The following is a 110,258-nucleotide window of genomic DNA, read 5'->3' on the forward strand; positions in this document are numbered from 1 at the left end:
AAAATCGCACCCCGACAGCGAACCCTCTATGGCAGCACGTCTCTCCATGTCCCCCGAGATCGCAACCAGTCCCAAGGACGCGGAATGGCGTAGGGCGCAGGGGATCGATTGTCACCTTCTGGACATCACCTATGTGGGTGTCTGGGATACGGTGGGCGCGCTGGGGGTGCCCGCCTTCCTCGGGCCGCTCGCTCGTTTCCTGAATGCGCGCTATGCGTTTCACGATGCGGATCTGTCCCGATCGGTCGGTGCGGCGCGGCATGCGGTGGCGATTGATGAGCGGCGTAAACTTTTCCCGCCTGCTCTCTGGACCAATCTGGACAAGCTGAACGGAGAGGTCACGGGCAGCAATTCGCGCTATCAGCAGCTTTGGTTCGCAGGCAATCACGGGATTGTTGGAGGCTCCGGCGCAGCCCCGGAATTGTCTGCCTTTCCCACTGCTTGGATCGTGGCGGGCGCGCAGGAGCGCAAGTTGGATTTTAACCCCGCGCGGCTTCAACAGTTGCTGATGGCTGCTGATCTGAAAGCAGATGATCGGGGGGCTGCCTTGCAGCCCGCGTGGCGTAACCTGTGGGGACTGTTGCTGTGTGATCGCACGCTTTTGCGCGACCCCAACAGCCAAACCATTCCGGCCCGGCAGATTTCTGGCGCCGCAAAAGAAAGGGTGCGCCAGACGTCTTATCGTCCGCGCACCCTTGATCCCGTCATCGAGGATCTTTTGGAGTAGGTTAGTTGGTTAAGCCAACTTGCCTTCCGCCGTGATCCGGGTTTTGCCGCCCAGATAGGGGTGCAGAACCTCGGGTACGGTGACCGATCCGTCCTCTTCCTGACCGTTTTCCAGAACTGCGATCAGCGCGCGGCCGACGGCAAGGCCCGAGCCGTTGAGTGTGTGCAGGAACACCGGCTTGCCACCTTCGGCCGGCTTCATCCGCGCGTTCATGCGGCGGGCTTGGAAATCTCCACAGGTCGAAACCGAGCTGATCTCGCGATAGGTGTTCTGACCGGGCAGCCAAACTTCGATGTCATGCGTGCGGATTGCGCCAAAGCCGATGTCGCCGGTGCACAGGTTTACAGTGCGGTAGGGCAGGCCCAAACGCTCTAGAATGTCCTCGGCACAGCGGGTCATACGCTTGTGTTCAGCTTCAGATTCGTCTGGTTTGGTGATCGACACCATCTCGACTTTCTCGAACTGGTGCTGGCGCAGCATGCCGGCCGTGTCACGACCAGCCGAACCCGCTTCCGAACGGAAACACTGGGTGTGGGCCACATAGCGGCGGGGCAGATAACCTTCTTCGACGGTCGCACCGTTGACGATGTTGGTCAGCGGCACCTCGGCAGTCGGCACCAGCCACCAGCCATTGGTGGTCTGATAGCTGTCCTCGCCAAACTTGGGCAACTGCCCCGTGCCGCGCATCATGTCTTCCTTAACCAGAACCGGGGTCCAAGTCTCGGTCAGCTCGTTTTCATTCACGTGCACGTCCAGCATGAACTGGGCAAGCGCGCGGTGCAGGCGGGCAACGGCGCCCGACAGGACCATGAAACGCGAGCCGGATAGCTTTGCGGCGGTCTCGAAATCCAGGCCGTCCTGCACGGCGGGCAGTTCATAGTGCTCAATCGGCTTGAACGAGAACTCGCGCGGAGTACCCCAGCGGTTGATCTCGACATTGTCGTCTTCGTCTTCCCCATCAGGCACGTCGTCGGCCACGATGTTGGGCAGACCCATCAGCAGATCGGTCAGCTTGGCGTCCAGCTCTTTCGCTTGCTCGTTCAGGCTGGCGATTTCGGCTTTCTTTTCACCAACAAGGGCGCGCAGACGCTCGAATTCGGCCTCGTCGCCAGACGCTTTCGCAGCCCCAACGGATTTGGCAGCCTTGTTAGCCTCGGCCTGTGCGGTTTCGGCGGCAAGAATGGCGGCGCGGCGATTTTCATCCAGCGACAAAACCTCGCCCGACAGCGCCGAGAGGCCCCGACGGGCCATGGCCTTGTCGAATGCTTCGGGATTGTCACGGATCAAGCGAATATCATGCATGGATCTGTCCTTTGATTTAACCTGACGCGCATATGCCAGATGGGCGCGCGCGGGGGAAGCCCTAAGCGAAGATGCGGATCACATAGTCTTTGCGCGTGGTTTCCAGAACCTCCCACGTACCGGTGAAACCGGGGCGGATCACCATGCGGTCGCCTGCGCGCAGATGAGTCTCGACACCATCTGCATCGGTCAGCACTGAATGCCCTTCCAGAATGTTGAAATACTCCCACTCATCATAAGACACGTGCCATTTCCCCGGCGTGGACTGCCAGATGCCGGTGAACTGATCCTTAGTTTCTTCCAGCGACCAGGTGGTGAACTCGGGCGTGCCCGAGATGAGTTTGTCGTCCGCCAGGTGGTCAATTTCGGGCGCGACTTCAGGCGTGATCTTGAAGGCGAGGGTCATGGAGGGCTCCTGATTTTCGATATTTTGATCAAATTACGCAAGGCTGCGCGAAAGAAAAGCCCAAATTGCTTTCGGGGACCATAAGAAAGCGCGGATGCGCTGCTTGCTGGACAACCCTCAGACCCCCATATAGGGTGCGCCGGACATTCGGGCCGGCACAGGGACCAGCCCACGAAGAAAGGGACATAACGATGTTTGTAACTCCTGCTTTTGCACAAGCTGCGGGCGCGCCTGCGGGCGGACTTCTGAACGGGATGCTGGTCCCCATGGTGCTGGTTTTCGCCATCATGTACTTCTTCATGATCCGCCCCCAGCAGAAGAAAATGAAAGAGCACCAGACGATGCTGGGCGCGCTGCGTAAAGGTGACCAGATTGTCACGCAGGGCGGTGTGATCGGCAAAATCACCAAGGTCAAAGACGACACCGAGGTTGAAGTTGAAATCGCATCGGGCGTAAAGGTCCGCGTTGTGCGTTCGACCATTGTGAACGTCATGGGCAAGACCGAGCCGGTCGAAAGCTGATCTGCGCGGGCTTTGACCCAACCAACTGAATAGTAAGAATTTATAGGGCAGGGGCACATGCTTCAAATCGCAACTTGGAAACGTCTTGTGATCTGGGGGCTGGTGCTCCTTGGCCTGTATTTCGCGTCCCCGAACGGGTTCTACGACCGCGTCGAGACACACAATGATGCGGTCGCCACGATTGAAGCCACGGGCACCACGCCCGAGCTTGAGGCGGACCGTTCGGCCTGGCCGGATTGGGCGCCGAATGCGCTGGTCAATTTGGGGCTCGATCTGCGCGGCGGTGCGCATCTGTTGGCCGAGGTTCAGGTCGAAGACGTCTATGAAGCGCGGATGGATGGCTATTGGCCGGAAATTCGCAATGCGCTGCGCGACGAGCGCGCCACCATCGGCACGATCCGCCGTCAGGACAGCGCGCCATCTGAACTGCGCGTAAAAATCTCGAAGCCTGAAGCATTGCCGCAAGCGATTGAAATCGTGCGTGGTCTGGCCCAGCCGGTGGTCAGCCTGTCGGGTGTCGGCTCGACCGATATCGAGGTCAACACAGGCCGTGAGGGCGAGTTCGTCGTCACCCTGTCCGAGGCCGAGCGCGTCGCAACCGACGACCGCACCATCCAGCAATCGCTTGAAATCATCCGCCGCCGCGTGGACGAGGTTGGCACCCGTGAACCCACCATCCAGCGTCAGGGCGACACGCGCATTCTGATTCAGGTGCCGGGGATCGGGTCGGCGTCTGAGCTGAAAGAGATCATCGGGAAAACCGCGAAGCTGACCTTCCACCCGGTTGTCAGCCGCACCACCGACGGCACGACCACACCGGGTCCGCGCAATGTCCTTTATCCGTCGCTGGATGACGAAGGTGTGTTCTATGTGCTGGAACAGACCCCGGTTGTGACCGGTGAGCAGTTGAACGACGCCCAGCCCGCATTTGACCAGAACGGTCAGCCGGCTGTGAACTTCCGCTTCAACGTCTCGGGCGCGCGGCTGTTCTGCGACTATACCGGTGCCAATGTTGGTGCGCCCTTCGCGATTGTGTTGGATGAAGAGGTCATCTCGGCCCCGCGGATCAACGAACAGATCTGTGGCGGGTCCGGTATCATCACCGGTAATTTCACTATCGAGGAATCGACCAATCTGGCCGTGCTGCTGCGCGCAGGCGCGTTGCCCGCCGAGCTGACCTATGTTGAAGAGCGCACCATCGGCCCGGAACTGGGTCAGGATAGTATTGACGCGGGTAAGATCGCGTCGATCGTCGCCTTCGCGGCCGTGCTGATCTTCATGGTCGCATCGTATGGATGGTTCGGTGTGATCGCCAACGTGGCGCTTATCCTGAACGTCGGCATGATCTTTGGCCTTCTGTCGATGATTGGGGCCACGCTGACCCTGCCGGGCATTGCAGGGATCGTGTTGACCATCGGTATGGCGGTAGACGCCAACGTGCTGGTCTTTGAACGCATCCGCGAAGAGCTGAAAGCAGGTCGCGGCCCCGCCCGCGCCATCGAGCTTGGCTATGAAAAGGCGTTGTCGGCCATTCTGGACGCGAACATCACCACCTTCATCACCGCTGTGATCCTGTTCATCATGGGCTCGGGCCCGGTGCGCGGTTTCTCGGTCACGTTGGGGCTGGGTATTCTGACCTCGGTCTTCACCGCGATCTTCCTGACCCGCTTGATGGTCGTTATCTGGTTCGAACGCAAACGTCCGCGTAGCTTCGAGATCAAAGGCATCCGCATGGCGCCGCAAGGCCGCGTCTTTGACTTCTTCAAGCGCTCGTTCGCGACATTGGGCGCGTCGGGGTTGGCGATGGTTGCCTCGGTCGTTTTGTTCTTCGTGATCGGCCTGAACTTCGGCATCGACTTCCGGGGCGGTACCACGATCCGCACAGAAAGCACACAGGCCGTGGATGTGGGTGCCTACCGTGACGCGCTGACGCCGCTGGCGCTGGGCGACATCTCGATTGTTCAGGTGAATGACGTGAACTTCCGCGCCGACCAGCATGTCAGCCAGATCCGCATTGAGGCGCAGGAAGGCCAAGAAGCGATCACGCCGGAAACCATGACCCTGATCGAACAGGCGCTGGCCGAAGTCGATCCCGCCATCACCTTCCCCAGCGTGGAAAGCGTTGGCCCGAAAGTCTCGGGCGAGCTGGTGACGACAGCCGTTTTGGCCGTTGTTGCCGCGATTGCCGCCGTTCTGGTCTATATCTGGCTGCGGTTCGAGTGGCAGTTCAGTTTGGGAGCGGTGGCCGCGCTTGTGCACGACGTGGTGCTGACCATCGGGATTTTCAGCCTATTGGGGATCAAGTTCGATTTGGCCATTATCGCAGCGCTTCTGACCATCGTAGGCTATTCGCTGAACGACACTGTGGTTGTCTTCGACCGTGTGCGTGAAAATCTGCGCCGCTATAAGAAGATGGACCTGAAAGAGGTTCTGAACCTGTCGATCAACGAAACGCTGGCCCGTACGATGATGACCTCGGTTACCACGCTTCTTGCGCTGATCGCGCTTTACGTGCTGGGCGGAGATGTGATCCGCGGCTTCGTCTTCGCGATGATCTGGGGCGTGATCGTGGGGACGTACTCATCGATCTTCGTGGCCTCGGCCATCCTGCTGCGCCTTGGCGTGAAACGCGATTGGTCTAAGCCTGATGCCGCCGCTGGCAACCAATTTGCCAACGTGGATGCCTGATCTGCTGACCCAAGCCCTGGCACAGCCGGGGCTTGGCTGGCTTCTTGCGATTGCCTTTGCCGCAGGGCTTGTGCGTGGCTTTGCAGGCTTTGGCACAGCCCTGATTTTCTTACCAGTTGCGGCCCAGATCGTTGACCCGGTTTGGGCCATTGCCATTCTGATCGTAATGGATCTGGCCGGGCCTGCTCCGGCGATTCCACGCGCGTTAAAGGACGGCCATCCGCGTGATTTGGTCCGCCTTACGCTTAGCATGGCGCTAACCCTGCCGCTTGGATTAGCCGCGCTGTTTGTCGTGGACCCCATTGTGTTCAAACTGGGCGTATCCTTGGTTAGCCTTGCCATGCTAGCGGCCCTTATCAGCGGCTGGCGGTACCAAGGGCAAATGACGTCGCGAATGGTCTTGGCGACCGGTGGCGCGTCGGGTCTGCTGGGCGGCGCTGCGGGCATCCCTGGACCCCCGGTCATCCTGCTTTACATGGCCTCGCCTCATCCCCCCCGCGTAATCCGCGCCAACATTACGGCGTTTCTGTTCCTCTATGACGTGCTGATGCTGGGCGTGTTCATGAGCTTGGGGAAACTGTTGGGTATGCCGCTGGCCTTGGGACTGATCGCGATGTTGCCCAACTTGGCAGGCAACCTGCTGGGCGGTTGGATCTTCAACCCCGCCCATGAAAAGCTCTATCGTCGCGTTGCCTATGCGATCATTGCAGGATCGGCCCTATCGGGGCTATACGCAGCCTTAGGATAAGGAGATCCCGATGCAGTTTCACGAAGTCCGATATGACAGCGCGCAACCGGTCGACAGCTATGGCCCCGGCTTCTTCCGCGTCGCGGGCGAGGTGATCGAAGGCCCGATTCTGGTCACGGCCGAGACCGCGACGGGCTGGGGTGGGCTTGAGGATATCGCCACGCTGACTGCTCTGCAGGGCAAGATCGACGTGCTGTTTCTGGGTATGGGCCCCGAGATTGCACACCCGCCTGTCCCTTTGCGCGAGGCGCTGGAGGAGGCCGGGATCGGGATCGAAATGATGGCATCTGCGCAGGCCTGTCGGACCTATAACGTATTGATTGCCGAGGGCCGCCGCATTGCGCTGGCCGCCCTTCCGGTCTAAGGCTGTCTGCATGGAACTTCGGGTCGAAAATCTGACCGTGGCGCGCGGTGGCGTGCCGGTGCTGGAGGGGTTGGATTTCACCCTATCCCCCGGTCAGGTTTTGATCCTGCGTGGCCCGAACGGATCGGGAAAAACCACGCTGTTGCGGACCCTTGCAGGGTTGCAGCCGCCAATGACGGGAAGTGTCTCGACCGATCCCGAGCAGATCACCTATGGCGCCCATGCGGATGGGCTGAAAGCCACGTTGAGCGTCGAAGAGAACCTGCGCTTTTGGGCCTCGGTCCACGGGGTTGCGGACATTGCGCCTGCGGTGGATGGGTTCAATCTGCGCGGGCTGCTTGGGCGTCCCTCGGCCAACCTGTCCGCTGGTCAGAAACGGCGGTTGGGGCTGGCGCGGTTGTTGGTCACTGGACGCCCCATTTGGTTGCTGGACGAACCGACGGTGTCGCTGGACGTGGCTTCGGTCGCGCTGTTCGCGGATGCCGTGCGGGCGCATGTGGCGGGCGGCGGTTCGGCCCTGATTGCCACCCATATTGACCTCGGCCTGCTGGCCGAGACCTTGGATGTCGGCCCTTTCAAAGCAGATGTGAACCGCCCGCGCAGCGACACGCAACGCGACGCCTATGCAGATTTCGACGAGGCCTTTTCATGATCGCTTTGCTGGTGCGGGATCTCAGACTTGCCATGCGGGCAGGGGGCGGCTTTGGGCTGGGTCTGGCGTTCTTTCTGATCGTCTCGACCCTTGTGCCCTTTGGTGTCGGCCCCGAGGCTGCAATCCTGTCGCGCATTGCGCCGGGCATCCTTTGGGTGGGGGCTCTGCTTGCCTGTCTCTTGTCGCTGGATCGTATCTTTCAGCTGGATTTCGAGGACGGGTCGCTGGACCTGCTGGCCACCGCCCCCATCCCGATGGAGGGGATCGTTGCGGTCAAAGCACTGGCCCACTGGTTGGTGACCGGCCTTCCGCTGACGCTGGCTGCGCCCGTGCTGGGGACGCTTATGAACCTTGAAAGCCCCGGTCATTACTGGATCTTCATAACGCTCTTGATCGGCACGCCTGCGCTGTCGATGATCGGCGCCTTTGGTGCCGCGCTGACCGTGGGCCTGAAACGCGGCGGTTTGCTTTTGTCGCTTCTGGTCCTGCCGCTTTACATCCCAACGCTGATCTTCGGGGCTGAGGCCGCAACACGGGGAACCGCTGGTCTGTCGGCATTGACCCCGCTGTTGATGATGGCCGGAATCACGGCGGGATCCATCGCCCTGCTACCATTTGCCGCCGCGGCCGCCTTGCGTGTGAACCTGAGATAGGTCAAACCATTCCGAGGCACATGCGAAATGCTGCCTGCGCCACCGACTGAAGGAAGCCACAGAGGAAACACATGTCACTTTGGGAATTCGCAAATCCGGTCAAGTTCATGGCCCTCAGCGGCAAGGTTCTGCCCTGGGTGATTGGCCTGTGCGCCGCGACCCTGATCCCAGGAATGATCTGGGGCTTCTTCTTCACGCCTGAGGCCGCCAATTTCGGCAACTCGGTCAAGATCATCTATATCCACGTGCCAAGTGCGATGATGGCGATCAATATCTGGGTGATGATGCTTGTTACCTCGTTGATCTGGATCGTGCGCCGTCACCATGTCTCGGTCCGGGCAGCCAAGGCCGCAGCGCTGATTGGCGTCACCATGACGGTGATTGCGCTGATCACCGGCGCAATTTGGGGCCAGCCGATGTGGGGAACCTATTGGGCGTGGGACCCACGCCTGACCAGCTTCCTGATCCTGTTTCTCTTTTATCTCGGTTACATGGCACTTTGGGCGGCCATTGATAACCCAGACACGGCGGCAGATCTGACATCCGTTCTGTGTATCGTCGGATCGGTTTTTGCGGTTCTTAGTCGCTATGCGGTGAATTTCTGGAACCAAGGTCTGCATCAGGGCGCATCGTTGTCTCTGGACAAGGAAGAGCACGTGTCGAACGTCTATTACCAGCCACTGCTGCTGTGTATTGCAGGGTTCATCCTGCTGTTCGTCGCCCTTGTCCTGATCCGTACCCGGACCGAACTGCGTCTGGTGCGCCTGCACCGTTTGGACGTTCGTGAAAGGATGAAAGATGCTTGAGCTGGGGAAATATGCCGACGCCATCCTGTCGTCTTGGGTAATAACTCTCGTACTTTTGATCGCACTGGTCCTTGTGACTTGGCGCCGTTCGGTCCAAGTGAAACGTGAACTGGATGCGGCCGAAGAAAGGGCAAAGCGGAATGACTGAGAAGAAAAAAGGTATCTCGTGGCTGATGATCCTGCCGCCGGTTCTGTTTCTGGGTCTGGCCAGCATGTTCTTGTGGGGCATGACGCAGGACGACCGTGATGCGCTGCCCTCGACCCGCGAAGGTGGCATCGTTCCGGACATGCAAGTCACCGCCTTTGATGGCGAACCAGGCTTTACTCAGGAAGATCTCAAATCCGGCGGCGTGAAGCTGGTCAACTTCTGGGCCAGCTGGTGCGCGCCTTGCCGCGCCGAGCATCCTTTGCTGGAGCGTTTGTCCGAAGAAGGCGTGCAGATCAACGGGATCAACTACAAAGACGATCCGGCCAACGCCAAACGCTTTCTGGCCCAGTTGGGCAATCCCTACGCCGCTTTGATGGCGGATGCAGATGGACGCACAGGTCTGGAATGGGGCCTTTATGGCGTGCCCGAGACCTTCGTGATTGCAGGCGACGGAACCGTGGTGAAACGCTTTGCAGGTCCGATTACCGAAGGTATTTTGGAAAACATCATCCGCCCCGCCATTGCCGAGGCAGAAGCGCGTTAATTTGCTGAGTTCAGCATCAAGATGATGATGGCGAAACCGAAGGATTCCAGCACTGGAATCGGGATATGTCGAAATAGATTACTCACTTAAATTTTGACCTCACTAAGTAATGCTGTCGATGGTCGAAATGTGTCCATCGATAACTAGGTACAGGGTAAACTGGCCGGTCGCCGTGATCTAGAATGCAATGCAGAAACGGTTTGTTTTTCTAATGTTAGTTTAACGTGTTGCGGCGCGTTCAACAGTGACGCACATCACTGTGCAAAAATGCTCTTTCATAGGTAGAGCGGCGTTGGCATTGCAGAGAAAAACGGCGCGCGACATCCCGATCTAAACGATTCGCTGGTTCCTGCGAGGCGAAACACCCTCATGGTGATCCGCGAAGTCGCGACGTAGAAGGTAAACGTGACGCCCGAACACCGCGCGAAGACCCATGCACCATGATTGAAATTCCCTTTAAGCGGGAAACTGTAACAAACACCTCGCAAATCGTTGATTGGAAGGTCAGGCCCGGGAACGCTATCTAGGGATCAGAGCACAACAGAAAGAGACACTGATGCGGGCACTTCTGACCGGATTGATCAGCATAGTTCTAAGCACCTTTGCAGGGCTGGCGACCGCCGGGGATCGTCCCGTTGTGGTGGTCGAGCTGTTCACCTCGCAAGGTTGTTCATCCTGCCCGCCCGCAGATGAGTTCCTGGGCGAGCTGTCCCGCCAAGACGATGTTCTGCCCTTGGCGATGCATGTGGATTACTGGGATTATATTGGCTGGAAAGACACCTTTGCCCGGCCCGAGCATACGAAGCGTCAGAAAGCCTATGCCTATGGGTTTGGGACCAAGTCGATCTATACGCCCCAGATGGTTATCGGTGGCGTAGATCAGGCGGTGGGTAGCCATGTCATGAAGGTGATGGAGATCCTACACCAGCATCAGATGGCCGTAGGCCGGGTCAGCCTGTCGACCCATGATGGTGACAGCGGGCGTATTGTTCGTGTGGCCAACATTTCGAACTTGCCCTTGCCCGAACTGGTAATCGCACAGATTGTCCATTTCACACCCAAGGCGACTGTGGCGGTGAAACGCGGTGAAAACGCTGGGCGCTCGATCACCTCGACCAATATCGTGACCAACATTCAGGCGTTCGGAAAATGGGACGGTACGGGCGAGATTGAGTTCATGCTGCCCAACCCTGTGGCTCCGGAGGGGCAGAGTGCTGCAATCCTGTTACAGGCCACGCGGATGGGTGACTACCCCGGCGAGATCGTGGCCGCCATCGCGCTGGATTGACGATTACGTATCGTCCGGCATCTGCCAGCGTTTGTGGATCCACAGGAACTGATCCATGTTCTGGCGTACACGCGCTTCGAACCGGTCGTTGAATTCCTGCATCATGGTTTCCGGATCCGAATGCTCGATCGGTTCTTCCACCACCACGTCGAAATCTACACCGTTTTCCTTGCGGACCGCGAAGACCGGAATGAACAGCGTGTTGTATTTCAGGGCCATCTCGGCGATGGCCAGTGTGGTCATGGCAGGCTTGCCGAAGAAGCTCAGCTTCGCGCCTTGATCTTCACGCTGGTCCAACAGGATCGCCAAAAGACCTCCGCTGCGCAGATGCTTGACCATGCTACCCATGCCGCGGCGGGACTGTTCGAACGCCTTGCCTTCGAAGCCCTCCATGCGCTTGATGTAGCTTTCGTTGAAATATGCGTTGGACATCGGACGATAGAGCGCACCAGTGTTGAAGCCTGACTGGATCAGAACCGCGCGGGCTGCGTCGTAATTCCCGAAATGGCCCGAGGTCGCAATGATCGGACGGCCTTCTGCCTTAGCTTGCTCAAGAGCCGCCACGCCGGGGCCGCTAAGTTGGGTGTTTTTCATGCGATTGAACAGGTCTTCGCCGGACCACATCTCGGCCAGAAAACGACCGGCGTTGGACAGGACCGCACGCTCCATGCGCTTAACCTCGTTCGCTGGCATGTCCGGAAAGGTCAGGGCCAGATTGTTGCGAATGCGCTTGTCATAGCCCGCAACAGGACCGATGACGCGCGATGCAAACCAACCAACCACGGGCAGGCGCATTTTATAGGGCAGGATGCGGGGCAGGTTCAGAACACCAGCCAGCGCCAAGTGGGTCAGATAGGGGCCTACCCCACGTTTTTCTTGCACCATCTGGTCGCTCCCGGTCTTTTGCCCTGTCAGATAATGGGCTGCCGGACACACATAACGGGCAGCGCTGCAGCCTGCAAGCTTCCGCGGGGGGGTCAGTCATCTTCGTCGGGTGTGATCAGCGTGATCTCTCCTTCCGATTCAAGGAGGCGGATTTGGGCAATCACCTCGTTCATCGCGGCGTCCCCTTCTGGGGCTTTCACGGTGCCGCGTTCCACCATTTCCTCGCGGATGCCTTCGGCCAGACGTTTCGACATGGCGTCGAGAATGAAATTCGCGACAGGTTCTAGATCACCGGTTGCAGCGGCAAGGGCGGTGACCAGTACGGCCTGATCGACATCCTTCGTGACCTTCGGCACGTCGCCCGGTTGTAGACGCTCGGGGATGTTGGCGAAGGTGAAAATGGATCTGCGTACCGCGCTGGCGAAGGCGGTATCTTCCTGTTCCAACCCATCCAAAACCTCTTCCCGCGTTGTGGCGGGTGAGACATTCAGGATCGACCCAATGCGTTCGCTGGGGTCATCATCAAAGGCTTTTAGGGGACGATCGCTCAGTTGTTCTGCCAGTGACCGGCCAATTCGTGCAACCACATCTGGAGCGATAGTGCTGGTCAAGGAAACAGCAAAGGCGATCTTACGGGCGGTTTGGCCGGGAAGTTTTCCCAACAGTTCCGCTGCAACCGAGGTTCTCAGCTTCGACAGCAACACCGCCGAGACCTCGGCGCTTTCGTGTTCCAGCAGCGGTAAAAGCTGCTCGACCGGTGTGTTTGAAACCGTCACCCAGGGATCATGCGCGATTTCGACGCCCGACAGCTCGCGCACACGCGCGGCGGTGGCGGGGCTGATCGTGCCATCCAGAACCGAAAGCGTGTTCTCCAGACTGCCGGGGAACGACAGGCCGATTTCTTCAATCTCGTAGACGAATTCGTCGATCACTGCTTTCAGGGTCGCCCGATCAACATAGCGCATGGAGGACATCTGGCGCACAAGTTCCCCCTGCAAACTGTCCGGCAGATCCTGCAGGGTCAGTTCAGCGCCTTCAGCAAGCAATAGGCGTACAATAATTGCGGCCTTCTGACGTCTGGACAGATGCCGGGGAAGCTGGCGCAGAGGGCGCGACAGATCGACTGCAGTGTCCTGCGCCGCATAGTGCATTGCCTGATCCGGGCCTTCCCCCTGTATCAGGTCCGCCCCGATCGTCATGTCATTTGGCACAGCGCCACCTCCGCCTTGGTTTCAGGCAGATTGGCAGCTGCAGGTTAAAACCGCCTTTACGCCGGGCGGATCAGACCGATGTATCGTCGATACAGGCCTGAAGTTTATCGTTCCAAACCTGTCCGGCTGCGCAGGTCGATGCTTCGTGCGAACCGTGGGTGCATTGGCCAGCGATGGACAGTGTTGGGACCAGCGCCAGCAGGACCGTGAAAAGCAGGGTTCTGAATTGCATAGGGGCCTCCTGTTCAGAAGGCCCCTATCATAGCACAGATGGGCGGAGCGCCCAAATTCAGGACGGATCAGCTGTCGCCGAAGACCCGCTTGAAGATCGTGTCGACATGTTTGGTGTGGTACCCCATATCGAACTTCTCGTTGATCGCGTCGACGCCAAGCGCTTCGACCACGGCCTCGTCTGCCAGTAGCAGCTCGCGGAAATCCAGACGCTCTTCCCAGACTTTCAGCGCGTTACGCTGCACCATCGAATAGGCGTCTTCGCGCGACACACCAGCTTGAGTCAGGGCCAACAGTACGCGCTGGGACATGACCAGTCCGGGGAATTTGTTCATGTTGTCCAGCATGTTGTCGGGGAAGATCAGCATCTTGTCGATGACGCCAGCCAGACGATGCAAGGCGAAGTCCAGCGTGACGGTGGCGTCCGGGCCAATGCCGCGCTCGACCGACGAGTGCGAGATGTCGCGCTCGTGCCACAGGGCCACGTTTTCCATCGCGGGAATCACGGTCATGCGGACCAGACGGGCCAGACCGGTCAGGTTTTCAGTCAGAACCGGGTTCTTCTTGTGCGGCATCGCCGACGAACCCTTCTGGCCCATCGAGAAGAACTCGGCGCCTTCCAGAACCTCGGTGCGCTGCATGTGACGGATTTCCACGGCGATGTTTTCAATCGACGAGGCGATCACGCCAAGCGTGGCGAAGAACATGGCGTGGCGGTCACGCGGGATGACCTGAGTGCTGATCGGCTCGGGGCGCAGGCCCAGCTTTTCGCAGACATGCTCTTCGACGGCGGGGTCGATATTGGCGAAGGTGCCAACTGCGCCCGAGATCGCACCGGTGGCGACTTCCCAGCGGGCTTTTTCCAGACGGTTCTTGTTGCGGTCCATTTCCGCATAGAAACGCGCGAAGGTCAGGCCCATGGTGGTGGGCTCGGCGTGGATGCCGTGCGAACGACCCACGCGGACAGTGTCTTTGTGCTCCAGCGCGCGTTTCTTCAGGGCGGCCAGAACCTTGTCCATGCCAACCAGCAGAAGGTCGGCGGCACGGACCAACTGCACGTTCAGGCAGGTGTCGAGAACGTCGGACGAGGTCATGCCCTGGTGCACGAAACGAGCTTCATCCGAGCCGACATGTTCAGCCAGATGGGTCAGGAACGCGATGACGTCATGCTTGGTGACGGCTTCGATTTCGTCGATGCGGGCCACGTCAAACTCAACGTCCTTGGCTTTCCAGACGGCATCCGCGTTTTCGCGCGGGATCACGCCCAGATCGGCCATGGCGTCGCAGGCATGCGCCTCGATCTCGTACCAGATTTTGAACTTGGTTTCGGGCGACCAGATGGCGACCATATCGGGGCGGGCATAACGAGGGATCATCGGCGAAGCCTTTTTCGTTTGGTTGGCAGTCGCGCTTCTCATAAACTGCCGCGATGCAGCGAACAAGAGATGCGTGCGGTGAATGGGCGCGCGAGGGCTATGTTTGCGACGATAATGGGGTGTCTAAGGTGGAAATCACCGATTTTCTTGGAATTTGGAAGATTACACGCGAGATTGTCGAGCAATCGGGCGAGACACATCACCTGACGGGCCGTGCGGAGTTTTCGCAGGCGGCAGATGGGGTGACGTACCATGAAGAAGGTCAGCTTGTGACAGCCACAGGGGCACAGTTTACTGCCAACCGGGTTTACCATTGGCGTGATACTGGAAATGGTCGCGTTCAGGTGTTGTTTGACGATGGGCGAGACTTTCACAATTTCGATCTTACGAGTGATGATCTTACGGATCAGCACTGGTGTGACCCGGATATGTATCACGTTTCCTACAATCTCGCGGATTGGCCTGTTTGGTCTTCAGTCTGGACTGTCACTGGGCCGCGTAAGGACTATCGGATGATAACTCGTTATCGGCGGTCTGGGGTTTAGTCATAAACGCGGACCTGACCGTCCACCTGCGTGCGGTAATGCGCAAGGCGTGAGGCAAGGTTGCCCTGGTGAAGTTCCAACTGGTGTCCATCAGGGTCACGAAAATAGAGCGACGCACCCTCAGATTTGTTGTCTTGCCAAAGCTCAGCGTGATCCCTGATCTGTCTGGAAAGCGTTGGGAAATCGGCGTCCTTACAGGACAAAGCGATATGGGTGTAATCTTGTCGGGATTGAATTGGCGTGTCTGAAAGCGTCAGGCAGAGCCACAGTTCACCTAGCTCAAGATAAGCACCGTGCGACCAGTCGGCACGCAGCGTGCCACCCAGAATATCCGTGTAAAACCAGATGGATCGCGGAAGGTCTGTCACCGCAAGGGTGATGTGGTTCACCCCGGCAATCATGATCAAAACCCGTCGCTTGGCCCTTGCTGCCATGCTTTCACAAGGTTGCCGAAACGGGTGAACTGAGCTTCGAAGGACAGCTCAACCGTGCCAATGGGACCGTGACGTTGCTTGCCGATGATGACCTCGGCCTTGCCGTGAAGACTGGACATTTCGTCCTGCCATGCGGCCATGCGGTCAAGCTCGTGGTCGCCCGGTTTTTCGCGTTCTTTATAGTATTCTTCGCGGAACACGAACATGACCACGTCGGCGTCCTGCTCGATCGACCCCGATTCACGCAGGTCGGACAGTTGCGGGCGTTTATCGTCGCGGCTTTCCACCTGACGCGAAAGCTGGGACAGCGCGATCACTGGGATGTTCAGCTCTTTCGCGATGGCTTTCATACCCATCGAGATCTCAGCGATCTCGTTCACGCGGTTTTCGGCCATGCCGCGGCACAGCTGCAGATAGTCGATGATCAGCAGATCCAGCCCGTGAGTCCGTTTCAAGCGACGTGCGCGTGCGGCCAGCTGGCTAATCGGTAGCGCAGGGGTGTCGTCGATGAACAGCGGGCAGCTTTCCAGATCCTTGGCGGCTTGGACGAAACGGCGGAATTCGTTTTCGTCCATATCGCCTTGGCGGATCTTGTGGGACGAGATCTCGGACGCTTCGGCCAGAATACGACCAGCCAGCTGCTCAGCAGACATCTCGAGCGAGAAGAAACCGACCACACCGCCCGAAATGGCCCCTTCGGTCCCGTCCGGCTTTGTGCCTTTCTTATAGGCTTTCGCCACGTTGAAGGCGATGTTGGTCGCAAGCGAGGTTTTCCCCATCGAGGGACGACCGGCAAGGATCAGAAGGTCGGATGGATGAAGGCCGCCAAGCTTGGCGTCCATATCCATCAGGCCCGTCGAGATCCCGGCCATACCGCCTTCGCGCTGATAGGCAGCGTTGGCAACCTGCACGGCCTCGGTCACGGCTTTCAGGAAGCTTTGGAAGCCGCTTTCTGTCTGGCCTGCTTCGCCAAGCTTATAAAGCGCCTGTTCGGCTTCGACGATCTGCTCTTTCGGCTCGGACGAAATGTCGACCTTCTGCGCTTTCGCTGCGATGTCCTGACCCAGTTGGATCAGTTCGCGCCGGATGGCGAGGTCATAAATCATCTGCGCATAGTCGCGCGCGGCGAAGCTTGAAATCGCGGCACCGGCCAGACGCGCGAGATAGGCGGGGCCGCCCAGTTCCTTCAGGCCCTCGTCATCCTCCATGAACGCCTTCAGCGTCACCGGGCTGGCCAGAGCGTTTTTTGAGATCCGGCTGGCGGCGATGTCCCAGATGCGGGCGTGGACGGGTTCGTAGAAATGACCGGCGTTGATGATCGACGCGACGCGGTCGAACACGTCGTTGTTGGTCAGGATCGCGCCCAGAAGCTGCTGCTCGGCTTCGATGTGGTGGGGCAGGCTGTCCTGCACCTCGCCGTCACCGGAGTTCGCACCTTGCTGGATATTGCTGATCTCGTTCATCGCTACCTGTCCTTAGGCCGCTGTTTTACGTGTTCGGACTTACCGACGCAAAATGTATGTTTCTGTGAGTAACTTGTGGATAAGTAAGGCCTGCAGAACCCTACCAGATTTGGTAGGATCCCGCAAAATTACACCTGAATGTAGTGGTGGCTTAGGCGTTCATTCGCTCGGCCTGCCAGCCGCGCGGGTCGTTCAGGAAACGCTCCACCTCGTCCAGCGTTTCGGACGAGAACACGCCTTGCGCCTTTGCTTCCGCCAGCACATCCCACCACGTGCAGAGGTGGATCAGCTGAACGCCATGATCGGACAGGGTTTTTTCTGTCTCAGGAAAGATGTCGTAATAGAAGATCACGGCGGTGGCGCCACAGGTGGCACCGGTATCGCGAATCGCATCGACAAAGGACAGTTTCGAGCCACCATCGGTGGTCAGGTCCTCGACCAACAGCACACGCTGGCTGTCATCCATCGCACCTTCGATGCGGGCGTTCTTGCCATAACCCTTGGGCTTCTTGCGCACATAGGTCATCGGCAGCGCCAGACGTTCAGCAACCCATGCGCCGAAGGGGATGCCTGCGGTTTCGCCACCGGCGATGTTGTCGAATGCTTCAAAGCCCGCTTCGCGCATGATCGTGACGGCCATGAAATCCATCAGGGTCGAACGGATGCGCGGAAAGCTGATCAGCTTGCGGCAGTCGATATAGCTGGGGCTGGGAAGGCCCGAGGCCAGCGTGAACGGTTCGTCCGTGTTGAAGTTCACAGCGCCGATTTCCAGAAGCATCCGGGCGGTCAGGCGGGCAATTTCTTCTTTCGCGGGGAAGGTGGAGGGGATCATGGGCAGCGGTCCTCGTTAAGTAAGATCAGGCGTCAACACGCCAGTGCAGCGGAAAGCCGGGGTCGAATGTGGTGACCGTGTGGTCGCCCGCTTGCAGTGTCGCGGGATAGGTGACGGGTTCGTCGACCTTAGTGAGCGTGATGGTGTCCTCGTTCACCGGCAGGCCATAAAAGGCTGGGCCGTGCAGAGACGTGAAGCCCTCCAGCTTGTCCAGCGCGCCTTCGGCCTCGAACGCTTCGGCCAAGATCGACAGGGCGTTCGGCGCAGTGAAGCAGCCCGCCGAGCAGCATTCGCTTTCCTTGGCGTGGGTCGGATGCGGGGCGCTATCGGTGCCCAGGAAAAAGCGCGGATCGCCCGAGGTGGCCGCCGCGATCAGCGCCTCGCGATGTTCGCTGCGCTTCAGGATCGGCAGGCAGTAATAGTGCGGGCGCATACCGCCCACCAGCATGTCGTTGCGATCAAGGATCAGGTGCTGGACGGTGATGGTTGCGCCCAGTTTGCTCTCGTTCGCTTTGACGTAATCAGCGCCGTCCTTGGTGGTGATGTGCTCCATGATCACGCGCAGCTCGGGCGTGGCGCGACGGATCGGGGCAAGCACGCGATCGATGAACACGGCCTCTCGGTCGAAAATATCGATGTCACGGTCGGTGACCTCGCCGTGGACACACAGGGGGCAGCCGATCTCGGCCATCTTTTCCAGCACCGGGCGCACTTTGTCGAAGTTTTGCACACCGCTGGACGAGTTCGTCGTGGCCCCGGCAGGATACAGCTTTACCGATGTGATCAGGCCCGATGCATGCGCAGCAGCTAGATCTTCGGGATCCGTGTCCTCGGTCAGGTAAAGCGTCATCAGGGGTTCGAAAGACATGCCTGCGGGCAGGGCTGCCATGATGCGCTCGCGATAGGCGGTGGCATCGGCCATGGTGACCACCGGCGGCACGAGGTTCGGCATAACAATCGCGCGTGCGAAATGGCGCGCGGTTTCGGGCAGCACGGTTTTCAGCATCTCGCCATCGCGCAGATGCAGGTGCCAGTCGTCGGGGCGGCGGATCGTAAGTGTCTGGGTCATCGGAGCATGGCATAGCGCAGCCCTGCCGGTATGGTCCAGAGGAAAGCGTGTCTCAGGGGAAGGATTGCTCCATTGTGCACCGCCTTAGATTGGCAGCGCGTCCACCAGATCCTCTTCAAGTTCGTCTATTACCGGCAAGAGCGCTGGATAGGGCAAGGCAAGTAGTTTCTCGGCTGTCGTGACCAACATACGAAGTTCGTCCCGATAGAATTTGGGATTGGCCAGAATCGATTGTGGCAGTTTTGACGGATCAAACACCCGCTTCTTATGCGCGACCACGGTGGCCTCATGCGCAGCACCGCTGAAATCCTGTTCCTGCGCTTCCTCACGAAAGAAGCGGCGTAGCTCGTCTTCGCGCTGATGTAGGCGTCTCAGCTCGGCGCGGATCTGGGCCAGTTCATCGGCAGGGTGAAGGGGCATGTCCTGCGCTGTGCCACACGGGTGGCTGGCTTGCGGCAGGACAAGAGGGGTTCCGGTCAGTGGGGTGCGAATCTGTTCCATGAAACCAGCATGGGGCTCGTTTGGTTAAAGCCGGTTTAACTACGGTTTAGTCGGCCACGCCTTGACATTCATGTCGTTTGCAATGAAACATATTCGCATAAATGAATGTGAAGGAGGTGTCCCATGACACTGAACTGGAAAATCGGAGGGGTGGCGCTGGGCCTTGTGTTCTTCCTTGCCGTCCTCTTGGTCAAACCCATCGGGGTGTCGACGCAATTCGTGATCCTGGATGGGATCGTCGCGGATGTCGTCAACCCGGAACTGGTGACCAAAACCGACGATGGCTATACGTCTACCAACGCCTATCTGGCGAAATCCGGCGGCAAATACGCCAAGTCGGTCGCGAACCCGCTGAACTATAGCTTCATCTTCGTGATCGCGATGATGGTCGGCGCGTTCCTGTCGGCCAAGATGCGCGGCGGCAATGGTGCAGACGAAAACAAGCTACCCGCGATCCACTATGCCAACTTCGGAGACACGCCGATCAAGCGCTATGCCATCGCCTTTGCCGGCGGTTTCGTCGTGCTTTACGGGGCGCGACTGGCGGGGGGGTGCACCTCGGGCCACATGATGTCGGGCATGATGCAGACAGCGCTGTCGGGTTACATCTTCGCGGCTGGCGCCTTTGCTGCGGCCGTACCCGTTGCCATGATGATGTATAAGAAAGGATAAGCCATGCAGATTGTACTTGCTCTGATCATCGGTGCGCTCTTCGGCTTCGTCCTTGATCGCATTGGTGCCACCAACCCCACGGTCCTAATCCGTATGCTAAGCCTGCGGTCTCTGGGCCTGATGAAAGCCATCCTGCTCGCCATCGGTGTCGGCTCGATCCTGATGTTTGGCGGCCAGATGGTTGGCCTTGTCGACGTGGGTCATATGTCAGTCAAAACCGCCTATGTGGGTGTGTTTGTCGGAGGCCTGCTGCTGGGTGCTGGATGGGCATTGTCGGGATTCTGCCCCGGAACAGGTGTCTGCGCTGCTGCGACAGGCCGTAAAGATGCGCTGTTTTTCATCCTTGGCGGTCTGCTGGGTGCTGCGGCCTACATGATCACCTATCCGTCGGTGAAAGCGACGGGCATGCTTGACGCCATCGCAGGCGGCAAGGTGACCTTGGGTTCAGTGCCGGGCGCGAAATATGACGGGCTGATGGCTATGCCTGGCGACGTGCTGGGCATCGTTCTGGGCCTTATCTTTGTTGCCGTGGCCTTTGCCGTTCCGGAAGCCCCGGGTGGCGATGCGGTACCAGCACCTGCCGAGTAATCACGACAGAAATCCAATGAAACGGGCCGCCTTGTGCGGCCCTTTCTCTTGCGTGGGCCGCGGGGAATGCCCACATTCGCTCGAAGCGAAATACGAGGTTGCCGTGACAAACCCCCTTTCTTCCTTCGACCGCATTCCTGAACTGGCGCTGGATTGGATTGGCCAAGGCCGACAGGTGGCGATTGCCACGGTCGTATCCACATGGGGCAGTGCGCCGCGCCCGACGGGCAGCCAGATGCTGATTGCCGAAAGCGGCGAGATCGAGGGCTCGGTCTCGGGCGGGTGCGTCGAAGGTGCGGTGGTGATCGAAGCGCAGGAAGCGTTGCGCACGGGCCTGCCGGTTCTGTTGGAGTTTGGGGTGTCCGGCGAAGATGCATTCTCGGCCGGGTTAGCCTGCGGGGGCGAGATAAAGGTGCTGGTCGAACCCGTGGGCGCGGGGATCGGCGCGGGCCACGGTCTGCCGATTGCGATGCTGGAAGAACTGGTGGCCGCCCGGTCGACACGCACGCGTATCGTCTATGAGGTGACGCTGGACGGCTGGGCGCGCAGCTTGCGGGCGCCACGGGACACCGAGGTCGAGATTGGCCTTCACGACGGGCTCTATGTCCATCCGCATGAGCCACCGTTGCGTCTGGTCATCGCCGGGGCCGTTCACGTCGCGCAGGCCTTGATCCCGATGGCGCAGATTGTCGGGTTCGACGTGGCGCTGATCGACCCGCGCGGGGCATTTGCGACCCCGGATCGCTTTCCGGGCGTTACCATCCACGAGGAATATCCCGATGACGTGTTACCCCAGATCGGCATCGACCATCGCACGGCCATCGTGACGCTGGCCCATGACCCCAAAATCGATGACCCGGCGCTTGAGGCGGGGTTCAATTCGGACGCTTTCTATATCGGTGCGCTTGGGTCGCGGCGCACGCAAGGGCAGCGGCTCGAGCGTCTTTCAGCGCGTGGGTATGGTCCTGAAGACCTGCGCCGAATCCACGGTCCGGTTGGGCTGGACATTGGCGCTTTGGGGCCTGCGGAAATCGCGGTCTCGATCATGGCCGAGCTTGTGGCGCGGCATCGTCGTTCACTGAGCTGAGACTGTGGGCGCACCCTGAGTTGTCCTGAATCAAGGTGTATGCGTTAAATTCTGCTAAAGTCTATACGGGTGGAGGACACCCATGAACCGCTGAATCCAGCGTCGCGCGAACGATGAGGAGGACGGATCATGCTGAAATATCTACCAAAAATCACCGCTACGATCGCTTTCGCAAGCGGGCTGATAGCAACCGCCGCGTTTGCTGACACGCCGGGTGAAGAGCAGTACCTAAGCTACTGCGCGTCTTGTCACGGGAGACAGGCTGATGGGAACGGTCCGTTGGGCGACGTTTTGAACATGAGCGTCCCTGACCTGACCACCATTGCTCAAAGAAACGACGGACAGTTTCCCTTCTTGAAGGTTGTCCATATGGTTGATGGTCGTTCCGGTGTGATGGCGCACGGATCGGACATGCCTGTATGGGGTGACCAGTTTTCGATCCATGCCGGAAGCGGGCTGGAACGTGATCTGAGCGCGGTCTACGAGGTGCGTGGACGTATTCTGTCACTTGTCTACTATCTGGAGAGCATCCAGAAATAAGTGCTGTTCGGCCCTGTGCGAGGGGCGCGCAACAAAAAACGCCCTGCGAAAGCAGGGCGTTCTTAAAGCATTGTCCGATAGGATTATTTCGGCAGCGGGCCGATCATCATGACCATCTGGCGGCCTTCCATCTTGGGCATGTTTTCCACTTTGCCCAATTCCTTGATGTCTTCTGCCACACGCAGCAGAAGCTCGCGGCCAAGGTTCTGGTGGGCCATTTCACGGCCACGGAAGCGCAGGGTCACTTTGACCTTGTCGCCCTTTTCCAGGAATTTCACCACGTTGCGCATCTTGACGTCATAGTCATGAGTGTCGGTGTTCGGGCGGAACTTGACCTCTTTGACCTCAATCGTCTTTTGCTTCTTGCGGGCCTCGGATTCGCGTTTTTGCTGTTCGTATTTGAACTTGCCGAAATCCATGATCTTGCAGACAGGGGGATTGGCATTGGGCGAAATCTCGACCAGATCCAGACCTGCCTCTTGCGCCATAGCTAGGCCACGCGCCGGGGGGACAACCCCAACGTTTTCGCCATCGGCGCCAATCAGGCGGATTTCCGGGCCGCGAATGCGATCGTTGATGCGGGGGCCGGTGTCGCGCGTCGGGGGCGCGTTATGAGGTCTGCGGGCTATGGTGCCATTCCTTCTGTCGTTTCGATAAACTATGGACGCGGACGGTAAAGGTGCGCCGCCCTGCTTTCAACCCGATAGTTTGGCTTTTCTAAGCGTTTTGATGCCGAAAGCGCGAAACTCCCCTTGCGCCTTCGCCGTGAAGCACGCACATCCGGTGGTGATGACAGGGTCGATCCTGCGACCCTGCGCAGATAACGAATTGAGGATGTCGACATGAACAAATCCATTATCGCACTTCTGGTTGTAATTGCGGCCGGCTTTGGCGGTTACAAATGGTACGAAGGTAACCAAGCCAAAATCGCGGCTGAAGAAGCTGCTGCGACTGCGGCTGCCGATGCCAAAGCCGCAGAAGAAGCTGCAGCTGCAGAAGCTGCTGCACAGGCCGAAGCAGAAGCCAAGGCCGCTGAAGAAGCCGCCGCCGCCGAAGCAGCCGCCGCTGCAGATGCTGCCGCGGCTGCTGCCGAAGCTGCCGCCGCTGCGGCCACAGAAGCTGCCACCACAGCCGTTGAGGGTGCGATGGAAGCCGTTGGTGAAGCAGTAACGGGTGTTGTTGGCGAAAATTCTGCTGTGACGGAAGCTTTGGGTGCTGCAACCGAAGCCGCAACCGAAGCTGTAGCGGGTGCTGTCGACGACGCTGCCGCAGCTGTGACCGGCGAAACTGCTGAGGCCGCCGCTGAAGCAGCCCCGGTCGAAGAAGCGCCTGCTGAAGAAGCTGCCGCAGAAGACCTGCTGACGACTGAAGGGTTTGATGCAGCTAAGGTTGGCGAGCTGATCGACGGTTCGTCACTGGACGACGCGACCAAGGTCGCTCTGAAATCGGCTGCCGAAGCCGCTGCCAACAACCCGGCCCTGCTTCAGATTGCGCTGGACCAGATCAAAGCTGCGCTGGGCATGTAAGCTCAGGCTTCAGCCGCAAAAAACGATGCCGCGCAGAGCAATCTGCGCGGCTTTTTTTGTGCCGTCAGTCCCCGAAGTTAAAACTGCCGGTGCCCACGGGCTCGATCAGCTGCAGGCCATCATCTTTCATGCCGAACTTCGCCACCTGATGCGTCTGGAAACGCCCTGTCCAATGGGTGCCGAACGCCGCGCGGATCTCGTCATCTGGGGCAGAGTGGTCCATCCACTGCGCCGCTTCCTCGGCCGAGAGCAGCACCGGCATGCGCGGGTGCAGGTCGTGGATCTCGGGCAGGGCGGGGCGTGTCAGGATGGTGCAGGTCTCGCGTCCATCGGCCAATGTGCTGCGTAGTCCGGCAAACAGCGTCACCGGATCATTCTGCTGCAGAGATATATAGTTGGGCTGCCGGTCCGACTTCGGCCCGCTCCATTCATAGTACCCCAGCGCGGGGATCACGCAGCGCGCGTGGCGCCAAGCCTCGCGAAAGGTGGGTTTTTCGTGCGCGGTTTCGATCTTGGCGTTGAAGGTGGTCGCCTTCCAATCCTCGGCCGGTCCCTTGAACCAATGCGGTACCAGCCACCAGCGCGCGGTCGAGGCGATCAGGTTTTCCCCCTGCGGGAACAGGATATTCACCTGCTGGGTGGGCTTTACATTATATCCGGTCGCTGCGGGTGGCGCGTCGCTGGCGATCACGACAGAGCGACTGGGATAGATGAACCCTTCAATAATGGCCGCCATCTGGGCCTGCGTCATCTCGCCTGCGATCAGTCTTCCACACATATGGAAAGCTTGCCCGCATTTGGGCGGGCTGTCTATGGCGCGTGGCCCAAACAGAAACGGGACCGCAGACGGCCCCGTTTCGTTTCTTGCTGTTGATGAGATCTTAGGCTGCGAGCGCCTGAATGGCTTGCTCGGCATTGGCAAGACCCGCTTCGCCCGCAGCACCCACGAAGGACACGTCCGTCAGGCCCATGAAGCCCAGAACATGGGTCAGATAGGGCGAGGCGAATTCATAGGGCGCACCAACCGGGGTGCCACCCGAAGCGCTGACCACGATCACGCGCTTGCCCTCTAACAGGCCAACCGGGCCGTTTTCAGTATAATGGAAGGTCACGCCAACACGGGCCAGCTGGTCGATCCACGCTTTCAAGGTCGAGGGGACCGAGAAGTTGTAGACCGGCATCGAGATCACGATCAGGTCGGCGGCCTGAACTTCGGCCACGATGTCGTCCGACAGAGCAAGGGCGGCTTTGTCTGCGTCGCTGCGTGCTTCGGGTGGGGTGAAGGTCGCGCGGGTGAAGTCTGCGTCAATATGCGGAATGCCCTCGCCCAGGTTGCGGGTGGTGACGGTGGCGTCCGCGTAACGGGCCACAACGTCATCTGCCAGTTTGCGCGAAAGCGAAGTGTCGGTGCGGGTCGAGCTGTCGATACGAAGGATATGCATTGGATGTCTCCGGGGTTGCGTTTCTGTTGAGGGGAATGTGTGATCTTGCATTTCCAAACACAATCTGAGTAAATCAACACGATGTGTGTGAAAATGCACATATCGAGGCGCAGGAGGCCCGCATGGACCATTGGGATGAAATCCGCACCGCTTATCACGTCGCACGCGCTGGTACCGTCAGTGGGGCGGCGGACAGTCTGGGCATTCACCACGCGACAGTGATCCGCCATGTAGATTCGCTTGAGGCGCGCATGGGTGTGAAATTGTTCCAGCGCCATGCGCGGGGTTATACCCCGACCGAAGCCGGAGCAGATCTGGCGCGCATCGCCTCGATGACCGAGGAGCAGTTTGCGCAATTGGGAACTCGGTTGAAGGGGCAGGGCGAGGACGTCACGGGTGAGGTTGTTGTCACCGCTCTTGCGTCCTTTTCTCCGCGGCTCACCCCAGTATTGGCAGCGTTCCAGCACGCGCACCCCAATACGCTGATCCGTCTGCGCACGGGCTTGCGTCTGTTCCGTCTGGAATACGGCGAAGCCCATGTGGCGATCCGCGCAGGCCAAGCCCCGCAAGAGCCCGATAACGTCGCGCAGCGGTTTCTGCACCTGGACCTCGCGCTCTATGCGTCTGCGAACTATGTCGAGCGTTATGGCTTGCCGACCGAGGACACGTTGGATCAGCACAGATTTGTCGGCGGGGATGACATCGGGCGCGCGCCCTTTGCGCGTTGGATGGCGCAGAACATCCCTGACGAGAACATCACCTTCCGTGTCACAGATGATGTGTCAATGCAGCAGGCGCTGCGATCGGGCGCTGGTGTTGGATTTTCGGTGCGCGGCGAATATCCGGAGCTGATCGAGGTTATGCCTCCTCAGCCGGAGTGGCGGTCAGATTTCTGGCTGGTGACGCATGTTGACCTTCATCGCACCGCCAAGGTGCAGGCCGTATTGTCTTGGCTAAAAGACGCGGCGAAAACATGGGCCGACACGGATCCAGCAGTCAGCTTGCCTGACTAAACGCTGTCGTCGCGCAGTTCTACTTCCAAAAACCGTTCGAACGCATCCAGATTGACCGGCTCGAACTGGCCAAACCCTTGCATCCAGACTGACGCCTCGCGCAGGGCGCTGGGGTCCAGTTTGCACCATTTCACCCGGCCCCGCTTTTCCTGCGCGATCAAACCCGCACGCGACAGGATGGTCAGGTGTTTCGAGATCGCCGGCAGCGACATCTCGAACGGTTCGGCCACATCGGTGACCGCCATGTCATCTTCCAGAAGCATGGTCAGGATGGCGCGGCGTGTCGGGTCGGACAGGGCGGCAAAGACAAGGTCAAGGCGGGTTTCCATGTCTATTGGCCTAGGACGCGTCAGCGCAATCGTCAACCAATCGGTTAAATAAACGCTTTTGGCCGGAATCTTGTGGTTGGGGGCGCCCTTGGGGTCGTGGAGAATCGAGGTTGAGAATAAAGTTCAACTATTTCAGCCACTTAAAGTCTTGCGTGTTGGCGCTAAACGTCGTTGACTCATAGCCTCGCACCCCTTAGCACTCCCCCTAACCGTCACCGGAGGAATTTTCGTGCCCGACACCCCCGATACCGAGCGCTTAAAAGAGCTCGAAGCCCGCATCCAAGCGGCGAAAGGGGAAGAGGACGAAAAGAAAACCGGAGACGAGGCCTATAACCAGGCATCGTTCGCTTGGCAGATGGTCATAGAGCTTACAGTCGGTCTGGTGATCGGCTTTGGCATCGGATTTGGGCTGGACAGTCTCTTTGGGACCAAGCCGATATTCATGGTGCTGTTCATATTGTTGGGCTTCGCGGCAGGCATGAAAGTCATGCTGGGAACTGCGGCCCAGATGCAGAAGAAAGCAGAAGATGCGTCTAAGGCGCAGGCTTCTGACAAGAAAGAGGGATAGGAACGTGGCTGAACAAGGCGCAAAACAGGGTGCAGGCCCGATCATCAAGATTGCATTCTTTGCCGTTCTGGCGGTGGTTCTGCTGTCGGGCGTGCTGTTCTCGCCTGCACATCCTGGTCTGGCCATCCACCCGATGGATCAGTTCGAAATTAAGCCGCTGTTCGGTGACGGCAAACTGGGTATGTTCACGGTGACCAACCAGACCCTGTGGATGGTTCTGGCGATTATCGGCGTCGTTCTGATGCTGGTTGTTGGCTCGAGTGGCCGCGCAATCGTGCCGAACCGCAGCCAGTCGGTTGCCGAAATGGCGTATGGCTTTGTCTACAAGATGGTCGAGGACGTGGCCGGCAAGGACGCCGTGAAATACTTCCCCGGCATCATGACCCTGTTCATGTTCATCCTGTTCGCCAACTTCCTTGGTCTGATCCCGACCTCGTTCACCGCCACCAGCCACATCGCTGTGACCGCTGTGCTGGCCATGATCGTGTTCGTCTTCGTGACCGTGCTGGGCTTCGTCAAAAACGGCGCAGGCTTCCTGGGTCTGTTCTGGGTGTCGTCGGCTCCGCTGGCGCTGCGCCCGATCCTGGCCGTTATCGAACTGATCTCGTACTTCGTGCGCCCCGTCAGCCACTCCATTCGTTTGGCTGGTAACGTGATGGCTGGCCACGCAGTTATCAAAGTATTCGCCGGCTTCGCTGCTGCCCTGGGCATGTTCAGCTTCCTGCCGATCCTGGCCATCTCGGCCGTCTACGCACTGGAAGTGCTCGTTGCCTTTATCCAGGCCTACGTGTTCACCATCCTGACCTGCGTATACCTGAAAGACGCTCTGCATCCGTCGCACTAAGACGGTTGCAGCCCGCTAACCAATCCTAATTCAAGCATTCCAACGTAAGGAGAAATCACAATGGAAGGCAATATCGCTCAAATGGGTCAATTCATCGGTGCAGGTCTGGCAGCTATCGGTTCGGGTGCCGCCGCTATCGGTGTTGGCCACGTTGCTGGTAACTTCCTGGCCGGTGCTCTGCGCAACCCGTCGGCTGCTGCCGCTCAGACCGCGACCCTGTTCATCGGTATCGCATTTGCAGAAGCCCTGGGCATCTTCTCGTTCCTGGTCGCTCTGCTGCTGATGTTTGCTGTCTAAGACCTGAACCATCCTTACGCCGGGGCGAGGCGTCAGCGTTTCGCCCCAAGTAACTCGGTTCCAGAGGACTTAAGACATGGCAAGTAACACACAAAGCACAGAAGCAGCACACGGTGGCGCAGAAGCCGCTGGCATGCCGCAACTGGACTTCTCGACCTTCGGGAACCAGATTTTCTGGCTCGTGGTGACGCTGGTCGTGATCTACTTTGTTCTGACCAAGATTGCTCTGCCCCGTATCGAGGCTGTGCTGTCTGAACGTCAGGGCACGATCACAAATGATCTGGCTGCTGCCGAAGAGCTGAAGCAGAAGGCTGTCGAAGCCGAAGAAGCTTACAACAAAGCCCTGGCTGACGCCCGTGCAGAAGCAAACAAGATTGTTGCTGAAGCCCGCGCTGAAATTCAGGCTGATCTGGATGCAGCTGCTGCTAAAGCAGATGCCGAGATCTCGGCCAAAGCTGCCGAAAGCGAAGCCGCGATCGCTGAGATCCGCGCCGGAGCCGTCGAAAGCGTCAAGGCCGTCTCTAAGGATGCCGCTAAGGAAATCCTAAGCTCGATGGGCTATAAGGCGGATGCCAAGTCGGTAACTGCGGCTGTAACCGCACGGATGAAAGGGTAAACTGATGAAAAAACTCGCAGTTCTCCCCTTCGTTCTGGCTGCAAGCCCGGCATTCGCCGCAGGTGACGCTGGCTGGACCGATCTGTCCAACACCAACATGGTTGTCACCCTGGCATTCCTGTTGTTCGTGACCTTCCTTGGTTACATGGGCGTGCACAAAATGTTGGGCGGTCAGCTCGACAAACGTGCCGAGGGCATCAAGTCGGAACTCGACGAAGCCCGTGCCCTGCGCGAAGAAGCCCAGACCATTCTGGCGTCTTACGAGCGTAAGCAAAAGGAAGTGGCTGAGCAGGCCGAGCGCATTGTTGCGCATGCCAAGGAAGAAGCAGCTAACGCTGCGGCTCAGGCTAAAGAAGATCTGAAAGCTTCGATCGCACGCCGTCTGGCTGCTGCTGAAGACCAGATCGCTTCGGCTGAAGCGGCTGCCGTGAAAGAGGTGCGCGACAGCGCAGTTCAGGTTGCAGTAGGTGCTGCCCGCGACATGATCGCCAAACAGATGACCGCAACCGACGGCAACAAGCTGATCGACGAGGCCATCAAGGACGTGGAAGCCAAGCTGCACTAAGCAGACTTGTTCCAACGACTTTCGAGAGACCCGGCCCTTTGGCCGGGTTTTTCATTTGAGGGTGGTATTATCGCTGCATCTCATAGTCCAGCCGCTGCTGTGCGACCTCTTCATTTCGCTCGGTGCGCCGCAGGTCGGTATAGGCCTGTGCGACAAAGTCCATATGCGCTTCGATTGCGGTGCGTGCCGCCTTGGGATCGCGGGTTTGTAGGGCATCGTTGATGGCGCGGTGTTGCTCCAGCAGGTCCATCCGCGTGTTGGTGATCTGCACGACGACCTGCCGATTGTACAGAATGCCCTGTTTCAGCAGGTCATACATGGCCCGCATCATATGGACCATCAGCACATTGTGGCTGGCCTCGATGATCGCCATGTGGAAATCGCTGTCCAGATCGGCGCCTTGCCCTTCGGGCGCCTTTTCCATTTTCAGGAAAATCTCGTTGATGACGGCCAGATCGGTGTCTGACCCGAACTGCGCAGCGCGCTCAGCGGCAAGCCCCTCCATGTCACGGCGGAAGGTGATATAGTCATAGACTGCTTCATCATGGCGCGCGAAAAGATTGGTAAGGGCAGGGGGGAAAGAGCTGTCCAGATCGTTCGAGATGAAGATCCCCGCCCCGGCCCGCCGCGCCAATAGGCCTGATGCCTCAAGTTCTGCCAACGCATCGCGCAAGGACGGGCGCGAAACGCCAAGGCGGTCCGCCAGATCCCGTTCCGAGGGAAGGCGTTCTCCGGGACGTAGCACGCCACGCAAAATCAGAAGCTCGATTTGTTCGACCACAGATTTTGACAGTTTGCTTGCGGCGATTTTTTGAAAGGGCATGGGCGTCTCGTATGAATTGGTCAGAATATATGACCACATCCGAGCGTTAGCCTCAAATAAAAAAGTCGGGCACGTGGCCCGACTTTTCCGTAGCACTTAAGATACTGGTACCAAGCTTACGTCTGCGTGGGGCGGATGACGATTTCGACCCGACGGTTTTGCTGGCGGCCATAGGCATCCAGGTTCGACGCAATAGGCTGGTCTTCGCCATAGCCGATGGTTTGGATGCGCCAGCTTGGCACGCCATTTGCTGACAGCACCGATGCCACAGCCGCAGCACGGTTGCGCGACAGCGACAGGTTATAGTCTGCGCTGCCCACGTTGTCGGTGTGGCCCCGTACCTCGACGACCGAGTTCGGATATTGCATCAGGTTGCGGGACAGGGCGGCCAAGTCACCGCGCAGGCCTTGGCTGATCTGAGTGCTGTTGGTGGCGAACAGGATGTCCTGTGGCATTGTCACGATCAGCTCGCTGCCGGTGTTGACGATCTTCACGTCGTCATTGTCGATGGCCTGACGCAGATCACCTGCCTGCTTGTCCAGCTGTTGACCAATCGCGCCACCAAGAACGCCGCCAATGACAGCGCCGACAGCGGCTTTGCCAAGCTTGCCATCCCCTTTGCGGGTCGCGCCAAACAGGCCGCCTGCGATTGCGCCAATGGCGGCGCCGTTCTGGGTGCGTGGCCCCATGTTCGATGTTGGGCTTTGCGTCGGTGATGTACAGGCGCTGGTGGCAAGTCCGGCGATCAGGCCGAACGAGAGAATCATATGTCTTGGTTGCATACTGCGGTCCTCGATTAGTTTTCTTGTTCTCCATACAGAAAAGGGCCCTGATATCGAATAACAAGGCCCTGTTATGGGGAAACTCGGCGGAAAACAGACGCTTACCCAGCCGCTATCCTGTGCGCTCTTGCTCCAACTTGGCGCTTTCCCACGCCAAGAGCGCGCGTTTGACCGGAAGCCCCCAGTGATAGCCCCCAAGCGCCCCGGATTTCCGAAGGGCACGGTGGCAGGGGATCAGCCAGCTGACCGGATTGCGCCCGACTGCAGTGCCCACAGCGCGCACGGCGCGGGGCTGGCCGATCTTATCGGCGATCTGCCCATAGGTGGTGACATGACCCGAGGGGATCGACAGAAGAGCCTCCCACACCTTGATCTGCAGGGGCGAGCCGATCAGGTGAAGCGGTGTCTTTCCGTCCGCGCCAAGTTCGGTGTCATAGGCTGCCAGAACCCACGGTCGCAGGAACATAGGGTCTTCGATGAACGTGGCATTCGGCCAGCGTGAAATCAGATCTTCGAAGGTTGCTTCGACGCCGGTTTCATCTGCAAAGCCGATGCCGCAGATGCCGCGTTCGGTACCCATCACCAGAGACGCCCCAAACGGGCTATCGAACCAGCCCCAATGGATCGTCAGACCCGCGCCCTTCTTGGCAAACTCGCCAGGACTCATCGCCTCCCACCGTAGGAAAAGATCATGCAGGCGTCCCTGACCCGAAAGGCCCACCGACTGCGCGGTTTCCAAGGTCGAGAACCGCTCGGCCAGCAATGTTTTGGCATGGCCCAGCGTCAGAAACTGCTGATAGCGCTTGGGCGACACTCCAACCCAGCGCGAGAACACCCGCTGAAAATGCGCGGGCGACATATCCATCTTCGCGGCCAAGGCGTCCAAAGACAGAGTTTCGCCGCCTGCTGCGTCGATTTCCTCGATCGCGCGGCGGATCACGTTGTAATGATAGCTGTCTTCAGTCGATGTCATCTGTGGCCTCTTGCGTCTATGTCACGAGCTTGCCTTTTCTGGATTGGCAAGGCGACCCGGAAATTGCGCATTGAACGTGGCTCGCGTAAGACGATCTGCGGAAATGGATGGACGCGATGGCAAAACAACTCGGATATCATCAGATCCGCGAGATCTTTGAGCGCTTCAAGGAACAGGAAGCCGAGCCCAAGGGCGAGCTGGAGCATGTGAACGTCTTCACGCTGGTCGTGGCGGTGGCGCTGTCGGCACAGGCAACGGATGCGGGCGTGAACAAGGCCACGCGGGCGTTGTTCAAAGTCGCGGACACGCCGCAGAAGATGCTGGATCTGGGTCTTGAGGGGCTGACCGAACATATCAAGACGATCGGGCTTTTCCGTCAGAAGGCCAAGAACGTGATGAAACTGAGCCAGATCTTGGTGGACGAATATGGCGGCGAGGTACCCAATTCGCGCGCAGCCCTTCAGTCGCTGCCGGGTGTGGGGCGCAAGACCGCCAATGTCGTTCTGAACATGTGGTGGGGCGTGCCGGCGCAGGCCGTAGACACCCATATATTCCGCGTTGGCAACCGGACGGGTATCTGCCCGGGTAAGAACGTGGATGTGGTCGAGCGCGCCATCGAAGACAACATCCCCGCCGACTTTCAACACCATGCCCATCACTGGCTGATCCTGCATGGGCGTTATACCTGCAAGGCCCGCAAACCGATGTGCGGAAACTGCATCATTCGGGACCTCTGTCCCTTCGAGGAAAAGAACTTATGACGAAAAAGTACAAGGTTGTCGGGATTGGCAACGCGGTTGTGGATGTCATCACCACCGCCGATGACAGCTTTCTGGAACTGATGGGCATTGAAAAAGGCATCATGCAGTTGGTTGAGAAAGAGCGGGCCGAGGTGCTGTATGCCGCGATGCAGGATCGCAAGCAGGCGGCCGGTGGATCGGTTGCGAACACGATCGCCGGGATTGGCAATCTGGGTCTGACGACTGGGTTTGTCGGCCGCGTGCACGAGGATGCCCTTGGGCATTTCTATGCCGACGCGATGGAGATGGACGGCACCCGCTTTGTGAACCCACCCGTGCCGGGCGGCGAGCTGCCGACCTCGCGCTCGATGATTTTTGTCTCGCCCGATGGCGAACGCTCGATGAACACCTATCTGGGCATCTCGGCCGAGCTGGGTCCGGACGACGTGGATCCCAAGGTCGCGGCCGACGCCGAGATCGTGTTTCTGGAAGGCTATCTTTTCGACAAGGACAAAGGGAAAGACGCGTTCATCGCCATGGCTCGTGCCTGTCGCGCGGGCGGCGGTAAGGCTGGCATCGCGATTTCCGACCCGTTCTGCGTCGAACGTCACCGCACCGACTTCCTGATTCTGATCGAGCACGAGCTGGACTATGTGATTGGCAACGAGGAAGAGCTGAAAGCACTGTTCCAAACCGATGATCTGGAAGAGGCAATGGCGAAAACGGCCGCGATCTGCCCGTTGGTCGCCTGTACACGCTCGGGCGACGGGGTATCGATCCTGGCGGGCGGCGAGCGTGTCGACGTGCCGGTTGAGCGCATCGTCCCGGTGGACGCCACCGGGGCAGGCGACGGCTTTGCTGCAGGCTTCCTGTACGGTCTGGCCACCGGCGCCGATCTGCGCACCTGTGGCGAGATGGGCTGTACTGTGGCGGGCGAGGTGATCCGCCATATCGGGCCGCGCGCAGACCGCAATCTGCCAGCGTTGTTCCGCGAAAAAGGGCTGATCTAAGCCAACAAATGAAAAAGCCCGGATCAAGCGATCCGGGCTTTCTTTTATTCGGTGTCCACGACCTCGTAATCATGGGTGACGTTGGCCAAGGCCGCCATTATCGCCGAGGCCGAACAGTATTTGTCCACCGACAGCGAAATCGCGCGTTCCACCTTGTCTGCGCTGACCCCACGGCCTTTGACGATGAAGTGCAGGTGGATCTTGGTGAAGACCTTTGGGTCGGTCTCGGCCCGCTCGGCGTCGACTTCAACGTCAACATCTTCAATGCGCTGACGTTGCTTTTGCAGGATCGACACAACATCATAGGCAGAACAGCCCGCGGTTCCGATCAAGAGCAGCTCCATCGGGCTGGGACCGGGCGTTCCTGCGCCGTCATGGCCGGTACCCAGAACAATGTTGTGGCCTGTGCCAGAGGTGCCAATAAAGGTACGGGCCTCGGCCCATTTTACGCGCGCTTTCATGTGGTGTCCTTCGCAGTCAGAAGGGGATCAGTCGCCCAGTTTGGCGTGGACCTCGTCCAGATCAATCTCGCCAATGGGCATTTTGTTCCCAGGATTTTCGAAGTCGTACTTAAACAACTCGAAGTCCTGTTTGAAGATCTCATAGACAAGATGCATGGATAGATCGTCAAAATAGTCTTCGACCGGGTGGGCGCGCTTGGGGCCGTGACCCTCGCTTTCGTTGAAACGCGGGATCTGGGCAAGGTCGACGGCGTGCGGCGTCTCGATCGCGTCCAGCACGGATTGCATCCCGTCGTTAAACTTTTCGGTCCAGAAGATGTTGTCGTAGCGCCCGCCATTGACGATGAAGGTCGAGACATGACCCGACATCGCTGACCAATGGATGTCCGGGTCCATCGGTTTGCGCCAGCGGATGGTGTCGCGGGCAAACAGAAGAAAACGGCGGAAGCTTTGGATCTGGTCAAATTCAAACCCGGTTTCGGGGTCCCCGACCTCGATCCCGTATTTCTGGATCAGAAGTGGCACCAGATTGCCGCGATAGCGACGACCATTGCGTTGGATGCCACAGATCTTGTCAAAGAAGCTGGACAGGATCCGTGTGTAAGGATTGCGCACACAGGTGAAGGCATAGCTTTGGTGTTCGCGCACATTGGCTGCGATCTTCGGCTGAGAATAGTCCTGCGCCCACTTGTGCATCCGGTCTTTGCTGTCGTGAATGTCGCCATCAAAAAACTCGCCATGATCCGAATAGAACATGATTTGTCCGATGGTCGAACAGGCACATTTGGGAACCACGCGATAGACTACGCTTTCGCTTTCGGTCATCCAGATGCCGGGAAACCCCATAAAATACCTCGTCTTCTAATTACTTGGTCTGCGCAGATAGTTTGTTTGTGAACAGATTGCGGAAAAAAGTAAAGAATCTCTGTTTTTCTGATAGATGTTCACGCTATTTAAGTCGGGATATCGTCAGTTCTAAAGGTCTATTACGCGACATGGCCCAAATCGCCTTCATTTTGCTGTGCCACAAAGACCCCGAGGCTGTCATTTCTCAGGCCCGGCAGCTGACGGCGGCGGGCGACTATATGGCGATCCATTTTGATGCCCGCGCCAACCCGGCGGATTTTCAGCGCATTCAGGATGCGTTGAAAGACAATCCCAATGTGACTTTTGCCAAGAAACGCATCAAATGCGGATGGGGGGAATGGTCCTTGGTGCAGGCGTCGTTGAACGCCGTCGAGGCCGCCTTAGAGACGTTCCCACGCGCCACGCATTTCTACATGCTGTCGGGTGATTGTATGGCGATCAAGTCGGCCGAATACGCGCACGAGCTATTGGATCGCGACGACGTCGACTATATCGAGAGCTTCGATTTCTTCGAAAGCGACTGGATCAAGACCGGCATGAAGGAAGAGCGGTTGATCTATCGCCACTTCCTGAACGAACGCAAACACAAGAAACTGTTTGATACCTCCTTCCAGTTGCAAAAGAAGCTGGGCCTAACGCGCGAAATCCCTGCGGATCTTCAGGTGATGATCGGCAGCCAATGGTGGTGTCTGCGCCGCCGCACCGTCGAGTGGGTAATGAAATTCTGCCAAGAGCGCAGAGACGTAATGCGGTTCTTCCGCACCACCTGGATCCCGGACGAGACCTTCTTTCAGACCATCGTGCGTCACTTGGTGCCGGACACTGAAATCCGCACCAGCACGTTGACCTTCCTGATGTTCACCGACTACGGGATGCCGGTGACGTTCTATAACGACCATTATGACTTGCTGCTGAGCCAGGACTTTCTGTTCGCCCGCAAGATCAGCCCCGAAGCGACCGAGCTAAAGCAGCGTCTGGGGGACCTTTACGCGGCCAAAGGGATCGAGTTCCAGATCTCGAACGAAGGGCGCAGCCTGTTTCGCTTCCTGACCAACCGGGGGCGCAATGGCGTCCGTTTCGCACCCCGTTTCTGGGAAGCCGAGGCCAGTTTGGGCCGCGAGCGTGAGCTTCTGATTGTCGTGGCCAAGAAATGGCACGTCGCCAAACGGTTGGTCCACAAGATCAAAGAAGTCACCGGGATCGAGACGATCGAATACCTGTTCGATGAAGCCAGCTGCCCGATGCCGGATCTGGGTGGCATCCAGACCCAGATGAGCAAACGTGCGCGCCACCGTCGGGCGCTGATGCGGATGCTGTTCGAGTACTACGACACCGACCGCATGGTCGTGTGTATGGACCCCAAGAATATGGAGATGTTCCAAGACTTCTTCGCAGACCGCTGCACCACGCGGCTGCTGGAAATCGAAAGCGTCTTCACGGACGACTATCTGGCCGGGCATGCCATCCGTATCGGGCTTGCGGGCGAGAATACATCGAAAGCGGCGATGGACCGGCTTTTGCCGACGATCCGCGCGGATGTGACGGGCGAAAGTGACCGGATCCGGGACGCGGGCTTTCAGAACTACTATCGCATCAGCGAGCTGCGCGAGGCGCCGGAAAATGCGCTCGCCATTTCGCAATTCCTGTCGATCCAGCCCGATGAGGCGCTTCAGATCGCACAGACCAATCACCTGTTTGAGGACTGACCAATGCCCTACAGCTATGACGACCAGAACATCTTCGCCAAGATCCTGCGCGGCGAGATCCCGAATGACACCGTGTACGAGGATGAGCACGCGTTGGCGTTCAAGGACATCATGCCAAAAGCGCCGCACCACGTTCTGGTGATTCCCAAGGGCCCGTATGTGACCTACGATCATCTGGCCGCCGAAGGTTCGGACGCCGAGATCGTTGGCTTCACCCGCGCTGTGGGCAAGGTCTGCGCACTTCTGGGAGTCGAGCCGGGCAATGCTGGCGATGGCTACCGGCTGATTTCCAACGCGGGCGAGCATGGCGTACAAGAGGTTCCGCACCTGCACGTTCATATTCTGGCAGGCCGCCCCATCGGGCGCATGGTATCGCGCGCGGATTGACGGTTCGCTCTTGCGGCACCGCCCGCGCGGGGCGTAAATAGATCAACACAAATGACAGAGGTGTCTCACATGACCCAACCGGCTCCTGAAACCAAGATTGTTGACAGCTACAAGGTCTCTTGCGACGGCGGCGAGGGCGCGCTGGGCCATCCGCGCGTCTATCTGCAGATCCCGAACGAACATGGCTGGGTGGAATGCCCCTATTGCGATTGCAAGTTCGTCCACAAGGATCACGCAGACGACGACAAAGCCGCCTGATTTCTGCCGGGCTGCACTTAAATCCGGGCCGCGGGCTGGTGCCTCGCGGCCTTTTGCGTCTTAACTGGTCACACGCGTTTCAGGGGGAATTCCAATGAGCTTTGGCAAGGGTTGTCATCTGCATCTGGTCGATGGATCGGCCTTTATCTTTCGGGCCTATCACGCGCTGCCTCCGCTGACGCGCAAATCCGACGGGCTGCCCATCGGGGCGGTGGCCGGGTTCTGCAACATGTTGTTCAAGTTCATCGAAGACAATGCAGGTGCCGACGCGCCCACCCATGTGGCGGTGATCTTCGACCATTCCGGCAAGACCTTCCGCAGTGACATCTACCCCGACTACAAAGCCAACCGTCCCCCAGCGCCTGAAGACCTGCGCCCGCAATTCCCGCTGACCCGCGACGCCACCCGTGCCTTCAACATCGCCTGTATCGAGGTCGAAGGATTCGAGGCAGACGACATCATCGCGACCCTTGCACGCCAAGCGGACGAGGCGGGCGGCCGCGTCACCATCCTGTCCTCTGACAAGGACCTGATGCAGCTAGTAGGCGGCGGCGTCGAAATGCTCGACCCGATGAAGAACAAGCGGATCGGCGTCGAAGGCGTGGAAGAGAAATTTGGCGTCGGCCCCAACCGCGTGGTCGATGTGCAGGCGCTGGCAGGTGATAGCGTCGATAACGTGCCCGGCGCGCCCGGGATTGGCATCAAGACCGCCGCGCTTCTGATCAACGAATTCGGCGACCTCGACACGCTTCTGGAACGCGCCGAGGAGATCAAACAACCCAAACGCCGGCAGACCCTTATCGAGCAAGCTGACTTAATCCGCATCAGCCGCGATCTGGTGAAGCTGGACGACCAGATGGATCTGGACGTGGCGTTTGAGGATCTGGAGCTAAGGGATCCGGAACCCGACACGATCTTGAGTTTCTTGGCCGAAATGGAGTTCCGGACCCTCACCAACCGCGTCGCGGGCAAGCTGGGGATGGACGCACCCGAGATCGCGCAGCCTGAAGGCGGCGACGCGCCCGCTGCGCCCGAAATGCCCGCTATCGACCCCGAGAAATACGAGTGGGTCAAAGACATGGACGCGCTGGGTGCATGGATCGACCGCGCCTATGCGCGCGGCTATGTGGCGTTCGACACGGAAACCACCGGACTGAACGAAATGTTGGTCGATCTGGTCGGCATCTCGCTGGCGGTTGAGGTTGGCGAGGCTTGCTATATCCCTCTGACCCACAAAAGCAGCCAGGCGGATGACCTTTTTGGAGGCTCGGAACTGGCCGAGGGGCAATTGCCACTGGATCAGGTCATTGCCGCGCTGAAACCGATGCTCGAGGATCCGGCGATCCTGAAGATCGGCCAGAACATGAAATACGACGCCAAAATCTTGGCGCGCTATGGTGTGAATGTGGCCTCCATCGACGATACGATGTTGATGTCTTATGCCCAAAATGCTGGCTTGCATGGGCACGGCATGGACAAGCTGTCGGAAGAATACCTCTCGCACAGCCCGATCTCGATCAAGTCGCTGTTGGGCACGGGAAAATCTGCGATCACCTTCGATCGTGTGCCGATCGAAGATGCAGTGAAATACGCGGCCGAGGATGCGGATATTACGCTGCGCCTCTGGCAGATCCTGAAGCCCCGCCTGCACAGCAATCACGTCACCCGCGTCTATGAGCGTCTGGAACGCCCGCTTGTGCCGGTGCTGGCGCAGATGGAGATGACGGGCATCAAGGTCGACCGCGAGGTACTGTCGCGCATGTCCAACGCCTTTGCCCAGAAGATGGCGGGCTACGAGGCTGAACTGCACGAAATCGCAGGCCGTGACTTCAACGTGCAATCCCCTGCGCAGGTAGGTGAAATCCTGTTTGGCGAGATGGAGCTGCCCGGCGGCAAGAAAACCAAGACCGGCCAGTGGTCGACGCCTGCCGACGTGCTTGAAGACCTCGCCGCAGAACACCCCTTCGCCGCGCGGGTTCTGGACTATCGCCAGCTGCAAAAGCTGAAATCGACATATACCGACGCACTGCAGGATCACCTCCACCCGGAAACGGGCCGCGTGCATACGTCTTACCTGCAGTCCGGGGCGAACACAGGTCGCATGGCGTCCAGTGATCCGAACCTGCAAAACATCCCCGTGCGCTCGGAAGAAGGGCGCCGCATCCGTGAGGCATTTGTTGCCCCCGAAGGCACCAAGCTGATCAGCCTTGACTACAGCCAGATCGAACTGCGCATTCTGGCCCATATGGCCGGGATCGACGCGCTGAAACAGGCCTTCCGCGACGGCCACGACATTCACGCCATGACGGCGAGCGAGATGTTCGACGTGCCGCTGGACGAGATGACGCCAGACATCCGTCGTCAGGCCAAGGCGATTAACTTCGGTGTGATCTATGGCATCTCGGGCTTCGGTCTGGCGCGCAATCTGCGCATCCCGCGGGCCGAGGCACAGGGCTTCATCGACCGCTATTTCGAACGCTTCCCGGGCATTCGCACATACATGGACTCGACGATTGAGTTCGCCAAGGAACACAAGCGGGTCGAGACCCTGTTTGGCCGCCGCATCCACACGCCCGAGATCGGCGCAAAAGGCCCACAGGCAGGCTTCGCCAAACGCGCCGCGATCAACGCACCCATTCAGGGCACCGCCGCCGACATCATCCGTCGCGCCATGATCCGCATGCCGGATGCCATCGCAAAGCTGCCTGCCAAGATGCTTCTGCAAGTCCACGACGAACTGATCTTCGAAGTCGAGGAAAACGCCGTGGACGAGGTGATCGAGACCGTCCGCCACGTTATGGAAGGTGCGGCAGAACCCGCGATCAAACTGGACGTGCCGCTGGTGGTGGATGCAGGCGTAGGCATGAACTGGGCCGAGGCGCACTAAGCGCCTTCGGGCCTAGTGACCTCCTGCACATTGGCGGTGATCGCCAAAGGCCGACAGGACCGAGCACTCGTCCTTGCCGTCGCAACTGTCCTTGATCCGCACCAGCTCGGCCTCAAGCCGTTTTAACCCGGCGATCCGGTCACGCACCTCGTCCAGATGCTCAGCCGCAATCCGGTGGCTTTCCGCGTGGTTGCTGGGCGCGATGGTCAGAAGATGGCGGATCATATCAATCGAAAGCCCAAGATCCCGGGCGTGCCGGATGAAATGCAGCCGGTCCAACCCCTCTTGCGAAAACCGCCGCTGGTTACCTTCGGTGCGTTCTTCTGCGGCGATCAATCCCATCTGCTCGTAATAGCGGATGGTTGGCACCTTCACCCCGGTGCGGGTGGAAATCTGACCGATGGAAAACATGTGCTTTTCCTCTTGAACCTCTAGGGACTAGAGGGATTATATCCAGTTGTGATAGGAACAACACCCGGAACCGGAGCGCCTTCATGCCCCATGATCACAGCCACTCGCATGGCCATCACCATCATCATCACATTGACCCAGAAGCGGGCGACTTGCGCGTCGGGCTGGCCGTTGCGGCAAACGTCCTTTTGACCCTCGCGCAGATTGTCGGCGGGCTGCTGTCCGGGTCGGTCGCGCTGATCGCGGATGCCATTCACAACCTGTCGGATGCGGCGTCTTTGGCGATTGCGTTCTTTGCCCGCAAGATTGCGCGCCGTCCCACCGACGGGACCATGACCTTCGGCTATAAACGGGTCGAGCTGGTGGCCGCACTGATCAATCTGACCACGCTGATCGTGATCGGGATTTATCTGGCCTATGAGGGTGTTATGCGCTTTTTCAACCCACCCGAGGTGGCCGGGTGGCTGGTCATCATCGTGGCAGGCATCGCGCTGGTCGTGGACGCGGTGACAGCATTGCTGACATGGCGCATGGCAAAAGACAGTGCCAATATTCGGGCCGCGTTTCTGCACAACGTGGCAGATGCGCTGGGGTCCGTCGCGGTGATTGTTGTGGGCGTTCTGATCGTGGCATTTGACTGGCATCTGGCAGACCCGATTGCGACGCTGGGCATTGCGGCTTACGTGATCTGGATGGGCCTGTCCGAGCTGAAAGGCGTGGCACATATCCTGATGCTGGGCGCACCGCAGGGCATCGATGTGGAAGAAGTTCTTAGCGGGATGGAGACCGTCCCGGGTGTCGAAAACGTACATCACCTTCACCTTTGGCAAATCAGCGAGGATGTGATCTCGCTCGAGGCGCACGTGGTGGTATCGGGGGGCGGCTGGTCCGACGTCCTTCCGGTGAAAGCTGCCGTGAAGGCGCACCTGGTCGATCGTTGGGGGATTGCCCACGTCACGTTGGATATCGAAAACGTCGACGCGACCTGTGACACGCCGCAGCGGATCGGAGGGACCAAGCCGTCGCTTGGCTAGGTGATCAGCTTGGGGTCGAAGCCGCGGTCTTCCATCTGGGCGTAAAGCGCATTCAGGCCCTTGTCGCGCTCTTCGCGGAACCGTTCGCCGGTGGTGAAGCCTTCGATCCGGTCGACGCGGAACATACGGAAGTCTTCGCGTAACTCGCACCAGCTGACCACCGTCCACCCATTGCGCCACAGCCAAAGGGCCAAGGGGCGGATGGTGCGGGTGGACTTTGCGCCTGCCTCGTCCGCATAGGTCATGATCAACCTCAACCGCGCATCGATGGCGCTTTCGATTTGGTCGATGAAATGACGGTCACGATCCGAGGGGCGCAGGGTGGGGCCGGCGTGGATCTCAACGCGCTTGGCTTGTGCTTCCAGCGCTTCCGGCAGCACGGCGCGGATCTTTACCAAGGCCTCGCGGGCGGCAGTTGCCATTGCGGCCCCACCCATCCGCTCGATCAGGTGGGTGCCTGCGATTACGGCCATGATCTCGTCTCGGGTGAACATGAGCGGCGGCACGTCATAGCCCGCCCGCATCACGTACCCGACGCCCGCTTCGCCTTCGACGGGCACGCCCGAGCCAATAAGGTCAGCGATGTCGCGATAGATCGTGCGCTCGCTGACCTCGAGTTTCTCGGCCAAATCCCGCGCCGTGGTCAGCCGACCGCCCCGAAGTAGCTGAACAATCTGGAAAAGGCGGTCGGCACGGCGCATGGATCAGGCGGCTTTCGGTTCAAACATGCCGATCGCGTTGCCATCGGGGTCCGAAGCATAGACGAAGCGCCCCATGGGCAACGGGATCGGGTCGCTGGTTACTTTGCCACCCGCGCCCTCGCACCGCGACATCGCGTCTTCCAGCGCATCCGGCACCACCATGTGCACTGTCGGGCCACTGCCATCAACCGCAGGCTTTCCTGCATAGAGATGCCCGCCACCCGGCGCGTCGGTGCCTCCAAAATCGGCCATCGGCACGGGGCCAGTGGTGTCGATTTTCATCGTCCATTTGAAGACAGTGCTATAGAAATCCACTGCTTTTTCCAGGTTCGAAACGGGGATCTCGCTCCAGCATACTATCGTGGGTGTCATTGGGTCTTTCCTTCCATCAATGTTGATGAGGCGGTTGTGACACCCCCCTCCTGACAGCATAGTGTCAGGAGCCTGTCAGCCGAACCCCTTTATCCATGACAGCCCGTCTTCGGTACGTCCGGCGGGGTGATATTCGCCACTAACCCAACCCGCATAGCCTTCGTCATCCAACTGCCTGAACCATGCGGGATAGTCGATCACGCCACCCATGGGCTCGTTCCTGTCTGGGATGCCGCCCACCTGAATGTGGCGGGTCAGGTGTTTTACCTTCTCCCACGTGGCTTGCATGTCGCCGGTGATTTTATGCGCGTGGTAGGCGTCGAATTGCAGGTGCAGATTGGGGGCTGCGACCTCGGCCAGAATGTCAGCGGCCAAATCGTAGTCCGACAGGAAATAGCCCGGCATGTCGTCCCGATTGATCGGCTCGATGGTTAGGCTTTGCTTTGGTGCGTGGGCTGCGGCCCATGTCAGGTTCTCGACAAAAGCCGCGCGGGCCGCGTCGCCTTCTGCCGCACCCGCCATGATGTGCAGATGGGTGGCGTTGAAGGCCTGCGCAAAGCGCAGTGCACGCTTGAAGTCATGGCGAAATCGCTCTTGCCCATCCGGCATTGCCGCAAAGCCGCGCGGTCCACCTGTCCAGTTGGGCGGCGGCGTGTTGATCAGCACCATCTGCAGCCCGTTTGCGATCAGGCGCCGCTGAATGTCCTTCGCCGCGTTATCATAGGGGAACAACACCTCGACCGCCTCGAATCCAGCTTCGGCGGCGGCATCGAACCGGTCCAGAAAAGGCCGTTCGGTAAACAACAGGGTCAGGTTGGCGGCAAAACGGGGCATGGTGGTCTTCAGGTCCTTATCGGCGGGGTTACGCCAAACTTGCCGATGGCTGCCTTTGACGCAAGGCAAAGGTGCTGTAGGATTCTCGCAATTTAAAGGGGTTTCCCATGCGTGTTGTTCTCGCCCTGTTTGCTTGCATCGCGGTCTCGGCCTGCCAGCCGAACGTCAGTAGTGTGGGTGCGCGCGGAGGTGCCAGTTTTTGTGACCGCCTGATCGGCTGGGAAACTGTGGATGGGGACACGGATACTCTGCGCGCCGTGACGCGGCCCGAGATCTGCGCGCTTAGCCAACCGCACGCGCTGTGGTTTCGGTCAAAACAAGTCAGTACCAAGCTGACAGGGCGTGAATTCTGGCTGCTGGTCCCGCCCAACGATCGGCATCTGAAAGGCAACGCGCTCACTGGATGGGACCTTCAAGTGCGCCCCTATGGTTTCGCGCACGAGTTCTTTCTGGTTCGCAAAGACGGCGCACACCTTCAACCCGCGATTGCCCAAAATACCTGTCCGCGCAAGGCGGTCGGACTGGGCGGGGTTGAAGGCGGCAAAAGTTACTGCCTGACGAACTAGGCCTATGCGCTGTTAGCTGCGCGGGTCCAGAAGCCGGGCCATGACAGCGTCTGCGGTGATCCGTCCGACAGATTGCCCGGCCTCGGTCACGTTGATCTCGTCTTGACCAGACAGCGCTCTCATCACCACATCCACGTGATCGGCCACATCGACGGTGACGGATGCGGACGAAGCTCCGTCTTCCATCACATCGCGCGCGGTCAGAACGCCCAGCGGGTTCATATGCGCAACGAAGTCCGCCACGTATTCGTTCACGGGATTTGTAAAGATGTCGCGTGGGGTGCCGCATTGTACGATACGTCCGCCTTCCATGATCGCGATCCGGTCGCCCAGTTTGAACGCTTCGTCCAGATCGTGGCTTACGAAGATGATCGTGCGTTTCAGGCGCTGCTGAAGCTCGATCAGCTCATCCTGCAGGCGGGCGCGGATCAGTGGGTCGAGGGCCGAGAAGGGCTCGTCCATCAGAAGGATTGGCGCTTGAGTGGCAAACGCGCGGGCCAGACCCACACGTTGCTGCATGCCGCCCGACAGCTCGCCCACCTTGCGGTTGGCCCATTCGCTGAGGTTCACTAGTTCAAGCTGCTCGTCCACGCGGGCGTTGTGTTCGGCCTTTGCCATGCCAGCCAGTTCCAGTCCCAGCCCAACATTTTCGCGCACCGTGCGCCACGGCAGCAGGCCAAATTGCTGGAACACCATCGCCACGTGGTTCTGGCGGATGCGGCGCAAGGTGCCGGCGTCGGCGTTGGTGACATCTACCAATCCGTTACCGTCGTTTACCCGTACGCAACCGCGCACGACGGGGTTCAACGCATTCACACCACGCAGAAGCGTAGATTTTCCGGAACCGGAAAGGCCCATCAGCACAAGGATTTCGCCTTCGGCCACCGAGAGCGAGCAATTGTGCACGCCCAGCACCTGACCGGTTTCGGTTTTTACGTCCGAGCGGTCCTTCCCTGCATCCATTCCGGGCAGAGCGCTTTCGGGCTTGTCGCCAAATACGATCGAGACGTTATCAAATTCTACAGCGGTCATGATCAGGCCTTCCGTTCTACGCGCAGCATGCGGTCAAGGGCGATGGCGACGGCTACGATGACCAAGCCGCTTTCAAAGCCCAGCGAAGCGTTCACCGTGTTCAGGGCGCGCACCACCGGAACACCAAGGCCATCCGCGCCGACAAGGGCGGCGATGACGACCATCGAGAGCGACAGCATGATGGTCTGGTTCAGGCCGGTCATGATCTGTGGGAAGGCCGAGGGCAGCTCGATCTTCCACAGGGTTTGCATCCGGGTCGCGCCGAAAGCCTGTCCTGCTTCGGTCAGGGCCGTTGGCACCTGGCTGACGCCCAGCTGGGTCAGGCGGATCGGGGCGGGGATGACGAAGATGAAGGTGGCTACAAGGCCCGGCACCATGCCGATGCCAAACAGCACGATCATCGGGATCAGGTAGACGAATGTCGGAATGGTCTGCATCATGTCCAGCACCGGCAGGATCGCTTGGAAGAAACGCGGGCGGTGGGCGGCGTAGATGCCGATGGGTACGCCGACGCCCATACAGAACAGGACCGAGAAGACGATCAGCGTCAGGCTTTCGGTGGTCTCTTCCCAGTAGCCTTGGTTCAGCACGTAAAGGAAGCACAGAACGACGATCGCCACGCGGCCCCAGCTGCGTTGGATGTAAAAGGTCAGAGCGCCCAGAAGCGCTACGATCAGCAGGGCAGGCGGGTATTGCAGCAGCCAAAGGAACCCGTCGATCCCGTTGCTGAGCACGTCATCGACGAAGTCAAAGAAGGGGCCAAATGCATCGGTCAGCCAGTCAAATCCATTCGAAATGGTTTTGCCGACCGGAATTTTGGAATCTGTCAGCCAGTCCACGTGTCAGTGCCTTTCATTTAGGGCCAGGGCAAGGCCAGAGAAGATCAGGAAACCGCCGACACCCATGTTCAGGGTATGCAGGCGATGCGGGGTCAAAAGGCCTTGAAAGCCTGCGCCAAACCCTGCGTAGAGCGCAACGGCAAGACACTCGAGCACCAAGAACAACCCGCCCAGAAGCGCGTATTGCGGGGCGAGCGGTTGGGAGAGATCGGTGAATTGCGGGAAGAATGCTGTGAAAATCGCGATGGCTTTTGGGTTGCCAATAGCGATCAGGAAATCTCGGCGGATAAGGGTTGCGACCGGCTCGTCCGTTTGGGCAAAGGCACTAGCCTGCGGTTTCGCACGCCACATGCGCCATCCGACATAGACCAGATAGGCAGCACCCGCGTATTTCACCGCGTTGAATGCGGACTCCGATGCAGCCAATACGGCCCCCAGACCAATGCCAACCAGCAAGATCATTGCCGCGAAGGGCAGCATACGGCCCATGCCCCCTGCAAGTCCCACCAGAAGTCCACGTCGTGCTCCGTTTGAAAACGCCAACACGTTGTTGGGCCCCGGCGCGATGTTCAGCGCGAAGCAGGCTGGAATGAACAAGGCAAGCGTGGCAAAGGTCATATCTGGATCTTCAGGATGCACGAAAAGAAACGCGCCGAGAGGATCCCCGGCGCGTTCCAAATTGTGTTGGGTTTACATGCCCAGCGACGCTTTGACAGCGGCAACAGCATCGCCACCGTCTTTGGTGGTCACACCGTCCAGCCATGCCATGTAGGCAGCGGGGTTGGCAGCCAGCCATGCTTTGGCGGCGTCGGCGGGATCTTGGCCGTCATTCAGGATGGCGCCCATGATCTCGTTCTCCATCGCCAGCGAGAAGCTGAGGTTTTGCAGCAGCTTACCGGTGTTGGCGCACTCAGCCACGTAACCTGCGCGGGTGTTGGTGTCGACCACGGCGCCACCCAGATTGGGGCCGAAGAAGTCGTCACCACCGGTCAGATAGGACATCTCGAAGTTGGCGTTCATCGGGTGGGGTTCCCAGCCAAGGAAGACGATCGGCTCGCCCTTCTTGTCGGCGCGGGCAACCTGTGCCAGCATACCCTGTTCCGAGCTTTCAGCCACTTCAAAGCCCTCAAGGCCAAAGGCGTTGCCGTCGATCATCGATTGGATCAGGCGGTTGCCGTCATTGCCCGGCTCGATGCCGTAGATCTTGCCTTCCAGCGCGTCTGCTTGGGCAGCGATGTCGGCGAAATCCTTGATGCCCAGATCAGCGGCGGCCTTGTTCACGGCCAGCGTGTACTTGGCGCCTTCAAGGTTGGTGCGCACGGTGTCGACAGTGCCCGCCTCGCGGTAAGGCGCAATGTCGGCTTCCATGGTGGGCATCCAGTTGCCCAGGAACACGTCGATGTCACCTTCGGCCATCGAGGTATAGGTTACCGGCACGGACAGAACCTTGATGTCGGTCTCATAGCCCAGAGCCTCAAGAACAACGGTGGTTGCTGCGGTGGTGGCGGTGATGTCGGTCCAGCCAACATCCGAGAAAGTTACTTCGTCGCAATGGCCATCAGCAAAGGCAGACGTGGCAACAGCCGACAGCGCGATGGCGGAAAGAGTGGATTTGAGTTTCATATGTTCGCTCCCTGTTTTTGGTGCGGTTTTGTTGGCCGGGGCCTGCATTTGCAGACCGCTCGGCGTGACCCTAACGCAGGTAGCGCAGGGGTGGAACCGGCTTCATTGATGCAGACGGTGCTTTTTATTGATTGACGAGTCAATTAAAAAAAGCAACCCTGCCGTACGCAAATCGGAGAGGCATATGCCAAAGCTGGGGATGGAACCCATACGGAAAGGCGCACTGGTGCAGGCCACGATCGACGAGATCGGCCGCGCGGGCAGCCTTGATGTGACCGTGACGCAGATCGCCAAGCGCGCCGGAGTATCCAGCGCCTTGGCGCATCACTATTTCGGCGGGAAGGATCAAATCTTTCTGGCCGCGATGCGTCACATCCTGTCGGTTTATGGCGCGCAGGTGCGCGCCGCCGTGTTGGGTGCAAAGACCCCACGTGACCGGGTTGAAGCGATCATTCGCGCGAACTTTGAAGCTGGCAACTTCCGTCCCGAAGTGATCAGCGCCTGGCTTAATTTTTATGTGATGTCTCAAAGCAATGAGGGTGCGCGGCGCTTGTTGCGCGTCTATCAGCACCGGCTGCATTCGAACCTTGTCTACGATCTGCGCCCTTTGGTGGGCGAAGACGCGCACGAGGTTGCAGACACGCTCGCCTCGATGATTGACGGCCTCTATATCCGCCACGCCCTTCGCGAAGAAACCCCAAGCGGCAAACGCGCCTGTGATCGTGTTCTGGCCTGCCTTGATATCATTTTGGAGACCTACGCATGACCTCGCCGAATATCCTGATTATTATGGTGGATCAGCTGAACGGGACGCTGTTCCCGGATGGGCCAGCGGACTGGCTGCATGCTCCTAATCTGAAAAAACTGGCCGAAAGTTCGGTCCGGTTTAAGAACGCCTATACCGCTAGCCCGCTCTGCGCGCCGGGCCGGGCCAGCTTCATGTCGGGCCTGCTGCCGCGCCGGACCAAGGTCTATGACAACGCGGCCGAGTTCGCCTCGGACATCCCGACTTATGCGCACCACCTGCGCCGGGCCGGTTATCAGACCGCGCTGTCGGGCAAGATGCACTTCGTTGGCCCTGACCAGATGCACGGGTTTGAGGAACGCCTGACCACCGATATCTACCCCGCCGATTTCGGCTGGACGCCGGATTATCGCAAGCCCGGCGAGCGGATCGACTGGTGGTATCACAATATGGGGTCTGTCACGGGGGCAGGGGTCGCTGAGATCTCGAACCAGATGGAGTATGATGACGAGGTTGCGTACAACGCCTGCGCCAAGCTTTACGATCTGGCGCGCGGCCACGATGACCGCCCGTGGTGCCTGACCGTTAGCTTCACCCACCCGCATGATCCTTACGTGGCGCGTCGCAAATATTGGGATCTCTACGAGGATTGCGAACACCTGCTGCCCGAGGTGCCTGCGAAAGCGTACGAGGATCACGACCCCCATGCGCAGCGGATTTTCGACGCCAATGACTGGCGCAGCTTTGACATCAAAGAAGAAGACATCCGCCGTTCGCGTCGCGCCTATTTCGCCAATATCTCCTACTTGGACGACAAGGTTGGCGAGATGTTGGACATTCTGGAAAGTACCCGCCAAGAGGCGATCATCATGTTCGTCTCGGATCATGGCGACATGCTGGGCGAGCGCGGGTTGTGGTTCAAAATGAACTTCTATGAAGGCTCGGCGCGTGTGCCTCTGATGATCTCGGCACCCGGGATGGAGCCGGGATTGGTCGAAGCACCCGTTTCGACGCTGGATGTTACCCCCACTTTGGCTGATCTGGCCGGGATTTCGCTGGACGAGGTGAAGCCGTGGGTCGATGGCGAAAGCCTTGTGGGATTGGCAAATGGCGAAGAACGCACCAGCCCCGTGGCGATGGAATACGCGGCTGAAGCGTCCTATGCACCGCTGGTGTCTCTGCGCTATGGCAAGTGGAAGTATAACCGCTGCGCGCTGGACCCCGATCAGCTGTTTGATCTGGAGGCTGACCCGCACGAGCTGGTCAATCTGGCCGACGATCCGGCCCATGAAGGTACGCTGAATTCGCTGCGGGCGAAGTCGGAAGCGCGCTGGGATCTTGACGCCTATGACAACGAAGTACGCGAAAGCCAAGCCCGCCGCTGGGTGGTCTATGAGGCGTTGCGCAACGGCGCGTATTTCCCGTGGGATTACCAGCCGCTGCGCAAAGCGTCCGAGCGCTACATGCGCAACCACATGAACCTCGACAATGTGGAAGAAAACGCGCGCTTCCCCCGTGGCGAGTAACCTCTGAACTGACGGAAAGACAATGCAAGCAGAATATATCATCGTTGGCGCTGGCAGCGCGGGATGCGCAATGGCGTATCGGCTGGCGGAAGCAGGTAAGCGGGTTTTGGTGATTGAGCATGGCGGCACCGACGCCGGACCGTTCATCCAGATGCCGGCCGCGCTGAGCTATCCGATGAACATGAAGACCTATGACTGGGGCTTCCAGACCGAACCCGAGCCGCATTTGGGCAACCGTACGCTGGTCACGCCCCGCGGAAAAGTTGTCGGTGGATCTAGCTCGATCAACGGGATGGTCTATGTGCGCGGGCATGCGAAAGATTTCGACCATTGGGCCGAGCAGGGCGCCGATGGCTGGTCCTATGCCGACGTTTTGCCGTACTTCAAGCGGCAGGAAAGCTGGCATGAAAGCGGACATGGCGGCGATGCAGATTGGCGCGGCAAAGATGGCCCGCTCCACGTGACACGCGGACCGCGCAAGAACCCGTTGTTCCACGCCTTTGTCGAGGCCGGGAAGCAGGCCGGGTATGAAGTCACGGACGACTATAACGGCCAGAAGCAGGAAGGTTTCGGCCCGATGGAGCAGACCGTCTGGAAAGGACGGCGCTGGTCGGCAGCGAACGCCTATCTCCGCCCGGCGCTGGAACGGGAAAACTGCGAGCTGATCCGCGCCTTCGCCCGCAAAGTGGTCATCGAAGATGGTCGTGCAGTCGGCGTCGAAGTCGAGCGTGGCGGCAAGATCGAAGTGATCCGCGCCGAGGCCGAGGTGATCATCGCGGCCAGCTCGATCAACTCGCCGAAGCTGTTGATGTTGTCGGGGATCGGTCCGGCGGCGCATCTGAAAGAACACGGGATCGAGGTTGTCGCCGACCGTGCTGGTGTTGGGCAGAACCTGCAAGACCACCTTGAGGTCTATATGCAGTACGCCTCGAAACAGCCCATCACGCTTTATCGGTACTGGAACCTAATCTGGAAAGGTATTCTGGGCGCTCAGTGGCTGTTCACCAAGACGGGTCTGGGCGCGTCGAACCAGTTTGAAAGTGCGGCCTTCATCCGCTCGAAGGCGGGCGTTGAATATCCTGACATCCAGTACCATTTTCTGCCGATCGCCGTGCGCTATGACGGGCAGGCGGCGGCGGAAGGTCATGGGTTCCAGGCCCATACCGGCCCAATGCGTTCGCCCTCGCGCGGGGAAATCACGCTGAAATCGGCGGACCCGAAAGATGCCCCACGCATCTTCTTCAACTACATGTCGACCGAGCAGGATTGGGAAGATTTCCGCACCTGTATCCGCCTGACGCGCGAGATCTTCTCGCAACCTGCGTTCGAGCCTTTCGTGAAATTCGAGATCCAGCCGGGCAACGCGTTGCAAACCGATGACGAGATCGACAGCTTCATCCGCGAACACGCCGAAAGCGCGTATCACCCCTGTGGCACCTGCCGCATGGGACGTGCTGACGACCCGATGGCGGTTGTCGATCCGGAAATGCGCGTGATCGGCGTCGAGGGCCTGCGGGTTGCTGACAGCTCGACTTTCCCGCGCATCACCAATGGCAACCTGAACGGGCCGTCGATCATGGTGGGCGAAAAGGCGTCTGACCATATTTTGGGTCGCCGTCTTCCATCGGCGAATGACGAACCGTGGGTCCACCCGGACTGGCAAAATTCGCAGCGATAAGCGCGTGATTTGATCCCTGTCAAAGCAGGGGGCGTTTGCTGGACGCAAACTCCCTCTGACTTTACACGAAGGAGACACGCGAATGTCACACACCCCGCATGAACTGAGCGAGGAATTCCCGGAATACGCTGAGAAAATGAGCGAGATGAAGCAGTCGGATGCGCATTTCTCGAAACTGGCGGACGAGTACCACGAAGTGAATCGTGCGATTCATCGTGCCGAAACCAATGTCGAGCCGACCGACCAGTTTAACGAAGAAGACATGCGCAAGAAGCGCGCTGCTCTGAAGGACGAGATCTATCGAATGCTGTCGGCCGCCTAAGCGCCGCTGCACGAGGGACAGAAGGCCGGGCAATGCCCGGCCTTTTCATTTGCCGTGGATGGCTTCAAGCCATTTGCGCAGCGGTCGCAATACGTTTTTTCGCCAGATTGATGTGTGTCCGGCATGCGCGCGCGCTGCCAGCACTTTGTTCTTGGCGGGCGACAGGCGATACAGCGTTTGGCCCATCTGGAACGGCACATGACGGTCTTTTTCCCCATGCATGATGAAGGTCGGCGCTTTGACGCTCTTGATATTCTGTTTGGACGGCCACAGGTCGGTTCGACCGGCGATGAAGGGCAGAAGGATAGGGTTCTTGGCTGCCGTCAAATCCACCAAAGACGTATAGGGCGCCTGCAGGATGATGGCTGTCGGTGGGTTGGCGCGCCCAGGCCCACCCGCGGCAATCGCCACGGCAACACCGGTACCAAGGCTTTCCCCCATCAGGACAATTCGCCTGCTTCCCGTTAGTTTTGGAATGTCCCGATACAGTTGATCCGCAAGGCTTTGGATTTTCTGGCGACTAGGCTGTCCCTTGCTGCCGCCCATCCCCGGATAGGACATCGCGACGACGCCATAGCCTTGGTCCAGAAACCAGCGAAATTTGTGTCCGCGCGCGTGCAGGTTTCCACCCGATCCGGGCATATACATCACCGTCGGTTTGCCCGCCTTGGATTTAGCGACCCACAGAACCAGCCCCCGATAGGTGACTTCCTTTAGACGCTTATCCACCTGTGCCGGATCGACCCGTTTGGGATTGAATTGATAGAACGCCTTGCGCTCGGCCGTAGAGGCAAGGCTCTCGGCGCGGGCTGGGTTCGGTCCTGTGGCGACCAGAAAGGTCAGAGCCAGCAGGACCATAAGGAAGAACTTGTTCATCGTGTGATCTCGTACGGAAGTGTTCCGCGCGAATATGGGTCGACTTGCAATTTGCGTTCAAGGGGAGGAACCGAGCGTTGGTGACACAACTGACGTTCGCAGATCCGACACGAGATGCCGATGGGTTCATAGGCAGCATCGTTCGAGACATCAAAATCATCCGCATAGACCAGCGCGCCTGCGTGTTTCACCTCGCATCCCAGCCCGATCGCATAGCGGCGCACAGGCGCATCGAAACTGCCGCCTGATTTGGTGACGTTCCGGGCCAAACAGAAGTAGCGTACCCCGTCCGGGGTCTGCGCCAACTGCCGCAGGAAACGTCCTGGCGTTTCAAAGGCTTGGTGAACATTCCACAGCGGGCAAGCGCCGCCGAAACGGGCGAATTGCAGCCGCGTGGCCGAGTGGCGCTTGGTTATTGTTCCGGCCTGATCGACGCGCACGAAAAAGAAGGGAATGCCCTTTGATCCGGGGCGCTGCAACGTGGACAGTCGGTGAGCGATTTGTTCAATCGACGCACCGAACCGGTCGGCCAGCCGTTCAAGGTCGTGGCGCGTCTCGTGCGCGGCGGCAAGAAACTGCGCATAAGGCAAAAGGGCCGCGCCCGCGAAGTAGTTCGCAAGCCCCAGCTTGGCGATGGCGCGGGCTTCGTCGGTCTGGAATCGTGCGAAATCCAGCGTGGCCTCCAGTAGGGCGTCCTGCGTCAGAAGCGCCACCTGCATCAACAGCTGAAACTCCTGCGTGGCGCGCGGCGGGCGGGTCGACAGGGTTAGCTCTCGCCGTTCGACGTCATAGCTGCGCACCTTGTCCACATCCTGGCGGTTCAAGGTGATGCCGCGGTCGCTTAGTACCGCTTCGGCCATCGCCACCTGACTCAGCCCGCGTGCCTTGCCGGTTTGTGCAAAGTGTTCGGCTGCGCGGTCCACCGCATCGATATAGTTGTCACAATAGTGAAAGAAGTCGCGCACCTCGTCCCAAGGGCTGGCTTGGTTCGGGGTGTCGTCCGCGCCAATGTCCTGATCCATCGAGGCCAGACGCTCGTGACCAAGTCGATAGGCGCGATGCAATTCCAGCAGCGCATGAGCGAGGGCAGGGGCGTTCGACGCCGCAAGCCGCAGGTCCGCCAGCGGAGGGATGTCCGAGAATACGGGATCCGCGAAAGCCTCGCGCATGTCCGTAACCAGACGTTCCGCGTCGCCGGTCGACAGTTCGGCCACATCAAATCCGAATTCCTGCGCCAATGCCAACACCACACCCGTCGAAACGGGGCGGTTGTTGTTTTCCATCTGGTTGAGGTAAGGAAGGCTTACACCCAATTTCTCGGCAAAGGCTTTTTGGGTCAGGTTTAAGCGGGAACGGATCTCGCGCAGTTTCACACCGGCATAGAGCTTCTGGGTGGCCATTGCAGTCTCCTGGCTTCGCACATTTGCAATTTGCACTAGCATACTTGCATTTTATTTGCAAATTCGCCCCTTTTTGCTTTCCGCAACGGCGCTCTCGGGCTAGTTTGCAGCGAAATCAAGGAGTGCCGCCACATGAAAGATATTCTCCAAGAACTTGAGAGCCGCCGCGAGAAAGCCCGCCTTGGGGGCGGTCAGCGACGGATTGATAGTCAGCACAAGAAAGGCAAGCTAACCGCCCGTGAGCGTGTTGAGCTGCTGTTGGACGAGGACTCGTTTGAAGAGTTCGACATGTTCAAAACCCACCGCTGCACCGAATTCGGCATGGAAGCCGATAAGCCTGCGGGCGACGGTGTCATCACCGGTTGGGGCACAATCAATGGCCGCTTGGTCTATGTATTCTCGCAGGACTTCACTGTCTTTGGTGGCTCGCTGTCGGAAACCCACGCTGAAAAGATCTGCAAGATCATGGACATGGCGATGCAAAACGGCGCGCCTGTGATCGGCATCAACGATTCAGGTGGTGCGCGTATTCAGGAAGGTGTTGCCTCGCTTGCCGGTTACGCCGAAGTGTTCCAGCGCAACATCATGGCTTCGGGCGTGGTGCCGCAGATCTCGGTGATCATGGGCCCGTGCGCCGGTGGTGCCGTGTATTCGCCTGCCATGACCGACTTCATCTTCATGGTGAAAGACAGCTCGTACATGTTCGTCACCGGTCCCGACGTTGTGAAAACCGTGACCAACGAAGTTGTCACAGCCGAGGAGCTTGGCGGCGCCTCGACTCACACCAAAAAGTCTTCGGTCGCCGATGGCGCGTTCGAGAACGACGTGGAAGCCCTGTCGGAAGTCCGTCGTCTGGTCGACTTCCTGCCGCTGAACAACCGCGACAAGGCGCCTGTTCGTCCGTTCTTTGACGATCCGGCCCGCGTGGATGACAGCCTGGACACGCTGATCCCGGACAACCCGAACTCGCCCTATGACATGAAAGAGCTGATCACCAAGCTTGGCGACGAGGGCGATTTCTTCGAGATCCAGGAAGATTACGCCAAGAACATCATCACCGGTTATATCCGTCTGGAAGGGCAGACCGTGGGTGTTGTGGCCAACCAGCCGATGGTTCTGGCCGGCTGTCTGGACATCGACAGCTCGCGCAAGGCAGCCCGCTTTGTGCGCTTCTGTGACGCGTTTGAAATTCCGATCCTGACGCTGGTCGACGTGCCGGGCTTCCTGCCGGGCACCAGCCAGGAATATGGCGGTGTGATCAAGCACGGTGCGAAACTGCTGTTTGCCTACGGTGAAGCTACGGTGCCGAAAGTCACGCTGATCACGCGTAAAGCCTATGGTGGTGCCTATGACGTTATGGCGTCCAAGCACCTGCGCGGCGACTTCAACTATGCTTGGCCGACCGCTGAGATTGCGGTTATGGGCGCAAAGGGCGCGACCGAGATCCTGTACCGTTCGGAACTGGATGATGCCGAGAAGATCGCGCAGCGCACGCAGGATTATGAAGACCGCTTCGCCAACCCGTTCGTGGCCGCCGAGCGTGGCTTCATCGACGAGGTCATCCAGCCGCGCTCGTCGCGCCGCCGGATCAGCCGCGCCTTCGCATCGCTGCGTGGCAAGAAGCTGCAGAACCCTTGGAAGAAGCACGACAATATCCCGCTGTGATCATGGGTCGCACGGCGGGATATACGGGCCCGTGTGGCCTGACCGGGGTGGCGGCTGCCGCTGCCACCCTGGCCCTATCCCTGACCATGTCCACGACACTTGCAGCAGCGCAAGAAGACTGGTTTGACGGCGTGCCGCTTCAGGTTCCGTCAGGCCAACCCGTCACCCTGCTTGAGGTCAATCAACAGGATGGCAATCACGGGGGATCGGCGATACATGTCCGGTTTCTCGCGCCTGAGATTTCCCGCAACACGGGACGTATAGGTTTCTCGCAGGCGGAAGAGGATATGGCCGTGATCTGCCAAGACTATGTGCTGCCGCACTTGTCCAGGATCACGCAAACCGAGCCAGAGCAGATCGTGATCGTTCTGGCAGATCGTTGGGTCGAGTTCGGCGTCTCGGACATGGACGCGACCCAGTTTTTCGAAGCTTTCCGCCCCGAGGATGGGGTGTGTGTTTGGGACGGGTTCTGATGGCACTGCCTTACATGTTGAAGCACAAGGGCTTCCCCGGACGTCTTACGGGGACCGATTATCAGTTTGTCATTCGTCGTGCCAGCAAGACGGGCGCGACGAAACTGGCCGCACGTGAACGCTATGCGGATCGCAGACCGGCAGATCGACGTGCTGACACGGGCTTTATGAAAGCTTTGTGGGACCATTTCGGGGATCAACCATTTGAGCGAGGCAACCTGGATGCAGGGCGTCTGTCGTGGCTGTTCGAACGCGAGGTTCTACCGGCGCAGGATCCCTTTGATCCCGAAGACTATGAAGCCCTGCTTGTGATTGATGAAGCGCGCGCACGGGCCTCGTTCCCGGATGCGTTTGAGGAACAATAGGCATGAATTCGCCCGCATTGAACACTAATTGGCAAAAAACAGCCCAACTGGACATGACCTGTCTGGTCGGGGCTTGCTTAGGCCATGGTTCATGCCAACATGTAACTCATGCAGAGAGCAAATCCCCGTTCTCTGCAATGGTTTGTCGAAACCATTACCCTTCCCCTTCTTCTACCCGGTTCAGCGCGTTTGCGTCTGAACCGGGCCTTTTTTCTCTCATAGATAGCTGTTCGCGTGGCGCTGTACGTCGCGGTTCGCGAAAATTTGGCTTGGGTACCTCCCGCAAACGGGGCACAATGGCTGCCAGAATAAACTCTGAAAGAGGCAGTCACACATGCAGTACAGAACGCTTATCGCAGGGGCGCTTGCCTTTGCCATGCTGGCAGGATGCCAGTGGAACGATCTTGAACGCGCCGGTGCCGGCGCAGCAGCAGGCGCTGTGGTCGCAAGTGCAACCAGTGGCAGTGTTCTCACCGGAGCCGTCATCGGTGCTGGTGCGGGGGCGCTGTGCGACGACTTGGGCGTCAGTATCTGCAACTGATCTGAAATTCTCCGGCTCCGCACATCGCGGATCCTCCACTCACGATCGGCCTGCCGAGACCTTTGGTTTCGGCAGGCTTTTCTATGTCAATCAGCGCGACACTGCGCAGTGTCGCGCCCTCACATGAATCGAAAGGACAGGACATGTTCAACAAGATCCTGATTGCGAACCGAGGCGAGATCGCTTGCCGCGTGATCAAGACTGCCCGCAAAATGGGCATCAAGACGGTGGCGATCTATTCAGACGCCGACCGTAACGCGCTTCATGTGAAAATGGCAGACGAAGCCGTTCACATCGGCCCGCCCCCTGCCAACCAGTCTTATATCATCATCGACAAGGTGATGCAGGCGATCAAGGATTCCGGCGCTGAGGCGGTTCACCCCGGCTATGGCTTCCTGTCCGAGAACTCGAAGTTTGCTGAGGCACTGGAAGACGCAGGTGTTGCATTTGTTGGCCCGCCCAAAGGTGCGATCGTGTCGATGGGTGACAAGATCACCTCGAAGAAGATCGCTCAAGAAGCCAACGTGTCGACCGTTCCCGGTTACATGGGTCTGATCGAAGACGCGGATGAAGCGGTGAAGATCTCGAACGAGATCGGCTATCCGGTGATGATCAAAGCCTCGGCCGGTGGCGGTGGTAAAGGGATGCGGATCGCATGGAATGACGAAGAAGCCCGCGAAGGGTTCCAGTCGTCCAAGAACGAAGCGGCCAGCAGCTTTGGTGACGACCGTATCTTCATCGAGAAGTTCGTGACCCAACCGCGTCACATCGAGATCCAGGTTCTGTGCGACGCGCATGGCAACGGCATCTACCTGAACGAACGCGAATGCTCGATCCAGCGCCGTAACCAGAAAGTTGTGGAAGAAGCCCCGTCGCCCTTCCTGGACGAAGCCACCCGTAAAGCCATGGGCGAACAGTCGGTCGCGCTGGCCAAAGCCGTGGGCTATACCTCGGCCGGTACGGTGGAGTTTATCGTCGATGGCGACAAGAACTTCTACTTCCTGGAAATGAACACCCGCCTGCAGGTGGAACACCCCGTGACCGAGCTGATCACCGGTGTTGACCTGGTCGAGCAGATGATCCGCGTTGCAAATGGCGAGCCGCTGTCGATCACGCAGGATGATGTGGGCATCAATGGCTGGTCCATTGAAAACCGTGTCTACGCGGAAGATCCCTATCGCAACTTCCTGCCCTCGATCGGTCGTCTGACCCGCTATCGTCCGCCCGCAGAGATTGCGGCTGGCCCGATGCAGGCCAACGGCAAATGGGCCGATGAAGCCATCGAAGGGTCGGACTATGCGGTACGTAACGACACCGGCGTCTTTGAAGGCGGCGAGATCTCGATGTACTACGACCCGATGATCGCCAAGCTGTGTACCTGGGCGCCGACCCGGGACGAAGCGATCGAAGCCATGCGCAACGCGCTGGACGGGTTCGAGCTGGAAGGCATCGGTCACAACCTGCCCTTCGTGTCTGCTGTGATGGATCACCCTATCTTCATGAAAGGCGAGATGACCACCGCCTTTATCGAAGAACAGTACCCTGACGGGTTCGACGGTGTTGAGCTGGGCCATGATGCGCTGAAACGCATCGCTGCCTCGGCGGCTGCCATGTACCGCGTTGCTGAAATCCGCCGCACCCGTATCTCGGGCCGCATGGACAACCACGAGCGCAAAGTGGGCAAACACTGGGTCGTGACGCTGCAAGGCGAAGAGTTCCCGGTCAAGATCAAGGCCGACAAGAAAGGCTCGACCGTAAAGTTCGACGACGGCACGAAAATGCGCGTGTCTTCGGACTGGACCCCGGGCGACAGCCTGGCCACGCTGGATGTGGACGGATCGCCGCTGGTTCTGAAGGTCGACAAGATCACCTCGGGCTTCCGTATGCGCTCGCGTGGTGCTGACCTGAAGGTGCATGTGCGCACCCCGCGTCAGGCCGAGCTGGCCCGTTTGATGCCGGAAAAACTGCCGCCGGATACCTCGAAAATGCTGCTCTGCCCGATGCCGGGTCTGGTGGTGAAGGTCGATGTTGAAGTCGGCCAGGAAGTTCAGGAAGGCCAGGCGCTCTGCACGATCGAAGCCATGAAAATGGAAAACATCCTGCGCGCTGAAAAGAAGGGCATCGTCTCGACGATCAACGCGGGCGCTGGCGATAGCCTTGCCGTCGACGAAGTGATCATGGAGTTCGAATAACATGACAAAGGCCACCACGTTGTCCCGCGCGACGGGGCAGCTGACTTTGATGTCAGTGCTGATCAGCGTGGTGGCCTTCGCGCTTTATCAGGGTGTGGCCCTGATCCGGGCGGGTGTTTTCGAATACCCGCTCGATGACGTTTACATCCACCTTGCGGTTGCCGAACAGATCGCTGCAGGTGGCTATGGCGTGAACCCGGGCGAGTTTACCTCGGCCGCGTCCTCGCCGATTTATCCCTTTTTGCTGACGGCCTTTGCAGGCACCGCTGCGCAAGCATGGCTTCCGCTGTTCTGGAACACCCTTTCGCTTCTGCTGGGTGCGGTGCTGTGGGCGCGGATCGTATCGCAAAGCGGCGCATCGCGCGGGTGGATGCTGACTTTTGCCGCCCTTGGCCCCTTGGCGTTCAACTTCGCCGGTGCCGCGATGGTCGGCATGGAGCACAGCCTGCACATTCTGGCCAGCCTTGCCGTTCTGCGTGGGCTGCAAATCCAGATGGACGAGGACCGCATCAGTTGGCTGCTTGTCGCCGGAATGGTACTTGGTCCGATGATCCGTTTTGAGGGTCTGGCGGTGACGGGCGGTGGCGCCCTTGTGCTGCTTCTGATGGGCCGCGCGGCAATGGCAGGTGCCTTGTTCGCAGCGGCGGCGGCACTTGTCGCGGGCTTCATGTACTTCCTGACCTCGCTGGGATTAGAGCCGCTGCCGAACTCAGTCATGGCGAAGCTGTCTGGCAGTGGGCATGACCGGTTTTCGCCCGCGGATCTGCCGGTCAAACTGCTGGTGCAACTATTTTCCAGCAAGGCCGTTGTACTGCTGATCACGGTGCTCTGTGCGCTGTCGCTGCTCGCGCGGTCCAACGTTGACCACCGCCTGCGCGCCCTGTTGTTCGCGGCCTGCTTCACCGGATTTGGCCATCTGCTTCTGGGCCAATTCGGCTGGTTCGAGCGCTACGAGCTTTACGCGATGACCTTCGTTCTGGGCCTCATGATGATGGTCGTTCTACGCGACGAGGTACTGCATACGATGCGCCTGCTGCTTCTGGCGGGCTTTGGCTTTCTGGGGGCGGCCTATGGGCAGTGGCTGTTGTTTAACGGTACCAATGGCCCGAACGCCATCCATTCGCAGCACGGCAACATGAGCCGCTTCGTGAAAGAGGTTTACCAAAAACCCGTCGCCGTAAATGATCTTGGCTATGTGGTTTGGGCCAACCCCAATCAGGTGCTCGACCTGTGGGGGTTAGCCTCCTACGCGGCGCTGAAGACCCGTTTGGATGATCCCTATCCCGGTTGGGCTGCCGATCTGGTGGACGCGGCCGGGGTCGAGCTGGCCATCGTCTATGACCGCTGGATTGACGAAGGGATTGGGGACGATTGGGTTAAGGTCGGGGTTCTGACATTCACCGGCGGTCCGGCCTTTCTTGGCGGTTATGACGTGAGCTTCTATGCGACCACACCCGCTGCGGCGGACGGCATTCGCCAACAGCTGACCGGCTATGCGCCAAAGGTGCAGGGCGACGCAGTACTGCGCGTAATCGACGGGGGGGCAGGATGAGCATGCTGCGCCATATCCCCCTCGCGGCGGCCGCTGGCCTGACGCTTTTGGCGGGGTGCAACCTGCATGGTGAGGCCGATTTGCGCGCGTCGCTCGGCCAGTATTTCACGCTGGGCGACACGTTGTCTTTTGAAAGCAAGATGACCTGCACCGCGGCTGTATTCCGCGCCGCGCTGAACGATGTGAAGCCCGAGATGCCGCTGGCCACGACCAGTGCGGATGCACAGGAGTTGTTCCGCGCCACAGGAAAAGCCGCCCTGCGCGCAGACGGGCAGACACCGCATGATCTGACCGACGAGATGCTGACGACCGAGGACGGTGCCTTTGGCCGTCAGGCGCTGGCCGCCGCCGCTCTGGTCGGGAAATGCCTGTCGGAAGCAGACAGCCAAGACTTCCGCCGTGCCCTGACACGGCCCGGCGCAACCATCGCCTATGACACTGGGGTAGGGGGTGTCATGATCCTCGACCCCGTAGAACGAAAACTCTTTTTTGCCGCCGGAGATCCCTTGTGATCCGCGGCCCGGAACCAGCCAGCGCCCACGGGCGCATCAAGACGAAAAGGACGACAAGATGAGCGACATCAAGAACTGGAAGGAACTGGCCGAGAAGGAGCTGCGCGGCCGCGCTCTGGACGACCTGACGTGGAACACGCTGGAAGGGATTGACGTGAAGCCGCTCTATACGGCGGAAGACACGGCTGATCTTGACCATATGGGCACGCTGCCCGGCTTTGGCCCGTTTACCCGCGGTGTGAAGGCGACCATGTATGCGGGGCGTCCGTGGACGATCCGTCAGTATGCGGGCTTCTCGACCGCGGAAGAATCGAACGCCTTCTACCGCCGCAACCTTGCCGCTGGTCAGCAGGGCGTGTCGGTGGCGTTCGACCTTGCCACGCACCGTGGTTACGACAGCGATCACCCGCGCGTTGTGGGCGATGTCGGCAAAGCTGGTGTGGCCATCGACAGTGTTGAGGACATGAAGATCCTGTTCGACGGCATTCCGCTGGATAAGGTTTCGGTCTCGATGACCATGAACGGCGCGGTGATCCCGATCCTTGCCAGCTTCATCGTTGCCGGTGAAGAACAAGGCCATGACAAAGCGCTGCTGGCGGGCACCATTCAGAACGACATTCTGAAAGAGTTCATGGTGCGCAACACCTATATCTATCCGCCCGAGCCGTCGATGAAGATCATCTCGGACATCATCGAGTACACCTCGAACGAGATGCCGAAGTTCAACTCGATCTCGATTTCCGGCTATCACATGCAGGAAGCGGGCGCGAACCTGGTGCAGGAACTGGCCTATACGCTGGCTGATGGCCGCGAATATGTGCGTGCCGCCATCGAAGCTGGCATGGATGTGGACAAGTTCGCAGGCCGCCTGAGCTTCTTCTTCGCCATCGGCATGAACTTCTTCATGGAAGCCGCAAAACTGCGCGCCGCGCGGACCCTGTGGCATCGCGTAATGACCGAGTTCGGTGCGAAGTCGGAACGTTCGAAAATGCTGCGCACCCACTGCCAGACCTCGGGCGTGTCGCTTCAGGAACAGGATCCCTATAACAACGTGATCCGCACCGCGTACGAAGCCATGTCGGCAGCGCTTGGTGGCACCCAGTCGCTGCACACCAACGCGCTGGATGAAGCCATCGCGCTGCCCACCGACTTCTCGGCCCGTATCGCGCGCAACACCCAGATCATCCTGCAGGAAGAAACCGGCGTGACCAATGTGGTCGATCCGCTGGCGGGCTCTTACTATGTGGAAAGCCTGACCGACGAGCTGATCAACAAAGCGTGGGAGCTGATGGAAGAGGTCGAAAGCATGGGCGGGATGACCAAGGCGGTGGCCTCGGGCATGCCGAAACTGCGGATCGAGGAATCGGCGGCCAAGCGTCAGGCGATGATCGACAAGGGTGACGAAGTCATCGTCGGCGTGAACAAGCACAAGCTGGAAAAAGAAGACCCGATCGACATTCTTGACGTGGACAACATGGCCGTACGTGACAGCCAGATCGCCCGCCTTGAAAACATCCGCGCAACCCGCGACGCAGCCGCATGCGAGGCCGCTCTGGCCGAGCTGACCCGCCGTTCCAAAGAAGGTGGCAACCTTCTGGAGGCCGCCGTCGAAGCCGCCCGTGCACGCGCATCCGTAGGAGAGATCTCGATGGCTATGGAAGAAGAGTTCGGTCGTCACCGTGCCGAAGTGAAAACGCTGGCTGGTGTCTATGGCGCGGCCTACGAAGGCGACGAAGGCTTTGCGGCCATTCAGAAATCGGTCGAAGACTTCGCAGACGCCGAAGGCCGCCGCCCGCGTATGCTGGTTGTGAAGATGGGACAGGACGGTCACGACCGTGGCGCCAAGGTCATCGCGACCGCCTTTGCGGACATCGGCTTTGACGTGGACGTAGGTCCGCTGTTCCAGACCCCGGACGAAGCCGCGCAGGACGCGATCGACAATGACGTGCACATCGTGGGGATTTCCTCGCAGGCGGCAGGTCACAAGACGCTGGCCCCGCAGCTGGTGCAGGCTCTGAAAGAGCAGGGCGCCGAGGACATCATCGTGATCTGTGGCGGCGTGATCCCGCAGCAGGACTATGACTTCCTGTATGAAAATGGCGTAAAAGCCATCTTCGGCCCGGGCACCAACATTCCCGAGGCCGCTCAGGACATCCTGAAGCTGGTGCGCGACGCCCGCAGCTAACAGGCCGCACAAAAGTGGGCACCGGTTTTGTGCTCCTCGGGCCTGTGGCATAAATCAGGCGCAAAAACACTTGCGGCTGGCGGCGTTTCCCGCCAGCCTCATCCCAGACCATCGAAGGGAATGAAATGGCTCTGGGAGAAGTCGATCATCTTGTGGTGTCCTCCGCGACCCTGTCAGAAGGCGTTGCGTATATCGAGGACCTGCTTGGGGTGTCCATGTCGGAGGGAGGAGACCATCCGATCATGGGCACCCACAATTCCCTTCTGTCCCTTGGACCAGCCACCTATCTTGAGGTGATTGCGGTCAATCCCGACGCTGATGCGCCCGATCATGCGCGGTGGTTCGATCTGGATTACTTCACCGGCCCTGCACGGCTGACCAACTGGGCCTTACGCGTCCCGGACCTGCATCAGGCGCTTCAGCGCGCGCCCGAGGGGTCGGGCGACGAGTTGCAATTGTCACGTGGGGATCTGCGTTGGGATATGGCAATTCCAGCCGATGGGCGCTTGCCGTTTGGTGGCTGCGCGCCGGGGCTTCTCAGCTGGAAAGGTGACATGCCTGCACCGCGATTGCCCGATCTCGGGCTGCGACTGGCCGCGCTCGAAATCACCCACCCCGAGGCCGAGGCGCTGAGCGTGGCCCTGCATCCTTTGGTCGAAGACACGCGGATCTCGGTCCATTCGGGCCAGCCGGGGTTAGCTGCCTGGATCGACACGCCTGCCGGGCTTGTCCAGCTATGATCATTCGTGCTGCTACCATTGTCGACGCGCATGCGATCCAAGAACTGTGGAACCTTGCCATCCGCGAGACGCTGATCACGTTCAACTCGGTCCCGAAAACACTGCTTGATGTCGAGAACGCCATTGAAACCGCCAAGTGCATGCTGGTCGCAGAAGAAGACGGCGAAATCATCGGCTATGCAAGCTTCAACCAGTTTCGCGCGGGGGTCGGCTATGCCCACACTGCCGAACACTCGATCATGCTGGACCCAAAGGCGCGCGGGCGCGGGGCGGGGCGGGCTTTGATAGAGCGGATCGAGTCCGAGGCACGCGCCCAAGGGTTTCATTCGATGATTGCCGGGGTTTCGGGTTCGAATCCGATGGGCGAACCGTTTCACGCGGCGATGGGCTATAAGACCGTCGGGGTCATCCCGCAGGCCGGACGAAAGTTCGATCAATGGCATGATCTTGTGCTGATGCAGAAAGTCCTGTGACCCGGTCGCGAAAGCCGCTAACACTGCCTTATGTCTATCTGGTCCCGTATCTCCGACGCGCTGTCCGCGCTTGCCAAGGGCGAAAGCCTGTCAGACGTATTCTCGCATCTGCGCACGCCGCCTGAACGCTCGGCCGGCTTTGCGATTGCGGTGATTGCGCTGGGGGCGAAGATGGCCAAGGCCGATGGGCAGGTGACGCGGGACGAGGTCTCGGCCTTTCGCGAGGTCTTCACCATCCCGCAATCCGAAGAAAAGAACGCAGCCCGCTTGTTCAATCTGGCCCGCACGGATGTGGCCGGGTTCGAGCTGTACGCCCAGAAGGTTGCGGCGATGTTTGGCCCCGACGATCCTGCGCTCTGTGATCTGATGGAGGGGCTCTTTCACATCGCATTGGCGGACGGTGAATATCACCCCGGCGAAAACGCGTATCTGGAAGAGGTCGCACGGATTTTCGGCATGCCCGAGGAACGCTTCTTGGCGCTGCGCTCGCGCATGGTGCCGGATGAACATCCCGACCCCTATCAGGTGCTTGGCGTGCCCCGGGACGCACCAATGTCAGAGATCCGCAAGGCCTGGCGCAACGAGGTGCGCGAAAGCCATCCGGACCGGATGATTGCCCGTGGCGTTCCAGAAGAGGCGATCAAACTGGCCGAGAAGCGCCTGATCGCCGTCAATCGCGCCTGGGACGAGATCAACTCAGGTCAAGGGTAGGGCGGGTTGATGCGGATCGCGACCTATAATGTTGAATGGTTTGACAACCTGTTCGATGATGAAGGTGTGCCGATCGCGGACAATGGTTGGTCTGGTCGTCAAGACGTGACCCGCGGCGCACAGTGGAACGCTGTGGGGAAGGTGTTTCAGGCCTTGGATGCCGACGCCGTGATGATCATCGAGGCGCCGGACCAAAGCCGCAGACGCGATACCGTTCCCGCGCTGGAAACCTTTGCCGAGATATTTGGCCTGCGCGCGCGCAAGGCGATGATCGGCTTTGCCAATGACACACAACAGGAAATCGCGCTGCTCTATGATCCCCGCGTGATCAGCGCGCGCCATGACCCGCTGGGGGCCGAGAACGTGGACGACGCCTATGCCGCGCCCCGGTTCGACAGTCGGTTCGAGCTGGATCTGGATACCGACGCTACACCTGACAAGGTGGTGTTTTCAAAGCCCCCACTTGAAGTAGCATTGACCCACCGCGAAAGCGGCAAAGAGCTGCGGCTGATCGGTGTGCACGCCAAGTCGAAAGCCCCGCATGGCGCGCGCGGTGCGGCCGAGGTCATGCGCGTTGCCATTGAAAACCGCCGCAAACAGATGGCGCAATGTATCTGGATCCGGCGTCGCGTGGATGAACATCTGGGCGTGGGCGAGTCACTGATTGTGCTGGGCGATTTCAACGACGGTCCGGGGCTGGACGAATACGAAAAGCTGTTCGGCCGTTCTGGGGTCGAGGTTGTGCTGGGTGAAGGAAAGAATGCCTGCATGTATGACCCTCATGCCCGCATGGCTTTGCTGCAACGGACAGGTGCGCGGCCGACCACCTCGCGGTTCTATATTGCCAAAGAGAAACGGTATTTACAGGCGCTTTTGGACTATATCATGGTGTCTCCTGATCTGTTGGCGATCAAGCCCAACTGGCGGATCTGGCACCCGTTTGATGACTCGCTCTGCTATAAGGATGTGTCTCTACGCGAGGCGCTGTTGACGGCGTCGGATCACTTCCCGGTGTCGATCGATTTGAGGCTCTGACCTTCAATTCTGGATAGGATCGCCTACATGTGTGTCATGAAACAGATTGCGACATCCACCGTTCTTGCCGTGTTGCTGGCGACCACACCTGTCTTTGCGCAGGACGACACGCCCCCTGATAATCCCGAGCTTGCCGAAGGGGCTGAGTTGTTGAATCGGGGCTTTCAACTGCTTCTGGAAGGGCTTGCCAATGAGCTGGAGCCGATGGCGGAAGAGTGGTCCGAGGGCTGGGCGGATCTGGTCGAGAAATTCGGCGACATACAGGTCTATCACCCGCCCGAAGTGCTGCCCAATGGAGATATCATCATCCGGCGCCGCACGCCACTTGACCCTCCGGCGCCGGGCGAGACGGATATTTAACCCGATAGTTTCTCTAGCGCTTCTTCTTCACGATGGGCGTGGCATTCAGCGCCTCGGCCAGTGTCTGGAAGCGCGCTTCGGCCACCTCGCCGAACAAACCGTCGGCTTCTTTGCGTAGGATCAGCACCAGTTCGCGTTTCTTCGGGAACCAGCGCAGCTCGGCCAAACGCGTCGGATCCTCGACCGAGAACATGGCCCCGAACCGCATGGCTTTGCCCAGCACCTCGGCCCGGGCCAGCATTTTGTCGGACAGGATGTCAAACAGCGGTGCGAAATGTGATCCCTCGCGGCTGTTCTTATAGCGATGCAAAAGCGCAAGCCCCAGAAACACACGTTGTTCGTGGGTCAGACCGCCCAAGTTGGCGCGGGTGGCGTTGTCGAAGCACACCTCGTGCCGATAGTCCGGGTGCGCGCGCCAACTGACGTCATGCAGAAGGCAGGCGGCGCGGATGACGCGCAGATCTTCGGGTTTTAGTGACTTGTAGAGCGGCGTCAGGAAGCGAAACAGTGCCTTGCCGAAGCCCGGTTTGCGCGCGTCCTTCTTTTCCGCGTGATAGCAGGCTTCGATCAGAGGGTCGCGTTTGCGCAGCCGGTCGGGCATCTGCTCGTACAGCAGCCCCTCGCGGATCCCGTACGAGCTGATCGCGATTTCTTTCGGGCGGAAGACATGCATCAGACGCTTCAGAACTTGCGCCGCGATTGGCACCAGCGCCATACGGGCCGAGGACGTACCGGTGCGTTGGCGCACCTCGTCCAGATCGACCTCGTCAATCCACTTCAGGGTCTTGGACAGCGACTTTGGCGTCATTCGATATTCATGCAAAACGGTCAGCGGATAGCCGCGACGTTCCATGTCCAGGCGGGCAATTGCACGCCACGATCCCCCCACAAGGAACAGGCGTTTGTGGTCTGTGCCCATTTCCTCGGCCAGGTCGTCCACGACGCGGGCAATCTCGGCCTTAAGGCCTCTTTTGCCACCGGGCACACCTGCCAGTTTCAGCGGGCCAAGTGGAGAGGTGACGCGCTTGCCTACCTCTCCGGCTTGGATATGTGCAAGCTCTAGCGACGACCCACCAATATCGCACATCAGCCCTTGGGCGTCTGGCCAGCCAAGAAGGACGCCTTGGGCGGACAGACGGGCTTCTTCCTCGCCATTAATGACGTAAAGCTCTAACCCGGTTTCGCGCAGCACCTGAGCGCGGAACTCGGGGCCGTCTTCTGCATCGCGCACCGCAGCCGTGGCCACAGCCGAGAGCGGGCCAAGGTTCATACCATCGGCGAGCCGCTGAAAGCGTTTGATCGCGGACAGAGCGCGCGCGCGGCCTTCGGGATGCAGGTGCCCCGTTTCGGCAATGCCGCGGCCCAATCCGCACAAAATCTTTTCATTGAAGAAATAAGCAGGCGAGCGCGCGGCCCCGTCAAACACCACCAAACGGACCGAGTTCGAGCCTACATCCACCACACCAACGCGGCTAAGCTTGCGCGCCGAGGGGTCATCAAACAGAGGTCGTCCAAACGGGCCCCAATCTTCCCCGGTATCGCCACGTCCGTCCATAGAATCCCCCCGTGTCAGTGCGTGTACTTTAGCGGCGCGGTCGACATATCTCAATCTTGTGAATGCGTTAGTTCGGGCACATCCGATGCCCCGGCGGACCCGCGACCCGACAGTGATGGGTTTTCCATGAAGAAACGGTGGCAGTTGAACGGGTGCTCGATCGTATCAAGGTCCGCGCGGGTGAACTTGCCGTCCGGTCCCATCACCCAGCTTTGCGCCACATCGGCAAGGTTGGCGGCCATGATCTGGCTGACGATCTGGGCCTTCACGGTCGCGTTCTTGATCTCGACCAACGTTTCCACGCGGCGGTTCAGGTTGCGTCCCATCCAGTCGGCAGAGGACATGTAAACGCGTGCTTTCTTCGACGGAAGACCGTGACCATTCCCGAAGCAAACAATGCGCGAATGTTCAAGGAACCGGCCCACGATGGACTTCACGCGGATGTTCTCTGACAGTCCTTGGATGCCGGGTCGAAGTCCGCAGATGCCACGCACCACAAGACTGATTTTCACGCCCGCTTGACTGGCCTCATAAAGCGCGTCGATCACGTCTGGCTCGACCAAAGAGTTCATCTTGGCCCAGATTTGCGCAGGCTTGCCCGCCTTGGCATGTTCGGCCTCTTCGTTGATCCGTTTGATCAGCGTCGACTTCAGGTCCAGTGGTGAAATCGAGAGGTTTTCGAGGCTTTGCGGTTCGGCATAGCCGGACAGATAGTTAAAGACCCGCGTGGCGTCGCGCCCAAGTGCGGTGTCGCAGGTAAACAGGCTGAGGTCAGTGTAAATCCGCGCGGTAATCGGGTGGTAGTTCCCGGTGCCATAGTGCGTATAGGTGACCAGTTCGTCCCCTTCTCGCCGTACTACGGTCGAGATCTTGGCGTGGGTTTTATAGTTGATGAAGCCATAGGTCACGTGTGCGCCTGCGCGTTCAAGGCGGCGCGACTGGCGGATGTTGGCGGCTTCGTCAAAACGGGCTTTCAGTTCGACCAGCGCGGTGACGGATTTTCCGTCTTCTGCAGCTTCACACAGTGCTTTCACGATTGGGCTGTCATGAGAGGTCCGGTACAGCGTTTGCTTGATCGCCACAACGTTGGGATCACGCGCGGCCTGATGCAGGAAGCGCACCACCATGTCGAAGGTTTCATAGGGGTGGTGCAGCAGCATGTCCTTCTGCCGGATCGCTGCGAACATATCACCTTCGTGGTCCTGCACCCGTTCGGGCACGCGGGGCGTGAAACTTGGCCACAGAAGGTCCGGGCGTTCCTTCAGGACCAGCCCGTTTAGATCGGCCATGCCGATCATGCCGTCGACCTCGACGATCTCTTTGCTTGAGATGCGCAGCTCGCGTTTGATCATGGACAGAAGAAGAGAAGGCGCGCCCGCGGTGATCTTCAGTCGCACAACTTCGCCCCGGCGGCGGCGCTTCAGGGCGGTTTCGAACTCGCGGACCAGATCTTCGGCTTCGTCTTCCACCTCAAGATCGCTGTCACGCAGGATGCGGAAAGCGCAGTGGCCTTTTTCCTCGTATCCGGGGAAAAGCTGACCCAAGTGCTCTAGCAGCAGGTCTTCCAGCGGTAGAAAACGGAACTGGCCGTCGTCTGCGGGCAGGGCGACGAAACGGTCAATCTGCTGCGGGATCGGCAAAAGTGCTTTCAGTTTTTGCTTGTCCTTGGTGCGTTCCAATTGCAACGCCAGAGAATAGCCTGTGTTCGGGATGAACGGGAACGGGTGGGCCGGGTCGATGGCCAGGGGCGACAGAACCGGGAAAACCTGTGTCAGGAACACGTGGTCCAGATGGGCAAGGTCCGCGTCGGTCAGATCTTCGCGCCGGGCGATGATGATGCCTTCGTCGCGCATCTCACCCGCGAGAATTTCAAACACCGCTTGCTGCCGGGCCATCAGCGCGCGGGCGTCATCGTCGATCAGCTTCAGCTGCTCGGCGGGGCTGAGGCCGTCAGCGGCCGGGGTCGATACACCTTCGCGGACCAGCTCGCGCAGACCGGCGACGCGCACGGTATAGAATTCATCAAGATTGGTTGCCGAGATCGACAGGAATCGCAGCCGTTCTAGCAGCGGAACGCGGGTGTTTTCAGCCTCTTCCAGCACACGCCAGTTGAACCCAAGCCAGCTGAGCTCGCGGTTGAAGAACCGTTTGGAGTCCGCGAAGTCATCGGCGGGCAGGGCCGTCGCGGGCGGGAAATCTGCCGACAGGAAATCGACAAGAGGAAGCTGGGGTGCGTTGGACGTATTCATGGCGGCACTCTATCGCTGGAAAGTGTGACGGGAAGGTGACGTTATGCCTCGTTTTCCGTGTCTTTGTCCAGAACACGTGCGGCCAGCGTGCGCGTCAGGGCGCGTCCTTCCGAAAGTGCCGCCTGATCCAAAATCGAGACCAGTCGTGCTGCTTCGGCAAGCGAGCGCTCCATACGGGGTAGAAGGTAGTCGATCAGGTTGGCGGGCACGGTGATCTGGCGGTCATGGAAAAGTTTGACCAGAACGGCTGACAGAAGCATGTCGTCAGGCGGATCAAGGCGGGTCAGCGTTGTACCCTCCATCCGGCTGCGCAGATCGGGCAGCGTCAATCCCCAGCGGGATGGGGCCGTGCACGCGGTGACCAGCAGCGCACCGCCTTCAGCCAGAACCAGATTGTGCAGATGGAAGAGCGCGTTCTCGGCCGTGGCATTTCCGGCGATCTGATCGGCGTTCTCAACTGCGACGGATTGGCCTGCCAAATCCTCGATCCGAAGGTCAGGTAAAGCGCTTGCCTGAAGAATCTGCGCGCCCGAAAGACCTGCCCACACATGGGTCAGATGCGTTTTCCCGGTGCCAGATTCACCCGCAAGGACAAGTTTTCGGTTGGGCCAGTTCTGCCAGGTTTCGATCGTGGCCATGGCGTTGGCATTCGACGGCGTAACAAGGAAATCATCCAGCCCCTGCGCTGGGTGCGCGGGCAGGTCAAAGGTCAGTTGTTCGGGCATTAGTCGGCTATGTCCTCGTCCAGCGCGGCTTGCTGTCCAGTAAGACCCTGATACAGCCGGCCGGTCTGATACTTCACGATGAAGAAACGGGCAACCACGCCAATTGAGGCCGCAACGGGGACGGCGACCAGCATTCCCACAAAGCCGAAAAGCGAGCCGAAGACGGACAGGGCGAACATCAGCCAGACCGGATGCAGACCGACCGAGCTGCCCACCAGTTTCGGGGTCAGGATATTGCCCTCAAAGAACTGGCCCAGCACGAAAATCACGGCAACGGCCCCGAGGCTCCACCATTCGCCCCAGAACTGGAACAGGCCCAGCCCGATCGCCAAAGCCCCGCCCACCAGAGCGCCGACATAGGGAATGAAGGTGATCAGGCCCGCGATGAAGCCGACCACAAGGCCGAAATTCAGGCCAACCAGCATAAGTGCGACGGCATAGTAGGTGCCCAGCACGATACAGACCGAGCCTTGCCCGCGAATGAAGCTGGCCAGGGTGCGGTCAATGTCACTGGCAATCTGTCGAATGGCGGGGCGGTGATCCAAAGGCAGGAAGCTGTCGACCTTCGCGACCATCCGGTCCCAATCGAGCAGCATATAGAAGGCCACAACGGGGGTGACGACCAGAAGGATCACGATGTTGATCACGCTCATCGCCGAAGACAGCAATGTGCCCACCAGCTCGCCCCCGCGTTCCTGAATTTTCTGACCCAGGCTTTCCAGCGACTGCCGGATCGTCGATGTCTCGTCCATCAGCGAGGGGAAGCGTTCGGTCAGGAAGGCCTGCAACTCGCGCAGCAGATCCGGGGCAGAGTTCGCCAGAGCAATGGCCTGCGACACAAGGGTCGGTATGACCAGAAGGAACCCCAGGATCACGATCAAGACGGCAACAAGCGAAATCACGACAGTGGCCAGCACGCGCGACATCCCTGCCTTTTCCAGCCGGTCCGCGACGGGATCTAGGAAATAGGCAATCGCCCCGCCCAGAATGAAGGGCATGATCACATCGCCCAGAAACCACAGGGCAAGGGCAAAAATGGCGATGACAATCGACCAGTACTTGGCCTGTGTCTGAACGGGAAGCGGCATATGGGCTCCGGTAAATGAACTTTCTTCTATGTCGCCCAAGCCACCGGGGTTTTCAAGGGGAGGGCGAAATATCGGGGCAGACGCAATCGGCAGGTTTTCGCGCCAAAAATTCAAATCAGCTTGCGTTACGCCAGCGTGTTAGGGTCAATGTGGCTATTCGACCCGAAAGGATAATCCATGAAAAAGACTGCATTTGCCGCCATCGCCATGTCCCTGCTGCTGACCGCCTGTGGGGGGCACCAGTATGAGCGGAAAGAGCCCGGCGTGACCGTATCCGGCACGGCTGGGGTCGGCGTGGTCTATAAGGATGGCGAGGTTAGCCCGCACACGAAAACCACGATCACAATTGGCCTTGGCGGATCAATCTGATTAGTGGATCCTTACACCCTGCCGTGTCAGCTCGGCCTGAACGGCGGTGATTTCTACGCGATCCAACGCGACATCTGACTTCACCGACAGGGCCGCGGCGACGCCTGCGCCTTGTCCGGCGACGGCACAACAGGCCATGTTGCGCGTGGCCGCGTGGGCGATCTTGTCGCCACCAATGGCGCGGCCTGTCACCAGAAGCCCCTCGACCCCTTTGGGCAGCATCGCACGGTACGGCACCTGCATATAGCGCCCCGTGGTGGGCAGGATCAGCACGCCATAACCGTCGATGAATTCGGGATAGATGCCGATTGTGTCGTTAAACCGACCTTGCGCGCGGACGTCGGTCTCGGTCATGTTATAGACCGCATCGATCTTGCGTGTGTCTCGAATGCCGATGGTCATGCCAAAGTTGCGCAACCGCGCCCCTTCGCAGCCCGGCGTATAGGTGCGCAGGGCGTCGATGGCCAGCATCGCCTGTTTGCGCCCCTCGATCTCGCCCTTGGTCATGCTGTCGGGATCGGTCCCGTCGACCCCGGCCAGATGGACAAGGTTCATATAGGTCATCTCGCCACTGTCATGCACCGCGCCCCAAGTGCCGCCGATCGTGTTGAGATGCGGCGGGATTAGACCGTCGCGGATTGCGGCTTCAAACGGTTTGCCCAAGAAGGGCGAGAACATGTTGTCCGCTTTCCCGTCCGTTTCCACCTGCCATTCGCCCGAGGACCAGTCGGCATAGGTCTGCGGATCGGCGCGCACGCCCTCCATGAAACGTTGCTTGTCGACGCCTGCGATGTGGAACATGACGGATGCCGCCTGCATCTCTTCGACCGGCGTCTTCACGGTCGGCGCACCCATCATCTGTGCGATGTCCGCGTCGCCTGTCGCGTCGATGACCCGCTTTGCCAGAATAGCCTCGCGGCCGGCTTTGCTTTCGACAATCACGCCGGTGATGGCATTGCCGTCCACAATGGGGGCGACGAAGGTGCGGTGTAGCATGGGGTGCACGCCTGCCTCTTCGACCAGACGATCTGCCACCAGCTTGAACCCTTCGCTGTCCAGCTCATAGGACAGGGACTGGCTTTCCGGCACGGCGGCGCCCATCTCTTTCGCGCGATCTTCGAACTCGCGCCCGATGCCGCCTGCCTCAACAGTCTGTTCGTGTCGGTACCACGCGAAGCCTTCGACCCCGACGGTCGTGATATTGCCACCGAAACAGCCGAAGCGGTCCAACAGCGTCACCTCGACCCCCGCGCGTGCAGCCGCCAGCGCCGCCGCCAATCCGCCGGGACCAGATCCCACCACAAGCACATCGGTGCGGTGAATGATCGGCGTGTGTCGTGCGGGTTCCAAGATGGTGTCGGTCATGGGGGCTCCTGTTCGTTGGTTCAAGGTGGCCGGAGTTGCGTGAAATGCCAAGCCTGACAGCGACCCATCCTGTCGCAATCAACCAAGTCACATTGGGCGATTGCCCCGGCCCGTCCAATGGCGTAGACCGCTTGGGACGAATGAATGAACAGAGGTCACTATGCGCCTGTCCCGCTATTTCCTGCCCGTGTTGAAAGAAACCCCGTCTGACGCCCAGATCGTCAGCCACCGTTACATGCTGCGGGCCGGCATGATCAAACAGCAAGCCGCTGGCATCTACACCTGGCTGCCGCTGGGTTTCAAAGTCCTGCGTAAGATCGAAAACATCGTGCACGAGGAACAGATCCGCGCGGGTCACATTCCGATGCAGATGGCCACGATCCAGCCCGCGGATCTGTGGCGCGAAAGTGGTCGCTATGACGACTACGGCGAAGAGATGCTGCGCATCGAAGACCGTCACGGCCGCGATATGCTGTATGGTCCGACCAACGAAGAGGTTATTACCGACGTCTTCCGCTCGAACGTGTCGAGCTATAAGGATCTGCCGCTGACCCTGTACCAAATCCAGTGGAAGTTCCGCGACGAGATCCGCCCGCGTTTCGGCGTGATGCGCGGCCGCGAGTTCTACATGAAGGACGGCTATAACTTCGACCTGACCAAGGAAGACGCGCTGCACGCCTATAACCGTCATCTTGTCAGCTATCTGCGCACCTATGAACGCATGGGTCTGCAAGCCATCCCGATGCGTGCTGATGGTGGCCCGATTGGCGGCGACTATACGCATGAGTTCCTTGTGCTGGCCGAAACCGGCGAGTCGGAAGTGTTCTATGACAGCGCCGTGACCGACCTGACCTTCGGCGACCGCGCAATCGACTATGATGACGTGGCGCAGTGTCAGGGCGTGCTGGAAGAGTTCACCTCGAAATATGCGCGCACTGATGAAACGCATGACGAAGCGATCTTCAACGAGATCCCTGAAGAGCGTCGCCGCGTTGCACGTGGCATCGAAGTGGGCCAGATCTTCTATTTCGGCACCAAGTATTCCGAGGCCATGGGCGCCAAGGTGATCGACAGCGAACAGAAACAGGTGCCGGTCCACATGGGCTCGCACGGGATTGGCGTCAGCCGTCTGCTGGGTGCGATTATCGAAGCTAGCCATGATGATAACGGCATCATCTGGCCCGAGGGCGTGACCCCCTTCCACTGTGGTATCGTGAACCTGAAGCAGGGTGACGAAGCTGCGGACGAGGCCTGCGAGGCGCTTTACAAGGCGCTGACCAACGCGGGGCTTGAGCCGCTCTATGACGACCGCAAGGAACGTGCTGGCGGCAAGTTCGCCACCATGGACCTGATCGGCCTGCCATGGCGCATCACCGTGGGGCCGCGTGGCCTGAAAAACGGTGTGGTCGAAGTAACCAGCCGCCGCACCGGCGAAAGCGAAGAGATGACACCCGAAGCGGCCATCGCCAAGATCATCGAGATCTACGAGCCGCATCGCGTTTCGGGCCTGTAAGAGGGCCCTGCAACACAAAGAAGCCCTCGGATCTCTTGACGCATTCCGTGCTGTAGGAGGCAATTGGTAATAAGCCGCAGAGCTTTGGTTGGCTCCACCGAAAAACGGTGGAGCCAATTTTGATAGATTGGGCGGAAAAGAACCGTTCGCTGCGATGAGCATCAAAGTCCGCAAAAGCGGGACTATCACGACATTCGCTCCGAGCTTCCAAATGACTAATCTGTTTGCATGTAGCGTCCGACTTGAAACAAGGCGGGTTTCGAAAATGACAGGTTGTCAAAATCTCATCCAGACAACGCCCGGTTTGCACTCCTTTCAGTGAGGTCAGGCGACTTCGAACAAAGCTGCGGCCCCCATACCTCCGCCAATGCACATGGACGTAACCACGTACTTTACACCACGGCGCCTACCTTCAAGCAAAGCATGCCCGACTTGTCTCGCGCCCGTCATACCATAGGGGTGGCCAATCGAAATGGCACCGCCATTCACGTTGTAGACTTCCGGATCAATACCAAGATGATCGCGGCAATACAGAACCTGGCAGGCGAAGGCTTCGTTAAGCTCCCAAAGGCCGATGTCTTCGATGCGAAGACCTGCATTCTTCAGCAGCTTTGGAATGGCATAGATCGGGCCGACACCCATCTCTTCCGGTGCGTTTCCTGCAACTGCCATACCGCGATAAATGCCGAGCGGTGTGAGCCCCTGTTGCTCAGCCAATTTGCCTTCCATGAGAACGCAAGCGGAAGCGCCATCTGAGAGCTGGCTTGCGTTTCCTGCGGTAATCACGCCTCCTTCGACAACCGGGTTCAGCCCGCCCAGTGCTTCGGTCGTCGTACTCGGTCGATTGCCTTCGTCTTTTGACAAGGTCACCTCTTCCAGGGTTTCCTCTCCGGTTTCGCGGTTCTTGACCCGCTTTATCGCAGTGATCGGAACGATCTCGTCATCAAAGGCGCCAGCGGCCTGAGCCCGAGCCGTCCGACCTTGGGAAAGTGCAGCGTATTCATCCTGCACCTCGCGGCTGATCCCATAGGTCCGCGCCACATTTTCCGCGGTCATCAGCATCGGCATATAGGCATGCTCTGATTGGGCGATAACGTTTGGATCTTTCTCATCGCCCGCCCATTTCAGATAAGCATTCTGCAGGGCGGAAATATTTTCCTGCCCGCCCGCCACGGCAACGTTCTGACCATCCACAATGACCTGCTTTGCAGCTGTCGCAATGGCCATCAACCCGGAGGAACATTGCCTGTCGATCGTCTGTCCTGCCACCGTATTGGGAAGGCCCGCCGCCAGCGCCGATAAACGGGCGACATTCATGCCTGCTGTCCCCGCCGTAAGGACCGATCCGATGACGACATCTTCGATCGTACCGGGGTCCACGCCTGCACGTTCAACCGCGTGCTGAATGGCGTGCCCCATCATGGTAGGGGATTTGATGTTGTTCAGCGCACCTTTGAAGGCAACCCCAATAGGGGTTCGTGCGGTTGAGACGATAACGGCTTCTCTCATGATTTTTCCTTTTTGGCATCAAAATACGCGGTAAGTGTCACGCCCGAGGTTGCGAGTTCTTCCAACAAAGGCGCAGGCGTGAACCACATCTCGCCATAGGCGCCAAGCGACTGCCGATAGTGGTTCATGCGTTCCAGAATCTGGCTCAATCCAATCTCGTCGGCGTAGTGCATCGGGCCGCCGCGCCAGTTTGGAAAGCCATAACCATTGACCCAGATCAGGTCGCAATCACCCGGGCGCGTTGCAATGCCCTCTTCAAGGATGAGAAAGCCCTCGTTGATTAAGGGATAGAGGGATCGCTCAAGGATTTCCTGATCGTCGATGTCCCGGGGCGTCACTCCATGTAAGTTTGCTAACTCGGCGCTGATTTGAACAACCTCGGGATCTTCAACTCGTGTCCGGCCGTCGTAGACATAGCTTCCTCGCCCGGTTTTCTGGCCCAGTCGGCCCAACTCAAACAGTTTGTCCTGCACAGCCTGGTAAGTCGGGTCATGTGCGATTTCACTTCGCCGTTCCTGGCGTACGCGTGCGCCCACATCGACCCCGGCCAGATCTGCCATCGCGTGAATGCCCATGGCCATGCCGAAGTTCTCAAGGACGTCATCCACCTGTTTCGGCGTCGCCCCCTCAAGAAGCAGACGAGAACCTTCGCGGAAGTATGGCTCGAGCATCCGGTTTCCAACAAAGCCGTAGCACACGCCAACCGTGACAGGGAGCTTTCGGATCTTCTTTGCGACTGTGATTGCTGTTGCAATGACATCCGGAGCGGTCTTGGCGCCGCGCACCACCTCCAGCAAGCGCATGACATTGGCCGGGCTGAAGAAATGGAGACCAATCACATCCTCCGGACGGGATGTGACCGCGGCGATTTCATCAAGATCCAACGTCGATGTGTTTGAGGCCAGTATCGCGCCGGGTTTGGCGTGCTGGCCCAACGCTTCGAAAATCTGGCGTTTGACATTCATGCTTTCAAACGCCGCTTCAATGATCAGGTCGGCCTCTGCGAGGTCGCCGTAGCTGAGCGTCCCGGTGGCGTTGGATACGATGGCCTCTGCCCGATCGGCACTGAGCCGCCCTTTTTGAGCCGCACGCTGAAAATGCTCCCGGACCTTTTCCAGCCCCTGTTCGAGCGCGCCTTGCGTGGTTTCAAGAAGCGTGACCGGATATCCCGCCTGCAGAAAGGCGATGGCAATGCCGCGCCCCATTGTTCCGGCACCGATCACAGCGACCGATGAAATGCTACGTGGTTGGTCAGCACGGGTAACGCCGGGAACCTTGGTGCATTCACGCTCTGCAAAGAACAGATGCCGCCCCGCGCGCGATTGAGGTGTGTCGAGCAGTTCAGCGAAACCTGCCTTCTCTTGTGCCAACCCCTCGGCCAGCGGCATTTCGCACGCGGCCTCGATGGACACCAAACATCGTTCAGGGGCGACAAGGTTTTTGGACGTGTGCGCTATCTGGTCTCGGAAACCCGTCAGATATCCCTTCGGATCAGGGTGTGTGACGGTCATATCCGCGCAACTGCGTTTCGGATCGCCCTCATGGCTGACACGGGTGGCGAAACCCAAAACATGCGCGCGAAAATCCTGGTTGTTTTCAAGCAGCGCGTCGACCAGCCCACAAGACAGGGCATATTCGCCTTTCACGGGATCACCCGAGAGGATCATTTGCGTTGCCGCTTCCAGCCCGGAAATCCGGGGTAGTCGCTGGGTGCCGCCGGCACCAGGCAGCAGCCCCAGTTTGATCTCAGGTAGGCCCATCACGGCATCCGGCGTGGCGACACGGTAATCACAGGCAAGCGCGATCTCCAGCGCACCACCCATAGCGGGACCTGCTATCGCGGCGATAATGGGTTTTTTGCTGGTTTCAATCGTTACACACAGGTTTGGCAGGTCCGGCTTGTCCCAAACTGCCCCGGTACGGAACTCGACGATGTCAGCGCCGCCGCAAAAGAGCGGCAGAGCCGAGCATAGAACGATAGCTTTGACCTGTTCATCGGCGTCCAACTCGTGGATGGCCGAGGAAAGCGCCTGCCGCATCTTCAGGCCAAGAGCGTTCACTGGCGGGGCATTCAGCTCAATGAAAGCGACACCCTCGGTGTGTTTAATGGAAATCATGTTTGGAAACCTCAATTGGACTGCTTGGCAAGATCTTGTTCGATCTCTGCCCAATCGTCGAAGTGGATTACATTGCAGGGTGAATTCACGTTCTCGAGCCAGACAAAGACGGAGATGAATGGCTGGTCATAGACCCGGGTGGCGTGGGGATCGCCCGCCGCGTTCCAGATAAGTGATCCAGCCGGATAATCCTGCCAGTCACGGGTGCCAAACCGCCAACCAGATTTCTCGGACAGGTTCAGGTACAGCTCTGGCGCGTCGTGGTTGTGGTCGCGATACAGCGTCCTTGGGCCCAGCATGAAAATGCCAAGGTTGAAATCGGGATGGTGATGTCCACATGCGTCTGGCCCAATCAGCAGAGTATGTAGGTTACACTTTGTGTATCCCTCGCCCAATTCGGCACCAGGGGGATAGAATTGGGCGTTGTCTTCGCGCCAGATCAGATCATCCTTGGCCGCTTTCAGACAACGTGCGATTTCTTGCAATTCGGGGGCGACAATCCCGGCGATGGCGTTCTTCAGAACCTCATCGTGCCGGGTTCCTTGGGGAGGTAAATCAATGAGCCGCTCGTCGGACAGGTCCATGGCTGCCAGCTTGTCCAACGTCAGATCAACGCCGCGCGGGGCAGCTCTATGTGCCTGCAGATAGGTGACAATGGAATGAATAAGCGCCTGAATACGACGTTGCTTGTCTGTCATGATTTTAGGCCCGCGCGAGTTGAAATGTCTTGCCGCACGAGCTTCTTGTCGAGCTTGCCGACGCTGGTTTTAGGAAGGCTGGTGACAAAGAATATACCGTCGGGAACTGCCCATTTTGAGATCTCGCCTGCGTCGACGCGCGACTGGATTTCTTCAATGACTCTCAAGCGCACAATATCCGGATCGGCATCCTTTGCGGCTTGAGCGACCAACACTGGCCGCTCGCCCCACTTCGCGTGCGGCAGCCCGATCGCGGCGACGTCCTCGATGCCACCACAAGACGATGCTATGTTTTCCAGTGCCAGTGAGGAAATCCACTCGCCGCCGGTCTTGATCACGTCCTTGAGGCGGTCAGTGATCTGCAACGACCCATTCTCGCGGATATACCCAACATCCCCGGTATGCAGATACCCACCATCCCAAAGTTCATCTGAGGCTTGCGCGTTGTCCAGATAGCCTTGTGTCAACCAGGGAGCCCGAGCAACAACTTCGCCGGTTGTTTCGCCATCATGTGGGACCTCCTGCATATCCGGTGTCACAACGCGAAGGTCGACAAGCGGGCCGGGAAAGCCGGTTTGCGCCTGCACCTCTGGATCGTCGCTGGACAAATCGGCCACTGTCAAAAACGGACAGGTTTCGGACATCCCATATGCCGCATGCAAGGATATGCCTGCCGCCGCCGCCCGGTCCTGTAGAATGCGCGGCAAAGCGGCCCCGCCAATGATGACCTTCCATTGGCTTAGGTCAGTTTGCGGGCAGTTGGGATGGTCGAGCACCATTGACAGAACCGTGGGCACGCAATGGGAAAAGGTGACGTTTTCGTCTTCAATCAATCGCAAGATTGTTTCAGGGTCATATCGACCGGGATAGACCTGACGCAGCCCCAGCATCGTTGCGGCATATGGAAATCCCCAGCCGTGGACGTGAAACAAGGGCGTCAGCGGCATGTAGACGTCGCCGCGATGAAATCCGGCGTTTCCGGGCCACGCTCCGAAGCCGGCGATCAGGCCCAACGTGTGAAGGACCAACTGCCGATGTGAATAGCTCACCCCTTTGGGATTGCCGGTTGTCCCAGTCGTATAAAACAGGGTTGCGGTTTGGTTTTCATCGAAGTCCGGGAAGTCAAAGCTGCCTGAGGCATCGCCTATCCACTCTTCATATCCTTCACCGTCGCCAATCGGCACAATGATGATGTCCCGATCAAAATCCGATTTGATGTCATCAATGAGCGGCATGAAATCGCGGTGCACGATAATCAGGTCCGGCTGCCCATGGTTGATCGTATAGAGAACCTGGGCAGGAGATAGACGGACGTTGATCGTGAAAAGGGACGCGCCCATCATCGGGATCGCGAAAAAACACTCAAGATAACGGTGCGTATCCCAATCCATGACACCGACGCGCATGCCCTCATGTATCCCGCTGGCCTTTAGAGAATTGGCAAGTTGGCGCACGCGTTTGCCCAAGTCCGCGTAACTCAGCCGCATTTCGGTGCCGCTGACGATCTCTTGGCTGGCTGACGCAAGCTGGGATCCGGCCAGCAAGTGTTTAATCAGCAATGGATAGCCATATGCATTTGGCGAAGGTGAAAGTGGTGGCATGAAGGTGGAATCCCATAGCATCTCTATCTGCTAATCTGACATTTCTCACCCAGTCGAAGAATTGAAAGAAATTTCCTTTCATCAAGAAATTCTAACCGATCATATCGCACCGCGAATTGCGTTTTACCCCCTGACAGGCTATGAAAAAGAGTATCAAAACCCTGCTGCATTCGCGCCCGTCGCCGGATAACTCTGCTTGAGGGTAAGCAGAATTGATTTCATCGAGGAGATGCAGCAATGACCACTCACATGCCCACGCTGGTTTCACTGCGCGCTTTTGAGGCAGTGGCGCGTCACAAGAGTTTCCGAAAGGCTGCAGGAGAGATTTGTGTGACGCACGCGGCGGTCAGCCACCAAGTCAAAGCATTGGAAACATCAATCGGCGTTAAGCTGCTGGAACGCACAAGCCGTTCGGTCGAACTGACACCGGCTGGCGAGCAGTATTACCCGCCAGTACGCGAACACATTCAGGGAATCATCAAAGCCACACGGCGCATCCAGACACCTGAGGAACCGGACGTGTTGCTCGTTCAGTCCTACGCAAGTTTCAACACAATGTGGCTCCAACCCAGATTGGCTGAATTTCTTCAGGATAATCCGGACACACGCGTGCGCATAGTCTCTACCTTTGAAGACGGTGATTATGACATGCACCGGTTCGATGTGGGCGTGTTCAATGCACCACCATTTGACAAACGGTTTAACTATAGCCCCTTGTTCGAAACCGATATCTACCCGGTATGTGCTCCAGAGGCCTTGAAAACCGCAAGCGGTGGAGTGCCGCTGGAAGAGCTAAGAAATTTCCTGCTGTTGAGTGTCCCAAGCACATGGAATGAGCCGGATGACTGGGACTGTTGGTTGGATGCGGCAGGCTTAGATCGCGAAACCATGAAATTTGGCTCAATCTTCGATAACTACCCTCTTGTCCGCGAAGCCGTTTTGAACAACCACGGAATGAGCATCTCAAGGGCACCGTTTTGCACGCGTGATCTTGAAAGGGGGCGCTTGGTCAGACCGTTCGACATTTCGGTGCCAGAGCCAGGCCGCTGGTATCTGGCGACGCAAAAAGAACGTGCACCCAACCCAAAGCTCGATACGTTTGTGGACTGGCTGTACGAACAGATCGAGGCCGACCCAGCCATGCGGTTCTTCCGGGCCTGATCTGTTGACTTACAGCTCTGCCGTCAGCGCGCGTCAGGACTGACGCGCACCTGCTTCGGAGGCAACACGAGGGACGAGAGCGCGAACCAGTTCAGTCATATCCAGTGAGCCGACCGTCTCTTCCCCATCCTTGACGATATAGGCGTGTGACGTATCGCCGCCAGACCGCGCGATCATGCTTTCGAGCGTGTCGTTCACGTCCACTTCGCCATGCGCATCTTTTGGCACTTTGCCGCCTACAAGCGGGGTCATAATCGAGCGCACCCGCAGAACCCGTGCGCGGTTGATGTCGCTCACGAAGTCTTCGATGTAGGGATCGTTAGGGTTCAACAGAATATGCTGCGGCTCGCCCTGTTGTACAACAAAACCATCCTTCAAGATCACAAGGTGATCGGCCAGCTTCAGCGCCTCATCAAGATCGTGAGTGATGAAGATGATGGTCTTGTGCAGCTCTTTTTGCAGCTCGAGAAGCAGGTCCTGCATGTCAGTCCGGATCAGCGGATCAAGGGCCGAGAAAGCCTCGTCCATCAGCATGATCGGTGTGTTTGCACTCAGTGCCCGAGCAATGCCCACACGCTGTTGCATCCCACCAGACAGCTGCGCCGGATAATGGTTCTCGAACCCGCTCAGACCCACGCGATCCAGCCATTTCGCGGCTTCCTTATCGCAATCCGCCTCAGGCTCGCCACGCACCGACAAGGGCATGCCTGCATTCTTCAGCACGGTCTTGTGCGGCAATAACGCGAACTTCTGGAAAACCATCGACATCTTTTCTTGACGGGCATGACGCAGCCCGTCCTCGGACAGTTGCATCACATCTTCGCCCTGCACGATGATCTCGCCCGCAGTGGGTTCGATCAACCGGTTCAGGTGGCGGATCAGCGTGGATTTACCCGAGCCTGACAGGCCCATGACCACTGTGATTTCCCCCGCCTGCATATCGACGTTGATGTTGTTGAGACCCAACACGTGCCCGTGCTGCGCCAGCAATTCTTCTTTGCCCATGCCATCCTGGACATGGTGCAACACGTCCTTGTCGCGGGCGCCAAAGATTTTATAGAGCCCGGACAGGCGGACCATTGGTTGTGTCATTGAACCGGCTCCTTAGTGTTTGACTTGGGTCTTATCGACCCGTGTGAGAGCTGCCTTGGACACGCGGTCAAGGATCACTGCCAGCAGAACAATGCCGATACCCGCAACGATGCCCACACCCAGTTCAAGGTTTCGGATACCGCGCAACACGTTCACGCCAAGGCCAGGGGCCGAAACAAGAGAGGCGATCACGACCATGGCAAGGCTCATCATGATGGTCTGGTTGATCCCGGCCATGATGTTCGGCAGCGCCAGCGGCAATTGTACTCGCATCAGTTTCTGGCGGTCATTCATGCCAAAGGCATTGGCCGCTTCGATCACGTCCTGATCTACAAGGCGGATGCCAAGGTCGGTCAAACGGATCACCGGCACAATCGCGTAAAGGATGATCGCAATCCCGTACAGTTTGGATTCCGTGACCGAGAACAAGAAAATCAGAGGGATCAGGTACACGAAAGTCGGCAGGGTCTGCAGCAGGTCGAGTAACGGAACCACGCTTTTTTGCAATCGGTCGGATTTCGACATGGCAATTCCAATGGGCACACCGAAAAGCACTGATATCGTAGTACATACAAAGATGATCGACAGGGTCTGCATCGCCACATCGTAGTGGTCTACGACGGCCAGCAGCATAATCGAGACGGCGACGAAGATCGTCACAGGGCGCGAACGCGACGCGTACCAGGAAATCGCCACCAGAAGCGGGACCATGATGAACCATGGCGTCGCTTCAAACAGCCAAAGTGCGCCATCCAACATCCAGCTCAGTGGCTGTGTAATCGGGTCCAGAACAGTTTTTAGAGCCGGTTTGGCTGCCAGAAACCCTTCTTCGATACCGTTGGTTACATCGCGTGACTGCCATATGCGGTTGCAGCTTTCATGCAGATTATCAAACGAGGGGATTGGAATGAGGGGCCCAGAGGCCTCTTCTCCTCTTGCTTGCGCCGCAAGATCCGCCAGCGAAAGAGGCGCTTTGTCGTCTGACGTGCCGCACCAGTCGCTCAACCCCAAGGCGCTGAATATCTCGTCGTAGAAGGCCATTAATTCTACTTCCCCATCCAGGTTAATGCGTCAGGGGCATCGCTGAGGATGCCCCTGTCCATGCAGTTTACTGCAGCAATGCGGAAAGTTTGTCGCGCGCAGCATCGTTAAGCCACGCCCCCCAGACATCCTTGTAGGTCGTCAGAAAGTGCACAGCACCTTCATCGTAGGAGGCGTTGTTGTCCTCGACCCATGCCAGCGTTTCGCCCATCTGTGCGTTGGTGAAGGACAGATTTGTCATCAGCTCAGAGATTTCTGCGTTTTCAGCCATGAATTCCTTGGAAAGAACTGTAACCACTTCACTGCGAGGGAAGGTGCTCATTGCTGGCGTCTCGCATTCCGCTGTGATGTTGCAGGCGTGCTTTTCAGGGTCATGGGGGCCCATATCGACCAGGGTCATCGGGTATTTGCCCAGTACCGATGTCGGTGCCCAATAAAAACCGAACCACGGCTCTTTGTTTTCGTAGGCGGCAGCGATCGAAGCCGCAAGGGTTTCGCCTGATCCATGCACGAAGTTTTCAATGCCTGCATCAATCAACCCGCCTGCCTTCATCAGGTTGGTGCTGACATTCAGACAAGTCCATCCCTCGGGGCAATTGTGAAAGCGATTTCCGACGAGTTCGGGATTGGCTGCGATGCCTTCAATTGTTGCCAGTTCCGGATGCTCCTCCACAAGGTAGTTCGGAACAAAGAACCCTTCGACACCGCCATCTGATAGAACTTCGGTCACAGGAATGATTGCACCTGAGTCAACCAGCCCTTGGTAAGCCGGCGCGCCGTTTGTCCAGATTTCGGTCAGAATATCGGGCTCTCCGGTCTCGGATACGGATGCCAGCGCAGGGTTGCTCGAGAGCGGCATTGCGGTGACGTCGCACCCGTAGCCTTCCTCTATCAGGAACTTCGCAACCGCTGTGACGATCTGCGCAGACCCCCAGTCGCCTTGCATGATAGATACTTCACCGCATTCGTCCGCTTGGGCCGCCGAGGCGGTAATTGCCGCAGCAAATACACACCCGAGCCCCGTTGAAATCTTGAACATTTCTTTCCTCCTTGTCATCGGCGAAACAGGGGCAGAGAAACGCTCCAAACCAAAATTCGCCTTATTTGTAGAGATGATTTGTACCGATAGGCCCAAGAGTAAAAAACTGAAAAGAATTTTGAATCATGTACAATTGCTTACAGGTAAAATGTCACAGCTAAGCTCGTGCACAGTGACCTTCGCTCCGACGAATACGTCTTAGATGCAAATCCTTGAGTGGCATATGCAGGTGAGTTTTCGGATCTTTTTTTTAAGAGACAGAACGAGGTGTCATCACACCCAAGGGTGTCCATTCTGGACTTGTCACTTTCATTCGAGCGAACTGCAGCATTGAGTCAATGTGGGCACCCTACGGTCATTCGCGTCTGTTGCGACGAATGTCCGATATGGACCGATAGCTTTTTAGAAACCATGCCAACGAATAATTGCAAGCCCGGAATAGCTGTTTTGCGATGGGCCTTTACGACAGCCGCGTCCAAAGAGGCGTGCCGTATAGAAGCCATGGCTTGTAAAGAACCCGAGAAAGGTTCGGAAGCGAAGGCTGCTCATCTTCCGACGACACTTTTTGAACTCCCAAGCGAATGGCTGGCGTGTTCTCAATAGGTGCCCGTTTTCGGTGTTTCTCTACGGGAATCCGTATATTTTCACCGGGAACTGCGATAGAGCTCATGGTCATTTCTACTTCTTCGGTTTCGTCATGCTTGTTCCGAGATGTTACATATTGGCGAAACTCGAAAAAATTATAGTGAACCCTGAAGATGTTCAGGATCGCGATCAGAACCCTGGGATTGTAGCTGGCACCGTTCTCAAACGAGGGACCTTTTCGAGCCCCGCCGCTGCTTGCGCGATCAGTCATACTGATGCGTTCGCGAACAGCCTCCATAAAGCTCGAAGCCGGCTGCAATGTCGCCCGGACAACGCGCCTTGTAATGGCCTTGCAAAGATCAGGATCCTTGATCTGAGAGTCTATGCCCAAAGCTTTGAATTGTTCCCTGTATCGGCGCGACAGGACTGGGAATCCGACAACCTTGTCTGTCTCGCCGCCAAACTGGACAGGACTTCGAATCCAGAGATCAGGGAAGGCACGTGTCGCAAAATTTGATATAGGAAACGGCCGAGCATCCCCGGATCGTCCAGGTTTGTAGGCAGGCTTCAGCCTGGCTTCAGTCCATGCATGCAGCGCTTCATATGGCGCAAGGTTCGGATTGGCATTCCGAAACCTTCTGAGCGATGCGTCGTATCGGTTGAACTTCGAGGTGATCTGACCCTTGGTTGCCTTCTTGTTGAAGCTCACGACAAGCCATTCAAACAAATCCTCCTTAATGTCTTCCCGGAAGATGTGCGGAACTACCCGCGCCATTGCCGCTTCTTGTTCACTGACGAGCGTTATCTTTCCGGAGGGCAACATTTCTCTCAGGCATTCGAGATGCGCCGCTTTTGTGTAGGTATCGCGCGTCATAATGCCCGAAAATGAGTTGCGCGTATCACGCTCTGACGCGGGGAAATTGAAATAGAACCTGCGAAGGAAGCTGAGCGAGAGCCGCCTTTCCTCAGCTCTGTCGAGCTCGAATTGAAGGCTCGCGTCGGGTGTCCTCTTCGCTCGCTTGAGCTTTTCATGAACCTTCTCACCGAAGAGGCGGAATTCTGACTCGGCAGCTGCGAAGAGTGCTCCTTCTTCATACCGCCCAGAGGGTCGTTGGAATTCCAAAAGGGGCGCGGTGAACGTTGTTCCATCTGCCTTGGTATAAGTCTTTCTGATCTTCACTGGCCCTTTGCGACCACCGTAGTGGTCGAGCAGATAATTGGCGGGATCAATGGTAGGATCGAAATCGACATCTATTCGGTAAATGTAGCCAGAATCGATGTCTGCACTGATCGAACAATTCAACTGTGTCAGGCGGCGGTCAGTGCGCGTCTCCCAGTTCACCGAAAGAACAATATCGTCATGGGCAATTTTGTGATGGCGAAATTTCCCGAGGCGTTCGTGGTCCTTACGCCACTTGTCCAACTGGGCCTTTTCATAAGCAAGGAGGACTTCCTCAAGCCAAAATATGCGATCGTAGAACCGCGACATGCCAACCTGTCGCCTGCCATCAGGGCTTCTGAAAATTCGGCGCATATCACTCATTCCTGACTCATTGACCAGGTGGTTCAGGATTTGGATGTTTTCAGTTCTTTCCTTCTGCCGGCGATGCGGTGCTGACACCGTAAACCGGGAGCCTCTTTGGCCTTTGCATGCTTTGCAAACGACACGCATTCCGAGGGGCTTTCCACCCTTCCGGCTACCTTTTCTGGGCGTGGTCTTGCCGTTGGCACCATCGAGGGCAAACGCAGTCGGATCTTCAAGATACCGCTTTCCGCAGCTACCGCATCTTGGTCCATCCAGAACGCCGTTCATCGACCTTAGGCGATTTGTTTCCGCCACGAAGTGAGCATTGGAAAGAACCTTCTGACCCAAGCCACATTTTCGATTCCCAGCCTTGTGCTGGCATACAATGGTTCTTGTATCCATCCATGCTCTTGGCTCGTTCCCGTATTCGAGGATGGAAGAAACCCGCGCATCTTCTTTCTTGCCCGAGGAAGACAGCTTGTATTGCCCGACACCTGCGGAAATCGCTGCGCTCGAAGCAGCCGCCAGTTTGAATTTCGAAGACCCCCCACGAGGATCAGGAATGTCAGGATTGAATGCGAAGCCAAAATTTCCACAATCCGGATTTCCGCATGTGTTCAAATTTACTCGGCCGACAACCTCTGGGTAAATCTGGTCGAGCGATAGGTTTTCAATGCTCTCGAACAAAGCCCCCCCCACCTTCAGTTTTGCCATGGCGTTTCCCGCTGATTGTTATATTGGCCAAAACTCGCAAAAACGAAGCCCGGGACTGCGAGGTCCCGGGCATCAGGCCGATCTGTCGTCGACTTTGAATTCGAAATTCAAATAGAAATCAATGTCCTGCCGGAAATATTTCGGCAGGACATGATGGGAAGCCTCCTATCGGACGGAATGCGTCACGGATCTCTGGGGGCTTTTTTCTTGGGCGGGGACTAAGTTGGAAAATGGCCCCTTTGACGGGGGAAGCAGCCCTGCGGTAGTGTTGGGAAAACACACCACAGAAGTGAGAGCAGATCATGATCCGTACTCTGGCCATGTTTGGCGGTTTGGCAGGCGCCGTGGCGCTCAGCCAGTTCCCCGAGTTCACGCAGCAATACATGCAGCGCCTGTCGGGCGCGCGGACCGAGCTGAAGGTTATTACCACCGGGTTCGATCTGACCGCAAAGGCGGCCGGATACACTCGTGACGAGGCGCTGGAAAAGATGAGTGGATCGGACTTTCAGAACGATCTACGCGACCAGATGCAGGACAACTTCAATCGTTTTGACCGGCTGGACGCGTCCTATGCGGCTCTTAAAGGCACCGAGCCCTTGGTGCGCCTGACCAAGCTGTGGCATTTCCGCGATGTGGATCTGGTCGAACGCACGTGGAACGAGTACCGCCCGGCCGTTCCCGTGACGGCAGATGGTCTTTTATGTGCGGGGATCGGATATGTGGGCGGTTGGCTGATCGTGTCGCTGCTTTTGGGCGCGTTTCTACGCCCGTTCCGCAGGTTGGCCTAAGAGCGCGCCCGTTAAAGGCGCGCCACGTGGCTTAAAAGTTATAGTTTACACCCAGCTTGATTGTGTGGAACAGCGGCGTTGCCAAGGTGGTGGTTCCCCCGCCATCCGTCAGTTCATCCGTGCCGAAATTGACGTACTCATAATCGCCGGTCAGAGTCCACCGATCCGCGAGCGGACGCTCGAAGCCCACGCCAAGGATATAGCCGTTCGTAGAGTAGGTTTCATCGAAAGACACGGCCCCACCGCCGCCAGAACCCGAGACGACATAGTCAAACTCGGCGCGCGACAGGCCAACGGTGCCATAGATGAATGAGCCAAAGAACTTCGAAGCAACGCCCGCTTTCAGACGAAGCGATAGCGCGTGGTTCAGTTTCGTCGACCCGCTATAGCCTCCGCCCGCAAAAGAATCCTCGACATTGCCGGCTTCTGCGGCAATTTCGCCACCGACAACGAAGTCGTTGAACTGCCAGCGATAGCCAGCGCGCAAAGACAGTGCCGGGCCGCCGATGTTCAGCTCTTCTCCGGTGCTGAACGACGGGCCGATGGCGGGCGTAAGTCCGATCCGGTCACCACCGGCGAAATGATATCCGAGTGTGCCCCCAACATAGGCTCCTTGCCAAGGCGAAGGGTCCTCAATGGCAGGCGTAACCGGTGTGATCACTGGGTCATTCAAAGACCCCGCCGAGGCGGTTCCCACAGCGAAGAATGTGGTGGCACAGGCCAGAAGGCTGACGGACTTCATCATCGGTAAAGCTCATACTTTAATGGCAAAAATTGATTGAACTCTTGTATCTACATTTTTTTTGTGTGGGAACTTTTATTTTTCCATATCTAGTATAGCGTGTCGGAATGCCCACTATGTGTGGTGTATTGTTGCGAGCGCATGCGCAAAGTGAAATCAAAACCAAAACTGTTGACAGAAAAAAGAAAATCGCCCGCCATAATATGCGGGCGATCTGTGTGTCTTCGAGCAGAACTTAGCTTTGGCGCGGTGTAATGCGATTCACGTGGCCCATCTTGCGTCCCGGCTTGACGTCAGCTTTGCCGTAGAGGTGCAGCGACGCGTTACCTTCCTTGGCAATTTCAGCCACGCGGTCCATGTCGTCACCGATCAGGTTCTCCATTACCACATCTGCGTAGCGCGATCCGTCACCCAGCGGCCAGCCTGCAACGGCACGGATGTGCTGTTCGAACTGATCGATGGTGCAGCCCTGCTGGGTCCAGTGGCCAGAATTGTGCACGCGCGGGGCAATCTCGTTCACGATTAGCCCTTGCGGCGTGACGAACAGCTCGACCCCCATGACGCCCACGTAGTCCAGCGCGTTCAGGATGTTGGCGGCCAGCAGCACCGCGTCCATCCGCTGCGAGGCGGTCAGGTTGGCGGGCACGGTCGTGGTATCCAGAATGCCGTCCTTGTGGACGTTTTCACCGGGGTCGAAACAGGCAACGTCGCCGCCGGTGCCACGTGCAGCGATCACGCTGACCTCGTGGGTGAAGGACACGAAGCCCTCCAGCAGGGCGGGTGCGCCTTGCATGTCGGCCAATGCGCCGTCTGCATCCGCATTGGACTTCAGCCGCGCCTGTCCTTTGCCGTCATAGCCGAAGCGTCGGGTTTTCAGGATCGAGGGCGCGCCGATCTGCGCGACGGCCGCGGCCATATCCTCGGCGCTTTCCACATTCGCGTAGGGCGCGACTTTCAGGCCCAGACCGGACAGGAAATCCTTCTCGGTCAGACGGTCCTGACTGACGCGCAGCGCCTCGCGACCCGGACGGATCGGCTTGTGCGCTTCCAGCGCGTCCAGCGCGGTGGTGGGGATATTTTCGAATTCGTAGGTGATGACATCGACCGAGGCGGCAAAGGCCTCAAGCGCAGCGATGTCGTCATAGCCTGCGGTGGTCACACGGTCAGCCACCTGACCCGCGGGCGGATTGGCGCCCGGTTCAAAGATGTGCGTCTTAAAGCCCAGCCGCGAGGCTGCGACCGACAGCATGCGGCCCAGCTGGCCGCCGCCAAGAATACCAATGGTGGCACCGGTAGGAAGCATATCAGTCATCCGAGGGTTCATCCGGGATCGAGGCCGACAACGCATCACGCCACGCGTCCAGCCGGGTTGCAAGATCCGCGTCCGACACGGCCAGAATGCCAGCCGCCATCAGGCCCGCATTGGCGGCCCCAGCTGCGCCGATGGCCATGGTGGCAACCGGGAAACCCTTGGGCATCTGCACGATTGAATACAGGCTGTCGACACCAGACAGCGCACGCGTTTGCACGGGAACGCCCACGACAGGTACGCGGGTCTTCGAGGCCATCATGCCGGGCAGGTGCGCCGCACCACCGGCGCCTGCAATAATCACATGCAGTCCGCGATCAGCAGCCGTCTTGCCATAGTCCCACAAACGGTCCGGGGTGCGGTGCGCCGAGACGATCTTGGTCTCATAAGCAATGCCCAGCTCGTCCAAAACAGTGGCGGCTTCTTTCATAGTGGGCCAGTCCGATTGGCTGCCCATAATGATCCCGACTTTCACATCCGTCATGTGTCCCTCGCATCCCTTGCGTCAGTTGGCGTTTCCATACAGGCTTCACGCCCCTCGATGCAATGCTGCGTTGCAGTCAAGCAATGATATCCGGGGTCAATTGATCCTCGATCCGCGCAATTCTGTCTTTCAGGGCCAGTTTCTGCTTTTTCAAGCGCCTGAGGCGCAACTGATCCGCCCGCCCGCTTTCTTCAAGCGCGTGGATGGCCTCGTCCAGATCCCGGTGTTCGGCGCGGAAGACCTCGAGCTCCACACGGAGCACGTCGTCGGTCTTCATTTCTTTGGCATTGCTCATATTCGAGTCGTTCTCGTCGAGTGGTTGCCCGACCATAACGTCAGCCGGGGGCAATCGCCAAGCAAAAGCCGCCTTGCAACTGTTTGGAGGGACACCCATATTCATGTTGTGGTCGCCTGCGGGGGCCATAAGAAACGTGTCGCTTATTCAAGGACGTGTCGATGACAAAAGTAAGCTTGGGAACGCATCCCTTCCTGTTGGGCTTTGAACAGCTGGAGCGCATGGTCGAACAGGCCGCGAAATCCGGCAAAGATGGCTATCCCCCTTTTAATATCGAACAGGTCTCGGACCGGGCCTATCGGATCACGCTGGCGGTGGCCGGGTTTGCTGATGACGATCTGTCGATCACGGTCGAAAATGCCAAGCTGGTGATCCGGGGATCGCAGGGCGACACGCATGAAGGCCGGGTTTTCCTGCATCGGGGCATTGCTGCCCGCCAGTTCATGAAAAGCTTCGTGCTGGCCGAAGGGGTCGAGGTGGTTGGCGCCAAGACCGAAAACGGGCTTCTGCACATCGACCTAGAACGGGCCGAGCCGGAAACCGTGGTGCAGACCATCACGATCAATAAGGCTTAGGTCGCGAAGGGTGTTTCGACCCGCTGCCACGCAATCGCACAGAATCATGCTATTCTTCTGGAAGTTGATTTCAGGAGGACTTTGTCATGGCCCGTGCGAACATGCGCGATCTAAGCTTTGCGACGATCAATCTTTTCAATCTGCAGGTCCCTGGTGGGATCACCTATTCTAACCGCCCCCATATCGAAGATGATGCGGAAGGCCGCGCCTATTACCAGCGAAAAATCCGCTGGACCGCCGCACGCCTGAAAGAGGTCGACGCCGAGGTCATCGCTTTTCAGGAACTTTGGTCGGTTGTCGCCTTGCGCGAATGTTTTGCCGAGGCTGGGTTGACCAATGACTATGACCTCGTGGTGCGGGACGCGCCGGGGCGCGGGCGGCCTCAGGTCGCACTGGCGGTGCGCAAGGGCCGGGACGGCGGTTCTCAGCTGGTCGATGGGGGCTGGCACGCGGATTTCCCGCTGCAGTTCCGCTTTGACAAGGTGCGCGAGACCGCCGGTGCCGAGGAAGAGGTGACCATCACCATCAACAAATTCTCGCGGCCCCTGCTGGTGGCGCGGATCCAGCCAGAAGGCACCGGTCCCAAGCCGCCCGAAGTGCGCGTCGTCGTGGCGCATCTGAAGTCCAAAGGTCCGGCCCGCGTATCCTTCGCGCAGCCACAACCCTTGATCCTGCAACACCACGCCAAACACGCGAAATCGTCACTGGCCCATATCCGGCGCGTGATGGAGGCCGGTGCGCTGCGGGTGCTGCTGGATGGCTGGATGAAGTCCGAGGACGAAGACGACATCTCGCCCACCATCGTGATGGGGGATCTGAACGACGACACGATGTCGGTGACGAACGAGCTGATTTCCGACCAGCCGACCTATCGCATGGTGCAGAAAAGCCGTGCTGGGCTAACATCCGACAAGGGGCTTTATTCCGTCGAACGGCTGCAGCAATACCGATCCATGCGCCATGTCTATTACACACATGTCTACAAACATAAGCGCGAAAGCCTGGATCATATTCTGGTCAGCGAGGAATTCTACGACCACTCGCGCAAGCGCCTGTGGTCCTTCCGCGAGATGGAGGTGATCAACGACCACCTGAACCGCGAAAGCTTTGAAGAAGCGCTGGGCGCGTCAGACCACGGTATCGTCAAAGCCTATTTTGACTGGAACCCGATGCCGGATGGGTTGAGTAGTTAATACACTGGGCCCCTCTTACGCTTTTCCTCGTTCCAAATATCCTTGGGGGAGTGTGAAGGCCCAGGGGGTCTTCACGCGGGGGCAAAGCCCCCCAAGAAACAAAAAAAGCCCGGCGCGACGGCCGGGCTTTTCTTTAGAAATTTTAGCGATCAGGCTTTTACCAGACCCATGCTCTCCAGCTTCAGCAGAACCTGGTGGGCGCAGTTGTCGACGTCGACGTTTTCAGTCTCGACCGACAGTTCCGGGTTTACGGGAACGTCATACGGGTCCGAGATACCGGTGAACTCTTTGATCTTGCCTTCGCGGGCCAGTTTATACAGGCCTTTGCGGTCACGACGCTCGCATTCCTCGATCGAGGTTGCGACGTGCACTTCCACGAAAGCACCGAACTGCTCGATGTCCTCACGCACGGCGCGGCGGGTGGTGGCGTAGGGCGCGATGGGCGCGCAGATCGCGATGCCACCGTTCTTGGTGATCTCGGAGGCCACGTAGCCGATGCGACGGATGTTCAGGTCGCGGTGTTCTTTCGAGAAGCCAAGCTCGCTCGACAGGTTTTTACGCACGATGTCGCCATCCAGAAGCGTCACGGGGCGACCGCCCTGTTCCATCAGCTTCACCATCAGCGCGTTGGCGATGGTCGACTTGCCCGAACCCGAGAAGCCGGTGAAGAACACGGTGAAACCTTGCTTCGAACGCGGCGGCTTGGTGCGGCGCAGCTCTTTCACCACTTCCGGGAACGAGAACCACTCGGGGATCTCTAGGCCTTCGGACAGGCGGCGGCGCAACTCGGTACCCGAGATGTTCAGGATGGTGACGTTGTCACGGTCCTTGATCTCGTCATTGGGTTCGTACTGGGCGCGTTCCTGCACATAGACCATGTGCTTGAAGTCGACCATTTCGCAGCCGATTTCCGACTGGTTGGCGCGGAAAAGCTCTTGCGCGTCGTAAGGACCGTAGAAATCTTCACCAGCCGAGTTCTTGCCGGGGCCGGCGTGGTCACGGCCAACGATGAAGTGGGTGCAGCCGTGGTTGGCGCGGATCAGGCCATGCCAGACGGCTTCGCGCGGACCGGCCATGCGCATTGCAAGGTTCAGAAGGCTCATCGAGGTCGTCGATGCTGGGTATTTGTCCAGCACGGCCTCGTAGCAGCGCACGCGGGTGAAGTGGTCGACGTCGCCCGGTTTGGTCATGCCGACAACGGGGTGGATCAGCAGGTTGGCCTGCGCTTCTTTCGCGGCGCGGAAGGTCAGTTCCTGGTGCGCGCGGTGCAGCGGGTTACGGGTTTGGAAGGCCACAACTTTGCGCCAACCCAGTTTGCGGAAATAGGCGCGCAGTTCGTTCGGGGTGTCACGGCGGCCGCGGAAATCGTAGTGCACAGGCTGCTGGATGCCGACAACCGGACCACCCAGATAGATCTTGCCAGCCTGATTATGCAGATAGTTCACAGCCGGGTGGGCGTCGTCATCAGCACCAAAGACCTTTTCGGCCTCGTTGGCCTTGTTCGGCTCCCAGCGATCGGTCACGGTCATGGTGGCAAGGATCACGCCTTCCTGATCGCGCAGGGCAATGTCCTGACCCAGTTCGATCGAGGCTGCGAAGCCTTCCGACACGTCCAGCGTGATCGGCATCGGCCACAGTTGACCATCGGCCAGACGCATGTTTTCCACAACGCCGTTATAGTCTTCTTCCGACAAGAAGCCTTTCAGCGGATTGAAACCGCCGTTCATCAGCAGCTCAAGGTCGCAGATCTGGCGCGGGGTCAGGTCGTGGCTGGTCAGGTCAGCAGCTTCAACTTTCAGCTTCTGCGCGCTTTCATGGCTGACATAAAGTTCGGGGATCGGAGCAAGGTTTTGTTCCATAAGATTGGTCCTGTGTTTAAGCGGAACCAGGCCGCTGGTTGTACCGGTTAGTTCCGCGTGCAATGCGTCATATTCTGCAAGCTTGCGGTTCAAGAAAATGTCTGTGAGCCGCACCTTCTCGGACGCGCCGCGTGCGGTCAGCGAGTAAGAATACCGCTGGCGCTTGTCGGGGCCGTTGCGGGTGCTGATGGTGATCAGCCCAGCATCGACCGCCGCACGCAGAAGCGCGTTCAGCCTTCCCAAAGACACCCCAATGGCTGCCGCAATCGCGCGCTGCGATGCCTCCGGCGCCGTATCGAGTTGGCGCAGAAGGCGGAAGAGCTGATCCTCTTCTCCGGGGGTGGGTTTGGCTTCGGTTGACGACATGTCATACGACTCAAAGTGTGTTCACGCGTGAACGCATCGCATGAAACAGCGACGTGACAAAGGAGTAATTTGGCAAAATTCTAATTTACGGGGAATGTCGCCAGGACTGTGTGGATTGGGGAACAGTGTTTCGCAAACGGGAGCGAAAGCGGGAAACTCGCGTGGGGCGAGGTGCAAAAAGGCGGCCATAGGGCCGCCTTATATATGTGTTTGGGAGGGAGTGACGCTTATTCGTTTTCAGACAGGAAGTGCTCGGCTTCCAGAGCGGCCATACAGCCCATCCCGGCCGAGGTCACAGCTTGACGGTATTTATGGTCCGTCAGGTCGCCCGCTGCGAAGACGCCGGGCACCGATGTTGCGGTCGAGTCTGGCTTCGTTACGACATAGCCGCCCATATGGGTTTCCAGCGTGTCCTTCACCAGCTCGTTCGCCGGCGCGTGGCCGATGGCGATGAAAACACCCTTCGCCGGGATCTCGGTGATCTCGCCGGTTTTGACGTGTTTTGCACGCACGCCAGTGACGCCCAGCGGGTTTTCGTCGCCCACGACCTCTTCCAGCTGATGATCCCACAGCGGTACGATCTTTTCGTTCTTCATCAGGCGGTCGATCAGGATCTTCTCGGCGCGTAGCGTGTCGCGGCGGTGGATCAGCGTCACTTTCGAGGCAAACTTGGTCAGGAACAGCGCTTCTTCGACGGCAGTGTTGCCGCCGCCCACCACGACGATTTCCTCGCCGCGATAGAAGAAGCCATCACAGGTGGCACAGGCCGAGACGCCGAAGCCCTTGAACTTTTCTTCGCTCTCCAGCCCCAGCCATTTGGCGCGGGCGCCAGTGGCTAGAATGACGGCATCGGCGGTATAGATGGTGCCGCTGTCGCCCTTCGCGGTGAACGGGCGTTTCGAGATGTCCAGATCCACGATCAGGTCGCCGATCACCTCGGTGCCCATCGCGCGAGCGTGCTCTTCCATCTTCATCATCAGCTCGGGGCCTTGGATGTCGATGAAAGAAGGGTAGTTCTCGACCTCGGTCGTGGTGGTCAGCTGTCCACCCGGTTCCATGCCTTGCACAAGGATCGGCTCTAACATGGCGCGCGAGGCGTAAACGCCGGCGGTATATCCAGCAGGGCCGGAGCCGATGATCAGAACTTTGGTGTGGCGGGTCTCGGACATTGGAACTTCCTTGAGCATTCTTGGTTCGTGACGCATATAAGCGAGCCGGACCAGTATTGAAAGGCCCGAGCCCGAAGGCATCACGGCCGCGTGACGGTGCGGCTGACGATTTCATCAAGAAATGATGTTGCGCGGGTGCGAAAGATTGTTGCGCAATGCAACGTCTGGATATAGTCTCTGCGCAATTTCCGATCGAATGCCGCCACTTGGCGCGCCACCGGATGCTCATCAGAAGGCAACTCAATGTCCGCAAGCAAACTTGACCCAATCGACCGTATGATTCTGGCTGAACTTCAGGCCGACGGTCGTATGACAAACGTGGAACTGGCCAAGCGTGTTGGGATATCCGCACCGCCTTGCCTGCGGCGTGTGCGCACGCTGGAAGAGCACGGGTTGATCCGCGGCTATCACGCGGATGTAGATGCCCGCGCGCTGGGCTTCGAGGTGCAAGTCTTCGCCATGGTTGGGTTGGTTAGCCAGGCAGAAGTCGACCTGTCCGCGTTCGAGGAACAGTGCCGCCACTGGCCGCTGGTCCGCGAATGCCACATGCTGAACGGCGAGGTGGACTTCATCCTGAAATGTGTCGCACCCGACCTGTCGACCTTCCAGAGCTTCCTGACCGAACAGCTGACCGCGGCCGAGAATGTGGCGTCCGTAAAGACGTCGCTGGTCATTCGCGGAGCCAAGGACGAGCCGGGCGTGCCGTTTGATGTGCTGGAAGCACGGATGGAAGACACACCGTAAGCGTCGCGCCGGAATTTTGAAAAATTCCGGGCAAAATTCTTCGAAGAATTTTGAGCTCTACAGTCGGATCGCCGAAATCAGACGGCCATAGTCGGGCTCGTTGCGGTGGCACGTGCGGCGATAGGAATAGAATCGTTCAGGGTCGGAATAGGTGCAGTGCCCTGTCCATTCCGCATGTTTAACCCCGGCCGCGTTCAGGCGGTGCAGCCCAAAAGCGGGCAGGTCGAACATGGCGCGGTCGCCCTCGCCATCGGTGAAGAAGCGGTCATAGCCGCTGTCATGCCCGGTGAACTCTTCGCGGAATTCTGGGCCAACTTCGTAGGCTTCAAGGCTGATGGTCGGGCCGATCACGGCTGTGATGTTGGCGCGCTTGGCCCCAAGGCTTTCCATGGCCTCTAGCGTGGCTTCCAGCACACCACCAATGGCGCCTTTCCAGCCCGCGTGGGCCGCACCGATCACCTTGGCGTCGGGGTCTGCAAACAGGACCGGTTGGCAATCAGCGGTCAGGATCGACAGGGCAAGGCCCGGCGTGGCGGTCACCACCGCATCTGCATGGGGTTTGTCGCCGGTGATCGGCCCGTCCGCGACGACGACATCAGGTGAGTGCACCTGATAGACGCCGCACAGATGGCTGGGGGCCACATCCAATGCCTGCGCTACGCGGTCCTTGTTGATCTGAACCAGTTCAGATTGATCCCCACTTCCGCTGCCGCAGTTTAGCCCGGCATACACGCCCGAGGATGCGCCACCCTTGCGGGTAAAGAACCCGTGCCGTATCTGGCCAAGGGCGTCAGAGGTCAGGATCTCAAGTACCATCCGCGTGGGCCTGTGTTTTGTTGCGTTGAAGTCCGGGCAGATCGGGCGCGTCCGCGCGAGTCAGTCCCAGCACTTTGAAGAGCGTCCCCATTTCGTCCGGGTGCGTCAAGCGCCGGTGTGCGGCGATGTGGCTGTCCAGCGCGTCGCCGCTGAGCTTTCCAGCCAACGCCTGCGCGCGGGCGGTGATGCCCAGATGCTCCAAGAACACGCCTTGCGGGGTCATCATATGCGGGGTCAGGGGGGCTGCGGCGCAGGCCAGCGCCTCGAAATCCACATGCGCAGTTAGGTCGGCTTCACCGGGCGTATCCAGCACCGACACGGGCACATGGTCTTTCAGTGCCTGAAACGTATCCCCGATGGACCGCCAGTCACCGTAGTCGATGATGAACGCCGCGCCGCCATGTCTGTCGATGAAATCTGCCAGCTTGGACATGACGCCTTGGGCAGGCGCGCAAATTTCGACCACGTCGCCGTCCTGTGTGTCGCCCAGCCGGTGATCCAGCGCAGGGACGGGTAGGGGGGCGGTCAGGCCCATGGCGAGTTTGTCGCCCTCAAGCCCCACCTGACATTCCCGCCAGCCGTCGCCATCGCGTTGGAATTGGCGGATGGGTAAGGCGTCAAAGAACTCGTTTGCCACAAGGAACAGGGGCGCATCGGGCAGGCTGCCGATGCTGTCGTGATGCGTGATGGGGATGGGTGCAAGGCGCTCGATCTGACGGGCGCGCAACACGGGTGAGGCCTCGACCAGATGTACATCGGCGGCCGCATGAAACCCCGGCACGCCTTTGGTGGCGCGAAGGATGTCCGCCATCAAGGTGCCGCGTCCCGGTCCAAGCTCGGCCAATGTGACGGGCGACGGCGCGCCCTGATCCAACCACGCCTGCGCAATCGCAAGCCCCAGCATTTCGCCGAACATCTGGCTTATTTCGGGCGCGGTGGTGAAGTCACCTTGTACGCCGAGCGGGTCTCGGGTGGCGTAATATCCGTGTTTGGGATGCAGCAGGCATTCGGCCATATAGTCCGCGATTGAAATGGGGCCGGATTTCGAAATGCGACCAATCAGTTGCTTTTCGAGAGCATTCATTCCGATGTCCGCCGATTGGCCCAGATCAGGGTGGCAATTCCGATTGCGATCATGGGCAGGGTCAGCGTCTGGCCCATGGTGATGCCCAGATCGCCTAGGCGGACCACATGGCCCCAGGGGTTGTCAGGCGTGATGAACTGAGCGTCAGCTTGACGGAAGAACTCGACCACAAAGCGGGACAGGCCGTAACCTAGAAAAAACAGCCCGGTCAGGCGGCCCGGCGTTTTCAGCCAGCCGCGACGATAGGCCAGATAAAGCAGCGCAATCGCCAAGACGGCACCTTCCAGAACCGCTTCGTAAAGCTGGCTGGGGTGGCGGGCGCAGGCGCCAAGCGTGGCGTCCCAGCCGGAGCAATGTTGTGCATATTCGCCGGGGAATATGACGCCCCAAGGCGCTGTGGTCGGGCGGCCCCAAAGCTCGGCATTGATGAAGTTCGCCACGCGTACAAGGCCGATGCCGATTGGGGCGGCGATGGCCAGAAGGTCCGCGATGGATGCGGTCAGCAACCCGTTGCGGCGGCTAAACAGCCAGACCGCGACGATCACGCCAAGAAAACCGCCGTGGAAGGACATGCCGCCTTGCCAGATCTTGGGGATGTCTAGCGGGTTCGCCAGATAGTACTCGGGTTGATAGAAGGCGACGAAGCCAAGGCGCCCGCCGGCGATGATGCCGAGGATGATCCACGTGGCAAGATCCTCCAACTGCGCCTTCGTCATCGGCGACTCGTCCCGCCACAGCGCAGGACGCGCCAGCGCGCGGGCGATGATCCACCAGCCGATTGCGATCCCCACAAGATAGCCCATCGCGTACCAGCGCAGGGCAAAGGTGAAGCTGCCCAGATCAATCGAAAAGATCTCGGGCCCGATATTGGGAAAGGGGATGGCCATATACATGCGTTGTGTTGAACCTCTTCTTCGGGGCAAGTCAACCTTGTCTCTGACTGCGCAAACCCCCATATAGGGGGCAGCTCAAGCGAGGAGAAGCACATGCAGACGCGCAACAAGGTTTTTGACGATATTTCCCAGCTGATGACCAACGCCATGGGCGTGGCGCAGGGCGCGAAGGACGAAGCCGAGACCGCGATGAAAAGCTGGATGGATCGCTGGCTGGCTGATCGTGATTTCGTGACGCGCGAAGAATTCGACGCCGTGCGTGCGATGGCTCAGAAAGCGCGCGAGGAAAACGAGTCACTGAAGGCCCGTCTGGACGCATTGGAAGCTAAGAAGTAATCAATAGCTGGGCACGGGGTGTATTGTTCACGCCGTGCTTGGATTTTCTAATTTTAGTAACAATGTCATAGAATTGTGACATGAGATTGCCACTTTTCACCCATACTGGTCGAGATGTTAACCTAGGAATACGGCTTTGCCGGGGGCGTTCCAGGTGAGGGAAAGGGTGCGGATTTTCTGCACCCTTTTCTTATTGCGTCGTCCGGGCCATTTGCCGATCACTTCAGGATCGGCGGTTTCTCGGGGTTCGAGCCGGGCGCGACCGGCGCAAGCGTTTCGGGTGCTTTCGGGGCCGGTAGGTCGAAACGCAGGCCGATGGCAGTCAGTTTCTGTGCGATCTCGTCCGTCTCGGCAAAAAAGCCCACGTCCAGCTCTCCGACATCAATGCCCGAGAAGGTGAGGGCCTCGTTCGCAGCGCCCGCCAGTGCGCGTTCGGCGCCTTCGGCGGGGTTGATGAAGGCCAGAAGGTGCCCACGGCGCCCGTCCGCGTGGCCGACACCTGCCAGACAGGCGTATTGGGCCAATCCCCCTGCGGAACCTAGTTTTCCCGCCAAGGCAGTCAGCAACACTTCGGGGGCAGACGGTGGCAGGATCTCGGTGATCTGGGCCTCGACCTCGTCCGGTGCGCTGGACAGCGTCTGAGCCAGCCAGTCCATCGCCTCGGCCGGGATCAGGATGGACGAAGGCGCGACGCCCAGATTGACGCCAAGCCCAATGCCCTGACCAGACAGCATCCCCGCGATGATACGGCCCGGAAGGGCGGCGTAGGGGGCAGGGGCACCGACGAATTCGGCCAGACGGTCCTCGCGGTCGAACACCAGAACGTATTTCTCGGTCTCGAGTTCAAACAGTTCGGGTTCAATATCCTCGCCCTGCGGCTCGCTGGACAAAAGCAGGAACAGTTCGCGATCTGCCAGCCGTTCATAGAACCGCAACCGAGCAGCGTCGTCGTTCAGGTCTGCCTGCATGGCAGCGTGGGCGTGGTCCAGATGTGTCAGCTCGCTCATGGCAATCTCCGGCTATGAGGTCAGCGCGATGGCGACCTGCTTTTGCAGTTCGGGCAGAAGTTCGGCTTCGAACCACGGGTTTTTCTTCAGCCAACCCGTATTGCGCCACGACGGATGAGGCAAGGGGAAGAGCCGCGGCGCGCCAGTCGGCCACGGTGGCGGTGACCCCCTTGCCGCGGCCCAGATGGCGGGCTTGGGCATAGCCACCGACAAGTAGGGTGAGGGGGACATCGCCCAAGGCCTGATCCACGTGATCTGCCCATGTTTTGGCGCAAAGCGGCGGGGGCGGGAGGTCCGAACCATTCGCGTCGTAGCCCGGAAAACAAAAGGCCATTGGCGTGATGGCAATCCGCGCACGGTCATAGAAGATGTCTCGATCCACGCCCATCCACTGCCGCAGGCGATCACCCGAGGGATCGTCAAATGGCACGCCCGATTTATGCACCCGCATCCCCGGGGCCTGACCGATGATCCTGATCCGCGTGCCGGGCTCGAACCAGACCACGGGGCGCGGAGCATGCGCGGTTTCGGTCTGAGCGAAACGCGTGGCGCAGAGGGTGCAGGAGGATATCTGGGATTGCAGGTCGGTCATGGGCGCAGGGTAGAAAGGGTCCGCAGAAAATTCAATATTTCTAGTTTTGTCGAAATAAATATTGCGCTGCGTCAATATTTCGATATTTCTAGAAATATGAAACACGAATCCCCAACCCCCAAAGACATTGATGTCTTTGCTTCGCAGTTTGCGGCCCTTGGGTCGGAACATCGTCTAAGCGTGCTGCGCACTTTGGTGCGGGCTGGCCCGGAAGGGCTGACCATTGGCGCGCTGGGCGAACGCTGCGGTGTCACTGGGTCGACCCTGACCCATCACATGAAAATCCTCGCTGCCGCCGGTCTGGTGACGCAGGAAAAGCAAGGACGTTCGATCATTTGCGCGGCTGCGGAATATGACGTGATGCGGGCCTTGTCGGATTACCTTTTGTCAGAATGCTGCGCTGATTGCGCTGAAGGAGAGGGTCACAATCATGGCTGAGACGACGCAAACCCAACCGCCAAGGCGTTTTAAACCGGACTGGGCCTGGGTGTTTGTCCTGCTGGTGCCGCTGATCCTTGCGCTTTTGGACACGGCCGAGGTCTTGCCGATGATGCGCTTTGCGCTGACCGCGCTTGGGCATACGGCGCCTTTCATCCTCTTTGCGATCCTTGCGGTGGCGTTTCTGAAGTCCACCGGCGCCGAAAACCTTCTGGCCCGCGCGTTCGAAGGGCGCGAGACGCGGATGATCGTGTTGGCGGCCTTTGCGGGAGGACTCTCGCCCTTCTGCTCGTGCGAGGTGATCCCCTTCATTGCAGCGCTGCTTGCCGTGGGGGCGCCGTTGTCTGCGGTAATGGCGTTCTGGCTGTCCTCGCCCCTGATGGATCCTGCGATGTTCGCCATTACGGCTGGTACGTTGGGCACGGGATTTGCCACGGCTAAACTTGTGTCGGCCGTGGGGATCGGGCTTATGGGTGGTTTCGTTGTGAAGACATTCGCCACGTCCGCCGTATTTGTAGACCCGCTGAAGAATGCTCCGGTCAAATCCTGCTGCAGCTCGTCCTGCGGATCTGGGACAGGGGCGGATGTCTACTCGGGCGAGGTGAACTGGAAGTTCTGGACCGAGGCAAATCGCCGCGACACGTTCAAGACCGCTGCGGTCGAGAACGCCCTGTTCCTAGGGAAATGGCTGCTTCTGGCCTATATGATCGAGGCGCTAATGCTGCGCTATATCCCAGCCGATCTTGTGGCGCAGGTATTGGGCGGCACGGGCATCGGGCCGATCCTGCTGGGGGCCATCGTTGGCGCGCCTGCGTATCTGAACGGCTATGCTGCGGTTCCAATGGTGGCTGCTTTGCTTGAGCAAGGCATGTCCAACGGCGCGGCCATGTCCTTTGTGATTGCAGGTGGTGTCAGCTGTATCCCCGCCGCGATCGCGGTCTGGGCTTTGGTCAAACCTCGGGTCTTCGCAGCCTATCTTGGTATCGCTGTCGTCGGCGCCGTGTTGGCCGGTATAGGCTGGAGCGCTATCGCGTAAATCTGAATGACGGGGATGGCTGACAAACAGAGATTTGCTGGACCCCTGTTGTTGTTTGACGGCAAATGAATTATTTCCAAATGTAACAGGATGCGGTCGCATCCCCGCGTGATGGCTGGGGTGCGACCTGTTTACGAGAATAAGATCGAACGGGGAACGCCATGTATCGTGTGTGGAATTTCATTACCACCTATTCCATTCTTCTTATCAGTGGCGCATTGATTGCGCTGGTTTGGGCGAATATCGATCCCCACTCCTATCACCATGTTGTCGAGTATCCGCTGTGGTTTAACGGCTGGATCGGAATTGATATCGGGTACTGGGAAAAAGCCTATGGAGAGGCGTCGCATCACTTTGAATACGGCGACGTCGAAAAGGTTCTGACCTTCCATTACCTGATCAACGACATGCTGATGGCGCTGTTCTTTGCCATCGCGGGCAAAGAGGTCTGGGAAGCCGTCATTCTGAAAAACGGAAGCCTGCGCGGCAAGAAAGCCGCGACGCCTTTGGTTGCAACGGCTGGCGGTATGCTGGGCCCGATCGCGGTCTATCTTGGCATTGCCTATTTCCTTGGCTCCAGCACCTTTGATGCTGTGTCGCGCGGGTGGGCCATTCCGACCGCGACCGATATCGCCTTCAGCTATCTTGTCGGCCGCCTTGTCTTCGGTGCGGGCCACCCGGCGGTGCGCTTCTTGCTGCTGTTGGCCATTGCGGACGATGCCGCGGGCCTGATCATTCTGGCGATCTTCTATCCGTCGGGCGAACTGGCTCCGGAATGGTTGCTGCTGTCTGTTGCCGCCTCGGTGATCGCCTACGTGCTGTTCAACTGGCTGCCGCGTCGCAAAGACCGGGGCGACCAGCTGCGTCGCTATTCGACCTTCGTACGCAAGAAGTTGGGCTGGATTCCCTATGCCATTGCGGGCTGCCTCAGCTGGTATGGCTTTGCGCAGGCGGGCATTCACCCGGCGCTTGGCCTGCTTCCGGTGATCCCAGCCATCCCGCATGCTGACCGCGCCTTCGGTATCTTCTCTGAGGCCGAGAAGTACCTGACGGATACGCTGAACCAGATGGAACATTCGCTGGCCATTCCAGTCGACATCGTGCTTTTCTTCTTCGGTCTTTTGAATGCGGGCGTCGAGTTCGGCGCGATTGGCGAAGCCACGTGGCTGGTGCTTGCAGGCCTGATCATCGGCAAGCCCATCGGGGTCTTCATCATGGGATGGATCGCGGTGGGTCCGATGCGACTGGGCCTTCCGGCAGGCATGCGGTTGGTCGATTTGGTCGTGATCGGGTTTGTTGCGGCCATCGGCTTTACCGTGTCGCTCTTCGTGGCCTCGGTTGCCTTTGCGCCAGGGCCTGTGCAGGACGCAGCGAAGATGGGCGCGTTGTTCAGCTTTGGCGCCGTGTTCCTGTCCTTCATTGCAGGCAAACTTCTGCGGGTTGAAAAACAGCACGGCTGAGCCTGTTGGCAGACACTTGGCCTCTGTGTAGGTCGACCGAAACTTTGGGAAAGCGTCAGAATTTCTGGCGCTTTCCCCTTTGTTTCGCGTAGATTTTTGCTAAGTTCGCGCTGGATTTCCGGTGGGAAACAGACATATTTTCGCCGAAATGGCGGCCTATAGCTCTTAATTAAGAAAGTCGGCCTTAGAGTAGTGGGACCACTTCAGGTATCGGAGCGCGAATGCTCGAATTCAGGAATGTCAGCAAGTCCTTTTGGACCGGGAAACAGCGCAAGGTCATTCTTGACCAGGCGTCCTTTAGGGTTGAGCTGGGCAATTCGCTTGGTATTCTGGCGCCTAACGGGACAGGTAAAACTACGCTGATCAACATGATGGCGGGGCTTGAAAAGCCGGACGAAGGCGAGATTGTGCGCAATTGCCGGGTGTCGTTTCCATTGGGGTTTATGGGCGGGGTCGTCAAAAAGCTGTCCGCCCGTGACAATGCACGGCACATTGCGCGGCTATACGGGCTTGATCCTGACTATCTTGAGGCTTTCACCCGCTGGCTGTGTGATCTTGAAGAATACTATGATTTCCCCATTGCGACCTACAGTGCAGGGATGCGCGGTCGATTTACCTTCGCGCTTTTGTTGGCGATGGAGTTTGACATCTATCTGATCGATGAGGGCATGCCGACCACTACGGACGCCGAGTTTAACCGGCGCGCGGGGACAGTGTTGCAGGAGCGTTTGCAAGACGCCACGGTGATTGTGGTGTCTCATCAAGCGAAGACATTAGAAAAGCTATGCAATTCGGCGGCCGTTCTGAAAGACGGCCAGTTTTACCAGTTCGAAACTTTGGAAGAAGCGAAACAGCTCTATGACTACCAAACCCAAGGCTAATCGTTTTCGTATCCGCCGTGATGCCGGGTCTGTTTCGCAAGCGGAGCAGGTGCCCCAGAACAGTGAAGATGCTGTGTCGGATCCGGCCGAACAGCCCCCTCAGCAAAGCGCCGACAGTTCGCAAGATCGGGCACTGAATCCGCTGGAAGAACTGGCGGCAGGCCCACAAGAGGATGGATTGCCGGCTGGTGATATGAAGCCAAGGGTCAGCGTGCAACGCGGCGCCAATCCGGCAGCGACTGACGAGGCTGCCGAGATTGAAAAAGTGCGTCAAGAAGGTCTCACCGCACGGCAGCTGCGGATGGCACGACGCGTTGCGCAAAAACACGGTGTTCAGACAGACGACGATCACGTGGCCGTCTATCACCTGCGACAGGCGGGAATTGATCCGTTCAAGCGGGCCAACATGCTTGAACTGGTTGAGGGAGAGGGCGACCGAAACGCCGCCAACTTACCGCAACCCGTCGCGCAGCCCAGCTTGCCCGCACCAAGCGTGCTCGACGCGGCCGAGCGTGCGCGCTCGGTCATGGATATCCAGCGTGACATCGCCCGCAGGCGCCGCCGCAAATTACAGATGCTGCTTCTGCGACTGGCATTTTTCGTTGTGCTGCCATCGATCATAGCCGGGTATTACTATTTCAGTGTCGCCACCCCGATGTATGCAACAAAGTCCGAGTTCGTGATCCAGCAAGCTGATGGAGCCGGAGGCAGTGCTGCTGCGGGGCTGTTTGCGGGGACAGGCCTTGCTTCAAGTCAGGACAGCATCGGTGTTCAGGGCTATCTGACCTCGCGTGAGGCGATGCTGAGGCTGGATCGTGATGTGGGCTTCAAGTCGCATTTCAGCGATCCGTCGATTGACGTTGTGCAACGGCTCGATTCCGATGCAAGCAATGAAACCGCATATAAGGTCTATCGCAAGCGGGTGAAGATCGGTTTCGATCCGACAGAGGGCATCATCAAGATGGAGGTGATTGCCGCCTCTCCTGAAGTCAGCGAACAATACTCGAAATCCCTGATTGCTTACGCGGAAGAGCGTGTCGACAATCTGACCCAACGCAAACGCGAAGATCAGATGCAGGGTGCATTGGACAGCTATGAAGAGGCCGAAGTCGAGATGTTGGCGGCTCAGGATCGTGTGTTGAAACTGCAAGAAAACATGGGCGTGTTCGATGCGACTTCGGACGCATCCTCGCTGATGTCGCAGATCAATACCTATGAACTGCAACTGCAGGATAAGCGATTGCGGTTGGACCAATTGCTGGACAATGCCACCCCCAATCAGGCCCGAGTGGATGGTGTGCGCGGGGATGTTGCGCGGCTCGAAACCCTGATCGCCGAACTTCGCGGGAAGCTGACGGATACAGGGGGTGAAAACGGGTCACTGGCATCCATCAGTGGCCAGTTGCGGATCGCACAAACCAACCTCGAAACACGCACGATTTTGATGCAGCAGGCGCTGCAACAGCTCGAGGTTGCCCGGATCGAAGCAAATAAGCAGACCCGCTATTTGTCGACCAACGTAAGCCCTGTGGCGCCGGATCAGCCAACCTATCCCAAAGCGTTCGAAAACACGCTTCTGGCGTTCCTGATCTTCTCTGGGATCTATCTGATGCTGTCGCTGACCGCATCGATCCTGCGTGAACAGATCTCGTCCTGATATGCGCGAGGTGTCGATTGGCCGTGTACGCTTTGGCAACCATCTGCCCCTGTCGGTGATTGCAGGGCCGTGCCAGTTGGAATCGCGCGACCATGCGTTGTTCTTGGCTGCGCGCTTGAAGCAGGCCTGCGACACCGCTGGTGTGGGATTTGTTTTCAAGGCTTCCTTTGACAAGGCCAACCGAACCTCGGCGCAGGGAAAGCGTGGCCCGGGTCTTGAGGATGGGCTCGAGATGCTGGCAGCTGTTAAGTCCGACGTTGGCGTGCCGGTCCTGACGGATGTGCATGCACCAGACCAGTGCACCCCAGTGGCCCAGGTCGTGGATGCACTGCAGATCCCCGCCTTTCTGTGTCGACAAACCGATTTGCTTGTGGCCGCTGCGCAAACTGGAAAACCCGTCAACGTGAAGAAAGGTCAGTTTCTGGCGCCGTGGGATATGGCGCATGTGGCGGACAAGCTGGTGTCATCTGGGAATGATCAGGTCCTGCTGACCGAACGGGGGACGAGCTTTGGGTACAATACGCTCGTCACGGATATGCGGGGGCTGCCACAGATGGCCGCGTTGGGCCATCCTGTGATCATGGATGCCACACACGCCGTTCAAATGCCGGGAGGGCAGGGGGCTTCTTCGGGGGGGCAGCGGGATTTTGCGCCGGTTCTGGCGCGGGCCGCTGTGGCCGTCGGTGTTGCTGGCGTCTTTATCGAGACCCATCAGGATCCCGATACCGCGCCGTCGGATGGCCCAAACATGATTCCCTTGGAGCAGATGCCAGCGCTTTTGAAGGATCTGGTGGCGTTCGATTGTCTGGCCAAAGCGCGCCCCAATGCGGGGCTGGCCGACTGATCCTGCGCGCACCACCTTGGTGATCAACGTCTTTAGAACAGCATTTCTCATCCGCTTCCAAGGTAGGTGCAGACCCAAAGAATTCGCACAAGAAGTCGGTCCACCAAAATTCCTGCAAGAACCGGAATTTTAGGCTTGCACCCTGTTTCCGCTTTGGCTAGTTAATCGCGCACGGTTGGGGTGTAGCCAAGTGGTAAGGCAACTGTTTTTGGTACAGTGTACCGTAGGTTCGAATCCTACCACCCCAGCCAATCATTCCCGTCTCAAATCCCGTCACGCGTTTCTCGCGAGTTCATCGCGCGATTTCCGTGCGTTGCGGCGTTGCGTTTTTCCCTGAGACGCATTTCCCGGACGAACTTCTTCGATATTTCCCAGGGCAGTGTCAGAAGAACTTAGGTTGAAGCGGGCAGGGCGCGGAATAAGGGACAGTCATGCTGGCCTAGCTGAGACCGGTTGGAATTTGTCTGACACCACATTCGATTTTACTGCTCAAAGAAATAAGGCCTAAACAACCCATTCCTAGCCAACTTTAGCCTTTGAAAACGGTTTTTTAGGATCATATCCGAACAGGCTCAGACTGAAAAAACCAATGGTGCAAACGCACAC

Annotated in this window: 116 protein-coding genes, 1 tRNA gene and 1 pseudogene (2 of these 118 only partly in view); 63 read left to right on the forward strand and 55 right to left on the reverse strand. The window is 58.7% G+C overall.

Annotated elements, in window-relative coordinates; genetic code table 11:
- Window positions 1-727: the 3' portion of a DUF2235 domain-containing protein gene (locus tag MWU53_RS01320; protein WP_247089599.1), read on the forward strand. Its footprint begins 419 nt before the window's first position; only the last 727 of its 1,146 coding nucleotides appear in the window; its start codon lies beyond the left edge, outside the window; the stop codon is at window positions 725-727.
- Window positions 728-736: 9 nt separating this feature from the next.
- Here MWU53_RS01320 and serS read toward each other — a convergent pair whose 3' ends face one another.
- Window positions 737-2,029, reverse strand: coding sequence for a serine--tRNA ligase (gene serS / locus MWU53_RS01325; protein WP_247089601.1), 1,293 nt, complete (start codon window positions 2,027-2,029; stop codon window positions 737-739).
- 61 nt (window positions 2,030-2,090) lie between these two features.
- Complete coding sequence (locus MWU53_RS01330) at window positions 2,091-2,435, reverse strand: cupin domain-containing protein (RefSeq protein WP_247089603.1); 345 nt, start codon at window positions 2,433-2,435, stop codon at window positions 2,091-2,093.
- Window positions 2,436-2,626: 191 nt separating this feature from the next.
- Here MWU53_RS01330 and yajC point away from each other — a divergent pair, with 191 nt between their 5' ends.
- The 10 genes from yajC (at window position 2,627) to MWU53_RS01380 (ending at window position 10,847) form a co-directional block, all read left to right on the forward strand.
- Entirely contained in the window at window positions 2,627-2,956 is a 330-nt protein-coding gene (gene yajC / locus MWU53_RS01335; protein ID WP_247089605.1) for a preprotein translocase subunit YajC, read from the forward strand.
- A gap of 57 nt (window positions 2,957-3,013) precedes the next feature.
- Window positions 3,014-5,644 carry a protein translocase subunit SecD gene (gene secD / locus MWU53_RS01340; protein WP_247089607.1) on the forward strand — a complete coding sequence of 877 codons (2,631 nt, stop codon included), beginning with the start codon at window positions 3,014-3,016 and terminating at the stop codon, window positions 5,642-5,644.
- Window positions 5,637-6,392, forward strand: a complete 756-nt coding sequence (locus MWU53_RS01345; protein ID WP_247089609.1) for a sulfite exporter TauE/SafE family protein — start codon at window positions 5,637-5,639, stop codon at window positions 6,390-6,392. The genes secD and MWU53_RS01345 overlap by 8 nt, the downstream gene beginning before the upstream one ends.
- A 10-nt stretch (window positions 6,393-6,402) precedes the next feature.
- Window positions 6,403-6,756 carry an Mth938-like domain-containing protein gene (locus MWU53_RS01350; RefSeq protein WP_247089611.1) on the forward strand — a complete coding sequence of 118 codons (354 nt, stop codon included), beginning with the start codon at window positions 6,403-6,405 and terminating at the stop codon, window positions 6,754-6,756.
- A 10-nt stretch (window positions 6,757-6,766) separates the two neighbouring features.
- Window positions 6,767-7,408: a heme ABC exporter ATP-binding protein CcmA gene (gene ccmA / locus MWU53_RS01355; protein WP_247089613.1), complete on the forward strand. Its 642-nt coding sequence runs from the start codon at window positions 6,767-6,769 to the stop codon at window positions 7,406-7,408.
- The gene (ccmB, locus tag MWU53_RS01360) at window positions 7,405-8,061 is read left to right on the forward strand and encodes a heme exporter protein CcmB (RefSeq protein WP_247089615.1); all 657 of its coding nucleotides are present in this window, start codon (window positions 7,405-7,407) and stop codon (window positions 8,059-8,061) included. Before ccmA ends, ccmB begins: the two co-directional genes overlap by 4 nt.
- 71 nt (window positions 8,062-8,132) lie before the next feature.
- A complete protein-coding gene (locus MWU53_RS01365; RefSeq protein ID WP_247089617.1) occupies window positions 8,133-8,867 on the forward strand; it encodes a heme ABC transporter permease in 735 nt (244 codons plus the stop codon).
- Window positions 8,860-9,015: a heme exporter protein CcmD gene (ccmD, locus tag MWU53_RS01370; protein ID WP_163037183.1), complete on the forward strand. Its 156-nt coding sequence runs from the start codon at window positions 8,860-8,862 to the stop codon at window positions 9,013-9,015. The genes MWU53_RS01365 and ccmD overlap by 8 nt, the downstream gene beginning before the upstream one ends.
- Entirely contained in the window at window positions 9,008-9,559 is a 552-nt protein-coding gene (locus tag MWU53_RS01375; RefSeq protein ID WP_247089619.1) for a DsbE family thiol:disulfide interchange protein, read from the forward strand. The genes ccmD and MWU53_RS01375 overlap by 8 nt, the downstream gene beginning before the upstream one ends.
- A 556-nt stretch (window positions 9,560-10,115) precedes the next feature.
- Window positions 10,116-10,847, forward strand: a complete 732-nt coding sequence (locus MWU53_RS01380) for a DUF1223 domain-containing protein (RefSeq protein WP_247089621.1) — start codon at window positions 10,116-10,118, stop codon at window positions 10,845-10,847.
- 3 nt (window positions 10,848-10,850) lie between these two features.
- Here MWU53_RS01380 and MWU53_RS01385 read toward each other — a convergent pair whose 3' ends face one another.
- The 4 genes from MWU53_RS01385 to purB all read right to left on the reverse strand — a co-directional run bounded on the left by MWU53_RS01385 (window position 10,851) and on the right by purB (window position 14,550).
- Window positions 10,851-11,732, reverse strand: a complete 882-nt coding sequence (locus MWU53_RS01385) for a lauroyl acyltransferase (RefSeq protein WP_247089623.1) — start codon at window positions 11,730-11,732, stop codon at window positions 10,851-10,853.
- A gap of 92 nt (window positions 11,733-11,824) precedes the next feature.
- Window positions 11,825-12,943 (reverse strand): FliG C-terminal domain-containing protein, encoded by a 1,119-nt coding sequence (locus MWU53_RS01390; protein ID WP_247089625.1) that lies wholly within the window; start codon window positions 12,941-12,943, stop codon window positions 11,825-11,827.
- A 70-nt stretch (window positions 12,944-13,013) separates the two neighbouring features.
- Entirely contained in the window at window positions 13,014-13,175 is a 162-nt protein-coding gene (locus MWU53_RS01395; protein WP_247089627.1) for a chitin-binding domain-containing protein, read from the reverse strand.
- A 67-nt stretch (window positions 13,176-13,242) separates the two neighbouring features.
- Window positions 13,243-14,550 (reverse strand): adenylosuccinate lyase, encoded by a 1,308-nt coding sequence (gene purB, locus MWU53_RS01400; protein WP_247089629.1) that lies wholly within the window; start codon window positions 14,548-14,550, stop codon window positions 13,243-13,245.
- Window positions 14,551-14,603: 53 nt separating this feature from the next.
- Here purB and MWU53_RS01405 point away from each other — a divergent pair, with 53 nt between their 5' ends.
- Window positions 14,604-15,095, forward strand: coding sequence for a DUF6314 family protein (locus tag MWU53_RS01405; protein WP_247089632.1), 492 nt, complete (start codon window positions 14,604-14,606; stop codon window positions 15,093-15,095).
- Here the strand turns inward: MWU53_RS01405 and MWU53_RS01410 are convergent.
- From MWU53_RS01410 to MWU53_RS01430, 5 genes are all read right to left on the reverse strand, one after another.
- Window positions 15,092-15,496 (reverse strand): VOC family protein, encoded by a 405-nt coding sequence (locus MWU53_RS01410; RefSeq protein WP_247089634.1) that lies wholly within the window; start codon window positions 15,494-15,496, stop codon window positions 15,092-15,094. The two genes, MWU53_RS01405 and MWU53_RS01410, sit on opposite strands and share 4 nt — an antisense overlap.
- A gap of 2 nt (window positions 15,497-15,498) precedes the next feature.
- Entirely contained in the window at window positions 15,499-16,992 is a 1,494-nt protein-coding gene (locus MWU53_RS01415; RefSeq protein WP_247089637.1) for a replicative DNA helicase, read from the reverse strand.
- 151 nt (window positions 16,993-17,143) lie between these two features.
- Window positions 17,144-17,824, reverse strand: coding sequence for an orotate phosphoribosyltransferase (locus MWU53_RS01420; protein WP_247089639.1), 681 nt, complete (start codon window positions 17,822-17,824; stop codon window positions 17,144-17,146).
- A gap of 25 nt (window positions 17,825-17,849) precedes the next feature.
- Window positions 17,850-18,893: a dihydroorotase gene (gene pyrC / locus MWU53_RS01425; protein WP_247089641.1), complete on the reverse strand. Its 1,044-nt coding sequence runs from the start codon at window positions 18,891-18,893 to the stop codon at window positions 17,850-17,852.
- Between the two features lie 84 nt (window positions 18,894-18,977).
- Window positions 18,978-19,394 (reverse strand): hypothetical protein, encoded by a 417-nt coding sequence (locus MWU53_RS01430; RefSeq protein WP_247089643.1) that lies wholly within the window; start codon window positions 19,392-19,394, stop codon window positions 18,978-18,980.
- Window positions 19,395-19,517: 123 nt separating this feature from the next.
- Here MWU53_RS01430 and MWU53_RS01435 point away from each other — a divergent pair, with 123 nt between their 5' ends.
- The 4 genes from MWU53_RS01435 to MWU53_RS01450 all read left to right on the forward strand — a co-directional run bounded on the left by MWU53_RS01435 (window position 19,518) and on the right by MWU53_RS01450 (window position 22,281).
- Window positions 19,518-20,066: a YeeE/YedE thiosulfate transporter family protein gene (locus tag MWU53_RS01435; protein ID WP_247089645.1), complete on the forward strand. Its 549-nt coding sequence runs from the start codon at window positions 19,518-19,520 to the stop codon at window positions 20,064-20,066.
- Between the two features lie 3 nt (window positions 20,067-20,069).
- The gene (locus tag MWU53_RS01440; protein WP_247089647.1) at window positions 20,070-20,654 is read left to right on the forward strand and encodes a DUF6691 family protein; all 585 of its coding nucleotides are present in this window, start codon (window positions 20,070-20,072) and stop codon (window positions 20,652-20,654) included.
- 103 nt (window positions 20,655-20,757) lie between these two features.
- Window positions 20,758-21,741 (forward strand): XdhC/CoxI family protein, encoded by a 984-nt coding sequence (locus MWU53_RS01445; protein ID WP_247089649.1) that lies wholly within the window; start codon window positions 20,758-20,760, stop codon window positions 21,739-21,741.
- 129 nt (window positions 21,742-21,870) lie between these two features.
- Window positions 21,871-22,281, forward strand: a complete 411-nt coding sequence (locus tag MWU53_RS01450; protein ID WP_247089651.1) for a cytochrome c — start codon at window positions 21,871-21,873, stop codon at window positions 22,279-22,281.
- 83 nt (window positions 22,282-22,364) lie between these two features.
- Here the strand turns inward: MWU53_RS01450 and infC are convergent, their stop codons facing one another.
- A complete protein-coding gene (infC, locus tag MWU53_RS01455) occupies window positions 22,365-22,910 on the reverse strand; it encodes a translation initiation factor IF-3 (protein WP_247090498.1) in 546 nt (181 codons plus the stop codon).
- Between the two features lie 213 nt (window positions 22,911-23,123).
- Between infC and MWU53_RS01460 the strand changes: the two genes are divergently transcribed.
- Window positions 23,124-23,807 (forward strand): hypothetical protein, encoded by a 684-nt coding sequence (locus MWU53_RS01460; RefSeq protein WP_247089653.1) that lies wholly within the window; start codon window positions 23,124-23,126, stop codon window positions 23,805-23,807.
- 64 nt (window positions 23,808-23,871) lie between these two features.
- Here the strand turns inward: MWU53_RS01460 and MWU53_RS01465 are convergent, their stop codons facing one another.
- Window positions 23,872-24,585, reverse strand: a complete 714-nt coding sequence (locus tag MWU53_RS01465) for an SOS response-associated peptidase (RefSeq protein ID WP_247089655.1) — start codon at window positions 24,583-24,585, stop codon at window positions 23,872-23,874.
- Window positions 24,586-24,688: 103 nt separating this feature from the next.
- On the reverse strand, window positions 24,689-25,249 hold the full coding sequence (locus MWU53_RS01470) for an NAD(P)H-dependent oxidoreductase (protein ID WP_247089657.1): 561 nt from the start codon (window positions 25,247-25,249) through the stop codon (window positions 24,689-24,691).
- 122 nt (window positions 25,250-25,371) lie between these two features.
- Between MWU53_RS01470 and MWU53_RS01475 the strand changes: the two genes are divergently transcribed.
- Window positions 25,372-26,262 (forward strand): LysR family transcriptional regulator, encoded by an 891-nt coding sequence (locus tag MWU53_RS01475; RefSeq protein WP_247089659.1) that lies wholly within the window; start codon window positions 25,372-25,374, stop codon window positions 26,260-26,262.
- Here the strand turns inward: MWU53_RS01475 and MWU53_RS01480 are convergent.
- On the reverse strand, window positions 26,259-26,591 hold the full coding sequence (locus MWU53_RS01480; protein ID WP_108855719.1) for a metalloregulator ArsR/SmtB family transcription factor: 333 nt from the start codon (window positions 26,589-26,591) through the stop codon (window positions 26,259-26,261). The genes MWU53_RS01475 and MWU53_RS01480 overlap by 4 nt on opposite strands.
- A 229-nt stretch (window positions 26,592-26,820) precedes the next feature.
- Between MWU53_RS01480 and MWU53_RS01485 the strand changes: the two genes are divergently transcribed.
- From MWU53_RS01485 to MWU53_RS01505, 5 genes are all read left to right on the forward strand, one after another.
- Window positions 26,821-27,159 (forward strand): AtpZ/AtpI family protein, encoded by a 339-nt coding sequence (locus MWU53_RS01485; protein ID WP_247089661.1) that lies wholly within the window; start codon window positions 26,821-26,823, stop codon window positions 27,157-27,159.
- Between the two features lie 40 nt (window positions 27,160-27,199).
- Window positions 27,200-28,003: a F0F1 ATP synthase subunit A gene (locus MWU53_RS01490; RefSeq protein WP_247090500.1), complete on the forward strand. Its 804-nt coding sequence runs from the start codon at window positions 27,200-27,202 to the stop codon at window positions 28,001-28,003.
- A 60-nt stretch (window positions 28,004-28,063) separates the two neighbouring features.
- Window positions 28,064-28,300, forward strand: a complete 237-nt coding sequence (locus MWU53_RS01495) for a F0F1 ATP synthase subunit C (RefSeq protein ID WP_055188564.1) — start codon at window positions 28,064-28,066, stop codon at window positions 28,298-28,300.
- A 76-nt stretch (window positions 28,301-28,376) separates the two neighbouring features.
- Window positions 28,377-28,916 carry a F0F1 ATP synthase subunit B' gene (locus MWU53_RS01500; protein ID WP_247089663.1) on the forward strand — a complete coding sequence of 180 codons (540 nt, stop codon included), beginning with the start codon at window positions 28,377-28,379 and terminating at the stop codon, window positions 28,914-28,916.
- Between the two features lie 4 nt (window positions 28,917-28,920).
- The gene (locus MWU53_RS01505; RefSeq protein WP_247089665.1) at window positions 28,921-29,481 is read left to right on the forward strand and encodes a F0F1 ATP synthase subunit B; all 561 of its coding nucleotides are present in this window, start codon (window positions 28,921-28,923) and stop codon (window positions 29,479-29,481) included.
- 67 nt (window positions 29,482-29,548) lie between these two features.
- Here MWU53_RS01505 and MWU53_RS01510 read toward each other — a convergent pair whose 3' ends face one another.
- The 3 genes from MWU53_RS01510 to MWU53_RS01520 all read right to left on the reverse strand — a co-directional run bounded on the left by MWU53_RS01510 (window position 29,549) and on the right by MWU53_RS01520 (window position 32,059).
- A complete protein-coding gene (locus tag MWU53_RS01510) occupies window positions 29,549-30,304 on the reverse strand; it encodes an FCD domain-containing protein (RefSeq protein WP_247089667.1) in 756 nt (251 codons plus the stop codon).
- A 116-nt stretch (window positions 30,305-30,420) separates the two neighbouring features.
- Window positions 30,421-31,086: an OmpA family protein gene (locus MWU53_RS01515; RefSeq protein WP_247089669.1), complete on the reverse strand. Its 666-nt coding sequence runs from the start codon at window positions 31,084-31,086 to the stop codon at window positions 30,421-30,423.
- Window positions 31,087-31,198: 112 nt separating this feature from the next.
- The gene (locus tag MWU53_RS01520; protein WP_247089671.1) at window positions 31,199-32,059 is read right to left on the reverse strand and encodes a bifunctional helix-turn-helix domain-containing protein/methylated-DNA--[protein]-cysteine S-methyltransferase; all 861 of its coding nucleotides are present in this window, start codon (window positions 32,057-32,059) and stop codon (window positions 31,199-31,201) included.
- 116 nt (window positions 32,060-32,175) lie between these two features.
- On the opposite strand from MWU53_RS01520, the gene nth reads away from it, so the two are divergent.
- Window positions 32,176-32,820 (forward strand): endonuclease III, encoded by a 645-nt coding sequence (gene nth / locus MWU53_RS01525; protein WP_247089673.1) that lies wholly within the window; start codon window positions 32,176-32,178, stop codon window positions 32,818-32,820.
- Window positions 32,817-33,809, forward strand: a complete 993-nt coding sequence (locus tag MWU53_RS01530) for an adenosine kinase (protein WP_247089675.1) — start codon at window positions 32,817-32,819, stop codon at window positions 33,807-33,809. Before nth ends, MWU53_RS01530 begins: the two co-directional genes overlap by 4 nt.
- 44 nt (window positions 33,810-33,853) lie before the next feature.
- Here MWU53_RS01530 and MWU53_RS01535 read toward each other — a convergent pair whose 3' ends face one another.
- Complete coding sequence (locus MWU53_RS01535) at window positions 33,854-34,270, reverse strand: OsmC family protein (RefSeq protein WP_247089677.1); 417 nt, start codon at window positions 34,268-34,270, stop codon at window positions 33,854-33,856.
- A 27-nt stretch (window positions 34,271-34,297) separates the two neighbouring features.
- Complete coding sequence (locus MWU53_RS01540; protein ID WP_247089679.1) at window positions 34,298-35,116, reverse strand: sulfotransferase family protein; 819 nt, start codon at window positions 35,114-35,116, stop codon at window positions 34,298-34,300.
- Window positions 35,117-35,265: 149 nt separating this feature from the next.
- On the opposite strand from MWU53_RS01540, the gene MWU53_RS01545 reads away from it, so the two are divergent.
- From MWU53_RS01545 to polA, 4 genes are all read left to right on the forward strand, one after another.
- Complete coding sequence (locus tag MWU53_RS01545; protein WP_247089681.1) at window positions 35,266-36,843, forward strand: DUF5928 domain-containing protein; 1,578 nt, start codon at window positions 35,266-35,268, stop codon at window positions 36,841-36,843.
- A 3-nt stretch (window positions 36,844-36,846) separates the two neighbouring features.
- Window positions 36,847-37,230, forward strand: a complete 384-nt coding sequence (locus tag MWU53_RS01550; RefSeq protein ID WP_247089683.1) for a histidine triad nucleotide-binding protein — start codon at window positions 36,847-36,849, stop codon at window positions 37,228-37,230.
- A 69-nt stretch (window positions 37,231-37,299) separates the two neighbouring features.
- Complete coding sequence (locus MWU53_RS01555) at window positions 37,300-37,488, forward strand: zinc-finger domain-containing protein (protein ID WP_133487263.1); 189 nt, start codon at window positions 37,300-37,302, stop codon at window positions 37,486-37,488.
- A gap of 94 nt (window positions 37,489-37,582) precedes the next feature.
- Entirely contained in the window at window positions 37,583-40,375 is a 2,793-nt protein-coding gene (polA, locus tag MWU53_RS01560; protein WP_247089685.1) for a DNA polymerase I, read from the forward strand.
- Window positions 40,376-40,387: 12 nt separating this feature from the next.
- Here polA and MWU53_RS01565 read toward each other — a convergent pair whose 3' ends face one another.
- A complete protein-coding gene (locus tag MWU53_RS01565; protein ID WP_247089688.1) occupies window positions 40,388-40,786 on the reverse strand; it encodes a helix-turn-helix domain-containing protein in 399 nt (132 codons plus the stop codon).
- Window positions 40,787-40,869: 83 nt separating this feature from the next.
- On the opposite strand from MWU53_RS01565, the gene MWU53_RS01570 reads away from it, so the two are divergent.
- Window positions 40,870-41,820: a cation diffusion facilitator family transporter gene (locus MWU53_RS01570; RefSeq protein WP_247089690.1), complete on the forward strand. Its 951-nt coding sequence runs from the start codon at window positions 40,870-40,872 to the stop codon at window positions 41,818-41,820.
- On the opposite strand, the gene MWU53_RS01575 is transcribed toward MWU53_RS01570, so the two are convergent.
- From MWU53_RS01575 to MWU53_RS01585, 3 genes are all read right to left on the reverse strand, one after another.
- The gene (locus MWU53_RS01575) at window positions 41,817-42,521 is read right to left on the reverse strand and encodes a YafY family protein (protein ID WP_247089693.1); all 705 of its coding nucleotides are present in this window, start codon (window positions 42,519-42,521) and stop codon (window positions 41,817-41,819) included. The two genes, MWU53_RS01570 and MWU53_RS01575, sit on opposite strands and share 4 nt — an antisense overlap.
- A gap of 3 nt (window positions 42,522-42,524) precedes the next feature.
- Complete coding sequence (locus MWU53_RS01580; RefSeq protein ID WP_247089695.1) at window positions 42,525-42,893, reverse strand: VOC family protein; 369 nt, start codon at window positions 42,891-42,893, stop codon at window positions 42,525-42,527.
- A 75-nt stretch (window positions 42,894-42,968) separates the two neighbouring features.
- Window positions 42,969-43,727 (reverse strand): TIM barrel protein, encoded by a 759-nt coding sequence (locus tag MWU53_RS01585; protein WP_247089697.1) that lies wholly within the window; start codon window positions 43,725-43,727, stop codon window positions 42,969-42,971.
- A 107-nt stretch (window positions 43,728-43,834) separates the two neighbouring features.
- Here MWU53_RS01585 and MWU53_RS01590 point away from each other — a divergent pair, with 107 nt between their 5' ends.
- The gene (locus MWU53_RS01590; RefSeq protein ID WP_247089699.1) at window positions 43,835-44,293 is read left to right on the forward strand and encodes a hypothetical protein; all 459 of its coding nucleotides are present in this window, start codon (window positions 43,835-43,837) and stop codon (window positions 44,291-44,293) included.
- 12 nt (window positions 44,294-44,305) lie between these two features.
- Here MWU53_RS01590 and choV read toward each other — a convergent pair whose 3' ends face one another.
- The 4 genes from choV to choX all read right to left on the reverse strand — a co-directional run bounded on the left by choV (window position 44,306) and on the right by choX (window position 47,787).
- A complete protein-coding gene (choV, locus tag MWU53_RS01595) occupies window positions 44,306-45,325 on the reverse strand; it encodes a choline ABC transporter ATP-binding protein (RefSeq protein WP_247089701.1) in 1,020 nt (339 codons plus the stop codon).
- Between the two features lie 2 nt (window positions 45,326-45,327).
- Window positions 45,328-46,164: a choline ABC transporter permease subunit gene (gene choW, locus MWU53_RS01600; RefSeq protein ID WP_247089703.1), complete on the reverse strand. Its 837-nt coding sequence runs from the start codon at window positions 46,162-46,164 to the stop codon at window positions 45,328-45,330.
- 3 nt (window positions 46,165-46,167) lie between these two features.
- Window positions 46,168-46,782 carry a LysE family translocator gene (locus tag MWU53_RS01605; RefSeq protein WP_247089705.1) on the reverse strand — a complete coding sequence of 205 codons (615 nt, stop codon included), beginning with the start codon at window positions 46,780-46,782 and terminating at the stop codon, window positions 46,168-46,170.
- A gap of 72 nt (window positions 46,783-46,854) precedes the next feature.
- Complete coding sequence (gene choX / locus MWU53_RS01610) at window positions 46,855-47,787, reverse strand: choline ABC transporter substrate-binding protein (RefSeq protein WP_247089707.1); 933 nt, start codon at window positions 47,785-47,787, stop codon at window positions 46,855-46,857.
- A 184-nt stretch (window positions 47,788-47,971) separates the two neighbouring features.
- Here choX and betI point away from each other — a divergent pair, with 184 nt between their 5' ends.
- From betI to MWU53_RS01630, 4 genes are all read left to right on the forward strand, one after another.
- Entirely contained in the window at window positions 47,972-48,553 is a 582-nt protein-coding gene (gene betI / locus MWU53_RS01615) for a transcriptional regulator BetI (RefSeq protein ID WP_247089709.1), read from the forward strand.
- Window positions 48,550-50,058: a choline-sulfatase gene (gene betC / locus MWU53_RS01620; protein WP_247089711.1), complete on the forward strand. Its 1,509-nt coding sequence runs from the start codon at window positions 48,550-48,552 to the stop codon at window positions 50,056-50,058. Before betI ends, betC begins: the two co-directional genes overlap by 4 nt.
- Before the next feature lie 22 nt (window positions 50,059-50,080).
- A complete protein-coding gene (betA, locus tag MWU53_RS01625) occupies window positions 50,081-51,736 on the forward strand; it encodes a choline dehydrogenase (protein WP_247089719.1) in 1,656 nt (551 codons plus the stop codon).
- Between the two features lie 82 nt (window positions 51,737-51,818).
- Complete coding sequence (locus MWU53_RS01630; RefSeq protein ID WP_247089721.1) at window positions 51,819-52,058, forward strand: YdcH family protein; 240 nt, start codon at window positions 51,819-51,821, stop codon at window positions 52,056-52,058.
- A 45-nt stretch (window positions 52,059-52,103) separates the two neighbouring features.
- On the opposite strand, the gene MWU53_RS01635 is transcribed toward MWU53_RS01630, so the two are convergent.
- Entirely contained in the window at window positions 52,104-52,934 is an 831-nt protein-coding gene (locus MWU53_RS01635) for an alpha/beta fold hydrolase (protein ID WP_247089723.1), read from the reverse strand.
- On the reverse strand, window positions 52,931-54,334 hold the full coding sequence (locus MWU53_RS01640; protein ID WP_247089731.1) for a helix-turn-helix transcriptional regulator: 1,404 nt from the start codon (window positions 54,332-54,334) through the stop codon (window positions 52,931-52,933). Before MWU53_RS01640 ends, MWU53_RS01635 begins: the two co-directional genes overlap by 4 nt.
- A gap of 132 nt (window positions 54,335-54,466) precedes the next feature.
- On the opposite strand from MWU53_RS01640, the gene MWU53_RS01645 reads away from it, so the two are divergent.
- The 13 genes from MWU53_RS01645 to MWU53_RS01705 all read left to right on the forward strand — a co-directional run bounded on the left by MWU53_RS01645 (window position 54,467) and on the right by MWU53_RS01705 (window position 67,138).
- Window positions 54,467-55,999, forward strand: a complete 1,533-nt coding sequence (locus MWU53_RS01645) for an acyl-CoA carboxylase subunit beta (protein WP_163037089.1) — start codon at window positions 54,467-54,469, stop codon at window positions 55,997-55,999.
- Window positions 55,969-56,472, forward strand: coding sequence for a DUF6497 family protein (locus MWU53_RS01650; RefSeq protein WP_247089733.1), 504 nt, complete (start codon window positions 55,969-55,971; stop codon window positions 56,470-56,472). Before MWU53_RS01645 ends, MWU53_RS01650 begins: the two co-directional genes overlap by 31 nt.
- Before the next feature lie 14 nt (window positions 56,473-56,486).
- Complete coding sequence (locus MWU53_RS01655) at window positions 56,487-56,837, forward strand: hypothetical protein (protein WP_247090503.1); 351 nt, start codon at window positions 56,487-56,489, stop codon at window positions 56,835-56,837.
- 334 nt (window positions 56,838-57,171) lie between these two features.
- Window positions 57,172-57,378, forward strand: coding sequence for a hypothetical protein (locus MWU53_RS01660; protein ID WP_247089735.1), 207 nt, complete (start codon window positions 57,172-57,174; stop codon window positions 57,376-57,378).
- A gap of 143 nt (window positions 57,379-57,521) precedes the next feature.
- Window positions 57,522-59,570 (forward strand): acetyl/propionyl/methylcrotonyl-CoA carboxylase subunit alpha, encoded by a 2,049-nt coding sequence (locus MWU53_RS01665; protein WP_247089743.1) that lies wholly within the window; start codon window positions 57,522-57,524, stop codon window positions 59,568-59,570.
- Window position 59,571: 1 nt separating this feature from the next.
- A complete protein-coding gene (locus MWU53_RS01670) occupies window positions 59,572-61,122 on the forward strand; it encodes a hypothetical protein (protein ID WP_247089745.1) in 1,551 nt (516 codons plus the stop codon).
- Window positions 61,119-61,634 (forward strand): hypothetical protein, encoded by a 516-nt coding sequence (locus MWU53_RS01675; protein ID WP_247089747.1) that lies wholly within the window; start codon window positions 61,119-61,121, stop codon window positions 61,632-61,634. The genes MWU53_RS01670 and MWU53_RS01675 overlap by 4 nt, the downstream gene beginning before the upstream one ends.
- A gap of 58 nt (window positions 61,635-61,692) precedes the next feature.
- Window positions 61,693-63,819, forward strand: coding sequence for a methylmalonyl-CoA mutase (gene scpA / locus MWU53_RS01680; RefSeq protein WP_247089749.1), 2,127 nt, complete (start codon window positions 61,693-61,695; stop codon window positions 63,817-63,819).
- 125 nt (window positions 63,820-63,944) lie between these two features.
- On the forward strand, window positions 63,945-64,559 hold the full coding sequence (locus MWU53_RS01685) for a VOC family protein (RefSeq protein ID WP_247089751.1): 615 nt from the start codon (window positions 63,945-63,947) through the stop codon (window positions 64,557-64,559).
- Window positions 64,556-65,032: a GNAT family N-acetyltransferase gene (locus MWU53_RS01690; protein ID WP_247089753.1), complete on the forward strand. Its 477-nt coding sequence runs from the start codon at window positions 64,556-64,558 to the stop codon at window positions 65,030-65,032. Before MWU53_RS01685 ends, MWU53_RS01690 begins: the two co-directional genes overlap by 4 nt.
- A gap of 30 nt (window positions 65,033-65,062) precedes the next feature.
- Window positions 65,063-65,743, forward strand: coding sequence for a molecular chaperone DjiA (locus MWU53_RS01695; RefSeq protein WP_247089755.1), 681 nt, complete (start codon window positions 65,063-65,065; stop codon window positions 65,741-65,743).
- Window positions 65,744-65,752: 9 nt separating this feature from the next.
- Window positions 65,753-66,778: an endonuclease/exonuclease/phosphatase family protein gene (locus MWU53_RS01700; RefSeq protein ID WP_247089757.1), complete on the forward strand. Its 1,026-nt coding sequence runs from the start codon at window positions 65,753-65,755 to the stop codon at window positions 66,776-66,778.
- A gap of 27 nt (window positions 66,779-66,805) precedes the next feature.
- Complete coding sequence (locus MWU53_RS01705; RefSeq protein ID WP_247089759.1) at window positions 66,806-67,138, forward strand: AAA+ family ATPase; 333 nt, start codon at window positions 66,806-66,808, stop codon at window positions 67,136-67,138.
- Window positions 67,139-67,151: 13 nt separating this feature from the next.
- Here MWU53_RS01705 and MWU53_RS01710 read toward each other — a convergent pair whose 3' ends face one another.
- The 4 genes from MWU53_RS01710 to MWU53_RS01725 are packed head-to-tail and all read right to left on the reverse strand — an operon-like array spanning window position 67,152 to window position 72,755.
- Window positions 67,152-68,693 carry a Ppx/GppA family phosphatase gene (locus MWU53_RS01710; RefSeq protein ID WP_247089768.1) on the reverse strand — a complete coding sequence of 514 codons (1,542 nt, stop codon included), beginning with the start codon at window positions 68,691-68,693 and terminating at the stop codon, window positions 67,152-67,154.
- Between the two features lie 50 nt (window positions 68,694-68,743).
- Window positions 68,744-70,942 carry an RNA degradosome polyphosphate kinase gene (locus MWU53_RS01715; protein ID WP_247089770.1) on the reverse strand — a complete coding sequence of 733 codons (2,199 nt, stop codon included), beginning with the start codon at window positions 70,940-70,942 and terminating at the stop codon, window positions 68,744-68,746.
- Between the two features lie 41 nt (window positions 70,943-70,983).
- The gene (locus MWU53_RS01720; protein WP_247089777.1) at window positions 70,984-71,667 is read right to left on the reverse strand and encodes a DnaA/Hda family protein; all 684 of its coding nucleotides are present in this window, start codon (window positions 71,665-71,667) and stop codon (window positions 70,984-70,986) included.
- Window positions 71,667-72,755: an AI-2E family transporter gene (locus MWU53_RS01725; protein ID WP_247089778.1), complete on the reverse strand. Its 1,089-nt coding sequence runs from the start codon at window positions 72,753-72,755 to the stop codon at window positions 71,667-71,669. Before MWU53_RS01725 ends, MWU53_RS01720 begins: the two co-directional genes overlap by 1 nt.
- Before the next feature lie 177 nt (window positions 72,756-72,932).
- Between MWU53_RS01725 and MWU53_RS01730 the strand changes: the two genes are divergently transcribed.
- Entirely contained in the window at window positions 72,933-73,124 is a 192-nt protein-coding gene (locus tag MWU53_RS01730; RefSeq protein WP_247089780.1) for a hypothetical protein, read from the forward strand.
- Here MWU53_RS01730 and MWU53_RS01735 read toward each other — a convergent pair whose 3' ends face one another.
- Window positions 73,125-74,489 (reverse strand): FAD-dependent oxidoreductase, encoded by a 1,365-nt coding sequence (locus MWU53_RS01735; RefSeq protein ID WP_247089783.1) that lies wholly within the window; start codon window positions 74,487-74,489, stop codon window positions 73,125-73,127. It abuts the gene before it with no gap.
- Window positions 74,490-74,649: 160 nt separating this feature from the next.
- On the opposite strand from MWU53_RS01735, the gene proS reads away from it, so the two are divergent.
- The gene (gene proS / locus MWU53_RS01740) at window positions 74,650-76,002 is read left to right on the forward strand and encodes a proline--tRNA ligase (RefSeq protein ID WP_247089785.1); all 1,353 of its coding nucleotides are present in this window, start codon (window positions 74,650-74,652) and stop codon (window positions 76,000-76,002) included.
- Window positions 76,003-76,326: 324 nt separating this feature from the next.
- On the opposite strand, the gene MWU53_RS01745 is transcribed toward proS, so the two are convergent.
- Genes MWU53_RS01745 through MWU53_RS01760 form a run of 4 tightly spaced genes read right to left on the reverse strand, consistent with a single transcriptional unit; the run spans window position 76,327 to window position 81,948 of the window.
- On the reverse strand, window positions 76,327-77,511 hold the full coding sequence (locus MWU53_RS01745) for an acetyl-CoA C-acyltransferase (RefSeq protein WP_247089787.1): 1,185 nt from the start codon (window positions 77,509-77,511) through the stop codon (window positions 76,327-76,329).
- Window positions 77,508-79,628 (reverse strand): 3-hydroxyacyl-CoA dehydrogenase NAD-binding domain-containing protein, encoded by a 2,121-nt coding sequence (locus MWU53_RS01750; RefSeq protein WP_247089789.1) that lies wholly within the window; start codon window positions 79,626-79,628, stop codon window positions 77,508-77,510. The genes MWU53_RS01745 and MWU53_RS01750 overlap by 4 nt, the downstream gene beginning before the upstream one ends.
- An 11-nt stretch (window positions 79,629-79,639) precedes the next feature.
- The gene (locus MWU53_RS01755; protein ID WP_108856353.1) at window positions 79,640-80,326 is read right to left on the reverse strand and encodes a dimethylsulfonioproprionate lyase family protein; all 687 of its coding nucleotides are present in this window, start codon (window positions 80,324-80,326) and stop codon (window positions 79,640-79,642) included.
- Window positions 80,323-81,948, reverse strand: a complete 1,626-nt coding sequence (locus tag MWU53_RS01760; RefSeq protein ID WP_247089791.1) for a fatty acid--CoA ligase — start codon at window positions 81,946-81,948, stop codon at window positions 80,323-80,325. The genes MWU53_RS01755 and MWU53_RS01760 overlap by 4 nt, the downstream gene beginning before the upstream one ends.
- 216 nt (window positions 81,949-82,164) lie before the next feature.
- On the opposite strand from MWU53_RS01760, the gene MWU53_RS01765 reads away from it, so the two are divergent.
- Complete coding sequence (locus tag MWU53_RS01765; RefSeq protein WP_247089793.1) at window positions 82,165-83,088, forward strand: LysR substrate-binding domain-containing protein; 924 nt, start codon at window positions 82,165-82,167, stop codon at window positions 83,086-83,088.
- 33 nt (window positions 83,089-83,121) lie between these two features.
- Here the strand turns inward: MWU53_RS01765 and MWU53_RS01770 are convergent, their stop codons facing one another.
- From MWU53_RS01770 to MWU53_RS01785, 4 genes are all read right to left on the reverse strand, one after another.
- A complete protein-coding gene (locus MWU53_RS01770) occupies window positions 83,122-84,180 on the reverse strand; it encodes a betaine/proline/choline family ABC transporter ATP-binding protein (RefSeq protein ID WP_247089795.1) in 1,059 nt (352 codons plus the stop codon).
- A gap of 12 nt (window positions 84,181-84,192) precedes the next feature.
- A complete protein-coding gene (locus MWU53_RS01775) occupies window positions 84,193-85,221 on the reverse strand; it encodes an ABC transporter permease subunit (RefSeq protein WP_113789609.1) in 1,029 nt (342 codons plus the stop codon).
- Window positions 85,222-85,288: 67 nt separating this feature from the next.
- Window positions 85,289-86,260, reverse strand: a complete 972-nt coding sequence (locus MWU53_RS01780; RefSeq protein ID WP_247089797.1) for an ABC transporter substrate-binding protein — start codon at window positions 86,258-86,260, stop codon at window positions 85,289-85,291.
- A 460-nt stretch (window positions 86,261-86,720) separates the two neighbouring features.
- Complete coding sequence (locus MWU53_RS01785) at window positions 86,721-89,084, reverse strand: hypothetical protein (RefSeq protein ID WP_108856357.1); 2,364 nt, start codon at window positions 89,082-89,084, stop codon at window positions 86,721-86,723.
- Window positions 89,085-89,386: 302 nt separating this feature from the next.
- On the opposite strand from MWU53_RS01785, the gene MWU53_RS01790 reads away from it, so the two are divergent.
- Window positions 89,387-89,872, forward strand: a complete 486-nt coding sequence (locus MWU53_RS01790; RefSeq protein ID WP_247089799.1) for a DUF2937 family protein — start codon at window positions 89,387-89,389, stop codon at window positions 89,870-89,872.
- A gap of 31 nt (window positions 89,873-89,903) precedes the next feature.
- On the opposite strand, the gene MWU53_RS01795 is transcribed toward MWU53_RS01790, so the two are convergent.
- The 4 genes from MWU53_RS01795 to MWU53_RS01810 form a co-directional block, all read right to left on the reverse strand.
- A complete protein-coding gene (locus MWU53_RS01795; protein ID WP_247089801.1) occupies window positions 89,904-90,617 on the reverse strand; it encodes an outer membrane beta-barrel protein in 714 nt (237 codons plus the stop codon).
- Between the two features lie 232 nt (window positions 90,618-90,849).
- Window positions 90,850-91,926 carry a 5-(carboxyamino)imidazole ribonucleotide synthase gene (locus MWU53_RS01800; RefSeq protein WP_247089803.1) on the reverse strand — a complete coding sequence of 359 codons (1,077 nt, stop codon included), beginning with the start codon at window positions 91,924-91,926 and terminating at the stop codon, window positions 90,850-90,852.
- Window positions 91,919-92,407, reverse strand: a complete 489-nt coding sequence (purE, locus tag MWU53_RS01805) for a 5-(carboxyamino)imidazole ribonucleotide mutase (protein WP_247089805.1) — start codon at window positions 92,405-92,407, stop codon at window positions 91,919-91,921. Before purE ends, MWU53_RS01800 begins: the two co-directional genes overlap by 8 nt.
- Window positions 92,408-92,483: 76 nt before the next feature.
- Window positions 92,484-92,702: a DUF465 domain-containing protein gene (locus MWU53_RS01810; RefSeq protein ID WP_247089807.1), complete on the reverse strand. Its 219-nt coding sequence runs from the start codon at window positions 92,700-92,702 to the stop codon at window positions 92,484-92,486.
- A gap of 161 nt (window positions 92,703-92,863) precedes the next feature.
- On the opposite strand from MWU53_RS01810, the gene MWU53_RS01815 reads away from it, so the two are divergent.
- On the forward strand, window positions 92,864-93,277 hold the full coding sequence (locus tag MWU53_RS01815) for an Hsp20 family protein (RefSeq protein ID WP_247089809.1): 414 nt from the start codon (window positions 92,864-92,866) through the stop codon (window positions 93,275-93,277).
- Between the two features lie 86 nt (window positions 93,278-93,363).
- Entirely contained in the window at window positions 93,364-94,470 is a 1,107-nt protein-coding gene (locus MWU53_RS01820; protein ID WP_247089811.1) for a hypothetical protein, read from the forward strand.
- 149 nt (window positions 94,471-94,619) lie between these two features.
- Here the strand turns inward: MWU53_RS01820 and MWU53_RS01825 are convergent, their stop codons facing one another.
- The gene (locus MWU53_RS01825) at window positions 94,620-96,695 is read right to left on the reverse strand and encodes a bifunctional sulfate adenylyltransferase/adenylylsulfate kinase (RefSeq protein ID WP_247089813.1); all 2,076 of its coding nucleotides are present in this window, start codon (window positions 96,693-96,695) and stop codon (window positions 94,620-94,622) included.
- Window positions 96,696-96,922: 227 nt separating this feature from the next.
- Window positions 96,923-97,864 (reverse strand): thioredoxin-disulfide reductase, encoded by a 942-nt coding sequence (gene trxB, locus MWU53_RS01830; protein WP_247089815.1) that lies wholly within the window; start codon window positions 97,862-97,864, stop codon window positions 96,923-96,925.
- A 243-nt stretch (window positions 97,865-98,107) separates the two neighbouring features.
- Here trxB and MWU53_RS01835 point away from each other — a divergent pair, with 243 nt between their 5' ends.
- Window positions 98,108-98,608: an Lrp/AsnC family transcriptional regulator gene (locus MWU53_RS01835; RefSeq protein WP_133487176.1), complete on the forward strand. Its 501-nt coding sequence runs from the start codon at window positions 98,108-98,110 to the stop codon at window positions 98,606-98,608.
- 57 nt (window positions 98,609-98,665) lie between these two features.
- On the opposite strand, the gene pgeF is transcribed toward MWU53_RS01835, so the two are convergent.
- The 3 genes from pgeF to lgt are packed head-to-tail and all read right to left on the reverse strand — an operon-like array spanning window position 98,666 to window position 101,401.
- Window positions 98,666-99,424: a peptidoglycan editing factor PgeF gene (gene pgeF / locus MWU53_RS01840; RefSeq protein ID WP_247089818.1), complete on the reverse strand. Its 759-nt coding sequence runs from the start codon at window positions 99,422-99,424 to the stop codon at window positions 98,666-98,668.
- Window positions 99,414-100,508: an SAM-dependent methyltransferase gene (locus MWU53_RS01845; protein ID WP_247089827.1), complete on the reverse strand. Its 1,095-nt coding sequence runs from the start codon at window positions 100,506-100,508 to the stop codon at window positions 99,414-99,416. Before MWU53_RS01845 ends, pgeF begins: the two co-directional genes overlap by 11 nt.
- Window positions 100,505-101,401, reverse strand: coding sequence for a prolipoprotein diacylglyceryl transferase (gene lgt, locus MWU53_RS01850; protein WP_247089838.1), 897 nt, complete (start codon window positions 101,399-101,401; stop codon window positions 100,505-100,507). The genes MWU53_RS01845 and lgt overlap by 4 nt, the downstream gene beginning before the upstream one ends.
- A 93-nt stretch (window positions 101,402-101,494) precedes the next feature.
- Between lgt and MWU53_RS01855 the strand changes: the two genes are divergently transcribed.
- Window positions 101,495-101,737, forward strand: a complete 243-nt coding sequence (locus tag MWU53_RS01855) for an accessory factor UbiK family protein (protein ID WP_247089840.1) — start codon at window positions 101,495-101,497, stop codon at window positions 101,735-101,737.
- Window positions 101,738-101,955: 218 nt separating this feature from the next.
- On the opposite strand, the gene MWU53_RS01860 is transcribed toward MWU53_RS01855, so the two are convergent.
- The gene (locus tag MWU53_RS01860; protein ID WP_247089842.1) at window positions 101,956-102,744 is read right to left on the reverse strand and encodes an SseB family protein; all 789 of its coding nucleotides are present in this window, start codon (window positions 102,742-102,744) and stop codon (window positions 101,956-101,958) included.
- A gap of 12 nt (window positions 102,745-102,756) precedes the next feature.
- A pseudogene (locus MWU53_RS01865) lies at window positions 102,757-103,336 on the reverse strand (uracil-DNA glycosylase family protein).
- Window positions 103,337-103,432: 96 nt separating this feature from the next.
- Between MWU53_RS01865 and MWU53_RS01870 the strand changes: the two are divergent.
- The 7 genes from MWU53_RS01870 to MWU53_RS01900 all read left to right on the forward strand — a co-directional run bounded on the left by MWU53_RS01870 (window position 103,433) and on the right by MWU53_RS01900 (window position 109,903).
- The gene (locus MWU53_RS01870) at window positions 103,433-103,774 is read left to right on the forward strand and encodes a metalloregulator ArsR/SmtB family transcription factor (RefSeq protein ID WP_247089852.1); all 342 of its coding nucleotides are present in this window, start codon (window positions 103,433-103,435) and stop codon (window positions 103,772-103,774) included.
- Complete coding sequence (locus MWU53_RS01875; RefSeq protein ID WP_247089854.1) at window positions 103,767-104,810, forward strand: permease; 1,044 nt, start codon at window positions 103,767-103,769, stop codon at window positions 104,808-104,810. The genes MWU53_RS01870 and MWU53_RS01875 overlap by 8 nt, the downstream gene beginning before the upstream one ends.
- Before the next feature lie 161 nt (window positions 104,811-104,971).
- Window positions 104,972-106,270, forward strand: coding sequence for a Na+/H+ antiporter NhaA (locus tag MWU53_RS01880; protein ID WP_247089856.1), 1,299 nt, complete (start codon window positions 104,972-104,974; stop codon window positions 106,268-106,270).
- A gap of 221 nt (window positions 106,271-106,491) precedes the next feature.
- On the forward strand, window positions 106,492-107,151 hold the full coding sequence (locus MWU53_RS01885) for an ATP-binding cassette domain-containing protein (protein WP_247089858.1): 660 nt from the start codon (window positions 106,492-106,494) through the stop codon (window positions 107,149-107,151).
- Between the two features lie 49 nt (window positions 107,152-107,200).
- Window positions 107,201-108,808 (forward strand): capsule biosynthesis protein, encoded by a 1,608-nt coding sequence (locus tag MWU53_RS01890; protein WP_348647017.1) that lies wholly within the window; start codon window positions 107,201-107,203, stop codon window positions 108,806-108,808.
- 1 nt (window position 108,809) lies between these two features.
- Complete coding sequence (kdsA, locus tag MWU53_RS01895; RefSeq protein WP_247090504.1) at window positions 108,810-109,652, forward strand: 3-deoxy-8-phosphooctulonate synthase; 843 nt, start codon at window positions 108,810-108,812, stop codon at window positions 109,650-109,652.
- A 176-nt stretch (window positions 109,653-109,828) separates the two neighbouring features.
- Window positions 109,829-109,903: transfer RNA gene (locus MWU53_RS01900), tRNA-Gln, on the forward strand.
- Window positions 109,904-110,171: 268 nt separating this feature from the next.
- Here the strand turns inward: MWU53_RS01900 and MWU53_RS01905 are convergent.
- Window positions 110,172-110,258 carry the final stretch of an ABC transporter permease gene (locus MWU53_RS01905; RefSeq protein ID WP_247089862.1) on the reverse strand. The gene runs 699 nt beyond the window's last position, so 87 of the gene's 786 nt are visible here — the last part of the coding sequence; its start codon lies off the right edge, out of view; it ends in the stop codon at window positions 110,172-110,174.

It is taken from the genome of Aliiroseovarius sp. S1123 (genome assembly GCF_023015885.1).
GTDB lineage: Bacteria > Pseudomonadota > Alphaproteobacteria > Rhodobacterales > Rhodobacteraceae > Aliiroseovarius.

What these genes read in the sequence shown, in the direction of transcription:
- serS (WP_247089601.1), bottom strand. Translation starts at nt 2,029, where the DNA reads ATGCATGATATTCGCTTGATCCGTGACAATCCCGAAGCATTCGACAAG.
- MWU53_RS01330 (WP_247089603.1), bottom strand. Translation starts at nt 2,435, where the DNA reads ATGACCCTCGCCTTCAAGATCACGCCTGAAGTCGCGCCCGAAATTGAC.
- yajC (WP_247089605.1), top strand. Translation starts at nt 2,627, where the DNA reads ATGTTTGTAACTCCTGCTTTTGCACAAGCTGCGGGCGCGCCTGCGGGC.
- secD (WP_247089607.1), top strand. Translation starts at nt 3,014, where the DNA reads ATGCTTCAAATCGCAACTTGGAAACGTCTTGTGATCTGGGGGCTGGTG.
- MWU53_RS01345 (WP_247089609.1), top strand. Translation starts at nt 5,637, where the DNA reads ATGCCTGATCTGCTGACCCAAGCCCTGGCACAGCCGGGGCTTGGCTGG.
- MWU53_RS01350 (WP_247089611.1), top strand. Translation starts at nt 6,403, where the DNA reads ATGCAGTTTCACGAAGTCCGATATGACAGCGCGCAACCGGTCGACAGC.
- ccmA (WP_247089613.1), top strand. Translation starts at nt 6,767, where the DNA reads ATGGAACTTCGGGTCGAAAATCTGACCGTGGCGCGCGGTGGCGTGCCG.
- ccmB (WP_247089615.1), top strand. Translation starts at nt 7,405, where the DNA reads ATGATCGCTTTGCTGGTGCGGGATCTCAGACTTGCCATGCGGGCAGGG.
- MWU53_RS01365 (WP_247089617.1), top strand. Translation starts at nt 8,133, where the DNA reads ATGTCACTTTGGGAATTCGCAAATCCGGTCAAGTTCATGGCCCTCAGC.
- ccmD (WP_163037183.1), top strand. Translation starts at nt 8,860, where the DNA reads ATGCTTGAGCTGGGGAAATATGCCGACGCCATCCTGTCGTCTTGGGTA.
- MWU53_RS01375 (WP_247089619.1), top strand. Translation starts at nt 9,008, where the DNA reads ATGACTGAGAAGAAAAAAGGTATCTCGTGGCTGATGATCCTGCCGCCG.
- MWU53_RS01380 (WP_247089621.1), top strand. Translation starts at nt 10,116, where the DNA reads ATGCGGGCACTTCTGACCGGATTGATCAGCATAGTTCTAAGCACCTTT.
- MWU53_RS01385 (WP_247089623.1), bottom strand. Translation starts at nt 11,732, where the DNA reads ATGGTGCAAGAAAAACGTGGGGTAGGCCCCTATCTGACCCACTTGGCG.
- MWU53_RS01395 (WP_247089627.1), bottom strand. Translation starts at nt 13,175, where the DNA reads ATGCAATTCAGAACCCTGCTTTTCACGGTCCTGCTGGCGCTGGTCCCA.
- purB (WP_247089629.1), bottom strand. Translation starts at nt 14,550, where the DNA reads ATGATCCCTCGTTATGCCCGCCCCGATATGGTCGCCATCTGGTCGCCC.
- MWU53_RS01405 (WP_247089632.1), top strand. Translation starts at nt 14,604, where the DNA reads ATGCAGCGAACAAGAGATGCGTGCGGTGAATGGGCGCGCGAGGGCTAT.
- MWU53_RS01410 (WP_247089634.1), bottom strand. Translation starts at nt 15,496, where the DNA reads ATGATTGCCGGGGTGAACCACATCACCCTTGCGGTGACAGACCTTCCG.
- MWU53_RS01415 (WP_247089637.1), bottom strand. Translation starts at nt 16,992, where the DNA reads ATGAACGAGATCAGCAATATCCAGCAAGGTGCGAACTCCGGTGACGGC.
- MWU53_RS01420 (WP_247089639.1), bottom strand. Translation starts at nt 17,824, where the DNA reads ATGATCCCCTCCACCTTCCCCGCGAAAGAAGAAATTGCCCGCCTGACC.
- pyrC (WP_247089641.1), bottom strand. Translation starts at nt 18,893, where the DNA reads ATGACCCAGACACTTACGATCCGCCGCCCCGACGACTGGCACCTGCAT.
- MWU53_RS01430 (WP_247089643.1), bottom strand. Translation starts at nt 19,394, where the DNA reads ATGGAACAGATTCGCACCCCACTGACCGGAACCCCTCTTGTCCTGCCG.
- MWU53_RS01435 (WP_247089645.1), top strand. Translation starts at nt 19,518, where the DNA reads ATGACACTGAACTGGAAAATCGGAGGGGTGGCGCTGGGCCTTGTGTTC.
- MWU53_RS01440 (WP_247089647.1), top strand. Translation starts at nt 20,070, where the DNA reads ATGCAGATTGTACTTGCTCTGATCATCGGTGCGCTCTTCGGCTTCGTC.
- MWU53_RS01450 (WP_247089651.1), top strand. Translation starts at nt 21,871, where the DNA reads ATGCTGAAATATCTACCAAAAATCACCGCTACGATCGCTTTCGCAAGC.
- MWU53_RS01460 (WP_247089653.1), top strand. Translation starts at nt 23,124, where the DNA reads ATGAACAAATCCATTATCGCACTTCTGGTTGTAATTGCGGCCGGCTTT.
- MWU53_RS01465 (WP_247089655.1), bottom strand. Translation starts at nt 24,585, where the DNA reads ATGTGTGGAAGACTGATCGCAGGCGAGATGACGCAGGCCCAGATGGCG.
- MWU53_RS01470 (WP_247089657.1), bottom strand. Translation starts at nt 25,249, where the DNA reads ATGCATATCCTTCGTATCGACAGCTCGACCCGCACCGACACTTCGCTT.
- MWU53_RS01475 (WP_247089659.1), top strand. Translation starts at nt 25,372, where the DNA reads ATGGACCATTGGGATGAAATCCGCACCGCTTATCACGTCGCACGCGCT.
- MWU53_RS01480 (WP_108855719.1), bottom strand. Translation starts at nt 26,591, where the DNA reads ATGGAAACCCGCCTTGACCTTGTCTTTGCCGCCCTGTCCGACCCGACA.
- MWU53_RS01495 (WP_055188564.1), top strand. Translation starts at nt 28,064, where the DNA reads ATGGAAGGCAATATCGCTCAAATGGGTCAATTCATCGGTGCAGGTCTG.
- MWU53_RS01500 (WP_247089663.1), top strand. Translation starts at nt 28,377, where the DNA reads ATGGCAAGTAACACACAAAGCACAGAAGCAGCACACGGTGGCGCAGAA.
- MWU53_RS01505 (WP_247089665.1), top strand. Translation starts at nt 28,921, where the DNA reads ATGAAAAAACTCGCAGTTCTCCCCTTCGTTCTGGCTGCAAGCCCGGCA.
- MWU53_RS01510 (WP_247089667.1), bottom strand. Translation starts at nt 30,304, where the DNA reads ATGCCCTTTCAAAAAATCGCCGCAAGCAAACTGTCAAAATCTGTGGTC.
- MWU53_RS01515 (WP_247089669.1), bottom strand. Translation starts at nt 31,086, where the DNA reads ATGCAACCAAGACATATGATTCTCTCGTTCGGCCTGATCGCCGGACTT.
- MWU53_RS01520 (WP_247089671.1), bottom strand. Translation starts at nt 32,059, where the DNA reads ATGACATCGACTGAAGACAGCTATCATTACAACGTGATCCGCCGCGCG.
- nth (WP_247089673.1), top strand. Translation starts at nt 32,176, where the DNA reads ATGGCAAAACAACTCGGATATCATCAGATCCGCGAGATCTTTGAGCGC.
- MWU53_RS01530 (WP_247089675.1), top strand. Translation starts at nt 32,817, where the DNA reads ATGACGAAAAAGTACAAGGTTGTCGGGATTGGCAACGCGGTTGTGGAT.
- MWU53_RS01535 (WP_247089677.1), bottom strand. Translation starts at nt 34,270, where the DNA reads ATGAAAGCGCGCGTAAAATGGGCCGAGGCCCGTACCTTTATTGGCACC.
- MWU53_RS01540 (WP_247089679.1), bottom strand. Translation starts at nt 35,116, where the DNA reads ATGGGGTTTCCCGGCATCTGGATGACCGAAAGCGAAAGCGTAGTCTAT.
- MWU53_RS01545 (WP_247089681.1), top strand. Translation starts at nt 35,266, where the DNA reads ATGGCCCAAATCGCCTTCATTTTGCTGTGCCACAAAGACCCCGAGGCT.
- MWU53_RS01550 (WP_247089683.1), top strand. Translation starts at nt 36,847, where the DNA reads ATGCCCTACAGCTATGACGACCAGAACATCTTCGCCAAGATCCTGCGC.
- MWU53_RS01555 (WP_133487263.1), top strand. Translation starts at nt 37,300, where the DNA reads ATGACCCAACCGGCTCCTGAAACCAAGATTGTTGACAGCTACAAGGTC.
- polA (WP_247089685.1), top strand. Translation starts at nt 37,583, where the DNA reads ATGAGCTTTGGCAAGGGTTGTCATCTGCATCTGGTCGATGGATCGGCC.
- MWU53_RS01565 (WP_247089688.1), bottom strand. Translation starts at nt 40,786, where the DNA reads ATGTTTTCCATCGGTCAGATTTCCACCCGCACCGGGGTGAAGGTGCCA.
- MWU53_RS01570 (WP_247089690.1), top strand. Translation starts at nt 40,870, where the DNA reads ATGCCCCATGATCACAGCCACTCGCATGGCCATCACCATCATCATCAC.
- MWU53_RS01575 (WP_247089693.1), bottom strand. Translation starts at nt 42,521, where the DNA reads ATGCGCCGTGCCGACCGCCTTTTCCAGATTGTTCAGCTACTTCGGGGC.
- MWU53_RS01580 (WP_247089695.1), bottom strand. Translation starts at nt 42,893, where the DNA reads ATGACACCCACGATAGTATGCTGGAGCGAGATCCCCGTTTCGAACCTG.
- MWU53_RS01585 (WP_247089697.1), bottom strand. Translation starts at nt 43,727, where the DNA reads ATGCCCCGTTTTGCCGCCAACCTGACCCTGTTGTTTACCGAACGGCCT.
- MWU53_RS01590 (WP_247089699.1), top strand. Translation starts at nt 43,835, where the DNA reads ATGCGTGTTGTTCTCGCCCTGTTTGCTTGCATCGCGGTCTCGGCCTGC.
- choV (WP_247089701.1), bottom strand. Translation starts at nt 45,325, where the DNA reads ATGACCGCTGTAGAATTTGATAACGTCTCGATCGTATTTGGCGACAAG.
- MWU53_RS01605 (WP_247089705.1), bottom strand. Translation starts at nt 46,782, where the DNA reads ATGACCTTTGCCACGCTTGCCTTGTTCATTCCAGCCTGCTTCGCGCTG.
- choX (WP_247089707.1), bottom strand. Translation starts at nt 47,787, where the DNA reads ATGAAACTCAAATCCACTCTTTCCGCCATCGCGCTGTCGGCTGTTGCC.
- betI (WP_247089709.1), top strand. Translation starts at nt 47,972, where the DNA reads ATGCCAAAGCTGGGGATGGAACCCATACGGAAAGGCGCACTGGTGCAG.
- betC (WP_247089711.1), top strand. Translation starts at nt 48,550, where the DNA reads ATGACCTCGCCGAATATCCTGATTATTATGGTGGATCAGCTGAACGGG.
- betA (WP_247089719.1), top strand. Translation starts at nt 50,081, where the DNA reads ATGCAAGCAGAATATATCATCGTTGGCGCTGGCAGCGCGGGATGCGCA.
- MWU53_RS01630 (WP_247089721.1), top strand. Translation starts at nt 51,819, where the DNA reads ATGTCACACACCCCGCATGAACTGAGCGAGGAATTCCCGGAATACGCT.
- MWU53_RS01635 (WP_247089723.1), bottom strand. Translation starts at nt 52,934, where the DNA reads ATGAACAAGTTCTTCCTTATGGTCCTGCTGGCTCTGACCTTTCTGGTC.
- MWU53_RS01640 (WP_247089731.1), bottom strand. Translation starts at nt 54,334, where the DNA reads ATGGCCACCCAGAAGCTCTATGCCGGTGTGAAACTGCGCGAGATCCGT.
- MWU53_RS01645 (WP_163037089.1), top strand. Translation starts at nt 54,467, where the DNA reads ATGAAAGATATTCTCCAAGAACTTGAGAGCCGCCGCGAGAAAGCCCGC.
- MWU53_RS01655 (WP_247090503.1), top strand. Translation starts at nt 56,487, where the DNA reads ATGTTGAAGCACAAGGGCTTCCCCGGACGTCTTACGGGGACCGATTAT.
- MWU53_RS01660 (WP_247089735.1), top strand. Translation starts at nt 57,172, where the DNA reads ATGCAGTACAGAACGCTTATCGCAGGGGCGCTTGCCTTTGCCATGCTG.
- MWU53_RS01665 (WP_247089743.1), top strand. Translation starts at nt 57,522, where the DNA reads ATGTTCAACAAGATCCTGATTGCGAACCGAGGCGAGATCGCTTGCCGC.
- MWU53_RS01670 (WP_247089745.1), top strand. Translation starts at nt 59,572, where the DNA reads ATGACAAAGGCCACCACGTTGTCCCGCGCGACGGGGCAGCTGACTTTG.
- MWU53_RS01675 (WP_247089747.1), top strand. Translation starts at nt 61,119, where the DNA reads ATGAGCATGCTGCGCCATATCCCCCTCGCGGCGGCCGCTGGCCTGACG.
- scpA (WP_247089749.1), top strand. Translation starts at nt 61,693, where the DNA reads ATGAGCGACATCAAGAACTGGAAGGAACTGGCCGAGAAGGAGCTGCGC.
- MWU53_RS01685 (WP_247089751.1), top strand. Translation starts at nt 63,945, where the DNA reads ATGGCTCTGGGAGAAGTCGATCATCTTGTGGTGTCCTCCGCGACCCTG.
- MWU53_RS01690 (WP_247089753.1), top strand. Translation starts at nt 64,556, where the DNA reads ATGATCATTCGTGCTGCTACCATTGTCGACGCGCATGCGATCCAAGAA.
- MWU53_RS01695 (WP_247089755.1), top strand. Translation starts at nt 65,063, where the DNA reads ATGTCTATCTGGTCCCGTATCTCCGACGCGCTGTCCGCGCTTGCCAAG.
- MWU53_RS01700 (WP_247089757.1), top strand. Translation starts at nt 65,753, where the DNA reads ATGCGGATCGCGACCTATAATGTTGAATGGTTTGACAACCTGTTCGAT.
- MWU53_RS01705 (WP_247089759.1), top strand. Translation starts at nt 66,806, where the DNA reads ATGTGTGTCATGAAACAGATTGCGACATCCACCGTTCTTGCCGTGTTG.
- MWU53_RS01710 (WP_247089768.1), bottom strand. Translation starts at nt 68,693, where the DNA reads ATGGACGGACGTGGCGATACCGGGGAAGATTGGGGCCCGTTTGGACGA.
- MWU53_RS01715 (WP_247089770.1), bottom strand. Translation starts at nt 70,942, where the DNA reads ATGAATACGTCCAACGCACCCCAGCTTCCTCTTGTCGATTTCCTGTCG.
- MWU53_RS01720 (WP_247089777.1), bottom strand. Translation starts at nt 71,667, where the DNA reads ATGCCCGAACAACTGACCTTTGACCTGCCCGCGCACCCAGCGCAGGGG.
- MWU53_RS01725 (WP_247089778.1), bottom strand. Translation starts at nt 72,755, where the DNA reads ATGCCGCTTCCCGTTCAGACACAGGCCAAGTACTGGTCGATTGTCATC.
- MWU53_RS01730 (WP_247089780.1), top strand. Translation starts at nt 72,933, where the DNA reads ATGAAAAAGACTGCATTTGCCGCCATCGCCATGTCCCTGCTGCTGACC.
- MWU53_RS01735 (WP_247089783.1), bottom strand. Translation starts at nt 74,489, where the DNA reads ATGACCGACACCATCTTGGAACCCGCACGACACACGCCGATCATTCAC.
- proS (WP_247089785.1), top strand. Translation starts at nt 74,650, where the DNA reads ATGCGCCTGTCCCGCTATTTCCTGCCCGTGTTGAAAGAAACCCCGTCT.
- MWU53_RS01745 (WP_247089787.1), bottom strand. Translation starts at nt 77,511, where the DNA reads ATGAGAGAAGCCGTTATCGTCTCAACCGCACGAACCCCTATTGGGGTT.
- MWU53_RS01750 (WP_247089789.1), bottom strand. Translation starts at nt 79,628, where the DNA reads ATGATTTCCATTAAACACACCGAGGGTGTCGCTTTCATTGAGCTGAAT.
- MWU53_RS01755 (WP_108856353.1), bottom strand. Translation starts at nt 80,326, where the DNA reads ATGACAGACAAGCAACGTCGTATTCAGGCGCTTATTCATTCCATTGTC.
- MWU53_RS01760 (WP_247089791.1), bottom strand. Translation starts at nt 81,948, where the DNA reads ATGCTATGGGATTCCACCTTCATGCCACCACTTTCACCTTCGCCAAAT.
- MWU53_RS01765 (WP_247089793.1), top strand. Translation starts at nt 82,165, where the DNA reads ATGACCACTCACATGCCCACGCTGGTTTCACTGCGCGCTTTTGAGGCA.
- MWU53_RS01770 (WP_247089795.1), bottom strand. Translation starts at nt 84,180, where the DNA reads ATGACACAACCAATGGTCCGCCTGTCCGGGCTCTATAAAATCTTTGGC.
- MWU53_RS01775 (WP_113789609.1), bottom strand. Translation starts at nt 85,221, where the DNA reads ATGGCCTTCTACGACGAGATATTCAGCGCCTTGGGGTTGAGCGACTGG.
- MWU53_RS01780 (WP_247089797.1), bottom strand. Translation starts at nt 86,260, where the DNA reads ATGTTCAAGATTTCAACGGGGCTCGGGTGTGTATTTGCTGCGGCAATT.
- MWU53_RS01785 (WP_108856357.1), bottom strand. Translation starts at nt 89,084, where the DNA reads ATGGCAAAACTGAAGGTGGGGGGGGCTTTGTTCGAGAGCATTGAAAAC.
- MWU53_RS01790 (WP_247089799.1), top strand. Translation starts at nt 89,387, where the DNA reads ATGATCCGTACTCTGGCCATGTTTGGCGGTTTGGCAGGCGCCGTGGCG.
- MWU53_RS01795 (WP_247089801.1), bottom strand. Translation starts at nt 90,617, where the DNA reads ATGATGAAGTCCGTCAGCCTTCTGGCCTGTGCCACCACATTCTTCGCT.
- MWU53_RS01800 (WP_247089803.1), bottom strand. Translation starts at nt 91,926, where the DNA reads ATGACTGATATGCTTCCTACCGGTGCCACCATTGGTATTCTTGGCGGC.
- purE (WP_247089805.1), bottom strand. Translation starts at nt 92,407, where the DNA reads ATGACGGATGTGAAAGTCGGGATCATTATGGGCAGCCAATCGGACTGG.
- MWU53_RS01810 (WP_247089807.1), bottom strand. Translation starts at nt 92,702, where the DNA reads ATGAGCAATGCCAAAGAAATGAAGACCGACGACGTGCTCCGTGTGGAG.
- MWU53_RS01815 (WP_247089809.1), top strand. Translation starts at nt 92,864, where the DNA reads ATGACAAAAGTAAGCTTGGGAACGCATCCCTTCCTGTTGGGCTTTGAA.
- MWU53_RS01820 (WP_247089811.1), top strand. Translation starts at nt 93,364, where the DNA reads ATGGCCCGTGCGAACATGCGCGATCTAAGCTTTGCGACGATCAATCTT.
- MWU53_RS01825 (WP_247089813.1), bottom strand. Translation starts at nt 96,695, where the DNA reads ATGTCGTCAACCGAAGCCAAACCCACCCCCGGAGAAGAGGATCAGCTC.
- trxB (WP_247089815.1), bottom strand. Translation starts at nt 97,864, where the DNA reads ATGTCCGAGACCCGCCACACCAAAGTTCTGATCATCGGCTCCGGCCCT.
- MWU53_RS01835 (WP_133487176.1), top strand. Translation starts at nt 98,108, where the DNA reads ATGTCCGCAAGCAAACTTGACCCAATCGACCGTATGATTCTGGCTGAA.
- pgeF (WP_247089818.1), bottom strand. Translation starts at nt 99,424, where the DNA reads ATGGTACTTGAGATCCTGACCTCTGACGCCCTTGGCCAGATACGGCAC.
- MWU53_RS01845 (WP_247089827.1), bottom strand. Translation starts at nt 100,508, where the DNA reads ATGAATGCTCTCGAAAAGCAACTGATTGGTCGCATTTCGAAATCCGGC.
- lgt (WP_247089838.1), bottom strand. Translation starts at nt 101,401, where the DNA reads ATGTATATGGCCATCCCCTTTCCCAATATCGGGCCCGAGATCTTTTCG.
- MWU53_RS01855 (WP_247089840.1), top strand. Translation starts at nt 101,495, where the DNA reads ATGCAGACGCGCAACAAGGTTTTTGACGATATTTCCCAGCTGATGACC.
- MWU53_RS01860 (WP_247089842.1), bottom strand. Translation starts at nt 102,744, where the DNA reads ATGAGCGAGCTGACACATCTGGACCACGCCCACGCTGCCATGCAGGCA.
- MWU53_RS01870 (WP_247089852.1), top strand. Translation starts at nt 103,433, where the DNA reads ATGAAACACGAATCCCCAACCCCCAAAGACATTGATGTCTTTGCTTCG.
- MWU53_RS01875 (WP_247089854.1), top strand. Translation starts at nt 103,767, where the DNA reads ATGGCTGAGACGACGCAAACCCAACCGCCAAGGCGTTTTAAACCGGAC.
- MWU53_RS01880 (WP_247089856.1), top strand. Translation starts at nt 104,972, where the DNA reads ATGTATCGTGTGTGGAATTTCATTACCACCTATTCCATTCTTCTTATC.
- MWU53_RS01885 (WP_247089858.1), top strand. Translation starts at nt 106,492, where the DNA reads ATGCTCGAATTCAGGAATGTCAGCAAGTCCTTTTGGACCGGGAAACAG.
- kdsA (WP_247090504.1), top strand. Translation starts at nt 108,810, where the DNA reads ATGCGCGAGGTGTCGATTGGCCGTGTACGCTTTGGCAACCATCTGCCC.